Source organism: Pantoea sp. S62 (assembly GCF_016658625.1).
Lineage (GTDB): Bacteria > Pseudomonadota > Gammaproteobacteria > Enterobacterales > Enterobacteriaceae > Pantoea > Pantoea vagans.
Map to the genome: position 1 here is coordinate 399917 of NZ_JACVVI010000001.1, position 114707 is coordinate 514623.

Consider the following 114707-nt stretch of genomic DNA (forward strand, 5'->3'; position numbering starts at 1 on the left):
TTCCCTTGGAACGCTTCAGGAACTCTATAATCCCTTGAGGTAATTATCTGTCCTTTAAAATGCTTCATTCCGGATATCTTAAGTATACGCGCCTGCCAGAGCTCACCTGTAGTAATAATTACTTTGTCGAAAATTTCTGTTTTGTGGGTTAGTCCCTCAGAAGTGCTGGTAACTGACCAGCCTTCATCTGTCTTTTTCACCTTTGTAATCAGTGTATTCAGACGGGTTGATTGCATCACCCCTTCAGATACTGCCATCTCTGACAGATAACTTCCTACCTGCTCTACGCCCAAAAAAACGTCAGAGCTTTGTTCAGACAAACAAGAATAATGAAACGTGTCGCGGGAGTTCTGCATGCGGGCATTACGGTAGGCTCCACCACTATCCGGATTCCATATGCCGCCGACACGGGATAGTTTCTCAAAAAGCGTTACTGTAATACCCCGGCGGATAGCATTGCGGGCTGATATCAGTCCTGCCGGACCCGCACCGATAATTGCGATTTTCATGGACGATCCTTCTTTCGGGACAGCAGCGTCATAATGAGCACCGGTGCAGCCAGGAACAGGGTGATAATATTTGCGGCAAGCACTGCAAAATCGGATTTCTGTAAACCGTAGATAATCCATGAAATAACACCGATGAGAAACATAATGTACATCACTACGGATATCCCCTCTGTATTCCGTGTTTTCAGCGTCTTGATACTTTGGGGGGCAAATGCGAACGTTGTAAAGAACGCAGCAAATAGGCCAATTATGAGAGTCGTGTCCATAATGAATTAAAAAGCCTCTATAACTTGTTGAATATGCAAACCTGAAGATAACCCTGCAAGCAGGGAACTTTTTGTGCCATTTTTCAGGTATTCGCACCAGTCTCTGTGCATATAGATGAATGAATCAGCCCAGTAAGGGAGTTCGCGGGGTGGATCTCTGAGCTGTTTTTCAGCAACGATGTTAACTTCTTCTGTTCCGGGACTATTAAAACTCGTGAGGAAAAGGCTGTTTTCATTTTGTGTAGAGTACCGTATTTCGCCTTTTTCAAAAATCACATGCAGATGTAATCCGAGTTTATCCGGTTCTTCTGACTTGCTGGCATGAATCTTGAAATAGGCACCCTGCTCTGACCGGCCAAACACATAGCCGTTATCATCCACCTCAACAGGTTTATCCTGTTTGAACCTTACCCGTGTACCTTTAACGGTTCTGAGGGCATTGATATCTATATGCCCTTCCCCAAGCAGACAGAACATATCAAGAAGATGACATGAAAGATCTCCCAGAGCTCCGCTGCTCTTGCTTTGCTGCGCAGAATCTCGCCAGGTAATATGATTACGCGTCAGTGCAGAGTTTTTGTTAAATTCTGCTCCAAAGTAATGCATTTCTCCGAGCCCGTTAGCGGCCCGCTTATGAATTATTGTTTCAATTACCCGGTTATAACGGTAATTGAATGAAATAACACTTACGGGAGGAGCTGCGGATATTAACCTCTCTGCAGAAGCAAGATCTGTAGAAAGAGGTTTCTCACACAAAAAGGGGATTTTTCTGTAGCTGAGTACCTGTTCAGCAAGGCTGACGTGAAGATGATTCGGTGTACAGATGATGAACCCTTCACTGATCTCAGCGAGTTGTCCGAGATGCTGGCAGCAAGTTACCGGCAGTGAGGCAGACTCGCTGAGCTCGTGCATATTTTCTTCGTTAATATCGTAAAAAGCCAGGCCAGTTACGTGTTTGTTTAACGACAGTGCTCTGACGTGCGCATGAGCTATACCTCCACAGCCAACAATGCCGATAATCATGATAATTCTCCCTGAAGGACGCTGAGAATGCCGTGGCAATAAGCCTTTTCAAGACTGCTCCCGTGTTGCTCCACCGCGAATCTGTCAGCGTTAGCTACCAGGTAGCCTTTGCCAGCCTGGGCAAACATGGCAAAGTCATTTGCACTGTCACCAAAAGCAATGACTGATTCCTTGGGTAACGACGTTTCTTCCATAAGGAAAAGCACTGCCTGATCTTTGCCGCAGCAAAGAGGAATAAATTCCACGTCGTAACAGTTTGCCGGATCACCGGCTGCCGGATTGCACTTTGTGAAAATCGCACGAATGCTATATTGCTCGGCCAGGTCACTGATAGACTCGAAATCGCGCTTCATCTGATCACTAACGGGGTAGTAAAAACTCATCTTGTATGGCCCCTGATAATCATCGGGCTGCTTTTCCAGTGGAATACCTTCACCTAACAGGATATCTACTATGCGGCTGACATTTTCAGCGCGATAGCCTGAGCGCTCAATGCGCTCAGCCCACGACGTCGAAGGGCTGAGTTCGCCGTCTTTCACCCAGTAGAATTCCGTACCTAGGCTGCAGCACACAAAATGCGGGCTCCGGGATATATAGCCAAGGGCCTTACGAAGCGCTGATCGCAGATTTGTGCCTGTAACCCATCCGAGAAGAAGACCTTTTTCCTCCCCGGATAAGCACATGAAAGCCTCGAGTTCAGAGACTCCACCATGAATTTTATTATCGTCGGAGTAGGGGATATAAGTTTCGTCCAAATCGCAGCATACGACTGTGTTAATAACGGCAGGCAGAGAAAACTCAGGCGGCAGGATTTTATCTGAAGAATGCATGAAGAACCTCTGATACACGGTCCTGTTCTCTGAAGGACATGTGATTATGTAAAGGGATATGAATTAGCGCAGCATGTACCTGTTCTGACGGACGAAATTGCGATTTATCCGGATATTTTCGGGCAAGATCGTGAACGCCAGAATGCGAAAGAACGGGATAGTAAATATCAAATTCCACGCCATTCTTTTGAGCAAAGGAAATAAGTTCATCGCGGTTTCCATTTTGAAGGTAGACCGGATAGAGGTGCCAGGTGTTTTCAATCAGCTCTGAGGGGAGATCAACATGTGCTGAGAGGTCTTTCAACAATAGATGATAGCGGGCAGCCAATAAACACCGTTTGGCTGAGTTTATTTCGAAATGCCCTAACTTTACGCTCAGTGTGGCGGCCTGCAAGTTATCCATCCGGCTGTTCAGGCCCCAGTCCTGCGATTTGATATTCTTTTTTCCTTCTGCAAATCCGTGATAAGAATATTGTCTGGCTAGCTGAGCCAGCGCTGGCGAACGCGTGATGATTGCACCTGATTTTCCGAATGAACCAATATTCTTGAAAGGGTTAAAACTCAGGGCCATAACGTCGCAGTAGTCCATTACGGATTTGATACCGAAACACTGTGCTGCATCTATAACTACGGGTATATCCGCTTCTCTAGATTTTAAATAAACCTCACGCATGTTTTTGTTTGAGCCGTAAAGACATACAGGCAGTATAGCTTTGGTCTGTTTGTTCCGGAGTCGGTCAATTTCAGACGGATTGATATTATAGGACCGATCAATATTTGCAAAAACCGGAGTAGCACCGATCGCCAGTACAGCATTTTCTGTCGCGGCAAAAGAATTAAGCGGAAGTATAACTTCGTCCCCCGGACCAACCCCAACGGACTTCAGCGCGATTTTTATTGCGTCAGTCCCGCTTGCTGTGGCAACACAGGTATGGGCTTCATACAGCTCTTTTAATTTATTTTCAACCTGACCAATGTATGGTCCGCTTGTAAAACAACCGCTGCTGATAACCTCACCAATAATCTCCAGACAACCCTTACGCTCTGAAGCGTTATTCAGTCTTGAAAGAGGAAGAAAAGAAACCTGTGAGGAACCGTCATCTTCGGTTTGTGAGTTTATTGCAGCACATACCTCCCTGAAACACTCATAGATTTCAGATTCTTCTGATAGGCTAAAAAAATCCATGTTAAATGAGGTTATTTCTTGCATTGATTACTCCAGTTTTAGGCACAGTAAAATTTCCGACATTAAGCACCAAAAACCTCGAAAATCCATTAGGTATTTTAGTGATTCTCGTCACAATACTTTATTTGTGATCCAAAAAATTACTTTCTGGAAATTTATGTAAAAGATCTCTAAAAACAGTTTATCTTTTAAAAATAATTATAAAACTATATATATCAACATGATAAAGATTATCAACCTTACCTTTGATAATTTTTAGTTAAATATTATTTAATCTTAGATGGGTGGTTATATTACCACCGCTCTTTCTTTATTTCTGTATAAATAAAGATTTTTAAAGTATAAGGTGGCGTCTAGGTTTATGATTCTATGCCTGCGTGAAGTTACCGGATCAGCAGTGAAACTGACCGGCTAGGCTTCGTATAAAGAGGTAAGGTCTAAATGTTAAAATTGAAATCACTGCAGGAATTACCGGTCTTCAGCCTGTATTTTGTAGATATCTGGGGCGTACTGTATGACGGAGAAAATAAGACGCCTATTGCAGATAAGCTTCTGGAGGCACTCAGCTCCAAAGGAAGAATTATGCTTATCAGCAATTCCTCCAGGTCTGAGAATGAGGTGCTCAGCCTGCTTCAGGAAAAGGAAATCAATACTGATTTTGTTGACAGGATTATAACTTCAGGAAGCCTTATTAAAGATGATATTACCAGTTGCCTCAGCAACGCCGGCACGCGTTACTATCTGATCGGAACGGTTGGTGCATGCGTATGGCTGGAAGATATTAGGGCCATGTCAGTATCCAGTCCTCACAGATGTCAGATAGCGATTGCTGCCAATCATATATTTGAAAGTGACAATGAGCTTGACGAAATCATAGGATGCTTATTAAAAAATGGTACGACCATTTATTCGACTAATCCAGACCGTTTTGTGAACATTAATGGCAATCTTCAGAAGGCCGCAGGATATTTTTGTGCCAGAGCCCGTCAGGCTGGAGTAAAGGTAATTGAATACGGAAAGCCTAACGCCGAAATTTTCAGGAAAGGACTTGAAGCTGCGGGCTGCTCTCCGTCTGACGCCTGCATGATTGGCGATTCTCTTGAGACAGATATTGCAGGGGCTAAAAATTCAGGCATCAAATCTGTTCTTATAGAAGGTGGCGGAGGGCTGACTCATACAGAAGACGAAATATTTCAAGCTGGCCCCGACTTTATTATCAACGTCGGCTATTAAGAGCTTAACTTCGTTGAAAACAGCCTGCCTTTCTCCTGATTCTTAATGTGGATCTTACAACGCAGGTAATGCAGGTTTTGATCATTTGGCGGTAAACCCGCTGATTTACCGCCAAATACATGTTCTCCTGCAGCAAGCGCCTTTGTTAAAGTGGTAATTGCATATTAACATTGAAATAAGCTATGCATTTTGGCAGAAAGGAAGGTTACTTGGCTACGGCTGATGACCTGTAATCCCTCTGATTTAATTGCCCGTTACTCGGACAGCCGTATGACCCGTCCCTGAGTAAAGGGCAGACACCGGGCTGAAGCCTTTTTCAGTTGGTCAGCTTTTTCTTGATCATAATCGCTGTCCCAGGGCACAAAGCGGAGCATATTTCGGTAAGGTTCCCTTACCGACTCGGGACACAGAAGCTTAACGTTGTTGAATGAATAAACCATAATCCCCTTCACGCTGAAGATTTTTTCCCCCGCGATCCTGACTCTGTGCCATTCATCATTACTGAAATTCCAGGCCGGTATATTGGCATTATCAATCTAAAAACGCCGGGTTTTCCAGTCCGAAATACCTGCCAGCGCCAATGTTTTATCAACCAGCACCGGGAAAAAGGACGGTACGTACATCTGGTCAGAAGGGACCAGAGTATAACGGTAATGATCCCGAACTTTATCATCCAGCCACTGTTTCTGACAGCTGGATCGGTCATCACATACACCGTACCCGGAAACAGCATCAGCATTTCCAGACCTGATACCAGCACGGACACTTTCAGCATCATTGCGATACTTTCCCCGGCCGCTTTCTGGTCTATCCAGCCGACAACAGTGGGGAGACCGAAAGTGAAAAAGAGGGTGATAACCAGAAGCTGCAGTGCGGGGCTGCCGACGTAAAGCATGAGGGCCGTCCTGATACGGACTCTGGCAGGCTGATATTGCTGGGCAATTCTCACGGCCTTTCTAAGAAACAGATAGTTGATCAGAGACACAGACATTACTGCCCCGAGCAGGCATGCCCAGCCTATAAGCGCTTCATGATTCGTGTATCTGACTGAAATAACGGCCCAGCCAAAAAAACAGAAAACCGCTACAGGAACAGAAAACAATGCGGACAGTGCTATTCTGCCTTTTATATCCGTGTAGTTAGGAAGTCTTAACGCACTTCTGGGCACAGAGATGGTGAAGATCACTGAGGGCAGAAAGAAATAGCGGCAAAAGCGGCCAACGTCAGCATCATAAAGATGAACACGAAATTAAAAAGGCCTGAAACCGAGAGTTTTTTTGACCTGCGCATTGAGATTGAGGCCATTTTTGCCCTCTGAATGGCAATCCGCATCAAGACCGCTGCTACAGCTGCAGATCTGAAGCGGCAGCGCCTCGCGCCAGATAACCGATGCGATAGACCTCCGGGCCGGACGCCGGTCGCTGCTGTGATGCGTTAACCGTTAATCCCTGCCAGCGTGTCACATCCCAGGCGCTGAAGCCTGTTGGTATAGGCAGTGCTGCAAGGTTCGCATGCGGAGGAATCGTCCAGCGGTTCAGCGTCATAAAACGGGCTTCAGCCAGATCAGTGATGAGAGTCTGTTCCTCAAACGCCAGCCAGCTTTCGATGATCGGCCAGCCAAAATCCCTCACCAGCGCCGCAAAACCCGGGCTTTGCAGGAATCGCTGCATGCCACTCGCCTCCCGCCAGAAATAGAGCGGTGCATAGCGATGTTCATTGATTCCCCCATCCTCGCGGCAGGCGTAAAGATACGCTTTTGCCACCAGCCCCGGAAAGCCATCCAGCCGGGCACCGTTAAGCCTGATGCGCTGTTCAATGATGCCCATGTCGTAGTCCGCAGGCAGCGTAAAGCGATAATGCATGATAATCATAACGCCGCCTGTGCCAGCATCTGGCCGCCGCTAAAGCTCCACTCGTCGCTGCTGTTAAACTGAATGATGATCATCACATCATCAGGATCGATTGCCATCTCTGTCTGAAGCGCCGCGCAAAGTGCGTGATAGAAGCGTTGCTTCTGTTGCCGGGAACGCGGGCGGCCTGCCGTTATCTGAAACAGCATGAAATTTTCGCTGCGCCCGCCGCTGAGATAATGGCGATCAAACACACGCTGAGGGACAGGCAGCATCTCGATGACCTGAAAGCAGTCCTGCTCGGGCACATCAAATTCTGCGACCAGCGCCTGCTGAAGCAGCGTGGAGAGCAGATGCAGATCCGCATCGCTGTAACCTTGCCGCAAGGTGATCCGGGTGAAGGGCATCAGTGATTATCCTCCAGATAGCTCAGCGCAGTCACGGCAGCGGGCCAGCCTGCATAAAACGCCAGATGCGTGAAGCTCTCCACCAGTTCATCCTGCGTCAGTCCATTTTGCCGGGCGTAATTAATGTGCCATGGCAGCTGCTGGACGCGCCCCAGCGCAGTTAAGGTTGCTAGCGTCAGCAGGCTGCGCTCACGCGGTGACAGCAGACCGCGCTGCCAGATATCATCAAATAGCACCTGCTGCGTCAGTTCTGCCAGTTTTGGCGCGCGCTGCGCCAGTGTTTCCCGATCCAGTGATTTTTTCATTGCACACTCCTCGTTGGTCAGAGAGAGTGTCACTCAGCTCGTTAATCCTGAAAATCAAATTAATCAGCATCTAACATCCCAATTTTAAGGACAATGATGAACAAAGTACCGGAATCGCTCGACATGGATGCGCTGCGCAGTTTCGTGGCGGGCATTGATGCAGGCAGCTTTGCTCTTGCGGCACAGCACCTCTGCCGATCAACCTCAGCCGTCAGTGCGCAGCTTAAAAAACTGGAGCAGCAATGCGGTACCGCGCTGGTGATGAAAAAAGGGCGGCATCTGCAATTGACCCGCAGTGGCGAGCAGTTGATGAGTTACGCCAGACGTCTGCTGTCACTGAACGATGAGACTTTGCGGGCAGTAAAAGGCGAAGCGTTGCAGGGCGAAATTCGTATCGGCATGCAGGAGGATTTTGGCGAGGCGCTGATGCCTGCCATTCTCGGCGCGTTTAACCGGCAGCATCCGGACGTGATGCTGACCGCTCGCGTTGACAGAAATCTGGCGTTATTAACGGCACTGGCGCGTCATGAGCTGGATTTAGCGCTGCTGTGGCAGGCAGAACAGCAGGCTGGCACGCTGCTAATTGGACAATGCCCGTTAGTCTGGATACAGCATCCGTCGTTTGATCTGGCGGGATTTCTGCAGCGTGGCGAGCCGCTGCCGCTGGTGGCGTTTGATGCGCCTTGTGTGATGAGATCCCTCGCCACCGGCGCGCTGGATAAGGCGGGCATTCCGTGGCGCGTGGTGTTTACCAGCCACAGTCTGAGTGGCATCTGGGCCGCGCTACAGGCCGGGCTGGGGATCACCCTGCGCACCCGCGCGGGATTGCCGGAGGGGCTGGTGGCAGAATCACAGCGACTGCCGCAGCCGGGCCATCTGGGTATTGTGCTGGCCCGATCAGACCAGAGTGATGATCCCGCGCGTACGCTGTTGCAGCACCTGATCACCGAAGCTGCCCTGCCCTATGTTCAGTGCTGAATTAAAATGCCTGCTTAATCAGTAACAAACAGTATTCCGCTGAAACGTCGCGATCGCCAAACAATATGTGGAACATCACGGGCGCGACAGCGACATCCACGAGACGATCAACGTCAAAACCCGCTTCCCCGCGCGCGATGGCCCGGTTGTTCAGGGTTTCAAGATGCTGATAAGTGAATACACAGCATTTATGGCTGGCCTCTTCAGCATGACTGCCAATCACATCGGCAAGCAGCTCACGGCCCACTTTTGAAGACATCTCTTCAGCATACTGCTGAATGAACGCGGTAAGATCGCCGATCATTGAGCCGGTATCTTCCGGATCGGCAATCGGACGCATCCTCGCCACGGCAACATCCGCCAGCAACTGGGCCAGATCGCCCCAGCGTCGATAAATCGTGGACGGCGTTACGCCTGCCTGTTCGGCAATCATCGGTACGGTAATGGCGGAACGATCCAGTGTTTCCAGCAGCCGGTTAACGGTGTCATGCACTTCCGCCTGAATACGGGCGCTGCGCCCGCCCTGACGAATCATCTCCCTTGCCATCTCGTTCTCCTGCTTTTATCTGCCTCAACGTTTTGGTTAACGCAACGATGTTGCATTAACAGATAGCGGCAGTGTACCGCATCTCAGGCTGAGTAGGCGCTAAAGTGTGCGATCGGGCGTGTGACAATCAGGGCTGAAGTTTACTCAGGCCCGCTTTGACCGGTTCTCCGCTGAAATGAGACGAACGGTTATCTGATGCGCCTATCCACAACAAACTGACTGCCATTACCGCTGAAATAAAAATCGTACGAATATCCATAAATCCTCCCCTGAGTAAGGCGGTTAAGGTAATCCAGTCAGCAGGGAATTAATCGCGGGATAAGAGAGGGTTTCTCAGAGGTTTAAGACTGTAAGAGGACGCAGACAACGCTGCGCCCGACTCGCAAAGTGGAAAATCAGACGTTAAGCGCGTTGCCAGCGTCAAGCCATTCCCGGCGGCTCAGGGCATACATCAGGCTGGGAGGCAGCCCTTCGAGATCGTTAACCTTTTTCAAGAACGTTAAGCCTGCTTTTTCCAGCACCCGGCGCGAAGCCAGATGGTTTTCACGCACCACGCCTGTGATGACGCTGAGTCCGGCCTCCTCAAATCCGTAGCGAATGGCTCTGCGTGAAAGCTCAGTGGCATATCCTTTTCCCCACGCATCTGGCTCAAACCGGTAGCCGAGATTATTGGTCTGACGGCCGTCAAACTGGCTTCTGAAGACGCCACCAAAGCCGATAATTTTTTCCGGATGTGCTTTCTCGAATATTGTCCAGTCGCCGAACCCCTGATCCCGGTAACTATCCTGTATACGCTCCATCGCCTGAACAGCATATTCCCTGTCAGGCCACGGGCCTCGCGGGTTAAATTTATGCGTTTCCGGGTCGCCATAAATTCTGAACAGGTCGTCAAGATCCTCACGAAGGGTAAATCTGTAGAGCAACCGCTCTGATTCCCAAACCATCCTTTGCTCCTTATGGGTTTTGATCAGGTTAATCCTTTATATCAGCAGGGTGTTCTGATACCAACACCTGGGTTTTACAGGTCAGGCATGGTAATCCCTTCCTGTTTAAGTGGGATTCACGGATCATAGTGAATAGTGATCACAAAGGACGGTGCAGTGTCTCTGACTCTGCAGCTATTGGTGTTAGAGTCCTGCTTAAACCTGCGCGTCGGTTCTTTGGCGTCTTGCCGTCAGCGCCCTGAAGATCTGATCAATGAAAGGAAAGTGCAAACATGGCTGAACAGAGCAGCATAGTGACGGAACTGACCGAACTTGAACGTCTTTATGGCACTGTCGCCCGGCCTTCTGTGGCTAAGGTGACCGATCATATTCATCCCGCCTATCGTCCGTTTATAGCCGCCTCGCCTTTTGTGGCGCTGGCAACATCGGGACCGGAGGGACTGGATGTTTCACCGCGCGGCGATCCGGCCGGATTTATCGAAATCGAAGATGATAAAACTCTGCTGTTGCCGGACAGACGCGGCAATAATCGCATCGACAGCCTGCGCAACATTCTGCAGGACAATCGGGTCGCGCTGCTTTTTCTCATTCCTGGCATTGGCGAGACGCTACGCGTTAACGGTACGGCGGCGATCAGCACCGACCCGGCGCTGCTTGAACGCTTTGCTGTCAATAATCAGCTGCCAAAAACCGTGCTCTGCATCCACGTGGAAAGCGTTTTCTTTCAGTGCAGCCGGGCGATTATCCGCTCCGGGTTATGGAACGCTGAAACGCAGATTGCGCGGCAGTCGCTGCCCAGCACCGGCTCGATTCTTAAACAGATTGCGGAAATCGATGGCGATGCCTACGACAAAGCGCTGCCAGAGCGATTGAAAAACTCGCTTTACTAAGCTCCTGCGAGTTGCACTTCAGGCAGCGTGCTGAAGAGGGAAGTGCTTATACTTTCGGGCCGCAGATGATCATGCACCTGCGGTCGGAGCCTTGCGAGAGTGTTATGTTAAGCAATGCTTTCCAGTATCTGCTTCGCCTGAAGGTAGTCGTATGAGGTCACTTCAATCTTATTATCACTGAGATCGCTGAAATAGACTGACATCGACACGTCGTGATCACTGACGCTGAAAGGGATTTTATTCTTACTGAGTACAGGCAGGAGTTCGGTAAAGGATGACGCTGCCACCCCGAAAGCCACTGTATGGCCCGGATGCTGAGATTTTCTCTGGAAAAGGGAAAGTGATGCTCTGTTATTCCTGATGACAAGTGGCCCGCCCTGCTCAAACCAGAAGTAAAGTGCATCGTCGCGGGAAAAGCCCAGAATTTCGCTATACCATTGTTCTGCCTGCCCAATATCTTCTACATACAGATGGATATGATCAATTTCCGCTATCTCCATAGTCTTTCTCCCTGATGATTATTTGCTGAGATACCTGAAAGAGAATTGTAGATAAATAACCCGCAAAGCACCTGAACTTCTGTCAGGAGCGCAGAGATTGGGCGGTAAAATTGTTTTCATGTTCAGGGCAAACAGTGTGCCCTGCACTGCAGGGTTAAAAGCTTTCATGCAACCCTCATCCCCACCGCAATAAACGTTAAAGCAAAGATATTGCATTAAGCTCAGAATCACCGTATACCTTATTAAAAGCTAATCCTTTGCATTAAGGTGACTCCCATGAACCCTACCCTGACACCGCAGGCGGCTACCCGCACCACGCTTTTTAGCTTTACCGGTGCGGCTCTGATCTCAGCCACCAGCAGCGCGCCAACGCCGCTCTACCCGCTCTATCACAGCCTGTTTCATCTGACGCCGACCATGCTGACGCTGATCTTTGGTGCCTATGCTTTCGCGTTGCTGGCCGCGCTGCTGACGGTGGGTAAAGTGTCGGACTATACCGGCCGACGTCCGCTGATGCTGCTGGCCCTGGCGATTAACGTGGTCGCGCTGGTAATCTTTATGGTGGCCAGTTCGGCTTCGACCTTGATTGCCGCCCGACTGGTACAGGGCTTTGCTACGGGTATTGCACTGCCGACCTTCGGTGCCAGCCTGATTGACGCCAGTAAAACGCGTGGACCCCTGCTGAATTCGTTCACCGCGTTTCTCGGGATGACGCTTGGCACGCTGACAGGTGGCTTTCTGGTCAGCTTTGCGCCGTTTCCTACAGTCACGATTTACGCACTGCTGATGGTGCTGATGATAGTCGCGATGGCGCTTCTGCCCCTGATACCTGAAACGATTGCACCTCAGCCGGGTGTACTGGCCGCGCTGCGGCCTCAGGTGAGCATTCCGCGACGCGCACTGGGCCCGTTGCTGAAGGTGACGCCGGTAAACATCGCAACATGGATGCTGGGCGGATTTTATCTGTCACTGATGCCCACGATGGTGGCAAATGCAACCGGCCTGACGTCGCCGTTTATCGCCGGCTCGATTGTGGCAACGCTGATGCTTAGTGCAACGGCAGCCGTATTACTCTTTCGTCCGTTGCCGCCCGCGCGGGCGTTGGTTATTGGTACGCTGATGCTGATGGCGGGTGTCAGCGTCACACTGACAGGCCTTTCTATGCACAGCGTGGCCCTGCTCTATCTCGGCACCGCCATTGCGGGTCAGGGGTTTGGATCGATTTTCTCCAGCGTGCTGAAGATCATCATGCCGTTAGCGGAGAGTCATGAGCGCGCCGGGTTGTTCTCCGCCTTTTTGATCAAAAGCTATCTCGCCTTTGCCCTGCCCGCGATTGCGGCTGGTATTGCCGCACCCCATATCGGGCTGACCCAGACCGCCTGGTTCTATGGCATGACCCTTATTGTGCTGGCGCTGGTGTCACTCCTGGCGGTCAGAGGTCGCGCGTTAGCCGGCACGGCCTGCTCTTAAACTCCGCTGACGCGGCCAGAGATCGGCCGCGTCATCCATAAACGGCAATTTTCACTTACACTCAACGGATTAATTTCAGGCGCAATCTCTGCGTGATGCCGTGAGTATGATGTCGAAATCCCAATCTGATACGGTCCTATCCCGGTTTTCACCCGCCACCCGACGCTGGTTTTCTGCCGCCTTTGCTGCACCGACGCCGGTGCAAAAGGCGGCCTGGCAGGCTATTGCCAGCGGAGAGCATGCGCTGGTGATTGCGCCTACCGGTTCCGGGAAAACGCTGGCGGCCTTTCTCACCGCCATCGACACGCTGTTTCAGGTCAGAACTGACCAGCCTGCTCCCACACGCGAAACGACCACCCGCATTCTCTATATTTCCCCCATCAAAGCGCTGGCAGCCGACGTGCAGCGCAACCTGAGTCTGCCGCTGGCAGGCGTCTACGCCGAACGGCAGGTGCTGAATGAACCTGAGATCGCGCTGAATATCGGCATGCGCTCCGGCGATACCCCCACCGCAGAGCGCGCCAGGTTGTTGCGTCGTCCGCCCGATATCCTGATTACTACGCCTGAATCGCTGTTTCTGATGCTGACCTCCAAAGCACGCACCACGCTTCAGGGCATCACCACGGTGATTGTCGATGAGGTGCATGCGGTGGCGGGTTCAAAGCGCGGTTCCCAGCTGGCGCTGAGCCTGGAGCGGCTGGATGCGCTGCTGCCACAGCCCGCCCAGCGCATCGGGCTTTCCGCCACGGTGCGACCGGTTGAACGGGTAGCGGCCTTTCTCGGCGGCTGTCAGCCGGTTCAGGTGGTAAATCCGGCCGCCGATCGCACACTGCACCTGACGATCGAAGTGCCGGTTGAGGATATGACCGATATTGCCAGCGCCGATGACCTGACTGGTGAAGCGAGCACTGCAAGCGGATCGATCTGGCCACATATCGAGGCGCGCATTCTGCAGCAGGTAATGGCCCATCGCGCCACGTTGGTGTTTGTGAATTCGCGTGGTCTGGCAGAAAAGCTGACGGCGCGGCTCAATGCGCGTTATCTGGCGCAGCAGATCCCTGCTGAAAATCAGGATGAAGAGCGCGCCGACGATCTGATTGCCCGCTCCCACCACGGTTCCGTTTCGAAAGAACAGCGCGGTGAGATCGAAGCTGCCCTGAAGCAGGGCAGTCTGCGCTGCGTGGTGGCGACCTCCAGTCTGGAACTGGGCATTGATATGGGGCCGGTGGATCTGGTGATCCAGGTGGGCGCTCCGCTGTCAGTCGCCAGCGCCCTGCAGCGTGTGGGTCGCGCCGGACATCAGGTCGGCGGCATCTCCACTGGCATCCTGTATCCCCGCACCCGGCGCGATCTGCTGGATTCGGCCGTGATATTACAGTCGATGCGGGCGGGTCACCTCGATGCGCTGGCTCCGCCCCGTAACCCGCTCGATATTCTGGCGCAGCAGACGCTGGCCGCCGTGGCAATGGATCCTCTGCAGGCTGACGACTGGTATGCACAGGTCTGCCGGGCCGATCCATTCCGCACTCTCTCGCGTCGGCTGTTTGATGCCACACTTGATATGCTGGCGGGTAAGTTTCCGTCAGATGATTTTGCTCAGCTGCGGCCACAGCTGGTATGGGATCGCCAGAGCGGACTGCTGACGGCGCGACCCGGCGCTCAGAATCTGGCCGTGACCAGCGGTGGCACCATTCCCGATCGCGGCATGTTCAGCGTCATCCTGCCCGAAGGCGAAGAGCAGGCGGGCTCTCGTCGGGTCGGCGAACTGGATGAAGAGATGGTCTATGAATCGCGGGTCAACGACATCATTACTCTGGGTGCAACGTCGTGGCGCATTCAGCAGATCACGCACGATCAGGTGCTGGTGGTGCCCGCGCCAGGCCGTCCGGCTCGTCTGCCCTTCTGGCGCGGTGAGGGCGTTGGCCGTTCTGCCGATTCAGGTGCCAGCCTCGGGCTGTTTCTGCGTAACCTGAACAGTGCTTCACCGGATGATGCGCAACAACAGCTGCACGCGTTGGGGCTGGATACCCATGCCGTGACAAATCTGCTGGCTTTACTGGCTGAACAGCGTGTCGCGACTGGCGTACTACCGGACGATCGCACATTGCTGATTGAACGCTGCCGGGACGAAACTGGTGACTGGCGGGTGATCCTGCACTCGCCGTGGGGAAAACGGGTTAATGCGCCCTGGGCGCTGGCGATTTCTGCCCGGATCCAGCACCGCATGGGGATTGATGCTTCCGTCGCAGCCAGCGATGACGGCATCGTAGCCCGCTTTCCCGCCAGCGAAGGGCATCTGCCCGGCGCTGACCTGTTTATGTTCGACGCCGACCAGCTCACTCAGGACGTTACGGAGAGTGTCGGGCAATCGGCACTGTTCGCCGCCCGCTTCCGGGAGTGTGCCTCACGCGCGCTGCTGCTGCCGAGGCGCAATCCAGGTAAGCGCTCACCACTCTGGCAGCAGCGGCTGCGCGCCGGTCAGTTGCTGGACGTCGCCCGGCAGTATGATGATTTCCCCATCCTGATCGAAACCGCACGCGAATGCCTGCAGGATGTCTACGATCTTCCTGCTCTGCACCAGCTGATGGAACAGCTGGCACAGGGAAACGTAAAGCCGGTCGAGGTGACGACCGAACAGCCCTCGCCTTTCGCCGCCTCGCTGTTGTTTGGCTATATCGCAGAATTTATCTACGCCAGCGATGCCCCACAGGCTGAACGACGTGCCTCACTGCTGGCCCTCGACAGCAATCTGCTGGGTGAACTGCTCGGCCAGACCAGCAAGCGTGATTTGCTGGCACCTGACGTGGTTGAGCAGGTCGGCCAGGAACTGCAGCGCATTGATTCCCGCTATCAGGCACAACACACCGAAGGCATCATCGATCTGCTGCGTGACCTCGGCCCGCTCTCCGTTGCCGGTATTTCGGCGCGGTTCAGTGGCAATGACTCGCAAATCGCAGAAGCCGTCGCGTTATTTTCTCATGCCCGGCGAATAATTCCGGTGAAGCTCGCGGGCGAAGATCGCTGGGCAGTTGTTGAAGATGCGTCTCGCCTCCGCGATGCGCTGGGCACTGAGCTGCCTGACGATCTGCCCGACACATTTCTGGAGCCGCAGACCGATCCACTACGCGATCTGGTGAACCGCTACGTCCGCACCCATACGCTATTCACCGCCCGACAGCTGGCGACCCATTTCGGTCTGGGCGTGGCTGTCGTGAATGCGGTGCTGCTATCCCTGTATCAACAGGGCAGCCTGCTGAACACAGGTGCGGCAGCGGGCACATCGGAAACGGAGTGGGTTTCCTCAGAGATCTTCAAACGCTTGCGCTTACGTTCACTGCAATCAGCGCGCGAAGCAACCCGGCCGGTTTCACCCGCCGCCTGGGTCAGCCTGCTGCTGGCGCGGCACGGCCTGCTTAACCACGCGCATCAGGGTGTCAGCGGGCTGGTGCGGGTGATAGAGCAACTGGCGGGCGTGCCGTTACCCGCCTCGCTGTGGGAGTCACAAATCCTGCGCGCCAGAATAGCCGACTATCAGCCTGCAATGCTCGATGAATTGTTAGCCAGTGGCGAGGTGATCTGGTGCGGACATAAAGCGCTGGGACAGAATGATGGTCTGATCTCGCTTCACCTGGCAGAATTCGCCGCTGAGACGCTGCCGGAGGCTGACGCCACCCCTCTTACGCCGATCCAGCAGGCGACACTAGATGCACTGAGCCGCGGCGGCGCGTGGTTTGTTCATGAGATTATGGCGCAAATGGAGCAGCCGGAGGCACAACCCACCAACATCCATGACGCCCTGTGGCAACTGGTGTGGCGGGGCTATGTCACGGCAGATAGCTGGATTGCGGTACGTGGGCTGCTGAGCACGCCAGGCGTGACCCGTTCACGTCCGGCACGCACTCTGCGCACCCGCTTTGGACAGCGCTTTACGCCTGGCGCATTGCCCGCACGCCGTCCAGCGGTCAACACGCTGGCCGGGCGCTGGTCACAGATTAACCGGCAGGAGATTGTGCCTGCCCAACTGGCTCTTTCGCTGGCAGAAAATCTGCTCGATCGTTATGGGGTGATTACGCGAGGCAGTGCAGTTTCAGAGCAGATCCCCGGTGGATTTCCGGCGTTACAGCCCGTACTGCGCAGCATGGAAGATGCCGGGCGACTGCTGCGCGGACAGTTTGTCGCCGGGTCCGGCGGTGCCCAGTTTGCTGACCATCAGACCATTGAGCAGCTGCGGGCGCTGGCCGAAGCGCCAACCGATGCCACTGAGGCAGTGACGCTGGCTGCACTCGATCCCGCGAATCCGTTTGGCGCGATGCTGAGCTGGCCAGTTCATGCCAGCGGTATACGCCCCACGCGTCGCCAGGGTGCGCGGGTCGTGATCGCAGGCGGCGCGCTGATGCTCTTTCTGACACCGGGAGGAAAAGAGTTGCTGACGTTCAGCGATGACCCTGAACAGCTTGAGACCGCAGTCGCGGCGCTGGGCGTGGCGCTGAAACGTGAAAAGCCCGCGAGTTTTACTCTGGAGACGGTAGATGGTGAAGCGGTGTCGCAGTCACCGCTGCTTAACGCATTGCGACACGCCGGTTTTTCACGGGTGCCGCAGGGATTCAGCTGGTATAGCTGACAGGTTTTTCGCGCGCATTTATTTCGCGCACAAAATCGATAAACGCCTGAAGCGGAGCCGGAATCAGACGGCGATCGTTGTAGTAAAGCCACGGGCCGGAAAAGGTCAGCCACCAGGGTTGCAGCAGCGGTTCCAGTTTGCCACTGTCCAGGGCCGGTCTGAGCCACTCATCAAACAGATAGATCACCCCGCTTCCGGCAATCGCAGCATCTACAGCCAGATCCATTGCCCCGCCGACGGTCACTACCAGCGGCCCGCCGGTTTCAACGCTGATCTCTTCTCCGTCGCAGCTGAATGTCCAGTCAGCCATGATGCCGCTGGCATAACGGCCACGCAGACAGCGATGATGGATCAGATCGCGCGGGTGATCGGGTCGGCCATGTTCCGCAAGATAAGCCGGAGACGCGGCCAGCGCGAACCGCTGCTGCCGGGGGCCAATGGGCATCGCCACCATATCCTGCTCCAGCCGCTCATCATAGCGAATTCCGGCGTCGCAGCCGTCACGAAAGACATCCTGCACGCTGCTCTCAGCCACGATTTCCAGCCGGATATCAGGATAGCGCCGCAGAAATTCCGGCACCAGCCCGGGCAATACCAGCCGGGTGGTACTGACCGGAACATTCAGCCGCAGCGTGCCGCCTGGCGTGTTGCGATAGCGATTAACCGCATCCAGCGCGGCATTAACTTCATTCATGGCGGGCAACAGACGTTCCATCAGCGCCCTGCCCGCTTCAGTCAGTACTACCGTGCGTGTCGTCCGGTGAAACAGTCGGATACCCAGTTGCTGTTCTGCCCGCCGCACCGCATCGCTCAGGCGTGACGCGTTGCTGCCTGTAATACGCGCGGCTTCCCGGAATCCTCCCGCTTTCGCCACTGCCACGATAGCATCCAGCAGCGCCATATCGATCGCCATTGTGCATCACCCCGTACAGTTTGTCCTGATTTCACCGGATAGTTGCACAGCTGAATCACCGTTACAATTAATCTACATTTACGCAGGAGGTTTTCATGTCAGATATCACCATGACTTATCCGTTAGGCGATCGTGAAGTTAACCGCCTCGGCTACGGCGCAATGCAGCTGGCCGGGCCAGGCGTATTCGGGCCGGTAAAAGATAAAGCCCGGGCAATTCAGGTTTTGCGCGACGCCATCGCGGCAGGCGTCAATCATATCGACACCAGCGACTTTTATGGCCCGCACGAAACCAATCAGTTAATCAAAAAGGCGCTCCATCCCTATCCACAGGATCTGACAATTGTGACCAAGGTGGGTGCCCGCCGCGATGCTAAAGGCGGCTGGCTGGCGGCGATGGAACCTGAAGCGCTGACTCAGGCGGTGGAAGATAACCTGCGCAATCTGGGGCTGGACGTGATTGAAGTGGTGAACCTGCGCAGTATGCTACATCCGGCGAAGCCGAAAGAGGGCTCTCTGGCACCCCAGCTGGAGGCGCTGCTGACATTACAGGCGCGCGGGCTGATTCGGCATATTGGCCTGAGCAACGTCACCGCCACGCAGATCGCTGAAGCCCAGGCGATGACACCCATTGTCTGCGTGCAGAATATGTATAACCTGGCGCATCGACAGGATGATGAGCTGGTGGATCAGCTGGCGCAGCAGGGCATCGCTTACGTGCCGTTTTTCCCGCTGGGCGGCTTTTCGCCATTACAGTCGGATCAGCTTAATGACGTTGCTGCGTCCCTGAATGTGACGCCGATGCAGGTGGCGCTGGCTTGGCTGCTGAGGCGCTCGCCCAATATTCTGTTGATTCCCGGCACGTCCTCACCGGAACACCTCAAAGAGAATCTGGCCAGTGGCAGCCTGCACCTGTCGGATGAGGTAATGGAAAAGCTGAACGCGATATAAACCCAGGCCCGCATCATGCGGGCCTGGTTGATTTAGAAACTGCTGAGGCAGGTCGCCAGTTGCGGCTTGTCACTGCAACCGATGTGGTGATCGATTCTGTTAATCATGTAAGGATAAAACGGGTTAGAGGTCGCGCGCATAATCGAGTCCAGCCCCACAATCAGCACCGCACTCTCGCCTCGCAGTGACAACGTACCAAAACTGATACCAAATTCATTCTTCTTCGCAGGTGCACTGCCGTAGAGACCATCCTCAGCCGGGAACGGGATCGCCACATGCGACAGCGAGTAAAGCCCGGCCGGATAGTTGATGGCCAGTGGCTGGATTCGCTCCTTAATCTCACCGGCAGGCACGCTTTTGGTCACCATTTCCAGCGACGTGGCGGCAGCATTGGTGATCACCGTGGAAGAATAATGCCGACGGGCAGCGGGTAAGAGCTGATTCACTGCCGTGTATGAGGAGTGACGGAATAACGGGCTGACGCTGACAGCCTGATTGATATCGAACAACACCAGCTCACTGCCGTTTTCTGGCAGATAATTGTATAACGAGCGAATCACTGACGGCGTGCTGACGGTAGAGTCCATGACCGACTGAAAAGTCAGTACTGGCGGGAACCCGGACAATTGCTGATTACGCGTGTAGTGCTGGATCTCTTTCTGTAGCGCCTGCGTCAGCAGATAGGTCTGCCGGGCAGCGTGCACCGGAAAAGAGTTGTATTTAAACGGATTAAACTCCGGCACGATATTCAGCCAGGCTGTTTTCGAGAAGGCCGGGAAAACAGAGGGCAGTCCCGCAAGCCCGGCAAACCGCGCAAAACGAGTGACACCGATCATCGGTGATAACAGAATCAGCTGCTGCGGACGACGCAACGTGGCGTCGCCCAGGCTGTCGAGCGCATATTTTACCGCCAGCGCCCCGCCGTTAGAGAATCCTACCAGATGCAGCGGCGTCCGGGTGCCCGCCAGACGGGTTGCTTCGCGCACCGCTAAGCGTGTAGCCGCCATCCAGTCCTGCCAGTCCACATCAGTCAGGCCCGCAGGTACTGTGCCGTGACCCGGTAACCTGATTGCTACAGCCACATAACCCTGCTGGCGATAGATTTCTGCGATATGACGCAGGCTGTAAGGACTGTCGGTCAGACCATGCAGTAAAACGACTGCACCAAGCGGCGTGCCCGCCGGAAGCAGAATATAGGAACGGTTCCAGTCCTGTGCAAAATGACCCGGATAGATCAGACTGCCGGAAAAATATCGGTTGAGCGGGGTTTTCTCATCCGCATCCAGTTTGTCAGTGACCTGCTGCTTCATCTCATAAAAAAGATGATTTTCAGCATTAAGATAATCGGTGTAACCCGCTTTATCGAGCTGTTCAACTGTCAGCTCATGCGGAATCCAGGTGTGCCAGCGATGTAATTCCGGGCCACGTTCCGCCTCATAGATGCGAATGATCAGTAGCAGCAGTAATACTAAACCCACAACAAGCGTTGAATGCCAGAGTCTGCGCGCAACAGTTTTCAACTTCCGGGTCATAAATCCTTTCCTGAAAAATTAAAAGGCATAGCGAAACCACGCGAACAGCACGTTGCCATTATTGTAAGTGCCGGGGATGTAAGTGAACTGGACATTCACCGCTTTATAACCGGCAGAGAACAGCGGCAATATAATCGGCAGCGGAATATAGTTGCCAAAGTCTTCACGCGCGGTGATACCCGCTGTTAATCCGGCACCAAGCCGGAAATCCTGACCAGAGCCCGGATACCATCCCTTCTCCCAGCCATAACCGACAATGGGCTGCCACTCATTGTGCGAATCTTTAAACGCCATCGCATAAAGCGCACTCCAGTTGCCGCTGTCGCTGTAGCGGGAAACACCCAGACCGCCGCCCCAGGGATTCTCGTTATAGTTATCGGTTTTTTCTTTGTCATACATAAAGCGGGCGTGCCAGCTAATAAACGGCAGATAGAGATCGGTGTGCTGAGGCGCGTTCCAGGTTTGTGCAACATCGTCAGTGAAATCATTCCACCAGGATGAAACCGGCGCATTTTCAGCATGCAGTGGCGTGGCAATCAGCAGTGCAGCAGCCACTGCCACAGAGTTTGATATATTCATGGTGCATCCCGGTCAGCATGCGGAGCAGATGAAAAGTGAGTATAGCGCAGAGCCAGCTCCAATCTTTGTCAGCGGTCATGCTTCGCTTAAACGGCGGTTTCAACCGTCAGCGGCATATGAGGGTAACGCCGGATTCTGGCGATTTCAGCCTGAAATCGCCAGGCATGGCCGGAAACCTTCCCGCAAAATCGAGCTGATTACAGTGAACGAAACGGCTTAACTGACAGAAAGGGATACGACGCAAGGGGGCAGAGAAGTGAGAGAAACCGGATTCAGCCGGCGGGCCGAATCCGGTAGGGACGTTAGCAGGCTTCAGCCTCCTTGGGCTTTTCACCAAACTTTTCTTTCATGTGTGACTCAATCTCTTCCAGACTTTTGCCCCGCGTCTCGGGCACCATCGTCATCACGAAGATCAGCGAGCCGACGTTAATCGCAGCAAAGATAAAGAAGGTCGTGCTGCCGGCATACGCCATGATCGGTGGAAAACCGAACGCGACCACAGCATTGAAAATCCACTGTAGTGAGACAGCGCCACCGGTTAAAACGCCACGCAGCTGCATCGGGAACAGCTCTGACATCATCAGCCAGTAGACCGGTGAGATGCACATCTGCATACAGAACAGGAATAGCAGAATACAGCCAAGAGCGAGGTAGCTCTGCATCAGGCCTGAGCTCATAAAGGTCATCACGCTGCCCAGCAGAATCTGTGCGGTAATCACCAGACATAAACCGGTGATGAGCATAGTACGACGCGGGAAGCGGCTGATCGCCCAGATACCGACAAAGGTCGCCAGAACAGACACCACGCCGTTACCAATGGTCGCGGCAATCGACGCGCTGGTGCCAAGTCCGGTCTGTTTAAGGATGATCGGCGTGTAATACATGAAGCCATTAACGCCGGTAAACTGCGCAACAAAGCCGAGTCCGACACCAATAATCATCAGGCGGATAACCCACTTCTCACGAATCAGGGTTTTCGCATCCGGCCCGCGTTCCGCTGCCCTCGCCTGCTTCTTCATCTGTGCCATCTCATGACGCACCTCACGCGGTGTTTCACGCAGATACTTAAGAATCTTCTTCGCCTCTTTCAGACGCCCTTCCGCCACCAGCCAGTGTGGTGAAGCCGGAACGAAGAAGGTGCCGATAAACAGCAGGAAACCGGGCACCATCGCAATCGCCAGCATGTAGCGCCACAGGTGCTCATCATGCAGCAGATAGCTCAGTAGCGTACTGGCGACATAGGCAATGAGCTGGCCGGTAACGATCATCAGCTCATTGCGGCTCACCAGCGGCGCACGCAGACGTGGCCCGGCAATTTCGGCAATGAACACCGGTACGGTTGAAGAGCCACCGCCGACAGCAATTCCCAGCAGGAAGCGCATGGCCACCATCACATTGACGGAAGGCGCCAGTGCCGTACCAAGGGAACCCAGTACAAAAATGACCGCCAGGGTGCGAAGGGTAATGCGACGGCCAAAACGGTCCGAGAAGAAGCCACTGAGGAAAGAGCCGATAGCGGCACCAAACACCAGCGAAGAGGCGACGAGCCCTTCCGTGAATGAGTTCAGTCCCAAACCACCCTGATCGGGTGGCGAAGTCATGTAAGGTAATGCACCCGAGATAATCCCGGTGTCATAGCCAAAAGCCAGCGCGCCCATAGTGGCAACCAGCACCACTAAAAAAATGCGCTGGCGTACCGTATCCGCAGGCGCGTGATCGCCCGCTTCCCCAGCGTCTGGTGTATTTGTACTCATAATATTCCTGCCATTAATAAGTTAAACATCCGTTTGATTAAATTTCATACGGAATAGAAAGGGAACATATTTACCGATTGGGTAAAGAAGTGTAGACGGTATTTAAAAGTTAGCTTTGGCAATGCGACTTTTATGGAGTGAATAATTACCAGCAGAAATAAACCCGCGTCATAGTGACGCGATGGAAGTTATTTTAACATTATATTAACGTTCTGAGTTCTTCCTGTATCCAGCTCAGGAAATGTGCAACTCGGGGGTACTGGGCAAATCCACGCGGAAAGACCAGATGGTGCGCGCTGACAGGCAGGCTATGCTGCTCAGTCAATACCCTGACCAGTTTCCCGCTGCGAAGATAATCCTCCGCCAGCAATTCGCTTTCAAAAATAAGACCGTGGCCTAACATTGCCGCTTCAAGACTCATATAAGAGCGGTCAAAACGAAATAACCACTCTTTATCCGGCTGAGGTAATTGCTGCGCCGCAAACCACTGCGGCCATTGAATAAGCGGCGACTCCGATAATATCAGCGCGTGATGGATTAAATCCGCGGCCTGACTGACAGGATGCTGTTTCAGATAGTCTGGCGAGGCCAGCACCGACATTTTTTCGTGGCGGATAGTTTTAATCTCAAATGCGTTCCAGTCCGGGAAGCCGTGACGTATTGCTATATCAATATTGTCGCGGCTGAAGGAGAGATTTTCATAAGAGCAGGAGAGCGTAAGCTGAAACTCTGGATAGCTGTCGCGAAATTTATGGATACGCGGCAACAGCCAGAGCAGACCGAAGCTGGGTGCGCAGTGGATCCTGAGGTTACTGCGTGCTTTCTCGTTACTGATGCGCGCCGTGGCCTGCGCCAGGCACAGCAGTATCGGGCCGATCTCCCTGAGGTAATGTTCCCCCGACAGCGTGAGCGTTACGCCTTTTGCCGAACGATTAAACAGAATACAGCCCAGTTCCCGCTCCAGTTTGGCCAGCTGATGACTGGCTGCGGATGGCGTAATACTTAATTCCTCAGCCGCCCGCGCGACATTACCAAAATGGGCCACCTGTTCAAAAACGCGCAGTGATTTAATTGAAGGTAAGTGCTCCGACTGCTTTTCCATCCGCCTCTCCACACAGAAATTATGTGATGTGTGCCCATTTTTAAATCGCAGATTTGTTAACTGCATCAAATCAACAAATTCATTCAGCATCAAATGAATTTTTCTGCATTGCCAATATTAGGCGCTTTATCAATTCTGATCGTGACCCTGCCGGTAGCGATACCGAACCACTAATAATTATTCTTCTGGAGTGGACAATGTTACTTGAAAATAAAGTTGTGATTATTACTGGTGCCGCATCTCAGCGCGGCATTGGACGAGCCACAGCGGCCTGCTTTGCTCAGCATGGCGCGCGCGTGGTGGTGCTTGATTTAGATCTGCAGGCAGCTCAGGCCAGCGCGCTGTCGTGTGGCGACGGGCATCTCGGCCTGGCCACCGATGTCACCGATCCTCTTTCTATTCATCGTGCTATCGATCAGGTACTTGAGCACTACGGCCGTATTGACGTGCTGGTCAACAATGCCGGGATCACTCAGCCGGTTAAAACACTGGAAATCGGCATCGAAGATTACAACCGCATTCTTGATGTCAATCTGCGCGGTACGCTGCTGATGTCTCAGGCGGTTATCCCGACGATGCAGCGGCAAAAAAGCGGCAGCATTGTCTGTCTGTCTTCCGTATCGGCTCAGCGTGGCGGCGGCATTTTCGGCGGCCCGCACTACAGTGCGGCGAAAGCAGGCGTGCTTGGCCTGACAAAAGCCATGGCGCGCGAATTCGGCCCGGACCAGATTCGTATCAATGCCCTGACGCCCGGTCTTATCCAGACCGATATCACCGGTGGCCTGTTACAGGATGAACGCCGCCATGCCATTCTCGACGGCATACCTCTTGGCCGCCTCGGAACCGCCAGCGACGTCGCTAACGCGGCGCTGTTCCTCGCCAGCGATCTCTCCGGTTATCTCACCGGCATCACGCTGGATGTGAATGGCGGCATGCTGATCCATTAAATAGCGCCCTGCCCTGCCCGCACGCCTTGCGGGCTAACTTCGGGAGTGAATACCATGACCACGCTTAATCTGAGCGCAGCCTCTGCTGCGCGCGATATCACCTATCGCAAAATTGCCTGGCGGCTGATGCCCTGGCTGATGCTCTGTTACCTCTGTGCCTATCTTGATCGTGTAAACGTTGGCTTCGCGAAATTACAGATGATGGATGATTTGTCACTCAGCGAAACGGTGTACGGGCTGGGTGCCGGGATCTTTTTCCTCGGTTACTTCTTCTTTGAAGTGCCGAGCAACCTGATCCTGCATCGGGTCGGTGCACGCCGCTGGATTGCCCGCATTATGATTACCTGGGGTGTTATCTCGGCCCTTTTCGCCTTTGTTGAAACCGCATGGCAGTTCTACCTGCTGCGCTTTCTGCTTGGTGTGGCAGAGGCCGGACTTGCACCCGGTTTACTGCTCTATCTGACCTACTGGTTTCCCTCTCACCGTCGCGCTCGCATGACAGTTCTCTGGTTTGTCGCGATTCCACTTTCCGGAATGATTGGCGGCCCGCTCTCTGGCTGGATTATGGCGACCTTCGCAGGCTTTCACGGATGGGCGGGCTGGCAATGGATGTTTATGCTGGAGGCTATCCCTACCCTTGTTATGGGATTCGTAGTGCTGCTGGTTCTGAAGGATCGGGTGGAGCAGGCAGAGTGGCTGGATGAGGATGAGAAGCGCCGGGTGCGTGCCGATCTCGACGAAGACAATCAGCAGAAAGCCTGTCATGGCACGGTGAAAGCCTTTGTTGCTGATCGTCGCCTGTGGCTGCTGGCGCTGATCTACTTTTGCGTGGTGATGGGACAGTATGCGTTAACGTTCTGGCTACCGACGCTGGTAAGAAATTCAGGCGTCAGTGAACCTCTGCATATCGGATTACTGACCAGTCTGCCGTACCTGTGCGCCATTATCTTTATGCTACTGGCCGGACGCAGTGGCGATCGTCATCGTGAACGTCGCTGGCACCTGATTGTTCCGATGCTGATCGGCCTCTCCGGACTGACGCTGGCGACGCTACTCAGCCATAACGTCTCCCTGTCACTGTTTGCCCTCTGTATTGCCGCTGCGGGCATTCTTTCCGCTTCATCACTGTTCTGGATGCTGCCGACCAACCTGCTGGGTGGCGTCTCTGCTGCCGCAGGCATCGCTGCGGTGAACTGCATTGCCAATCTGGCCGGTTTTTTCTCGCCGTGGCTGATTGGCTCAATCACCACCGCAACCGGCTCCCCCGCGTCGGGAATGTATTTTATTGCTGCCGTTCTGCTGGGTGGTGCGCTATGCGTACTGCGCATTCGGGCTGCGGATGTTAATCGTTAATCAGGAGGTTATATGACTGACCCTCGTCACCGTTCACACACGCTTTCATTGCCGCAGCGTGCCAGGAATATTCGCCGTCATGCTTTGTTAATGGGGCAGATACAGGGACAGGGCTATATCGGTCAGGCACTGGGTGCAGCCGATTTACTCGCTGTCAGCTATTTTCACGCCATGAATTACCGCGCCGATCAGCCTGAGTGGGAAGATCGCGATCGTTTCTACCTGTCGATTGGGCACTACGCCATCGCGCTTTACGCCGCGCTACTGGAAGCGGGCGTCATACCAGAAGAAGAACGGGAAACCTATGGCACCGATGAGAGCCGCCTGCCCATGTCCGGCATGGCCGCCTATACCCCGGGCATGGAGATCACCGGCGGTTCATTAGGTCATGGATTAGGAATAGCCGTGGGTGCCTGTCTGGGACTGAAGCAGAAAGGCTCACAGGCGCGAATCTATAACCTGCTTTCTGATGGCGAGCTGAATGAAGGCTCAACGTGGGAAGCGGCCATGTCAGCCTCACACTGGCAGCTTGATAACCTGATCGCCATTATAGACGTCAACAACCAGCAGGCTGACGGTCACAGCAGCGAGATTCTCGCGTTCGAACCGATAGTGGAGCGCTGGCAGGCTTTTGGCTGGTATACCCAGCGCGTTGATGGCAATGATATTGCTGCTTTGCAGCATGCCTTTGACGCAGCCCGCAGCTGGCCTGAACCTCAGCCGCGCGTCATCATCTGCGATACCCGAATGGGAAAAGGTGTGCCGTTTCTTGAAAGCCGGGAGAAAACCCACTTCATCCGTGTTGATGCTGATGAGTGGGACACAGCCCTGACTGCACTTGAGCAAGGAGTCTGATATGAGTTCACAACCGCAAATAAAACGGCTGACCACTTCCGCCATGATCGCCTCGATTGCTGCTGAGGGTCAGCCCACGGTTTCGGCTCCGTTCGGGCATGCGCTGGTGTCACTGGCAGAGCAGCGATCGGATGTGGTCGGTATGACGGCAGATTTGAGTAAATACACCGACCTGCATCTGTTCGCGGACGCTTTTCCGCAGCGCTTTTACCAGATGGGAATGGCGGAACAGTTACTGATGAGTGCCGCAGCAGGAATGGCGCGCGAGGGCTTTATGCCTTTTGTCACCACCTATGCCGTGTTTGCTTCCCGCCGCGCCTATGATTTTATCTGCATGGCCATCGCCGAAGAGAATCTGAACGTCAAAATCGCCTGTGCGCTGCCGGGCCTGACCACCGGTTATGGGCCAAGCCATCAGGCGACTGACGATCTGGCAATTTTTCGGGGTATGCCAAACCTGACAATCATCGATCCCTGCGATGCGCTGGAGATTAGCCAGGTCATCCCGGCGATTGCCGAACATCAGGGTCCGGTTTACCTGCGCCTGCTGCGCGGTAAGGTTCCGCTGGTGCTGGATAAATATGATTATCGCTATCAGCACGGCAAGGCCCAGCGTCTGCGAACGGGCAAAGATGCGGTTATCATCAGTAGCGGATTGATGACCATGCGGGCGCTTGAAGCCGCTGAGGTGCTGGAAAAGCAGGGCATTAAGGTTGGAGTAGTTCACTCTCCGGTGATTAAGCCTCTGGATGAAGAGACAATCCTGCGAGAAGCAGGGGAAGCGCTGCATCATAACCAGCTGGTTATCACAGCAGAGAATCATTCAATCATGGGCGGGTTAGGCGAGGCGATTGCGGGGTTGCTGATGCGGAACCATGTGACGCCTCGCTTTAAGCAGATTGCCCTGCCGGATGCATTCCTGGCAGCAGGCGCTTTACCGACGTTGCATGACCGTTATGGCATCTCTGCCGATGCGATGGTCAGGCAAATAACAGCCTGGCTCGAAACCTGATTTATAACAAAACCGGGCCAGACCCGGTTTTGTATCGTTGTTTGCCGCATCAGATAACGATTCTGTTATCGCCTCCATCATACGCACTCCTCAGGCAATATGACGATTGCCGTGCTCAACGCTGGCTACGCATCAACAGATTCTGATGAGCCCTCCAGCCGATTGTCTGTGCTGCTTAACCTCTTTAGCTCCGCATTCACTGTAAACAGTTTTACGGTCAGTCATGTCCCTTTCCTGAGCAGCCGGTTCTCGTTTTCTGCTGTTGAGCACATCCTTTCATCTGCTTTACTCAATACAGTGAATCTGTCTGAAGTAGCCGATTTCAGATCACTGGCACTTTTTCTGTCCAATCCAGCTCATGTCGTTCGCATCAACAGAAAATAATTTTAGCCGGATGAGAAAGTTATCCACTTTTTCTGTGGATAAGTGAGGGATATTTTCTGAGTATCTTTTTTCACTCTGAGAAGATGCCTTTGCTGTTAGGTGGTTACGCTGCAATTATGATCTCAACGAAGCTTTTATATCCGCTAATCAGGACAATTTTCAGCAGAAAGCGTGGCGATTTCAGGCTGAAATTCACAGACATTTTCAATTAAAAACAGTCTCTTAAGTGTTAAATTTCGCTGGCGGCCAGCATACCGGTAAAAAGACTTGCAGAGAAAGCATCAGTCGGTATGTAGCAGTTGTGCAGGAACTGAGGTCTGATGAGAAGTAACTGGTTACTAATGAACCAGCTTCCGAAAATCTTTACTTGCAATTCGCGACCGCTGAATGTGGAAAGGCAGTATTTGAACCCTTCAGAGGTAGCATCAGATTTTGAATCTGCTTTTTCCATTACAGACAATTCAGGGACTCAAAGGCTGTCAGGAACGCAGGCGAAATGTTCAGGAGGAATGGCGATTTCACAGGAATCAGATTGAAAATATTATAAATAATATCAATAAATTCAGTTATTTATACAGATTATCATCATTGAAAACCTGGCGATTTCAGCCTGAAATTCGGGTTTTCATGCATCGTCGAAGTATCTTTCGGGGTAACAAGGCAATAAAAAAGCCAGCGTCAGGCGCTGGCTGATTTGGATGTATATAAATTAACGATTGAGATATTTCTTCAGGGTCTCGGCAATGACTTTATCCAGCTCCTCCTGCAACTCTTTCGACTGCCGGTTAAATTCATAGCTGAACATCCGGCCGCGTACCTTTTTACGCGCAAAGCGATCTTTATCAGCAAAAGACCAGAGTGCAGTCGCCTGTGTTTTATCTTTCTCAGGCTCTTTCATCAATGTCTGGCTGCCCTGGCGAATCAGACGCAGAATGTGATTTTTTAGCTCATCCTCAGCAAGCCCTTCTCGCGCGCAAACCACATCTATTTCCCGCGAGATAGAATTAATCAGAGCTTCAACGCTTTGCCCGGATTCACTTAATTTGTCAGCCGCCTGCAACAGCGCTTTGTAATCAGGATAAGTCAGCTCAGCGTGATTAGGGAAAAGTGAGATCAAATCGGACGGAACGCTGGCCGCCTGAAGAGCACGCGTGACCTTCGCCTGAGATAATCCCTGATTCTCAGCGATCTCTTTTTGCGACAGTCCACCCTCTTTTAACGCCAGCAGGCGCATTCCCACTTCCCGTAGGTTATGTTCGCGGGCCGTCTGGATATCCTGCGCCAGTCTGCGTGCTTCATCGGCGCTAATAGCGGCATCAGTGACCAGTACGTCCAGCCCGGTCTTACAGTAAAGCGCAGCTGCACGCCGACGTGAGCCGTCAAGAATCTCAATGCGGTCATCGCGCATTACGCCAATGGCCGGGAAGAACTGCTGAAGCTTAATGGTGCGGATAATGTCGCGCAGTGAATCGGGTGTCAGGCCCGCCTGGTCGCGGCCATTGGTTTCCATCGTCACGAATGTTTTGTTTTCAACATCACTGGCGGCAATACGTTCAAAGCGAAACAGGGCGCGCTTGCCCGTAGCCAGAACGAATGTCTGGTTGTGCTGGCTATCTGGCGTCTCATTTTCCAGTGGAGTCTGGCTGAAGGTTCTGCCAATCGTAATTCTTTTTGCGCTCATACAAACCTCAGTTCAGGCGAATAAATTCGATACGGTCAAAGACGGCTTTTGCAAAGTCCTCTGCGGCGGATCTTGCATTTTTCAACGCTTCACTGCTGCCGACGTATGTCGAAGGATTTGCGGAGATGACCGTATCAAAGGATTCGCCGCAACGTTCGAAACCATCAAGGCGGGGAAGGGCAGCATCAAGCATGTCACCACCGAAAATTTCTTTTGCCAGGCTATGACAGAGCTTATGGTCGGCTTTATTCGAGAGCTTAGACATGAAGCCAATGTTGCCCTGCAGGCGACAGGTAGCGCCGGAATCCTCAATAATCGCAATCAGTTCAGGCAGACGCGTCAGGTATTTAAGCGTGGAATGAAAGTCGACCTGAGCCGGTGGCACCGGTGTCATCAGCAGATCAGAGGCCGCAATGGCGTTTTTCAGGAAAGCATCTAGATGCGGGCCGCTGTCGATAAAGATAAAGTCATAATCTTTCTTCAGTTTGGCAATAACGTTGCCATACAGTACGGCATGTACATTCTGCTGCGGCAAATGTTCTGCGCAAAGCTGGTCCCAGCTTGAGGCGATAAAGGCGTCATCAATGGAGGCAGGCAGCACATCCACACCTGGAATAATCGACGGAACGATAAATTCGTTCACCAGCTCATCACGGGTGACATTCTGCAGCATTGCCTGTGCCGCTGTCGCTTCCACCAGCCCGACTGAACGTTCATGATTCAAGAACATGGTTGCTGAGGACTGCGGATCAAGGTCAATCACCAGAATACGCAAATCTTCAAAAAGCAGATGAGGATGGGCACGAAGTGCATGAGCCAGTGAGACGGTAGAAACCGTTTTTGAGACACCGCCCTTCAGATTACCTACAAAAATGGTATAGGCCTCACTGTGGCGATCGCGATATTTCGGCACACCACGATGATGATAAATATCGATAATGTTCTGAATCGACATCGCATATTTAACGGAAGAACCGGCCGCACGTTTATCAAACTGATAACCGCTCTCTTCCATCTCATTTACAGCGTAATCGACACTGGCTCGTGTCAGTTTGGGCAACTTTGCTAACGCCGCTTTGGCATAAACCTGATAGTACGTATTTTCATGCAGTTCCTGCTTTTGCGCCTGAATCTGGTCGGTGAGGCTCAGCAGCATGCGTTCAGAACGCTGTGCAACCTTCATCACCTGCTTGTCATCGTTAGCCATAGTTGCTCCAAACATGTAGGATTTATGACTTTATACAGAAATCCTGCACGTGAGGCAATAAATTATCCTTTCAACATAATCTTCGTTTTTATGTAACACCATGGGTTTTGGTGAGGTTCATCACATTATTATTTCTGGCCTGGCAATTTAAGACGTTCAAATGCGAGCAGCGTTCACTGTAATCAGCAGAACATTCACTGTAATCAGTAGAAATCGATCCGCAGTAAGAGAGCAGGGGGGAGTGGATTGTACTAAGCGGGTTGATGAGTCTGTACGTTCACTGTAATCAGTAAAGTCAGTTCTGTATCAGATAACTTACACCGGAGGAATTTAACGTGGTGGTGCAGAAGACAAACCGCATTCAAAAAGCCCACGCGATAAAGCCTGACTGATGCCTGGCACTGAACGAGCCAAACGTTCACTGTAATCAGTAATGTCATTGCAGATACCCAGGCAGTAATCACGTTCACTGTAATCAGTAATCTCGCTGATCAGCTAGCAGGACAGAAAGCCGAACTGAGTAAACGTTCACTGTAGTCAGTAGTAAGAAGAGAAGAAATCCTGTTTGGTTCATAAAAGCATCGGAAACTGATGAGATAACAGGCAACTACTGTTTGGGAGCCAGAATGGATCGGCAGGCATGAACAAGACAGTCCGATAACGTTCACTGTAATCAGTAACGAGGAGATATCGAACGTTCACTGTAGTCAGTAAAAGAAGAGCCTTGCTGACAGACATTCACTGTAATCAGCAGAAGCGTCAGTTCAGTTCGACTGGAATAGCGGACAGTAGGGTTACGATACGCAGATATCACTTCGATTCTGGCAACGCTCAGGCCAGCAGACATAAACGCCTGATCATGAGTTATGTCACCACACCTTTCCCGCGAATGTTCACTATAAACAGTAAAGCGGCAAAGCGTTGCGTCAAATTTCAGCTATCATTCACTATATTCAGCAAAGCATTCACTGTAATCAGCAAAGCAGCATTCCTGAGGATCACCGTGGTGAAGACAGCTCCGCGCTACAACGTTCACTGTAATCAGTAACCGACAGGGGAATCCGCAGTACGCCGGAGCTCTGATGATGCCAGTCGGCAAACATTCACTGTAATCAGTAACAGTGTCACGCTGGCAATACTGATAAGTTTAAGCGCCTCAATACAGGACGCACGCCGGCCGTGTTGAACGTGAATGCATTCATTCACTGTAATCAGTAAAGTGCTCAACGGGAATCAGCAGAAAGAGGCGCTGTCCTGCCTGAACCAGAACGTTCACTATAATCAGCAAAGCCGATCCTGGAAGGGGCTAACCAGTTAGTAAGTAAGCACGCACTTACTTCATAAGCCTTATGGTATATAACGACAGGAAAAGAGGGGAGAAGAGTATGATTCTAAAACATGCCCCGTCTACTGATTACAGTGAACGTTACTGATTGCAGTGAATAAAGGTGGAATACTGATTACAGTGAATATGAGAGGCAGGGCGCAATATCACTTTCAACGGTAAAAGTGACACTGCCACGCAGAAATGCTGATTACAGTGAACGTCAGGAGTTAATCCTCAAACTCGATCTCGTCCAGCGAATCGATGCTCTCGAGGTTACCGATGCCATCAAGCTTAGGTGTGCGGCTATGGATAATGAAAAAGACTGAGCGGCCACGCTTCACTTCTGAATAATCCAGATAACCAATTTCCTTCAGTTGCTCCATTGCACGCCGCACCACATGGTTCTGCGTGGTGGTCTTAGAGCCGAGATTAAGGCGCATACGCAGGCGTGCCAGTGATATCGGTGCCGGATTGGTCGGCAGGCTCTCAAGGAAAGTATAGAGCGCCTGTGCAGACTCTTTACGCTTAAGACGGGATATTGCACGAAGCTGCAGCAGTACCTTGTGATCGAAGTTGTAGAGTTCAAACAGTTTGGGATCCGCCTGAATCCGCACAATATCTTTTTCGCGGTCGTAATAGGCTGACTGGACAAGGTGGGTATGATACGCCTTGCCGTTGCCTTCAAAAGAGAGCGTGTTAGTTGCAATGCGGCGCAGAGAGGCATCAAGACGCTTACGCAGTGCGGCAGACGAGTTAGCAGAGGGAATGCCGCACATCTTCACAAAATCGATAAACGGCAGTGTGACGGTATCACCTTTAGTCGGATAGCGCGAAAAAGACTGAATAATACCTGCCCAGGTTTTGAAATCGTTATCCATATCCAGCCGTGCGCCGGTAATGGTAATCTTTTCGTAGCCTTCCGCCTTTACCAATGTCAGATTCTTCAGCTCTTTCGTCGCATCCGTTGATGCCATCGCACCGGATTTACCCCGTGCGGTTGATTTCAGCGTCGGCACGAACAGTCCAAGACGCATCAATGCCACTGGCTGAACGGTATTATTCTTGTTGGGATGAAGCTGAATAACTTCACCACTGTTTTTGGTCACTGACAGAAAAGGTTCAAGTAACGCTTTGTTTTCGTTGTCTTTATCTGCCATGGCGTAGGATCTTCATTCTGTGGATGAAAGGGATCGTTTTCTGACTACAGTGAACATTAGCACTGTTTACAGTGAACATTCTACCTGGTACAGTGAATAAAGTACTGATTACAGTGAACACTTTACTGATTATAGTGAACGCGATCACCCTTTCAGCCCTTGCGGGGTGCGGCCTGCGACGATCGGGGATCTCTTAGGATCTCTCTATGATCTATTAAGGATCGTTTTTTAGGATCGTGTCACTGTATAAGTGGATAACTGCTTATCAGGCATCAGTTTCAGACTCACGGACAGGTGGCGTGATCGCATCATCATCTCCAGAGTCCTTCACGCTTGCTGTATACCGTCTTTGCAATTCAGACATTCTCAATTGATAAACAACTTCCTCACTATTATTCATTTTTCATCATTAACTACAGCGCGTATCGTTTCTCAATTACTGAACGAATGAGGAAAACAGCACCATGACTGAACATGCCCTATCACGTAACCCTGCAACAGGCGAAATTCTGGCACGCTATCCTCTGCAGAACAGCACAGAACTGGAAAAGACGCTGGCAGAAAGCGCTTCCGCTTTTGCAGCATGGCAGCGCAGCAGTATGAGTAACCGGGTGCGCGTATTGCGTCAGCTCGGCGAACAGATCCGGCTGAGAGAACAGGATCTTTCGCGCATGATTACGCTGGAGATGGGTAAACCCATTGCACAGGCTCGCGCTGAAGTACTGAAATGTGCAAATTTGTGTGACTGGTATGCAGAACATGGCCCGGCGATGCTGGCCGATCAGCCCACTCAGATTGCCGATGCGTGGCAGCGATTCCGTCCTGTCGGTGTGATCCTGGCTGTCATGCCATGGAATTTCCCCCTGTGGCAGGTTCTGCGGGGCGCAGTCAGCATGTTGCTGGCAGGTAACACCTATCTGCTGAAACACGCCCCTAACGTCATGGGAAGCGCCACACTGATGGCTGAGCTTTTCACAGCAACCGATCTGCCATCAGGTGGCTTTAACCTGATCAACGTCGACAACGACGGTGTCTCAGTCGCGATTAAAGATGACCGCATTGCGGCCGTCGCGGTAACCGGCAGCGTGCGGGCGGGTGCGGCAATCGCAGCACAGGCGGGTGCAGCGCTTAAGAAAACGGTGCTGGAGCTGGGTGGATCCGATCCCTTTATCGTGTTGGCCGATGCCGATCTTGATGAAGCCGTGAAATCTGCCGTAATCGGACGTTTCCAGAATACCGGACAGGTCTGCATGGCGGCCAAACGTTTTATTGTGGAAGCCCCCATCGCGGAAGAGTTTGAAAAACGCTTCACTGCAGCGGTGCAGGCACTGAAAATGGGCGATCCGCTGGATGAAAATACCTTCCTGGGTCCGATGGCACGCGCCGATCTGCGCGACGAACTCGACGGTCAGGTAAAAGCAACCCTTAGTGAAGGTGCGCGGCTGGTGCTGGGTGGTGAGAAGGTGGCAGGGCAGGGTAACTACTATGCGCCAACCATTCTCGCTGATGTTACCAGTACCATGACCGCGTTTAAGCAGGAGCTGTTTGGTCCGGTCGCGGCTATTGCCGTCGCGCGGGATCCGCAGCATGCGCTGGAGATCGCTAACGACAGCGAATTTGGCCTCAGTGCTACCGTCTGGAGCGGTAACGAAGAAACTGCCGATCGGCTGGCGCTGCAGCTGGAAGTCGGGGCCGTATTTATAAATGGTAACGGCGCATCCGATCCGCGGGTGACCATCGGCGGCGTGAAGAAAAGCGGCTATGGTCGTGAGCTGTCACATTTTGGTGTTCACGAATTCTGTAACGTGCAGACCGTGTGGAAGAATCGCCGCTAGTTTTTACTGCGCTGCCGGAAGATAGGCAGGTGCGGTTTTAACGACCTTACTGAGCGGACGCAGCAACCGATGCGGGGTAAACCTACTCAGCATCGGTGAAGGTGTACCGCTCAGCATCTCCTCAGCCACCAGTCTGCCCAGTAACGGGGCAAGGGTCATGCCACTATGGCTGACCATCAGATAAACGCGTGCTGAGTCACTGATGTAGCCCAGTGCGGGCAATCCATCTGCCGGACGCGATCGCTGTCCTGTTTCAATCCGCTCAATTCTCGCTCCTTCCGCATTGTTAAACAGTCGACGCAACCGACGCAGCATCTCTTTGCCAGTCAGCCCATCCGGAGAAGCGGGGCGTGACGGATCGGCATGCTGGTCAAGATCCAGTGCCTGCAGCATCAGGCGTCCTCCGCCATCCGGCCGCACATTCAGTTCCGGGGTAATGAGATTGCAGTTAAGCGGGATCGGCAAGGGCTGTGTCTGCGCCAGAAAACTGCAGGCAACAGGATCGGCGCGGTTCGCATCGGTCATCGCCAGTTCAAGTCCACACTGGCTGATCAGCTCAGGTGCCCAGCGACCGGTTGCCAGCACCAGCTGATCCCCGTGCCACTCATCACCACTGGCCAGCGTCAGATGCACATCCCGACCTGATTCAGTCAGCGTGGTCACCTCATTGTTGCAGACCAGCTGACCGCCACTGGCGCGCAGGTCGGCAAGCAGAGAAGCGATGAACAGGCTGGGATAAAGCAGGCACTCCGAAGGGAAAAACCACGCGTGCTGAATGCGGGGATCGAGCCGCAGTCCGGGCAGGGCACCCAGTAACGCAGCGCGGCTACGCTTCTCAACGGGGTAATCGAGCGTAGCAAGCTTTGCTGCGCGCTGCGTTAGCTGGCGCAGGGATGATTCATCGGCTGCCCACTCCAGCGAGCCGGTTTCAAGCAGCCAGCGGGGCCATGCACGGTGGTTCGCCTGCCATCGCCTGTGCTCGTTTATCGCCTGGGCGTTGAGTTCATGATAGTGGCCGGGTTCTTTGCCGTTGGCATTGACCCAGGCGTAGCTAATCTGGCTGGTGCCACTGCCAGGCAAGCTTTTGTCGAACACAGTGACCTGTGCGCCCCGGCGGGACAATGACTGCGCGACGGCTAAACCTAGCACGCCTGCACCGATAACAGCGATACGTTGTGGCATATCCGGCTTCTCCTGAACAGAAATCAGCGGGTGATGGCCACCCGCCGGGACGTTTTACTATTGCGGAGCGACAGTGTGCGGTCAACCGTTGCGTCAGGCGGTCATCTCATCAAACCAGGCAGGCACCGGATCGTCCAGCGTAACCCAGTGCTCCGGCCCTGCAGCCATCTCATGAGGCGTCAGCAGTGCGTGATCCAGCGCGGCAATAATGTGCTGCTCATCCATATCTATGCCGATAAATACCAGCTCCTGACGCGCATCGCCGGTACCTTCCTGCCACTGCTCAGCGATGAAATTGAGCGAATCTGCATCCTGTGGCCAGTTGTCTCGCGGCACGCTGACCCACCAGCGCCCGGCGTAACCCTGGCGAGCCACTGCGCCCGCCTGCGACCACATTGCCGCAAAATCGGGCCGGGTGGCCAGCCAGAAGTAACCTTTTGAGCGAATCACGCCGTCGAGCTGGTGGTTTACAACCTCCCAGATACGCTGAGGATGGAAAGGACGACGCGCGCGATAGACAACGCTGCGAATGCCATACTCCTCCGATTCCGGCTGATGCTCGCCGCGCAGGGTCTGCAGCCAGCCCGGGGCCTGCGCTGCCCGGTCAAAATCAAACCGGCCGGTATTCAGCAGAAAGTCCAGCGGAACCTGCCCGAACTCGCTGTTCACCATACGAGCGTGTGGGTTGAGCGCACGCAGCATACCCTGTAGCTGATGGAGCTCCGCCGGGCTGAGCAGATCCGTTTTGTTCAGCACCAGCAAATCACAGAACTCAATCTGATCCACCAGCAGATCAACCACCGATCGTTCATCCTGCTCGCCCAGCGACTCGCCGCGAGACTGAAGATCATCGACTGAACGGTAGTCGCGCAGGAAGTTAAAGCCATCCACCACGGTAATCATGCTATCCAGCCGGGCATAGGCTGAAAGGCTTTCACCCGTTTCGTCTTCAAATGTAAAAGTTTCAGCCACCGGCAGGGGTTCAGAAATGCCGGTCGATTCAATGACCAGGTGGTCGAAGCGACCAGCCTGCGCCAGACGTTTCACCTCCAGCAGCAGATCTTCACGCAGCGTGCAGCAGATGCAGCCGTTACTCATCTCGACCAGCTTTTCATCAGTGCGTGACAGTTGTGCGTCGCCGTTGCGCACCAGGGCCGCATCAATGTTGATTTCAGACATGTCATTGACGATGACTGCGATCCGTCGTCCTTCACGGTTATTCAGAATATGATTGAGCAGCGTGGTTTTACCGGCACCCAGAAAACCGGAGAGAACGGCAACCGGCAGACGTGGATCGCCGGATATCAGAGAAGAGAGTGTCATACTGTTACCTGTCAGATGAGGTTAAATAATTATGTTATAACATAACATTAATAACACTGTTTTCAATCCGGATTTCTGGTTTTGTGGCAGTTCTCAAAGTGGGTTTAAAAAAAAGGAGAGGAAATGCAGCAACTTACACTGGTTCCGCGTCTGATGCCCGTTGTCAGACGCGGCGAGAAAACCTCCACGATACGCTGGCAGGAGGGCGATATCGCCACCGGCCCGCTGAGGCTGGTCAATCAGCAGGATGAAGCCGACACGGTGATCGTCTGGGTGACGCGGATCGACACACTGCGCTTAAACGAGGTCGCTGCCAAACTGGGGAAAGAGCACGAATGGCCGGATGCGGTGCTGCTGGAGGGGATGCGCGAGCACTATCCGGCGATCAGATTGAGCAGTGAGGTGCAGCTGATTACACACCTCACACCCGCTGAAACCCGGCAGAAACTTGCTGAGCGGTAACTAGCTGTGCTCTATCACCAGCAGCGCCAGCGTATCGGCTTCCAGCGCCCGAAAGATATGCAGCTCGTCGCCCGGATAGGTAATGTAATCACCCACATCCAGCTCTACCGCGCTGTCCACCGGACCCACCAGCGCCCGGCCTTTAGCAATAATAATATGCTCAATCGTATTGGGAATATGGGGCTGTGAAATGCGCTCACTACCAGGCTGAACCTCCAGCAGATAGATATCACGCCGGACCCCGGGCGGGCAGGATGCCAGCAAAACCGCCTGATAGTCTGCCAGATCGGCAGTCACCGTCAGACCTTCTCCACGGCGGATCACCTGCAGACGACGCGCATCCGGCTCCAGCAGGCGTGAAAACGGAATATTCAGCGTCACGCACAGTGACCACAGCGTCTCAATGCCCGGATTGCCATTACCCGCCTCCAGCTGTGAGAGCGTTGATTTGGCGATACCGGCGCGACGCGCGACTTCAGCCAGTGACAGGCCGGATCGCTGACGTTCACGCACTAAGGCATTGGCAATAATGCTGATAGGGGTATTCAAACGCACTCCTGATAAACGAAAAGTTTTTTATACCGAACGCTTTGTTCGCCTTGTAAAACGATGTTGAGGTGTTCATTATATCGGATTATACGTTCATTATGAGACAGAGTGATGCTTTTTCCGCAAATGCAGTTGCTGGACAAAGGGGTGATCAAAGCGATTTTTCTGGTCTGCCTGGCCGATGGAATTGTCGGTTTATCCTATGGCTCGCTGGCCTCCGCCGATGGGTTTCCGCTCTGGGTGCCGCTGGCGCTGTCAACGCTGGTGCTGGCAGGCGCGTCTGAGTTTCTGTTTATCGGCATCGTGGCCGGTGGCGGTAGTCCTTTTACCGCCGCCGCCGCGGGCCTGCTGGTGAATGCGCGTCATCTGCCTTTTGGCATTGCGGTCAAAGATCTGGTTGGAAAGGGGCCTCAGGGCTGGTTTGGCTGTCACATCATGAATGATGAAAGCGTGGTGTTTGGTATCTCACAACCACAGCTGGCCCAGCGTCGCAGCGCCTACTGGCTGTGCGGCATCGGTATCGGCTTAATCTGGCCGGTGAGCGTTATGGTTGGGGCGGCGGTTGGCCAGTTTATTCCCGATGTCTCGGTGATTGGACTGGATGCGGTGTTTCCGGCGATCCTGATTGCCCTGATCTTCCCGGCGCTGCGACAGCGGCGGACCCGGATCCCTGCCACCGTCGGCGCGCTGCTCTCATTGCTGGCAACGCCGCTGGTTCCGGCGGGCATGCCGGTGCTGTTCTCGCTGCTGGGCCTGCTGACATGGAGATCGCGCAAATGACGCATCAGGGAATGATCATCGCCGGGATTGCCATGCTGGCCGCCGGAACGTATCTGATGCGCTTTGCCGGCGTCAGGCTGGGAAACCGTCTTCCGATTAGTGAGCGTACTCAGCAGATGCTCTCCGACGCTGCCACGGTGCTGCTACTGGCCGTCGCGGCGACCACCACGCTGTTTGAAGGCCAGCATTTTGCCGGTGTGGCACGAGTGGCAGGCGTGGGTTTTGCTCTGTTACTGGCATGGCGTCGGGCCCCCCTGATTGTCATTATTCTGGGGGCGGCAGCAATGACCGCGCTGTTGCGTTTTCTCGGCGTGGCCTGAGGCTTCTTTACGCAATCCACTGCTCTCTCTTCCGGAGAGGCTGTAAAGCGTCTCCGGCAATCATAATTGCTATCTGACCGGGCATCACGGCATGATGGTCACTCATCACCCGCCGGAGTTCACGCATGAATCGTCCGCTACAGATTGGTCTGTTACTTTTCCCCGATGTTACCCAGCTCGATTTAACCGGCCCGTGGGAGGTATTTGCACGCACGCCCGGCGTGGAGTGCCATCTGATCTGGAAAGATCGTCAGCCGGTGCGCTCCGATCGCGGCCTGTCGATATTACCGACTGCTATCTTTGACGATTGCCCGTTACTGGATGTGATCTGCGTACCGGGTGGGCCAGGGCAGATTGCCCTGATGTCGGATGAGGAAACGCTGGATTTTCTTCGACGGCAGGCTGAGCAGGCGCAGTGGGTCACGTCGGTCTGTACCGGTTCGCTGGTGCTGGGCGCTGCCGGATTGCTGAAAGGATACCGAGCGACCTCACACTGGAGCTCCATTGACCAACTGGCTTTACTGGGCGCGGAGCCGGTGAATCAGCGGGTGGTGCGTGACCGCAACCGTATCAGCGGCGCGGGCGTCACTTCCGGCATCGATTTCGCCCTGACGCTGGTGGCGGAAATCGCCGGGGACGCCGTCGCCCGAGCCGTTCAGCTGCAGATGGAATATGACCCCGAACCGCCGTTTTCCTGCGGCTCGCCGCAGACCGCGCCGCCCGAGGAGGTGGCGCAGGCACGGGCGAAAATGGCTGAGTTCATCGCCACGCGGCGTGCTGCAACGGAGCATGCCGCGCGGCGACTACAGGCTGATCAGCTTACGGACGCCGGGGATGCGCAACAGCAGCAGTGACAGCGCCATTGAGAAGATCAGCGTCAGGGCGATGACCAGCAGTTTGTCGCCCAGGGTCTGAATGCGGATAGCAGCCGCCAGCACACCAAAAATCAGGTAATGCAGGATATAAACGCCGGTCATGGTTTTGCCGAGGGTGGTCAGAAATGTGGTCAGCCATTGGGCTTTTTCCGGCAGCCGGATAGCGTTAATGCTGATCACGATCAGCACCACCAGCAGATAAACCTGTGAGCCCGTCAGCACTACGTCGTTGTGGGTCGCCAGAAAACGCGCAATAAAGTAATAGCGCTCATACAGCCAGGTAAAGAGATACACCGCGGGCAGCAGCAGCAGGCTTACCTTTATCACTCTGGGTGATGTCAGCAACTGCATCACACGTGGCGCAGCCATCAGCCGGCCGGTGAGGTAATAAAGTACCCATGTCCAGATTCGGTACTGCGGCAGCAGTGAAAAGGCCCACTGGTCCGGATAGAGGCTGGCGAGCAGGTCATAAGCAAAGGCCAGCACCAGCAACAGCAAAATCCCTGCTGCCATTACGCCAGGCCGCTGAATCAGCCAGTCGATTAGCGGATGCGAGACGTAAATGACAATCAGTGCAATCACAAACCACGGCTGGATCAGGTAGCCTTTGTGGTGCATCCCGGCAAACCAGAAAAAGCTGAACCAGAAGATAAAAATCAGCAGAATACGGCGAATTTTGCCGAGCTGCCACGCGGGCGTGTGCAGCTCGCCCGCGTCGAGATAGCCGCTAAGCAGAAAATAGAGCGGTGTGGCAATGGTCGAGATAAAACTCAGCACATTCAGCGTCAGATTAACGTCGTAATGATAGCTGTCGTAACTCTGATACAGCGTGAAAAACGACACGGCTGTGATACAGGCCAGCGTCTTCAGCATTGCCAGCCCGGTCTTATTCACCGTGCGCCTCCCGTCCGTGGAAGCAGCGATAGATCACCGGCAGTACGAGCAGAGTCAGCACCGTCGCGAATCCCAGACCAAAAATAATCACCACCGCCATGCTCTGGAAAAAGACGTCGCGCAGCAGCGGCAGCAGGCCCAGTACGGTAGTAAAGGCCGTCAGCAGGATAGGACGCAGACGCGAGGTCGCCGCATCAATAATTGCCTGCTGCAACGGCTTCTCCTGCCGGAACAGTCGGATCTCCTCAATCAGCACGATCCCGTTGCGGAGCAACATCCCTGACAGGCTGAGCAGTCCAATCAGCGCCATAAAGCCAAACGGAATACCGGTGCTCAAAAAGCCACAGGTGACACCAATCATCGCCAGCGGCACGGTAATCCAGATTGCGACGGCGTCACGCAGCGAGTTGAACATCAGCACGGTAATGATGAACATGGCCAGGAAGCCTGCCGGCAGCGAACTCAGCAATCCGCTTTGTGCTTCACGTGAGCTCTCCAGCTCGCCACCCCACTCAAGCCGGTAGCCCGACGGCAGCTTAAGTTGATCGATCTGCGGCTGAACCCGTGCCACCACCTGCGCGGAGGTTAATCCTGAGGCGGGATCGGGGTCGGTTTGCACCGTCAGCACGCGCGTACGGTCACGACGCATAATCAGCGGATTCTCCCACTCCAGCCGGAAGTCAGAAATCACATTGCTCAGCGGCACAAAGTGCTGCAGGGCAGCGCTCCAGAGCTGAATGTTTTCGATGTGATCAACACTCTGCCGCTCTTCATCAGCCGGGTAGAGCATCACCGGCATCAGCCGCGATCCGTCCCGGAAAATGCCTACGGCATCGCCGCTGAAATTCATTCTCAGCGCCTGATCGATATCGCGTTTATCAATGCCCAGCTCCTGACCACGCAGTGCGGAATAAACCGGGCGGATCACTTTACTGCGCTCCTGCCAGTCGTTGCGTACCGGGAACGTCGAGCCATCCGCCAGAAAAATCGCATCCAGCTGGCTGCCGATGTGACGCAGCACTTCCGGGTCCGGGCCGGTTACCCGCAGGGCAATCGCGCTATCACTGGCGCTGCCAAACTGAATACGTTTGATGCGCTGATTCACCTGCGGGAAGTTTTGCTGAATATAATTCTCAGTTTTCAGCGCCAGCGCATCCAGCAGTCGGCCATCCTTAACCCGCACCATAATCTGGGCGAAGTTGCTGTACTGGCGCGCCGCGTCATAGGTCAGGGTAAAGCGTAGTGCGCCCTGGCCCACGGTGGTGACCGTCGCCGCAACGTCCGGATCCTGATTAATGAACCGGGCTATTTCCGCTGCGGTATCTGCGGTGTAGTGGATATCGGTGCCATAGGGTAGCCAGAGATCGGTAAAAAAGACCGGCGTGCTGGATGAGGGGAAAAAGTTCTGTTTCACAAGGGTAAAGCCATACAGCGATAGTGCCAGCAGCGCGACCATCGCCGTCAGGGTGATCAAGCGAAAACGCAAAAGGCCGCTCAGCGTCTGACGATAGCACCGGAAAACGATGCCCTGATAAGGATCGGAGATGTCAGTTTTTGCGGGCTTCGCTGCGCCACGACGTTTCTCGCTCCAGTTGATAAATACCGGAGTCAGCGTCAGCGCAGTTACCCAGCTCAGCATCAGGGAAATCAGCAGCACCTGGAACAGCGATTTACAATATTCGCCGGTTGAGTCCTGCGACAGGCCAATCGGTGCAAAGGCGAGTATCGCGATCACCGTGGCACCCAGCAGGGGCAGGGCAGTGCGGCGCACCATGCGGGAAATCGCCTGCTGTAAAGGATGTCCGCGCTGGTGGTCGATCTTCACCCCTTCGACAACGACGATGGCATTATCCACCAGCATGCTGAGCGAAATAATCAGCGCGCCCAGCACACCCGCTGCAGTTCCAGTTTAAACAGATACATGATCAGTAGCGTGCCGAGCACGTTTAGTGCCAGTGACGCGGCAATCACCATGCCGCTGCGCAGGCCCATAAACAGCAGCAGCGTTCCCACCACAATCGCCAGCGCCATCAGGAAGTTGAGGATAAAGCCATCAACAGACTGTTTCACCTCATGCGCCTGGTTGTAGAACACCTTCAGACTGATCCCGGCGGGGGTATCCTGCTGATAGTGTGTTATCCGGGCGGAGAGCGCGTCGCCGACATCAATCACGTTGACGCCAGGCGCAAATGAAATGCCGATTGCCAGGGCCGCTTCACCATCGGCAAAATAGATATTGGCAGGATTATCGGTCACGCCACGTGTCAGGGTGGCGATATCGCGCAGATGCACGTTCTGCGGGCTGCCCGCAGGCAGAATGGGCAGGTTCGCCAGGTCGTCGAGTGTCTTTAGCTCGCCGGTAGGGTGAAAACGGATTGATTCGCTGTCGACCCGCAGCGTGCCGGCACTGGCAACGCTGTTATTCCGGTTCAGCAGATCGGCGATGCGCTGCGGCGTCATGCCATAGGCGGTCATGTTGCTGGCGGAAAGGGCAATGCGGACCTCCTCCTGCTCAACGCCCGCTACCGCGACTTTCGCCACGCCGGGCACCAGAACGAGATCGCGCCGCAGTTGATCGGCATAGTTACGCAGTTCGCTGTTCGTAAAGTCTTTGCCGTGGATGACGAAGAAGTAGCCATAAACATCGCCGAAGTCGTCGTTAACCAGCGGAGCCTGCACGCCTGGCGGAAACTGCCGGGCCGCATCGCCGACGCGACGGCGTAGCTCATCCCAGATTTGCGGCAGCTGATCGGCAAGATAGCGGGTATGGATATTGACGGTAATCTGCGACAGGCCATTGCCTGAAATGGAGGTGACATTGTCCAGTGAGGGCAGGCGTTGCAGCGCATTCTCCAGTGGCAGAGTCACCTCTTCTTCGACCTGCTGGGCTGACGCACCAGGATAGTGGGTGACAATCACCGCCGATTTGATGGTAAACAGCGGATCCTCAAGGCGGCCAATGTTCAGCAGGGCATAGATACCGCCCACGCCCAGCAGCAGAATAACCATCCAGATGCGAATGGGTTGATCAAGGAAGTGCTCCTGAATACGCATTATAACCCCCGCTCACGCTGCCAGATGCGCACCGCTTCACCGTCACGCAGCTCACCCACACCGGCAGCAACAATGCGGTCGCCAGGCTGCAGCCCGCTGATGATTTCAATACCCTGCGCGGTGAGACGACCCACTTCGACGGGGCGATCTTTAATGCGCAGCGCCTCGCCATCCTGCTCAACCAGCCAGACGTGCGGCTGGTTAGTCGGGCTACGGTCGGGATTGAACACCGCAGCCGCCGGTACCACCAGCCGCGGCTGCGCAGGGGCATTCGGCAGGTTATGCAGCTTAACGCGCACTGAGCCGCTGAGACCGGCAACGCCAGGCAGATCAGCGGGACGCGGCATGGTCAGCACCACCTGATACGTCAGCGTGGCAGCGTCGGTCTGGCTGGTGTGCTCTTTGTATTGCGCGGTGAAAAAGCGACCGGGCAGGGCGTTAAACTGCACCTCCGGCTGATAGTGAATATTCTGGATGTCCAGGCTGGTGAAGAGGGTTTCCGGCAGCGTGAAGATGACGTCGAGCAAATCGGCCCGGGTCAGCAGCGCAATCGGCTGTCCTGCGGCCACCACCTGATGATTACGCGCCTGCACTCTGGCAATCACGCCATCAAACGGCGCGCGCAGGGTCAGAAACTGCAACTCTTCCTGCGCAATTTTCAGTGCGGTAGCGGCGGCATCGCGGTTAGCACGCTGCACATCCATTTCCGATTTTGAAACGGCGCTGCGCTGGGCCAGCGTGTTAAAGCGCTGAAATTGCCGCTCCGCCAGCTGCAGCGCCGTCAGACGATCGCGTACCCGCAGTTTCGCATCCGCGTCGTTCAGGGTGGCAAGAATTTGCCCCGCTTTCACGGGCGTTCCGTCACGTATATCCAGCTGTACCAGCTGGCCCGCCCTTTTAAAAGCAAGGTCGGTATTGTCTCCGGCCTGAATACGTGCAGGAAATACCCGGATATTCTGCGCAATGTCCGGCTCAAGGGTAAAAACTTTTATTACGCGGGGTGGCGGCGCGTCCGGTTCTTTTTTTTCATCGCACGCTGTCATAAATAAGCAACAGAGAAAAACGGGAATAACCTTGCGTTTAATCATTTTATTCGCCTTAACATCAGCTATTTCACTGCGGTTTAATAAGCGTTAAGGCGTCATTAGCCTGGTGCTTATCGCCACCGGGATAAAAATATTTTTAATATTCGTAATCTTATTTTAACGAGACGGCAGGGCCGCTTCGCCTGGATCGGGTTACGCCGCCATATGAGAGACCACCAGCCAGGTCAGTAAGCCGACTAATGTGGTTGCGGTGACTGCGAGAATAACGAAACCGCAAAGCATGATAATGCTCTGTTTTTTCATCAGAGTTTCCTTTTGCGAGCCAGAGTACAAGCCGAAGCACACTGCATCAGCATAGTTAAACCTTAGCTAAACAAAAACAACGTTGTTATTCTCATAATATAGGTTAGATTTAATTTAGCCATTTTATGTTATTCATCAGACGTTTCTTACCTAAATATGATATCGGTCATTACTGGCGGGAGCGGCTTCCCGCAAAATGCATGTCTTTTAATTGCGCCTTTAATTCATCGCTAAATGGCACGAGGTTTATATATGCTAAATAATGATAAGCAGGATAAAGCGTTAGCTTTATCTGAGCGCCCCTGGTATCAGCGTAGTGTAGCCGAGATATTTTCTGACCTGCAAAGCTCTCCGGCAGGATTATCGACTGCTGACGCACAGGAACGTCTGCAGAAACAGGGGCCAAACGCGCTGCCGCAAAAAGCGGATAAATCAGCGCTGCTCAAATTTATCGCCCATTTTAAAGATGTGCTGATTTATATTCTGCTGGCCGCAGCGGTGATCACCGCGCTCATGGGCCACTGGGTTGATACCTTTGTCATTATCGGCGTAGCCGTTATCAATGCCCTGATCGGCTTTATTCAGGAGAGCAATGCCGAGAAATCGCTGAAGAGCATTCAGAACATGCTCGCCAGTGAAGCGATGCTGGTGCGGGATGGCAAACAGGTCACCGTCGCAACACGCGATATTGTGGTCGGTGACGTGGTGATGTTACGTCCGGGCGACAAAATTCCGGCTGACCTGAGACTGTTTGAAGTCAATAACCTGCGGGTGGAAGAGGCGATTCTCACCGGCGAATCGACGGTGGTGTCTAAGAATATCGACACGCTGAGTGGTGAAAAGTCGCTGGGGGACCGTCTGAATCTGGCGTTTTCCGGCACCACCGTCAGTTCCGGCACCGCCTCAGGTGTGGTCATCGCCAGCGGGGGTGATACGGAACTGGGCCATATCAACGAAATGATCAGCGGCATAAAAGAGGCTAAAACCCCGCTGCTGGTGCAGATCGACAAACTGGGTAAAGCGATTTTCCTTATCATCCTGGCGATGATGGTGGTGCTGTTTATCTTCGGTTTCATGCTGCGTGACATTCCGCTGGGCGAACTGCTGCTGTCCGTTATCAGCCTGGCCGTCGCCACCGTGCCGGAGGGTCTGCCCGCCATTATCTCCATTATTCTGTCGCTGGGTGTGCAGTCGATGGCGCGCACCAATGCGATTATCCGCAAACTGCCGACGGTCGAAACCCTGGGCGCCATGTCCGTTATCTGTTCTGATAAAACCGGCACGCTCACTATGAATGAGATGACGGTGAAAGCGGTGGTGCTGGCAAAAAGCCGCTGGCGTGTCAGCGGCAACAGTTACGAACCCAAAGGCGAAATTGTGGCTGAGCAGGGCGGCAACGCGGGTGCTTCGGCGGCACAGGATCCGTTGTTTCAGCAGTTCCTCCATGCGGTAGACACCTGTAATGAAAGTCAGCTGCGTCAGGAAAGCCAGGGGCTCTGGACGATTGTTGGCGGCCCGACTGAAGGTGCACTGAAAGTGCTGGCAGCCAAAGGTCTGACGACGCCTCAGCCGGTTGACGTGGTGAGCAAGCTGCCGTTCGATTCCCTCTATAAATATATGTCGGTCAGCTGTGTAGCTGACGGTGAATCTTATATTCTGCTGACCGGCGCACCGGATGTGCTGCTGACGCTGTGTCAGCAGCAGCAAACGCCGGACGGTGCAGAGCCGATTGACCGTGCTTACTGGGATGCGGCCATCACCACCTATGCCAGTGAAGGATTACGCACCGTTGCTGCAGCCTGGAAAAAAACCTCCGCACCCATTACTTCGCTGGATCATGCCGATCTGAAAAGTGACATGGTGCTGCTGGGGCTTGCCTGCATGATGGATCCGCCGCGTCCTGAAGCCATAACTGCCATTGATGAATGCCAGAAAGCGGGCATCCGCGTCAAAATGATCACCGGCGACCATCAGGAAACGGCAATGGCGATTGGTCAGATGCTGGGTATAGGCAACAGCCAGACGGCCATCACGGGTTACCAGCTTGAACATATGAGTGACGCTGAACTTGCCGAGGCGGCAAAAACCTATGATATTTTTGCCCGCACCAGCCCGGAACATAAACTGCGTCTGGTGAAAGCACTGGAAGCGAGCGGCGAGATCGTGGGTATGACCGGCGACGGCGTCAACGACGCACCGGCGCTGAAGCAGGCGAACGTCGGCATTGCGATGGGGATTAAAGGCACGGAGGTTACAAAAGAGGCGGCCGATATGATTTTGGCCGACGATAACTTTGCTACCATCGCGGCGGCAATCAAAGAAGGCCGTCGGGTTTATGACAACCTGAAAAAAACCATTCTGTTCGTTATGCCAACCTGTATGGCGCAGGGGCTGCTGATTATTATCGCGATTCTGATGGGTAATCTACTGCCGTTAACGCCGGTTCAGATCCTGTGGATGAATATGGCGACCTCCGCCACGCTGTCGTTTGGTCTGGCATTTGAGCCAGCAGAACCCAATGCAATGCGCCGGCCGCCCCGTAATGTCAAAGCACACGTGATGGACGCTTACGCCATCTGGCGTGTGGTGTTTGTCAGCCTGCTGATTTCAATCAGTGCCTTTGTGCTGGAAGCCTGGCTGCAACCGCGTGGCTACAGTCCTGAGTTCATCCGCACCGTGCTGCTGCAGATGCTGGTTACGGCGCAGTGGGTCTACATGCTTAACTGTCGCAACACAGATGGTTTCTCCCTGGACCGTGGCCTGCTGAAAAACCGCGGTATCTGGCTGGTGACGCTGGTACTGATTGTGCTTCAGGCGATCATTATCTACGTGCCGCTGATGAATACACTGTTCGGAACCCGCCCGCTGCCAATTAACTACTGGCTGATTTCGCTGTTTGTCAGTATCGCAATCTTCATCGTGGTAGAGATTGAGAAACGCCTTACCCGCGCATGGCGGGTGAAGACGCCGTCACTGAGTTAACTCTGACTCCGGGTCCTGCTGCGGATAGCTCGCCAGCAGGACCTTCTTAATCAGATAGGTCAGAGGAATGGCCAGTATCCCGCCCGTAATCCCCAGTAACGCCTGCCAGAAGAGAAACGCCAGCAACTGTGTAGTGAGCGCCAGATTGAGTCGTTTACCAATCAGCAGCGGTTCAATCACCGAACTCAGGCAGAGGTTCAGCACCATAAAGAAGCCTGAGACCGCCAGCGCAACCTGTAAATCAAACATGATGTAGCTCTGGATCACCGGCGGAATCGCAGCCAGGAAAGAGCCCAGCACCGGCACGTAGTTAAAGATGAACATCAGCACGCCCCAGAAAAAGGCAAACTTCAGCCCGATCAGGTGCGCACCTAAACCCACGATGATCCCGCCAAGAATACTGGTCAGTGTTTTCACCCTGGCATAAACAATCACGCTCTCAATTCCCTCCTGCAGCGCCAGATAAAAGGCCTGATTTTTTCCGCTGACCCGCTGCTGAAGCGCCGCTTTCAGCAGCGGCATCTCATAGAGCATAAACAGCAGCATCAGGAACACCATAATCCACCAGGAGATGACACCGGGAATTTGCGTCAGAAACGCGGTGACGATACGCACTATCGCACCCGCATCCACAAAAGTGAGCATCTGGTCGGGCGTCATACCGATATCAAGCCGGGCAAAAGCCAGCGTCAGCTGTTCCAGCCGTGCCGCCAGCAGCATGGGGGCCTGGCGGCTGAGCTGCATTAAATCGGGCGTCAGTGCCGTTAACTTGAGCGTGGTGACCACCATGACCATCAGCATCAGCGTAATCACCAGCAGGGATGAGATAATGCGTGGGATGCGTTTTTTATCCAGCCGGGTAATCAGAGGGTCAAGCATGATAGCCAGTAACGCCGCCAGCAGGACTTGATTGATCAGCGGTGCCGCCAGATAAAGGCCGGTGAGAATAATGGTCAGAGAGGCGAGGATAAACAGTACGCGCGCCAGCGGTTGCCAGAGAGTAAACCAGCTCAGTCCCATGTTCGGGCTCCTTCAGCAAAGATAAGCTGCAGTATAGATGAGGCTTACCTGTCAGTGCTTTGCGTCAGGTCAGAGCAGGGGGAAGAGTTATAAGAGACGCTTCAAATCCGATTATCATAGGCTCTGAATCACTGTTCAAAGCCAAATGCGTGGTCTGTCGCTATCCGGTTAGTCTATTTACGGTCCGGTTTCAGCCGACGGTCAAACCGGAACGGAATGGCCTCAGCCTGTTGAACGATCCGGGAAAACTCCGGGTGTTCAGGATTTAACAGATAGTTGTGTTCTGTAGGAGATAGAGCACTGGGAACTCGCAACGCAACCGCATCGCAGGCAGAGCACCAGGCGTCGCCATAGTCAGCCAGTTCCGCCGGCGCGTCTTCATCGGCCCAGTTTGCAGGCAATTCACTGATATCGACGGTTTGTATCAGCGCATCGGGAACATCGATGCGCAGTAGCGTGAAAGCGTCGAGGATGTGTGCTGAGTGCAGATGGACCAGTGTTTCCAGCAACGTCAGTGAGGCGGTTTCTGAGACATAAACCATTGAGATGCCGATGCTGTTCCAGCGACCGCCCGCCTCTTTTGCGCCGAATCCCGTCCAGGCGGTCGAAAGATACTTTGTCTTAGTCAGCCTGTAGAGGATCAAGAATAAACTCCATGTTCCAGACGCGTGATGAGCTTCAGGACCTCATAAGCGCCGGTTTCCGATGCCATAAGTTCTGCTGGCATTTTCCAGCTCAACGCCCGGTTAGGCTCATTCAGCCATTTTTGCGCTTCATCCTTATCGCCTTCAAACAATTCAACCGCCCGATCAATAACGCGGATAATCCGCACCAGTCGTTCGCTTTGTTCAGCGCTGAATTTCGCTTTCACGCCACGGCTGAACGTCGTGGAGGGAATACCGGACATTCTGCGCAGGTCATTTTGGGTAATCTTCGCCCAGTCGATGATGAGGTGAGCCACGTTGCCATCGAGGCCATCGTTGATCTGGCCCAGCAGAGCGACACCATCCGTACTGTGCAGGCCCGCAGCCTGCCATAAACGTGGCGGTCTGGTCTTAGCTGCAGAAAAACTGAATGTTTTCATTCGTCACCTCCAGTTGGTCATTTAATCATAACCATTTGGTTTGCACTGCGCAATTGCTGAAGCCTGATGAAAGATGTCGGATAAAGTACAAGCGCTTCTTTAACTAAGTAACGAATCAGTCTATCTTTAAGGGAATAATCATTTCCTAATGGTGCTATCAATGCACGATAACCGTAATAAAGATCGGGGACGACCACGGGCATTTGATACCGATGCGGCACTCGACAGCGCAATGCTGGTTTTCCGGCAGAAAGGCTATCACGCCACCTCAATCGGCGATTTGGGCCATGCTATGCAGCTGACCACTGGCAGCATTTACAAAGCCTTCACCGACAAACAAACGCTGTTTGCTACGGTCTTTGCCCGCTATCTCTCACAGCGTAACGGCAGCTTAGCTGCGCGGCTGGCGCAATGTGAAAATGGCCGTGAGCAACTGGCGGCGCTGCTGAATTTTTACGTGGATTCAGTGCGCGATGTGGAAGGCGAGCGCGGCTGTCTGGTCGCGGTAAGTGCCGTGGAGTTGCAGACGCTGGATGAGGAGCTGGCCGGCGCGGCCAGCGCGGCGCTGATGCGCAATCAGCAGAACTTACAGCAGATGATCAGGCTGGGTCAGCAGGATGGTTCGGTTAACCCTGCACTTGACTGTGAAGCCACCGCTTCGCTGATGCTCTGTATCGTGCTGGGGATGCGCGTCGCCGGTAAAGTTGCGGCTACCCGGCCCGATAGCAGCATCATCCCTGTGGCACTGAAGTTACTCGACTGAATTTTTTTATCCATTAAGGAAGTGATCGTTTCCTTATTATCCGGAGGCTTTATGTATTCTCAACCCGCTTATCAGCATCATTTTATCAACGTGGGCACACAGCGCCTGCACTACCTTAGCGCTGGCAGCGAACACGCCGAAACAGTGGTGTTGCTCGCCGGTTTTCCGCAGAGCAGCTACGCCTGGCGGGAGGTGATTCCCCGGCTGGCCAGTCGATTTCATGTCATTGCACCCGACCTGCCGGGGCAGGGTGATTCAGATTTCCCGGTCAGTGGCTATGACACCGACAGTGTAGCGACATGCATTGTGACGTTGCTAAATCAGCTGGGAATCGAACGCTTTCATCTGGCCGGACATGATGTCGGAGCATGGATTGCCTGGTCACTGGCGGCAGCCCATCCCGATAAGGTCAGCCGTCTCGCGCTGCTGGATGGCGGCATTCCCGGTGTGACTCTGCCTGACCTGCTGCCGATGGTCGGTGATAGCGCCTGGAAAACCTGGCATTTCGGTTTTCACTGTGTGGATGATCTGCCGGAAGCCCTGATCACCGGCAGGGAGGCGATCTACCTTGACTGGTTTTTTAACCGCAAAGCAGCGAATCCTCGTCGAATTGATGCGACGGCGCGTCGTGAATATCTGCGCATTTTTCAGCAGCCCGGCGCGTTACGCGCGGGACTGGCTTTTTACCGCGCCTTCTCGCAGTCGGCAGAGCAGAACCGTCAGCGTGCGTTAAACGGTAAGCTGGCAATGCCGCTGCTGGCGGTGAGTGCTGATCAGGGATCGATACCCGATATGGCTACGCCGTTACGCGCTGTGGCGCAGCAGGTAAACAGTGAAACTATTCTCAACTGCGGTCATTTTATTCCTGATGAACAACCGGAGAAATTAGCGGAAATACTGGCAGACTTCTTTATTTAACCTCCGGATATACGCTGAATAACACCGCTCAGAAAGTAGGGAAAGTAATGTGGGGCGGCGGATTATTAATATTATTGCTGATCCGCTGCTATCTCATACGGCTTTCCAATAAATAAACCTAAGCTACTGATTATTAATGGTTCCTCGTGTGTTATAACGCGTTGCTTTCTGTCACGTGCTGTGAATAAATAAACGGTCACCACCATCCAACGTCAGGATGAGATTAAAAAGAGGGCCGGCACCAGACTGCCGGCCTCATATTGCCGGGGCTGCGATGAATCAGGAAAAAGAACGACTGGCCGGGGAAATAAAAGCCAGAGTTAATGAAATTGAACCGCAATTGGTGGCGATTCGGCGTGATATCCATGCGCATCCGGAATTAGGCTTTGATACGCTGCGTACCGCCAGTCTGGTCACAGAGTATCTGCAGGCGCTGGGATTGAATCCCCGGACCGGCGTTGGCCGCAGCGGTGTCGTGGTGGATATCGACGGCGCGGAGCCGGGTAAAACACTGCTATTGCGTGCTGATATGGACGCGCTGCCCATACATGAACAGACGGGTTTACCCTTTGCCAGCCGCTATCCCGGCAAAATGCACGCCTGTGGTCACGACATTCACACGGCGACGATGCTGGGTGTGGCCACAATCCTGCCGCACTATCGTCAGCAGCTAAAAGGCCGCGTCCGGCTGATCTTCCAGCCTGCGGAAGAGACACCAGAAAGTGGTGCTGAGGCGATGATCGCCGACGGTGTGGCCGACGACATTGACTGGGCGGTGACCCTGCATAACAAACCTGAACTGGCTGCGGGTGACGTTGCCCTGACGCGCGGCGCCAGTACTGCCTCCAGCGACGAATTCGACGTGACGGTACAGGGTGTATCGACCCATGCGGCCCGTCCGCATATGGGCACTGACCCGATACTCGCCACTGTGCATCTCATCAGCCAGCTCCAGACCATCATCTCGCGTGAACGCGATCCTGCTCACTCCGCCGTGTTAACCATCGGGCACATTCAGGGCGGCACCACCCACAACATCATTCCTGACAGCTGTCTGTTTCAGGGCACCATCCGCACTAAATCACCGGAAGTGCGGGCTGCGATGGAAGCGTCATTTAAACGGATGTGCGAAGGGGTGGCGCTGGCGCAGAACGTCCGCGTAGAAGTTAACTTCCAGCGTGGCGTTCCCCCCTTAATGAACGACGATCGCCTCATCGATTCACTGGAGCAGATTCTGTCGCATCAGTTTGAGAAGGCCATCATCGCGCAGCCCAGCGCCAGCTTTGGTGCTGAGGATTTTTCACTGTTTACGGAACGGGTACCGGGTTGTCAGATTCATATTGGATCCGCTACGCCGGGCCGTGACGATCATCTGCATAACTCCGACTATCAGCCGGACGAACGCAGCATTGCCGCCGGGACGCAGGCGCTGACGCGCCTTGCTATTGATTTACTCTCTTAATAATAAAGACATGAGGTTTATATGATGATGCGCAACCGCCTGTTCACGGCTTCTCTGACCGTGGCACTGCTCGCCACTTCCGCCTTCAGCCAGGCGAAAGATTTCGGCACCCTGAAGTTTGCTACCGAAGCGGCTTATCCTCCGTTTAACCAGACGACCCCGAGTGGAAAAATCGTCGGCTATGAGCCGGATATGGTAGCGGAGCTGGCGAAGCGTGCAGGTTTTAAATATGAAATCATCGCCCAGAAATGGTCAGGCATGATCCCGGGCCTCATCGACGGTAAATATGATGCGGTGATAGACGCGGTGACGGTGACGCCAAAGCGCGCTGAAGCGATCGATTTTACTCATCAGTACACCGTCAGCGTCTCCAGCTTTGTGACCGCGAAAAAAAGCCCGCTCGCCACGCTGCCAGGCAGCGGCACGGTGGTGACGGCGGATGACGATGCCGGTATGAAAAAAGCGATCGACGATCTTAAAACCACGTTTAAAGGCAAAACCATTGCGGTGCAGGTCGCCACTATTCAGGCGGACTTCCTGCAGAAATACCTGGGCGATGTGGCCACTATTCGCACCTATCAGGCCGGTCCTGAAACCTTCGCTGACCTGATGAATGGCCGTGTTGATGCCGTCATGGCTTCACGCACCAACCTCAATGCCTTTGTGAAAAAACACAGTGATGCCATCAGCAGCAGCGGTTATGGCTTCTCGGGTGGTGTGCTGGGCGCAGGTTCGGCGATTGGTCTGCGTAAAGGTAACAGTGAGCTGCAGCAGGTGCTGAATCAGGCGCTGGACTCGATGATCAAAGATGGCACCCTCAGCAAACTGTCGATGAAATGGTTTGGCGAAGATGTCGCGCCAAAAGCGTAACTGCTGATGCTGATGAATATTGACTGGCAGATACTGGGCTTCGGGGATGAGGGCTGGGGAGCCGTGCTGCTTAACGCCGCCGCCATCACGGTCAGCGTGTCGCTCTGCGCCTGGCTGCTGGGTGCCCTGTTGGGCAGCGTGCTCTGCTGGATGCAGATTGCCGGTTCGCGCTGGCAGCAGCGGCTGGCGGCAGGCTACATCACGCTGTTTCGCGGCGTGCCGGAGCTGCTGGTGATCTACCTCTTCTACTTCGGAGGACGTCAGGTGGTCTCCACGGTAGGCACCGCGCTGGGCCTACAGGGGCCGTTCGATGTGAACGGTTTTGTGGCGGGCGCGATCGCCATCGGGCTGATCTCCGGTGCCTATCAGAGCGGCGTATTTCGCGGCGCGTTCTACGCCATTCCGGGCGGTACGCTGGAAGCGGCGACCGTGACCGGCATGGGACGGCTGATGATGTTTCGCCGCATCATCGTGCCACAGGCGTTACGCACCGCGCTGCCAGGTATGGGCAATCAGTGGCAATCGGTGATCAAAGAGTCGGCGCTGGTCTCGGTCACCGGGCTGGTGGAAACCATGAACCAGGTCTCGACCGCAGCCAACTCTACCCAGATGTCCTTTTTCTTCTACAGCGTGGGTGCGGTGATCTACCTGATTATCACCACCTGTTCCGATATGGTTTTCCGCTACGTGGAAAAGTTTGCGATGCGCGGTCAACAGCGCGTGAAGGGATAAGGAGTCCACGTGGATATGATGTTTTTACAGCAGACGCTGCTGGCGCTGCTTAAAGGATTGCCGCTGACGATCAATCTGGCGCTGCTCTCGCTGCTGGGGGGCGGCGTGCTGGCATTGCTGCTTAACCTGCTGCGCATGACGCGCGTCGGCAGCTTGTTCTGCCGTTTCTACGTCTGGCTGTTTCGCGGTACGCCATTGCTGATCCAGATTTTTATGGTCTATTACGGCCTCGGCAGTTTACCGGCAGTGCGCGAAAGCCTGTTCTGGCCGTTGCTGCGCGATCCTTACTGGTGCGGCTTGCTGGCGCTTATCCTTAACGATGCGGCTTACACCTCGGAGATTCTGCGCGGCGGACTGCGTGCCGTCAGCCAGCAGTCGCTGGAGGCGGCTAAGGTCTCGGGCATGTCGTCGTACAAGATCTTTACCCGCATCACCTTACCGATTGCGATTCGTCAGGCGCTGCCGGCTTACAGCAATGAAATTATCTCGATGATTAAAGCGACGTCGCTGGTCAGCACCATCAGCCTGATGGAAATGACCGGCATTGCCGACTCAATTGTCTCCTCCACGTTCCGGGCGCTGGAGGTGTTCCTGAGCGCGGCGGTGATCTACCTGATACTGACCATGCTGGTCAGCAAAGGCGTATCGATGCTGGAACGACGCTTATCACCTTACTATTTCGGAGCACGATCATGACCGCACCTACTATCATGCTGAGTCATCTCAGAAAGAGTTATGCGGAACACGAAGTGCTGCACGACATCAGCCTGACCGCGCAGGATGGCGATGTGATTTCGCTGATTGGTGCCAGCGGTTCAGGCAAAAGTACGCTGCTACGCTGCATCCCGTTTCTTGAAGTGCCGCAGGCGGGTGAAATTGCGGTCGGCGAGGTAAACGTCACGCTGGATAACGCCGACGAAAAACTGAGTCGTGAGCAGCGCCGTCGCATCAAGCTGATGCGGATGCAGCTTGGCTTTGTGTTTCAGAGCTTCAATCTGTGGCCGCATAAAACGGTGATGCAGAACATCATTGAAGCGCCGGTTCATGTGCAGAAGCGCAGCCATAAAGAGGCGATTGAAGAGGCCGAAGCGCTGCTGCATAAAGTGGGGCTTTACGCAAAACGCGACGCCTGGCCGTCGCAGCTGTCAGGCGGACAGCAGCAGCGCGTGGCGATTGCCCGGGCGCTGGCGCAGCAGCCGAAAGCGATCCTGTTTGATGAACCGACCTCTGCGCTGGATCCGGAGCTGGTGGGTGAAGTGCTGCGGGTGATCCGCAGTCTGGCAGAAGAAGGGCGCACCATGATTATCGTGACCCATGAAATGGGCTTTGCGCGTGACGTGTCCAACAAGGCGGTGTTTCTGCATCAGGGGATGATTGAGGAGTCGGGTTCACCGGAACAGGTATTCCTCGATCCGATTTCGCCGCGCTGTCGTGCCTTTGTGAACAGCCAATTTGAGCGCAATGCAGGCTAGAATAACCGGGATCATGCAATCTGGCTTCAGCACTGATAGCTATCGTTTGAAGCCATGTTCAGGATTAATCACTCTGGCGCAGGCCGCCCGCCAGCTGGGTGAACACCTCGATCATCTTCGGCAGTGCCTTTTCCGGGTCACTGCTGGAGCCGACCCAGAGGGCAGCATTCAGTGCTGCGCTATTCAGCAGATGCGCGGCGGCATCGGCGTCTACCGCCTTGATCGTTCCGCTTTCGGTCAGCTTCATAATCGTTTCGCGCGTGGCTTCCAGACAGCTGTTCTGGCTGGGCCATTGCGCGGGATCACCCAGAAATGCCGGGCCATCGCGCAGCACAATACGCTGCACTTCGGCCTCCATGGCTAACTGAATATAGGCGATACCTTCTGCCACCAGCTTCTCCCATCCATCTGCCACGCCGGATGCGGCTGCTTTAGCCCGCTGTGCCATCTCACCATCAACCTGTGCCACGACCGCCGCCAGCAGCCCCTTTTTATCGCCGAAGTTATGGTAAAGCGCACCACGGGTCAGGCCCACGCTGGCCGTCAGTTCATCCATAGATGCCGCCGCAAACCCTTTTTCAGCAAATGCGGTGCGCGCTGCTGCAATTAGCTTTGTACGGTTCTCTTCCATTGTTTCAGCGCGACGTTTAACGGTCATAAGCTCTCCTTTCACATACGTCTCGTATATTATTTGACATACGCGGCGTATGCGTGATTAATTTGACATACGCCGCGTATATTAAATCAATCCTGTGTACGCCGCATCCTGCTTTCCCGACAGACGCTATGAAAGGAACCACTATGATTACGCGCGAACCTGTTTTCCCCGCTAACCGTCATGCCCTGTATGAGCAGCATGGTTATTCTGCTGCCATCCGCTCAGGCGATCTACTGTTTGTCTCCGGTCAGGTGGGCAGCCGTGCTGACGGCACGCCCGAGCCCGATTTTGCTGCTCAGGTTGAACGGGCGTTTGAAAATCTGGCGGCGACGCTCGCTGCGGCAGGCTGCACTTTTGACGACCTGGTCGATGTCACCACGTTCCACACCGATCCGGAGAACCAGTTTGAAACCATTATGCAGGTGAAGCAGTCCATTTTTCCGCAGCCGCCTTACCCTAACTGGACAGCGGTAGGGGTCACCTGGCTGGCGGGATTTGATTTTGAAATCAAGGTGATTGCCCGCATTCCGCCACAACAAAAATAATCTGTTCGTGCCGTAAAAGGATGCCGGAAGAAAATAATTAAAAATTTTTGCATCCGTTTTCTTCACTCATTCGTATTAACAGATAAGGGCACATCGGCCCTGTCTGCAAACTCAATGAGGGAAGTGAAAATGAAACCATTCCTGCCAACTCTGCTTTTTTCTGCATTAGTTTTCAGCGGTGCCACCTATGCGGCATCCATGGACAGCGATACGGTCATGGTCGGTGGCGCTGCCATGTACCCGTCAAAAAATATTGTTGAGAATGCTGTTAACTCGAAAGATCACACCACGCTGGTCGCGGCTGTTAAAGCCGCCGGTCTGGTTCCGACGCTCGAAGGGAAGGGGCCATTTACCGTTTTTGCGCCGACCAATGCCGCCTTTGCAAAATTGCCGCAGGGCGCGGTCGACTCTCTGCTTAAGCCAGAGAACAAACAGAAGCTCACCAGCGTTCTGACCTATCACGTGGTCGCAGGAAAACTGGACATGAAAGCGCTGGAGAAAAAAATCAAAGCGGGTGGAGGCAAAGCGGAGCTGAAAACGGTAAATGGCGCATCGCTGTGGGTGATGGCAAACGGCCCGCACAACATTCAGCTTAAAGATGCTCAGGGCAATGTCGCTAACATTACCACTTATGATGTGAATCAGAGTAACGGCGTCATTGACGTTATCGATACCGTGCTGATGCCGTAAAGCGTTACCTATACTGTGTGTAGCCACTGATACTGTGGCTACACCTTTAACAGGGAAGCCGATGACAAAAACTGTGCCTCATATTCAGGCTGACTTAATGAACCAGATTGCCTGCGGCGATAAATCTGCGCTGGCGCAGCTCTATCACGTCCTCTCACCCCGGCTTTACGGCATTATTCTGCGTATGGTCAGACGGCGCGACTGGGCAGAAGAGATCCTCCACGACACCTTTATTCAAATCTGGCAGTCGGCAAACTACTACGACCACAAGCGCAGTGAACCGCTCATCTGGCTCAGTCACATTGCAAGAAACAGAGCGATCGATTTTCTGCGTAAACACGAGAACAGATGCTGTTCGATAGAGGAAATCAGCGAAGCGGAAGCGGGTTTTGAGCGTTCACGTCCCTCTGACGACAGTCCTGCTGAGGCGCGTCGCCTTCAGCACTGTATGGCGCAGTTACCGTCAGAACAGCGACAAAGCCTTTCGCTCGCCTATTATCGTGGTCTGTCACAAAGTGAGATCGCACTCTCCATGAGCCAGCCCGAAGGCACGGTAAAAAGCTGGATCCGTCGCGCGTTAACCCATCTTCGGGAGTGCATAGGCTTATGACTGGTCAGGAAAACGATGATCTCACTGCCGCGGAATATGTGCTTGGGCTAACGGACGCTGACACCCGGCAACGGCTGGATAAACGCTTTAATGACGATGCAGCCTTTGCCGCTGAGGTGGTGCGCTGGCAGAGCGCGTTCAGTGGCATTGACCTGACGACTCAGGAGGTCGCCCCGCCTTCTGCACTCTGGCAGCAGATTGCGCAGAATCTTGAGCGGAAACCTGGCATCCCCGGCAATAAACGCAAACAGCAGCATCCCGGATTCTGGCTCGGCTGGGGCCTCGCCGCGGCAATGACCGGCATCCTCGTATTTAGCTGGGTGACGAAGCCTGATGCGACACACGCGCTGCAGCCGATCGCGGTACTCAGCGGCGCGCAGCCTGATGTACAGTTTGTGGTGAGTCTGGACAAGCGCGCGTCATTAATTCAGGTTTCTGCACTGAACGTCACGCTGCCAGAAAATAAAAACTTACAGCTGTGGCTGATTAAGGGCAGTGCTCCGCCACAATCATTGGGACTGATCGATCACCGTGACAGTAACGCCTTTAAGTTGCCTTCCGGGGAGCTGGATAATAAGACCATACTGGCGGTAAGTCTGGAACCGGTGGGTGGTTCCAAACTCAGCGGGCCGTCCGGGCCGGTGATTTTCCAGGGCAAAGTCACGCTGCTTTAACTTTCATCAGCAGGGATTTATCTGCCGCCTGGCGGTTATTGCACGTTTTGGCCTGGAAGAGGGGTAGCCAGGCCAAAACGTGCATCAGAAGGTCAGTCTGTGTTTTTTGATTTGATGGCTGAAATGAGTCGGCCCCTCAGCCAGCCCGTTCCTGAATGGCCAGGGCAGTAATTTGCGTTAACGGATAAAACGTCGCTCCCCCGGCACGCGGGAGAGCGACACGCTCACGCAATCAGGATTGCCCGGATATCGTTGACGTTTGTTAACGTAGGACCGGTTATCAGCAGATCATCCAGCGCGTGAAAATAGCTGTAACTGTCATGGTTATCGAGAGAGTTAAGCGCATTAAGGCCGCTCAGTTTGCCGCGTATGAGTGTGTCCGGAAAGACTAACGCCCCTGCCGCATCTTCTGTGCCATCAATACCGTCACTGTCACCAGCGATGGCCCAGATACCCTCCTGACCCTGCAATGCACAGGCAAGGCTGAGCAGAAACTCGGTATTACGTCCCCCTTTCCCAGCCTGACCCTGCCTGACCGTCACGGTAGTCTCACCTCCCGACAATAGCAGCGCAGGACCGCGAACCGGCTGACCATGCTGCTTCACCGATCTGGCGATACCGGCCATCACCACCGCCACTTCACGGCTTTCACCCTCTATTGCGTCCCCCAGAATCAGCGGCGTCAGCCCGTGCAGGCGTGCGGCCTGCGCCGCCGCCTGCAACGCCAGCGCAGGTGCCGCGATCAGCCTGACTTCACTGTTCACTGCGTTTTCCACCGGACTGGCGGGCTGGTTCAGTACTTTGCGAACCGCTTCAGGGACCGCAATACCGTAACGTTCGAGCATCCTGAGCGCGTCGGATGGCGTACTGTGATCGGCAACGGTAGGGCCGGACGCTACGTCCGTCGGGTCATCGCCCGGCACGTCGCTGATGATCAATGACACGATACGCGCCGGCTGCGCCAGGCGTGCCAGCTTGCCGCCTTTTACTGCGGAAAGATGGCGACGGACCAGATTCATCTCCCTGATGCTGGCACCACTGTGCAGCAGTGCGCGGGTAATTTTCTGCTTATCTGCCAGCGTCAGTTCCGGTGCAGGCAGCGCCATCAGCGCTGATCCTCCCCCTGAAATCAGCGCCAGCACCAGATCATCCGGTGTTAACCCGCGCAACGTCTCCACAATCAGCATCGCCGCCGTTTCGCTCATGGCATCTGACACCGGGTGGGCCGCCTCGATAATACGGATGCGTCCGGCAGGCACCGCGTGCCCGTAACGCGTGACGACGACGCCTGACACATCCACATCCGGCCAGGCCGCATCGACCGCTGCCGCCATCGCCGCTGAGGCTTTACCGGCACCGATCACTACACAGCGGCCACGCGGTTTTTCCGGCAGGTTCGGCGGGATAACCGGCCCGGCCCGGGCGCTGTCAACAGCGTGCTGAAAAATATCGTGAAGGATCGTCGCGGCCTGTTCATTTCTCATGGTTATGCCGTCTCGGTAACGTCAGCGCTGGCTTCGATAAACTGCACGACCGCGCGGGTGACGTCAGCGGTCGTGGCAGTGCCACCCACATCCGGCGTCAGAATGCCTTTCTCGCAAACATATTCGATGCTGTCCATAATCAGCGCAGCGGCGTCACGTTCGCCCAGATGCTCCAGCATCTGTACGGCGGTCCAGAACGTGGCTATCGGGTTTGCGATGCCTTTGCCGGTAATGTCGAAGGCTGAGCCATGGATCGGTTCAAACATGGAAGGGAAGCGGCGTTCGGGATCAATATTGGCGGTCGGTGCAACGCCCAGACTTCCGGCCAGCGCACCGGCAAGGTCTGAAAGGATATCGGCGTGCAGGTTAGTGGCAACGATGGTATCCAGCGTCTGCGGATGCAGCGTCATACGGTGTGTCATGGCATCGACCAGCATTTTGTCCCACTGCACATCCGGGAACTCAAGCGCCACTTCGGCGGCGATTTCATCCCACATCACCATCCCGTGGCGCTGGGCATTCGATTTGGTCACTACTGTCAGCAGTTTGCGCGGACGGGACTGCGCCAGTCTGAAGGCATAGCGCATAATCCGCGTCACACCAACGCGGGTAAAGATCGCCACCTCGGTACCCACTTCTTCCGGTAAACCACGATGTGTGCGGCCTCCATTCCCGGAATATTCACCTTCGGAGTTTTCACGCACAATGACCCAGTCCAGATCGCCCGGACCGCGGTTTCGCAGCGGAGAGGTTACGCCAGGCAGGATTTTGGTGGGTCTGACATTGGCGTATTGATCGAAACCCTGGCAAATGGGCAGACGCAGACCCCACAGCGTAATGTGGTCAGGTACATCCGGTGCGCCGACCGCGCCAAAGTAAATAGCATCAAATGTCTTCAGCGTGTTCAGCCCGGTTTCCGGCATCATCACGCCATGCTGTTTGTAATAATCTGAGCCCCAGTCAAACGTCTCGATCTCAAACTTCAGCTGCGGATTGTGGCGTGTCAGCGCCTGCAGAACTTCAATACCCGCTGAAATAACTTCCGGACCGATACCGTCGGCAGGGATGGCAGCAATTTTGTAATTACGCATAGTAACTTCTCCAGTTAATGAGTATGAGGATGAGGAATTTCGGCTGTTTGCGGCTTATTCGTTCTGGCAGAGAGAATCAGAACAACCAGAACAGAGAGCCCCAGTAATCCGGCGACAAAGTAGAGGCCCCAGGTATAGCTACCCGTCTGCTGACGGATCACGCCAATCATCATCGGGCCGATAAATCCGCCGAGGTTGCCAATCGAGTTGATGGTAGCGATGCCCGCCGCTGCCGCCGGCCCGCTGAGGAAGAGCGTCGGCATACTCCACAGTGGGGGCTTGGAGGCACTGATACCTGCGGTGACCAGGCTCAGGGCGACGATGACGGTGAAAAGCGTGCTGACGTTACCGGCATAAATCAGTCCGACGGCAGCCAGCAGGCACGCGCTAATCACATGCCAGCTGCGTTCCCGGGTGCGGTCAGAGTGCCGCGCCCAGAGGATCATGGCGATAACTCCGATTACAGCCGGAAAGGCGTTCAGGAAACCTATCTCCATTGAGGTCGCGCCGAAGCTGCGGATAATCTGCGGTGACCAGATGCCAAGCGTGTACAACCCGGCCGATGTACCGAAGTAGACCAGAGCCAGCGCCAGCACGCGTTTATCCGCCAGTCCCTGCCAGGCGCTGGTGTGGCTCTGTTTTGCTGCCCGGGCCTGCTCCTCAGCGCGCATAGTGTTTTCCAGCCAGGTACGTTCCTCGTCGGTCAGCCATTTCGCTTTGGCCGGGCGGTCGGTAAGAAAGAACAGGACAACCACGCCGAGCAGTAATGCCGGTATCGCTTCAACGACGAACATCCACTGCCAGCCGGCATAACCCAGAAAGCCATGCATCTCCAGCAGTGCTGCCGAGATGGGCGATCCGAGTGCCGTAGAAAGGGGCGCTGCAGCCATAAAAATCGCCGTAACCTGAGCGCGTTTTGCTGCCGGGAACCAGTAGCTGAGATAGAGGATGATGCCGGGAAAAAAACCGGCCTCCGCCACGCCGAGCAGAAAACGCAGAACATAAAAGCTGGTTGTGCCCTGCACAAAGGCCATACAGCCTGAAACCAGGCCCCAGGTGATCATCACGCGGGCAATCCAGATGCGGGCACCGACTTTATGCAAAATTAAGTTTGACGGGACCTCAAACAGAAAATAGCCGAGAAAGAAAATGCCAGCGCCCAGCCCGAATACGGTGGGTGAAAATCCCAGATCCTGGTTCATGGTCAGGGCCGCAAAACCGATGTTCACCCGGTCCAGAAATGCGATGAAATACAGCAGCATGATAAAAGGAATGATGCGAAGGGTAACCTTGCGCATAACCTTTTTTTCGAGGTCATTATTCATTTCGCGATGCTCCACAGTCATGTAGGGTTGTTATTGTTTTGTAATAATCCCAGTATGAAGTTTTGAGCAGCTTTATCATCGGCACTGCTTTATACAAATAATTTGCATAATCAGATTCTGGTAAAAAAATGGATATAAATCAGTTACGTTGCTTTATTGTGCTGGGTGATGAACTTCACTTTGGACGGGCTGCCCGTAAGCTTGAAATGATGCCTGCGTCACTGAGTCGCTTCATCAGACTGCTTGAAGAGGATTTGGGAATAAGGCTGCTGAACCGCTCAACCAGAAATGTCTCGCTGACGCCTGAAGGAGCGGCTTTCCTCAATGAGGCCAAAACCGTTATCGCGGATTTCGATGCGCTGCGGTTGAGGTTCCTTAAAAACAGCTTAACGCAGAAAAGAACGCTGCGAATTGGCGCTATTGATAGCGCCGCCAGAGGACTACTGCCGAAACTCATTAATCTGTTTGTCAGGCAGTTTCCTGAGGCGGATATCCATATTACGGAAGATAAATCTCACACTCTTATTCCGCGGCTTTTATCGGGGTGGCTGGATGTGGTCCTGATACGCCCTCCTGAACAGGTTGATGCCATGCTGACGACGCGTTTCATTGCTAATGAAACCTGCGTGCTCGCTGTTCCGGCCCATCACCGGCTTGTTGATTATCCCGAGGTCACTATCCGTGATTTTTGTCATGAGCCGGTGATCATGCCAGAAAGGCGTACCCGGCCTCACAGCCATGATCTCACGATGAATGTGTTCAAAGCGGGTGGCTGCACACCCGTCATTGCACAGTATGCTGAAGAGAAACAGACCATCCTGAGCTTTGTTGCCGCCGGTCTGGGCATTGCTCTGGTGCCGTCATCCTATAAAAATATGAATGCTGACGGGGTTAAGTATCTGACTCTTTCGCCAGCCATTGACATTGAGGGGCTTCCGCTCAGTGCGATGTGGCATCAGGGAAACAATAATCTTTATGTCAGCGCCCTGCTGGATATGCTCGCTGATAACCTCGACGCGCTGACACGTGAACTGTAAATATCGATTATTTTCAGGAATAAATTACTGGATCAGATAAGTTATTTTACCTGAGCGATGTACAGTTTTACCGATAGCATCCAGCCAGATAAAAGCCCCCATCAGGGGCTTTATCACTCTTATTTCTCTGCGGGCGTATTGCGACATGTCGCCAGTATATCGTCTGCTGCGACATATTCGCGGGTCTGAACGCCGGTCATGCCCAGCATGGTTGAAAAAAGATTATCCTGAGAATATTTTTGCGAAGTCGCCATCCGGTTCAGGCATGTATAGTCAACGGCATAACGCTGCTGGTAATCGGGTGACAGCCAGATCAGCAGCGGCACGCGAGTCTGAAATTCAGGTGCGATAGCATAGGGCAGGCCATGCAGATAGACGCCTTTCTCGCCCAGTGACTCACCATGATCTGACAGATAAACCAGACTGGTTGTAAACTTCTCCTGATGGGCTTTAAGTAATTCAATCGCTTTATCGACAATATAGTCCGCATAGAGAATGGTATTGTCGTACGTATTAATCAGCTGCTCCTGAGAGCACTCCTGTATCTGTTTCGTCTCACAGGTTGGCGTAAATTTACTAAACGCCGGGGGGTAACGATGATTATAGGTTGGGCCGTGGCTGCCAATCGTATGCAGTACAATAACGCCATTACCCTTAAGCTGGTTGATATAGGTCTCAAGGCCATGGAAAAGCACTTCGTCATAGCACTCGCCTTTGATGCACATTCCCGGAAGATTGAGGGCTGTCATACCCTGATTAGGCACCCGGTCGCAGGCACCTTTACATCCACCATCATTCTCGTGCCACAAAACGCTCAGGGCAGCCCGCTGAATAATATCCAGTAATCCCTCCTGATGACTGGCCAGCGCATCATCGTAGTGTCTGCGCGGCATATTTGAGAACATGCAGGGGACCGAGACCGCCGTAGAGGTGCCACAGGATGCGACGTCAGGGAAGTAGACAACGTCTTCTTCTGCCAGCAAAGGGTTGGTGGGGCGTGGGTAACCGCCCAGAGAAAAATTAGCGGCGCGGGACGTTTCGCCTACGACCAGAATCGTCAGGTTCTTTTTCGGGCCGTTAAGCATCTGGGGGCGTTGATGGGCATCTTCACCTATTTTCACCAGAGGAAGATTCGCCCGCTCGCGATGATTATAGTAAGAGAGCGAGGCAGCGATAAAATTAGAAGGGCTCAGGGATTTCAACAGCTGGTGGTTATTGCGAATCAGTGATGCATAGTCTTTATAAAAAAACATCGCTATCAGCGCTATTAATGCAACTGAAATAACTAGGCTTAACCCGCGCTGAAGTAATCCCTTCCACACCGGTACCGACTTTTTAAAAGCAGGCCAGAAAGCGAGTGCGGCCATAAAGAAGCCGGTAAAGAAAATGACTACTATCATCTTCGGCGTCAGCAGTGCCAGGCTTTCAGCGGGTGTGGTGTCCACCATATTGGTAATCATTGAACGATCAAGAACGATGCCATAGTGCTGAATAAAGTACTGGGCTATGGCAGCGACAATGATAAACAGCGCAATGGTTATCCTGTCCAGCCAGAAAAAGGAGGCCAGCGTCACCACACTATTTATCACACTAAAAGCGACAATCGGCATGGAAAGGAAAAACAGCATACTGCTCATCCCGTCCGGCGCGATAAGTGACCAGGCCTGTTTGTAAAAAGCGAAATTGAGGAAAACAGCGATGTATAGTGAGAATAGCAATATGAACGCGACGCGGGGCAATACGGGCTGACTGACATTAAATCGTGGCATAAAGGTATTCCATAACCTTGCGGAAATAAGCCAATAAAGGTCTTTCTGAAATAATCAGTAAGCGTTAATAAAATTTATATGCCAGCAACTCTGAGTTAAGTAGTTGATGACCGTGATAATGCAAATAACTGCTTTAAAACATCTGTTTAATATCGTTAACAACCTGATGGATTGACGATAGGCTCATTTTCAACCCTATCAATGTTAAGTAAAAGTGAACTTTTTGCTACACTTTGTGCGGTTTATGTAGCTAATTTGTGATGCCGATCACGCCGGTTCGTTTAAGAAAACGCGATTTTAAACCTGACAGGGTCGCGTTACTTAACGATTGGATAGCCGCCATGGATGCGGATGTGAACCGGAATTTATAGAGAAAATAGCGTCAGTGCCTGTTTATTCTTTTTCCCCCAGCCCGACAACGACATCTGGATGCCGCCTATTCTGTAGGTGATAAGAGAAGAGGGCGTCAGAGTAGTGGTCTATACCGGCTATGGCGAAAGCGCGATCATTCCAGCATTGTTCCGTGAATTAAAAGAGGCGGATATCATGCTGGAAGGTAATACAGACGAAGGCTATATCTCGCTTGGGACAGGCATTGGCAACATTCGTCGTATTAAACGTGTCGCGAAAGTTGTAAATGATTTATCCATTGAATAAACCGATCTGAAGTGAAACGAAATCAATAAGAACTCATATTTAACGAAAAGGCGGGCCTGAATAAATATCCTCGTAAGCGGTCTGTTCAGGCCCGTTTGTATAAAAATTAAACTTCCTTACGGCCCAGATATCGCTCTTTCATCAGCGACAGGGCAATGCCGATATCCAGTGCTGGCGAAGGGGGCATGACATTGGCTTTGCCCAGCGACAGCATATCTGCAATATGCGGGTTATCCTGTTTCATCATGAAATCCGCCAGCAGCGTGCCTGCCACGGTCTGCTTTGAAATGCCTGCGCCGTTACAGCCGCCTGCCGTGCAGAGAAACTTGTTCAGCATACCCCATTCCGGCGCGCCGTTACGCGTGACGCTGATGGTGCCAGACCAGGTGTGGGTGATCTTCACACTGCCCAGCGTCGGATAGACTTTCTTAAATAAGTGCTCATGCAGCCGGGTCGCCTCATAAGTTCGTGCCGCATTTACCTGGCCTCTGAGCGCGGGTATGACATGCTGGCGAATCAGGAAACGGCGATCTGAGGTAAAACGGAAGGTCGCTCCGGCAATGGCGTTAACCGGCGTGAGTCCCCAGCTCTGCATCGGGGGCAGGGTAGCCAGTTGTTCGTCCGTCAGCGGATCGGTGATGCTGGCGAAGGTAGCCATAGCAGCCTGACGCGAAAGGCCCGAACGCAGCTCCGGCGATAGTGCATTGGTAGCCAGCATCACTTTTGGCGTTTTGATCACCCCAAAAGGTGTCAGCACTTCAGCCATGCTGCCGTAACGGATCCCCAGCACGGGTGTGTTATCGAAGCGCTGAACATTCTCAGGTAAACACGCGTTCATGCCGGCAATCAGCTGCGCCGGATTAACCAGCACGCAGCCCGGTGTATAAATTCCTTTGCTGTAAAAGTGCGTACCGAGTTTCTGGTACAGCTCCTCGCTGTCTGACATCTGCCACGGCTCGTTCATCAGATCGAGATGGCTGGCATACTCCTTTAAAATAGCGTCATTACCAGGTTCAGCCTGACAGTGATATTTGCCGACCCGTTCCCAGTCGCACTTAAGATGATGCTGAGAAATAACCTGCTCCAGCTGACGAATGCCTTCCTGAAGCAAATTCCGGTATGCGTTTGCCTTCTTTAATTCGGCAGTTGAACTGCCAATATTATGCGGCAGGCCGATAACGAAGCCGGAATTACGTGCCGATGCGCTTTGCTGTGTGCTATGAGCTTCGACGATGATGATTTTCAGGTTGGGATTGATTTCCGCGAGACGGCGCGCAAAGGCGACGCCTGCAAATCCTGCCCCGACGATGACCCAGTCTGCAGTGATATCGCCCTGCAACGCTGGCTGTGGCGAAAAACTGTGCTCACCCGCAGGCCAGCCCGGTTGGTTATGATTGAATGGTATTGATGCGTAGCGCAATTCCCTGTGCCTTATATGAAAAATAAAGCAATTTTATAGGGGAAAGAGGTATGCCTGTGCCAGCGGTAATCTGACTAATCTTGATTTCAGACAAGTAAAATAAAGGGTTTTTTCTGTACAACCCAATGCGCGCGGATTTGCGGAGGAAAGAGGATTACGCGCCCACAGAGTTATATGTTTTCTGCTCTTCAGGACCGATAAAGCACGCTGTTAATTTCAGCCACCACCTGCATCGTTGCCTCTTCAATGCTCCCTTCATTGCGGCATAAAAACCAGCCGTTATTCGCAGCTTCCTGCTCAAACGCGCGGGTGCAGGCGATATGTTCTTCAAGGCGGTGAATTACCGTACTTCCCAGGCCACGCGATCGTGCTGCGGCTCTTTCCCAGGATACCTCGGGCGCAGTGACCACTCCGACATGCAGATCGGGCGCGCGGACGTTGTGCGCACGGTTTAGCTGCAGAATCTCTGTAAAAGAAACCATCCGGCGAAACGCTGCATCCGATGGATACCAGCGATCCATCAGGATAACGCTGTCCTGTGGCTGTTTAGCCAGTACGTTCTGTGAAATCCAGGCGCGGCTGACAGCAAAGCGCTGACAGATTTCCCATTCCAGATCTGCCGAGGGATCTCTGGCGAGCCGGTTAACCAGTGCCATGGATTCCGCCCTGAAAGGATCGCTCTTTTTTTCGCTGAGTCGGATCACTTTCATATTATCTGCCCTCAGCACTTGCGTAATGGCCTCCAGAAGCGTGGTTTTACCGGCTCCCTTGGGGCCATCCAGAGAAACAAACAGCTGACGACTCATGCCCGCAATGACGATTGAGTCAGGATTTCAGTAAAAGGTACATTCGCCAAAAGCATGTTATTTCCTGGTGTGATAAGCGGGTATTTTCCTGAGCCGTCGGCCCTGGTTGCGAAAACAAAATCGAGGAGTATTCACAGACAACAATGTAACGGCTCTGCATGGCAGGCTTTATCATCCTCTTTGCGTGTTCATGAATTAAAACCTGCGTCCTGTAGTTTACGGGAACAGCCAGGTAAACGAAAAGATCCTGATTTAGTCTGCTGACGGAGGGTTTGAGAGAAAAACGGACCTGAACCTATGCGGCTATAAGTAAGCTCACACAGATGCAGGCCAAAAATCGTTTCTGACAGGGAATCACATCGCATCAGTTAACCCGTAATGGGTAACATTTTGTCCAGTTGTAGTTGATCTTTGCCAGCGTCAGTTCTCCGGCGACCTCCCCAAAATCAACGGCCTGACGTTCCAGAAAATAGTGACGTAAGGTTGCGGGTATAAAAGCCGCGTTGTAACGCAGCAGGGTGCTGTGCCAGAAGGGGGGCGGTAATAGGCTGCCCGAATGACGCATCATCAGCTCATTTTTCCAGTCAGAGTTGAGCACCTTTTCGCAGAATGACTGGCGCATGGTTACAACAGGACTTTCAGGGATCCCTGCGAGCAACAACTGACCGGGCAACGCAACGAGCCGGAGATGCCTGATAACGATTTTCTTCGCCTCAAATCCGGTCCAGATAGCCGTCAGCTGATCCACTTTTTCGGGCAACGGCGCGTTTTCGTGATAGAGCGGCAGGGTCAGAGGTAAGAAGGTAAAATGAAAACCGTCTGCTGGCAGAACATCGGCCAGCGGATCATCTTGGGTAAGTTGCTGCAGTTCACGCAGCAGACGTGAGACATCTGAGGACACAGACGGCTGTATGCCTGCTGCGAGAGCGAGTTTTACCGGATCGTAGTAGTTACCTTGCCTGATATCGCCAATGCCTGCATTTTCCCTCCACATCGCAACGGTATTCTCATTTGCAGAACGGTAAATGTTGTGCAGATTCATCGATTCCATATCAGACCTTTTGCCATTTAAATCTGTTTGTCGCTAAGGATATTTCTGACTGACGTTTCAGGCTACCTGATTAATCCGATGGCCGCAGACCTGCGAAGGCATCGTGATGCGCTGCTACAGAAATCCTTTCAGTAAGAATATTTAGTCCGGCTGTCAGTCTGATCTGTGCACATTAGCTTGCGTCTTGCATAGCTAAGGCTGAATCACCTTTCCCTGCTCATCAAGCAGATCTGTCAGGAGAGCTGTGCCATCGTTCCCCACGCGGAATGCCCCGTAGCGTGCCTGCGCGAAACGCTCGCCATGACCTTCCTGAAAGAAATAAGCGTTGGTGCCGACGGTCAGCGATCCGGAGTGTTGATGGTATTTCACTCGTAGCTGATTCGTCTGTAGCGGCTCACCCTGATCAAACCGGGCCTGAGTTGCATGACGCTGCGCATCGAGATCCACAATCAGGGTCCTGCTGGTGGGCAGGCATGGCGATGACCGGGTCGCGCCGCAGGCCACCGCCTGTTGATACAGTGTCTGCTCCAGCGATCGGGTGAGGGCATAATTCAGGGCCATGTAATCACCCTGCATCAGGGATCGCGGGTCAACTGGCGCAAGGGGTAAAATCATGATCGCGCCCTGTTTAAGCAACTGCTCTTTTTGCCAGATGCTGATATTAACGGTCACCAGCGCCAGCGCTATCACTGCGCCTGCCAGCCATCGGCTCTTATTACGCATTCTCACTCGCACCTCCGATTTGTGCGGGTAACACTTTTGTGACGCCCCACGCCAGCCCCAGCAAAACCAGACCGCCAGCCAGCAGTAACAGCGCTTTATGCAGCAGTAGCACTTCCAGGAAGTAATACCAGCCAATGACATAGAGCACCAGGAACCCGCTACTGACCACCAGCAATCCCGGACTTCCCAGATAACGCGCCATCAGAATTAACCATAAGCCCAGCCCGATACCTGGGGCATAAAGGGCGGCAGCCCCGCAGATAAGGGTGGCGGGCAGCGTGATTATCGAAAACAGCGGCTGACCGCTTCTTTTCTGACTGAGCGCACTCAGCACTACACCTGCCGCAATACCGGTGCCTGTCGCAGACTGAAGCATAGAAAACTGTGCAGAAGACCAGAAGAAATCCATGAGAACCGCCGCGTTTATTCCGGGGAAACTCAGCAGCATCAGACCCGTCGGGATGCCATACAGCAGCGGATGTACGGCGTCAGCATAGGATCCTGCCAGTAATTCCAGCTGATGGCTGACAATCCACAGCCACAAAAACATCACCGCTCCCACCAGCAGGGAAACAGCAACGCGGCCTGCCGTTGGCGACAGGTAGTGCAGGGAAAGTAAATAGCCTGCCAGCACCAGAAAAAAAGTCAGGGCAGTGATGGCCATAAAGCGGTAAGTGCGGTCAGGCATCGCCACCGCCATCGCTGTAAGAATCGGTAATGCGCACAGTGAGCTCAGCATCATAAAGCTGACGTCATTGCTCTGGATTTGTAACACAACGCCGAAAACCAGACCGCACGTCGCCGCAATAGCCCATGCCAGCCCGAGGTGATACTTACCGTCACGATCGCTGCGTAACAGGCCGCGGGCAATCACGGCGAGGACCAGTGAAGGCAGGATAAGGGTGACAGCATTCTGGTCATCGAGCAGGTCGGTGGAATAGAGCACCAGCGCCATCAGTAACAGAGTAATGATCGCGGCGACCCAGCCTCCGACGCTCAGCGCCAGCCTCAGATACCAGGGCAGGTCCGACGCGTGACCACGTTGCTTAATCTCCCTGATCTGTGCGTCGCTCAGCAGGCCCTGCTGACGAAAGGCGTCTGTCAGTAAGGTCAGCCTGGCCGGAGCCAGATCGAACGGCCCCTTTTCAGCCAGTTTGCGCTGCCACTTCAGCAGGATCGAACCATTTGCCGCTACCCAGAAAATCATCAGGACGCCGGTCAGATACAGGTCAGCCGTAACATAGGCCACCAGGAATAACTGCATGATCAGCGCGCAGCCCACAACCGTCAGGCTGGCGATGCCCAGCGTCAGCATGCAGAGATCCACATGGCGATAACGGTACAGGTAATAGCCTGCCAGCAGGGTAACCACCCAGCCGCCCGTGACAAACGTAAAGTGGTTAGCGCCGTGCCCGTCAGAGATATTCCCGGCCACGATGGTGGTCAGCAACAGCAGTAAAAATCCGGCCATGACGCGTGAGAACCAGCGGCTTGCCAGCCAGCTCTGAGGGTGATGCGTTATTGCCCGCCAGGCCAGAACTTCCCTGATAATCAGGCAGGCTGCCAGCAGCGCCAGATAGCCGTGCAGCACTGTCGTCGGGAGCCAGAAGAAGCTGTCAGACACGGCAAGGTCCAGCAGTGACGTGGGCAACGTGGTGGTGTAATAGAGCTGGAACGCCAGGTTAGCGACCAGCCAGCTGCAAAACCACAGGCTGTTTTGCCGGGCAATCAGCGCCAGCGGCAGAAGAACGCATAACCAGGCCCGGAAGAGCTCCCAGCTATCCGCACCCGTCTGATAAATCTGCCCGTAAAGCGCAAACAGGGCACCGAAACTTAATCCTGCTGCCAGCAATGCGCTGCGTGCCAGCGTGCTGTACCAGCGCCACCAGACCACTACCGCCAGCGCGACGATCAGCAGTTCGGCCAGGGCAAATTTCGCCATCTTCGGCATCCAGGCCCAGTTCCAGGCAATAAAAAACACCGACCCGGCAACCAGTGACAGTAATCCCAGAAAGCAAAGTACCGGGATAAGAAACTGACGCCACTGCGCATCTGAGGGTCTGATACCACAGAAAGCAAAGATGCGCTGGCAGGTCTCCGGGCTCAGGCTTCCTGTTTTGACCAGATGCCCGATTTGACGGCAAAGATATGCTGCCGTTCGTGATGGCATCCCGGTTATCTTATCGGCCGTAATCTCCCTCATATTTTCCCTGCCTCTGTTTGCGGTATGACTTTAATGATGACGTTAACCACGGTTCTTCCCTGTGATGGCGCTTTGATGAGCGGCAGATAATTTTGCTGAACAAATGTAAACATCTTTTCCGGGATATAACAGCGTAAATCAAAGGCGGGGAGTGAACGCTGCGCGATCTGTCGCATTGTTATGATCGTGAGCATCGTTAACCAGAAGCCCCTCAGTTTACTGATGTCCTGATACGGACCGTATTGTCTGAACAGACAGTTTCATCCCGCTTACCTCACGGGAGAATAATCACTCGTTTCACCTTCAATGTTTCCCGGTGATTTCATTTTTCTGTCATTTTTATTCTCTAGGCTCGTGTCTTTCCTTAACGGATATAAAAATATGAAAATAAAAGCGATTTCTCTGGTTATCGGTTGCGCACTCTCTTTATCAACGCTAGCGGCACAGCCAAAGGTCGAACGTTACATCGTCAGTTTCCCCGAAGGAACGCGCGTGAGTTACAACGGTGCCTTCGCCAGCGCATTTCCTCAGGGTCTGCCGGTGGGTATCGGCTCTGGTTTGCTGTTTACCGGTAAGCAGGGGGATACGCTGACCTTTGTTACCGTCACCGATCGCGGACCCAATGCCGACTCGCCTGATGTGGGAAAGAAAGAGGCAAAAATTTTCGTCACGCCGGACTTCGCCCCGCTGCTGATGAATATTCAGGTGCAGAACGGCAAAGCCGAGGCCACAGATGCCCGACCGTTGCATGACGACAAGGGCAACGTTAACGGATTGCCGTTGCAGGATGGCGTCATCGGATCAACCAATGAGGTCGCGCTAAGCGATACGCTGAAAGCGCTGCAGGGCGATAACCGTGGTCTGGATACGGAAGGCATTACGCCGGATGGCAAGGGCGGATACTGGCTGTGCGATGAGTATGGTCCGTTCCTGATTAACGTAGATGAGCGCGGTAAAATCCTGGCGATTCACGGGCCGCAGGCCGCCGAAGGGGAGAAATCCATCGCGGGCGGTCTGCCGAACATACTCAAATGGCGTCAGCCAAACCGTGGCTTTGAGGGGATCACCCGCATGCCCGATGGGCGTATCATCGCCGCGGTACAGAGCACACTGGATATCGACGGTAAAAGTAAAAAGCAGGCGCGCTTTACCCGCCTGGTGAGTTTCGATCCGGCGACCGGGAAAACTGCCATGTATGGATATCCGATCGACAGCGAGGCTTACAGTAAAAACAGTGACGCAAAAATTGGCGATATCGTGGCGATCGACAATCAGCATATCCTGCTGATAGAGCAGGGCACCGACAAAAACGATGCGATGCGCAACCTTGTCTATAAGGTGGATCTCAGCCCCGCTACCGAGCTTTCAGCATATGATAAGCCCGGTGAATATCCCGAGTCTGACGACGAGAAAACGCTGCTGAAACGCGGCATAAAGTTCGCTGCTAAAAAGCTGGTGGTTGATTTACGTCAGCTGGGCTGGCAGCAGGAGAAAGCCGAAGGGCTGGCGCTGATCGACAATAAAACGCTCGCGGTCACTAATGACAATGACTTTGGCGTGAAAGCGGTGATGCAGAATCCGGTTGAAGGTAAGAAGCGTAAGGATTATCGGGTGACGGAGCAGGGGGCGCTTACGGTGGATGACAAGCCGGTTGCCACGACCATCGGGCTGAAGCTGCTGAAGAAACCGGAGTCAGACAGTGAATTGTGGATTATCACACTGGCGTAATCGCTGAAATAAATGCTTTCCTGATCCGAAGCTTCACCCCTTCAGCGCAGGTGATGATGCGACACGGCGTAATACATTTGCTCTTGCCGGTCGCGCATTGAGCCAAAGGCGAGAATCCTGAGTGGAAAAGTACAGGCGCTACCGGGCGCCGCTTCGCATTGGTGCGCATGTAGCAAGCTGGATGTTAGCTAAAGTGAGTTGCTGACAGCGGCTATGCCGGCAGAGGTCCGAAGGCGCGATATGAATCCACCAGTGAATCGAAAAGCGCGATATCAGAGCGACTTCTGGCAATAAGCTGGGCACCGGCAATGGCTGTGAAAATTGCACGTGCTCTGGATTCACTCTCCTCTGATTCGCACACCTTTGCCGCCACCAGAAGCCTGTTCAGCCATGCAATGTTGACATCAGCGAACTTCTGAATCTCTTCGCTCATCTCAGGGGGTAAGGTATCTTTTTCCGCACCCATAAAACTGCCCAGGCAGAGACGATTGTCGGCCTCCAGCGATCTTCGGAATATTTCAGGAAAGCGATGCAGGGCATCAATCGGATAGGGACTTTCTGATTCGATTGTTTCCAGCGCGAGCGCACCGTCCTCCCAGTATCGTCTGGCAACCGCAGTGCCCAGAGCGGCCTTACCTGGAAAATGGTAATAAATACTCGCCGCTTTAATACCCACTTCCTGGGCGAGGTCGCGGAAATTCAGACCATTGTAACCCTGGGACTGGGCAATTTTTTTGGCCGCCAACAAAATGGCTTCCCTGGCGTTGACGCTCATCTTGATGCCTTTGGTATTGGGATAATCTCTTAAACTGGGAACGCTAATTTACAGCAAACGCTTACCGGGTGACAGGCAGATTGTCAGTAAGCGCAGTGAGTTCAATGCGTCCAGGATGCTCAGGCAGATGTCGCTCCATCAGGATTCAGCAAGCGACATCGACAGCCGACGCTTTCCGGAAAACCATGCTCACCGGGAAAGTCAGCAGATAACGATCCCGGTGTACCAGCATTTCCAGTAAGAGCGGATTACCGGGCTGGCGAATCCAGCTCAGGAATGCCGCTATTGCCATCGGCGTAGGCTGCCTGGAAAGCGGGACGTTTAGTCCAGCGCTGCCAGTACGCATCTAAGAACTCAAAACGCTCGTCCAGTGGGGTGGCATTGACCGGGAATTTCGAGAAAGCGATCGCGGTTGCCAGCGTAATGTCTGAGAAGGTAGGAGCATCGCCGCCGAGCAGCCATTCGCGACCGTCTGACAGATGACTATTGACCAGAGCGGCATGAGACAACGCTTCCTTACGGCAGTGTTCGCCCCAGGCCTCATTTTTGGTCAGTTCCAGCTTGAAGCCGAGCCCGGTGTGCAACACGTGGAATGCGGTAACGATGCGGTACAGGATATGCACCCACACCCGGTTATCCCACATATTATCCAGACCCTGTTCCAGCGCGGTCTCCCCCATAATCCTGCGCCCCGGATATTCCTGATCAAGATAACGAACGATAGCAGCCGTTTCGGAAATATAACTACCGTCAGCCAGTTGAAGGGTAGGCGTCTCGCCCCACGGGTTCATATTCAAATGACGCCAGCCACGCTGTTCTCCTCCAGGAGACATGTCATAGATGGTCTCGGCAAACTGATCAGCGATGCCCTTTTCATGCATGAACAGACGCAGGCGCTGTGGGTTCGGAAAGGCCGAAGGCGAGGTGAAAAGCTGAAGTTTAGCGGTCATGGTCGATCCTGTGGGTTGGTGGCTGAGTTGCCTAACAATCGTTAGGTAGATAAACCTTAGCTGCAAGATCGACCCACGTCAATGCCTACCTAACATTTGTTAGGTAAATATTCTGGCAGTCCATCTGGTCGGTACAACATCTCAACGCAGGCTGAGCTGAAGGTGGGAAGAGGATGACGCAGGAGGGTTGAACGAATGCAGATGACGGGTGTGGAGCGATGCAAAAGGGTATTCAGGTGCAGTGCGATTCCGAAAAGGCTATGGAGTGGGGTGGTCGCAGTCAGGTCTGCCCCTGTAGCCGACGGGTGTCGGCATCTTAATGGGTTACGAAAACAGGCGGGCGCTACGAGCGGACGCTTAATAACACATCTGTTTTCAGTAAGAACGCCGGATTACCCTGATATTTATTGTCAGTGCTATCCGGGTTTCTTTCATTCGGTTTACATTCCCAGACTGGCCAGCAGGTCGTCTACATCATCCTGACTGGCAGGGGTTTCTGATGGGGAGGCGGGTTTAGACGGCGCACTGGCCGTGCCATGTGAGCCGGTGTTATCACGGATAACCTGTATCAGCTGCTGCTCAGCCTGATTCAGCACGGCCATCATCGCCTGAACTATCTGTCCGGTGAGATCCTGAAAGCCCTGTGACATCATAATTGCGTGCAACTGCTGTTGTGTCAGACCCGTGATACGAGGGACCTCATCCAGCAAGGCCGCGGTATCCACAGCTAGTGCCTGAGCCTGTTCTTTGTCCGACGGATTCCCGGAAGCGGCATCCCAGCGTTGTGTGAGCTTCTCCGCTTTTTCGCCCAGTTCGGTTTGCAGAGGCTGCGTGATCTCTACGCTGTTGATGACGCCCTCTGCGGCTTCACGGGTCATTGTGACCACATAACCCAGCCTTTCACGGGCGTTCGGGATACTTCCCGCCACATCGGCAATGGTTTTATCAAGGCCCAGCTGTTGCAGACTGTCGCGAAGCTGCCGCAGGATGTAGCCAGCACGTGCCGTAATCTCGGTAATTTCCTGCTGCTTACTATGGGTGTCGAATGGTGACATGGATGCTGTTTCCTGCGTACGAAGTTTCGATACCTGAGGTTATCGGCAGCGTCCGGCGGTTTATTAAATTTCCTGTGATTTTTCCCTCAGAACAGACGTATCAGAATGTTAAGAAGACGCCTCGGCGCGGATGTTGGCAGGTCTGGAAAGTGAAAATGTGGCTGAATATCTGTGTTCACACCGCGGGCTGATATGCCTGGAGCATGATGCCAGCGGTTACGTTTGTTTTGATCGGGAAGCGGACTTCAGTTGTGGTTCTAGAGCAGAGAACGTTACCGTCAGCAAAGTCACTTATTGAACAACAGAGGGCATGCCAGCTGCCGCCATTAATAAGGTGCTTTTGATAGCCGGTGCTCTGATTTAAAGCGGAAAGTGGCGTGTCAGGTAAATATTCATTGCTGCTGTGAACGGTATAGTATCTGTTGAGACAAACGGCGAGAGGTTGTAATCAAATGCTGACGTATATCACGATGGGTACAAATGACCTTCAGCGATCCGAGGACTTTTATGACGCTATTTTTAACGTCCTCGGCTATTCGCGACAGCCAGCCTGGACAGAGGGCTGGGCAATGTGGGGAGATGACAATAATCCGGATCAGGGGTTCAGCTTTTGTATTTGCCCTCCCTTTGATGGACATACCGCGACGGCTGGAAACGGAACCATGTTCGCATTCAGTGCAGATAACGCGGAACTTGTCAGACGCTTTCATGCAGCCGGCCTTCTTGCGGGTGGAGAGAATGAAGGCGCTCCAGGCACACGAACCTTATACGGCCCCGACTTTTATGTTGCCTATCTGCGCGATCCTGACGGGCATAAGCTGGCATGCGTTTGTCGGGGTTATTCTCCTGAAGCGGATAACTACACAGTCGAAGAATAGTTACCCCATTTAATAAAATTTCACGATTTTCAGCGATGACAACTCAGCCGTGGACTCCAGCATTTACGGCGAAAAATCTCAATTCAGTACACGGCTGGCGCAGTGCGATTCCGGCATAAAGCGGAGATACCAGCAGGGTGAAGTCTGCTGAAGGATAAAAGGGGACATGACATCCTGCAATGAACTCATTCCTTATCGTTCTGACTCAGCCTGGGCCAGACGTAAATGATGCGCTATAAAGTTCGCTTTGAGCGCGCTGTAACGATGAGCATCGTTCCTGCTGAGTCGTGCTGCCGAGTGTTTCAGCTCAGCATACATTCCTGCGATGGGTGTGTTTTTTCGTAAGTAATCGCGGAAAACAAGATGTCTTAGTACCTGCATATCGCCACTAGCAAATGCATGCACCTGATGACTTCGCTGTTCGCCACCCTTAATGAAATATCTTCGCCCTGATATCCCGTTCTCACCGCGGATAACATAACCGGCTTGGGCCATTGCACAATTATATCTGTCCAATTCATTAATGTCGGAGACTTCCAGCAATATGTCGATAACGGGCTTTGCTGAGAGACCAGGCACGGATGTGCTGCCAATGTGATGGATATCTTTAGCCACTCCACCGAGCAGTGTCTTTATCAGTAAACTTTCCGCTTCAAACATCTCAGGCCATTTATCATCGTATGGCACAACTATAACCGTCCGCATAAACACATCTCCTCAGCCCTGAGTATGCAGCTCACCCCTGAACCTCTGTGCCTGCCGCTGGCGTTCCCTGGTGAAAAAACAGCATCCACTGGCCTTCATCTGAACAAATCCAGTAAGAGGAACGTAATGAAGGATGGGTGCCATCAGCGCAAAACGTCCGATAGTGAAGCAGCGCGCTACCGCAGCCCATCTCCGTGAGCCGGAAATCGCTGCTGAGAATAAAGGGTTCATCCTTCTCACTCAGCAGCGCCGTAATGGTCTCTGATCGGTTGACCATTACACCTGATCGGGTGATTTCCCGGAACGCAGGATGAAGAATCAGCTCAAGCCACTCCCAATCGTTTCGCCTGTCACCATGAAGGCTGCACTCAAGTAATCTGAGCTTTTCCAGGAGCATTCTGCTTATCCTCAAATGATCATGGCGGACGTCTGAATGACTACAACAGTACGCCTGCATCTTAACTGCCGATGCAGGCAATTTCTGATGTACATAGTCTCTGCAAAGAGCGAACATCGGGTACGATTATAAGCATTGTGTGAGAATTAACTGGAAGCAGATCAATCTCACCAGGTTAAGTTAAGCAACATAGTAGTGGAAACCTAAACAGGATGTCATTTCATTGAATGTATGAGTCGTTTTCCGAATCTCGTCTCATAAGATATTCGTCATGAAAATACCCTTAGCGTAAAGCGCAGCAGTATCAGTGGCCCAGTTAGTGAAACCGTACGACAGATAGAGTGCATACGCGGCATGATTCGTTGTGACGACGGAAAGCTTTATAGTTCTTACTGAGCTTGCAGCTTTCTGCGCAGCCTCCATTAGCCCTGATGATAGTCCCGAGCCCCTCATCCCGGCACGGACATACATTCCCCAGATAGTAGCGACATGACTCAGCTTTGATGAGGTACTCAAGCTCAAACCAATCAGGCCCTGTATGGTGTTGTGAAGGTCAAATCCACCGAAAACATAATTGGTTCGCAATTTTTTCAGCAAAGAATGGTGCTGGCTTCTGGCTCCAGTCTTCGTAGGACGCGCCAAAAGCGTCTGGATGAAGGAGCAATGCTTCCAGCCTTAATCTTCTGAAATCTTCTGGATCGCTCTCATTAATTCGACGCACCGTAAATGCTTTCACTTAAGGCTCTCTCCGGTCTTAAATTTTCACTTCCACTAGATAGCTCAATTTAACAAGAGTTTTGCACCATGTTTTATAAATACCACGTCATTAATGTCCGCTAAGAGCGAGAAGCGGACTTCGTTGTGTGGGGTGTAATCAGGGATAATAGTGCAGCCTCAACAACAGTACGCCTATCTGAGACCGTGTGTGAGATTTTCCGAAGGCTCAGGACTTATCAAACCGCTTAATTCGTAAAAATTCTTATCAATAGTTACTCATGAATGGGAAAAAGAAAATCATAACGGCCCGCATTATTTGACGATAAGTGCTTTGTTTTTCGAGACAAGACCCTTATAACTATACGGCGATTAAACAACATTAAATTTACTTAATACTTTCACTAATCTTTACTATTGATGAGCATTCTACCCCTTTCCTCAGTGTTACAAAGTTGTTGTTCCCTAAGCTTTGAGCCCGTTTATAACTTCAGAGCGGTAACAAAAAGCCGTATAAAAAAATATTCTGAGGAGGGATGGATATGAAATCACTGACAAGACGACACTTTATGGCTTTTGCGGCAGGTGGCACTGTCGCGCTTGCAGCTGGTCAGGCCATGGCACATGACAACAGCGTAAAGACGTTTCCGGCAGGGACCGAAGGTGGGGGACGGGATCCCGGCCCCCATGATCCTACCCGTGAGGCAGAAAATCCGGACATTTTAAATCCACCCGACACAGACAGCGGAACGCTGCCAAATCTTCGCTTTTCTTTTAGTGATGCACATGTTCGCAAAGGAAGCGGTGGCTGGACGCGTCAGGTGACACAGCGGGAGTTGGGCATCTCTACCACAATCGCGGGTGTGGACATGCGTCTCAATGCCGGAGGTATCCGTGAACTGCACTGGCATAAAGAGGGGGAGTGGGCTTATATGACTTACGGCAATGCGCGGGTTACCGCTTTTGACGCCAGCGGAGGGTGGTTTGTAGATGATATCGCTGCAGGTGATCTATGGTATTTTCCACCCGGTATTCCCCACTCGATTCAGGGGCTCGGTCCCGATGGCTGTGAATTTTTACTGGCTTTTGACGACGGAAATTTTGATGAGGACAGCACTTTTTTGCTGTCAGACTGGTTCAGGCATGTTCCCCCGGACATTCTCGCCAAAAATTTCAAGGTACCGGTATCTTCATTTTCGCACCTGCCCTCGCCTGATGATGAGTACATTTTTGCTGGCAAGATTCCGGGCAGCCTGGAATCAGACAGCATTAAAGGCGCGGCGAAGTCGAAAACCCGCTTTACACACAGGATGCTGGCACAAGAGCCTGTACGCGCACCGGGAGGAACCGTCAGGATCACAGATTCGTCCAATTTTCCGGTTTCAAAAACGATTGCCGCCGCACTGGTGGAAATTGAGCCGGGCGGACTGCGGGAGCTGCACTGGCACCCTAACAATGATGAATGGCAGTATTACCTTAAAGGTGAGGGGCGGATGGGGGTCTTTGCATCATCCGGTCAGGCAAGGACTTTCGACTACCGCGCCGGAGATGTGGGATATGTTCCTTTTGCTATGGGACATTACATCGAAAACACCGGTAAGGGGCCACTACGTTTTCTTGAGCTTTTCAAAAGTGATCATTATGCCGATATTTCACTTAACCAGTGGCTGGCCAGTACACCTCCTGATCTTGTCCGGCAACACCTTCATCTGGATGACGAGTTTATGAACATGCTTTCCCTTAAAAAGGACCCGGTAGTGAAGTAACCGGGCCAGTCTGAAGCAATCAAAAAAGACGCTGACATGTCCATATTTAAACTAAAGTGTCCGCTTCTGGCACAAAGCGGATATACGTGCTGCAAGCTCCGCTGTGAGCGAAAAGCGGAACTCTGTATTTACCCTCACCACGGGCTTATTACAAAGCTGCACCAGGGTTGATTAACCAGGAGCAGGACATTGGATAGACATCTCAGACGCCAAATAGAATGAAAGCCCGTCGCTATAAAAGGTGACGGGCTTGATTAATAGTAGATATTATTTTTGGGGCTTAAATCAAAACGCCGCCGTCAATGATGATTTCTGAACCCACAGTCCAGGCAGACTCATCAGAGGCGAAGTAAAGCACTGCTTGCGCTACTTCCTGAGGCTTACCAAAACGACCTGCAGGAATGGTTGCAACGATATCTTTCATTACCTGATCATGATATTCGACCGGTATCCCCGCCTTATCGTAAAGCGGTGTGTCAACAGGGCCAGGGCTCACTGCGTTGATACGGACCCCACGGGAAAGCAGCTCATTAGAAAGTGTTTTCGACATGTTCAGTAATGCTGCTTTCGTTGAGCCATACACAGAAGAATTCACGGGGCCTGTGTGAGCATTTACTGATGTATTAAAGACCACCGATGCAGAGCTGGCGAAGACGGGCAGCAGAGCCTGCATCAGGAAGTAAGGGCCTTTGACGTTGATATCATAAATGCGGTCAAACAGCTCCTCTGTCCATAGTTCAATTGGCATATACATCGATATGCCTGCATTCAGGAAAGCGATATCAAGCTCACCAAAGTGTTCCTTTACCGCCTGAGCCAGCGCTTTTTGTGCGGTTACATCAGCGGAATCAGCGCTTACTACTAACACTTCATTACCCAATTCTGCTTTTGTCTTTGCAATTGAATCCGGGTTTACCCCGGTAACAATAACGCGGGCACCTTCTGCAATAAACAGCTTCGCTGTTTCAAGACCAATACCACTAGTTCCGCCTGTGATCAGTGCGCGCTTACCCTGTAATCTGGACATCTTAAAATCTCCTGCTGGATTTAACGACGGATCAGAGAATGACCGACAGGGAGAAAATATATGCTCATGCAAACTGAGTGATAAGATTGTATATTTGAATATATTTCATGCTTTAAAAGCATAGATGGGCAACAAAATGGATAAACTACTTTTGATGACATGTTTTGTCCGTACTGTTGAAAGAGGCAGCTTTTCCGCTGCTGGCAGGGATTTAGGTTTAGGGCAACCGAACATCAGTCGTCATGTAGCAAACCTCGAAGAACATCTGCAGACCAGATTACTTCACAGATCGACCCGCAAGCTCTCATTAACGCCTGAAGGAGAACGTTATTATCTGGAAGCAAGGCGAATTCTTGAAGCCGTCGAAGAGTCAGATTCTTCTTTCAGAGAAAATGTCAGTCCAACAGGGCTGTTACGCGTTGCCTGCCCTACAGCACTGGCTCATACATTCTTAGTACCGCACATCCCGGTTTTTTTAGAACGCTACCCTGAGCTGGAACTTGACCTGCAGATTAATGACCGCTATATCAATCTTGTTGATGAAGGGGCTGAACTGGCAATACGCATTGGCCACCTGGAGGACAGTGCTATGCGTGCCCGGAGGCTTGGGATGTTTGTGCGAGTCTGTGTTGCCAGTAACAAATACCTGGCTAAACACGGAACCCCTGATACACCAGAAGATTTAAAAAAACATGATTGTTTGATTTATACCCTGCTGACGACAGGAGCCACCTGGAGATTTCAGGATATCAGTGTTCCTGTTTCTGGCCGGCTCAGGGTCAATTCACCTGAAGCAATACAGAAATTTGTCAATGCAGGGACTGGGATCGCACAGGGTCCGGAATGGTTGTTCAAAGAGGGACTGGAAAATGGCGAATTACAGTTATTGCTGACTGATTACACTGCTTCGCCCGTTCCCATCCAGGCCGTTTATGTTGCCAATCGACTTTTGCCAAAACGGGCGACTGTATTCATGGATTTTGTAGCTGAAATTTTTGAAAAAAATCCCGCCTTCAAGGCTTACAATTCGGTGAAATGAAACTGAGATACCTGAGATAACTTAACCCTCAGTAAAATTCAGTCATTCTCAGGAGGTTTCTCTTAACCTCAAAATCGCCTGGGAAGAGCGCGATGGCACGCGGTTTAACTATGCTCAGGCAGTTCCCAGCGTCCGCTCCTGGCACACAGCAGATTACATGCAGTCAGGCGTCCGCTATGAGCGAGGAGCTGACGTTATAAAAGGGTTTTTAGAGAAGATAGCCCGCTGATTAGCGGACTTAATGCCATTATTTTTTTAACATGTAAATGTATGAACTGGCGGTTTCCCCATCACTCATAGTAACCTTAACAGGCACGCGCTCATATTGACTACCTTCAAATTCATCAAGTACATCCCAGTGATGCTGCAGATTATCTGACGTAAAAAGGAATCCTTGCACGCGATTGCCTGAGTTATCCAGAATAATACCGGGATAGCCCATTTCGGCTGCCCAACCTTCATTGATGAGGGAGCCTGCGACATGCCCTTCGCGCCATGTACCACCTATCTTTTCGAGAATATGAGCGTTAGGACGGCCTGGCCCCAGCGTTCCATAAACAAACAGACTTTCCATGCATCCTCCTGTTGAAAAACAATAATCAGAATATCTCACTATAAATTTTTTTTTCCACAGTTAATGCGATGCAAATTCATAAATGTCCGCCTCTGGCACAGGGCTGCTGTTGCAGCCCCCACAAATTAAACTTCAATAGACTCAGATATCTCCAGTGCATCATCCACTTCATACCGAGATAACGGACTGTACTTTCGAGTTTTTTGTGACCAAACTGTAGCTGGATCACTCAAAGATTCTTCGTTTTTTTATAGATCAGATATGGCTTGGTTCTTCGCATAGAATGCCTACTGTACAGAGTCCCGTTGAGACCCAGCGTATCAATCCATCCATGAAAAATACGGTTATATTGCCTGGCTGAGATATGCCGTGAAGAACCAATGCGGGACTGGAACAGATAGTCGCTATTACGCAGATGAGCCATTTTGATCCATGCTGCTACAGCCTCTCTTGTTCCCTTAGTCAGTTCAAACTGAACGGGGCTTCCCGTTTTTTTGCTGCAGCACTGTCGCTCTGCCCGAAACAGAGTGCCCACAGGCCACATCAGAAACTTTTAGCTTAATCAGATTACTGTCCCGAAGTGTACTGTCCAGAGCCATGTTAAGCAGAGCTAAATCGCGCACTTTTACTTACAGCTCAAGTCTGATACGGATTTCCCAGATATGAGAGATCTGAAGAAGCCGTTTCTGGCTAATAATACCGTCCTTATTCCAGCGGGGATGTTGTCATGCTCAATCTCCTTTGGGTTAGGAGATGTGATTATGGTTGTTTCATATGAGCGAACAGCGCACATAAGAGTGATATGTCGGGAAACATTGAAATGAAAATCAAAAAACGGATGCCATTTCCAGTGAGAGAAAACAATTGCCAGACCTGCAATCAGCCAATGAGTAAAATACCAGACACATTGAATTTAGACTGTGGCGGAGATTGTTTAGGTTGCATGGCCTGGCATGGTGATCCAGACACAATAAAGGTGGTTGAGAGACTTACTGGCGAAAAAGTTGATGTCTGTGGAAATCGATAACGTTCATGTGAGATTGAAGGTCGCTATGAGCAAGAAGCGGACGTAAAGGCATATCCGTTCAGGCGATTATGCTGCAAGCTATCTACTCAGCATCATTATTTGAAGGATGACGTTTTGTCATCATCTGCTTCTGGCCTGACGAATATTATTTGAAAAGGATACTGGCATGATAACAGTAGAGAAATCAGATCCACTTTCTCCAGACTCTCGTCACTTAATCGACAAATTGTCAGCAGAACTCGCCTCTATTACCGGCAATAGTGGCAAAAGCAACTTCACAACAGACTCAATAAATGAGAACAGAGCTTTGTGGGCACTGGCACGGGACAGCAGGGGAAAAGCGATAGGATGCGGAGCTGTTCGACCGTTAACTGAAAATATAGCTGAACTTAAAAGGATGTTTTCGGACCGTAGCTTTCCCGGTATTGGTAACGCCTTGCTTACCTTCCTGGAAGCAACCGCGAAGAGCATGGGATATAACGAACTCTGGCTTGAAACGCGCCATGTTAACCGTAAGGCTGTAAATTTCTATGAGAAAAACGGATACATACGCATAGAGAATTACGGACCATACGTAGGTCGGAAAGAGGCGGTCTGTTTTGCGAAGTCCTTGTAAGGCTGACATAAATTTGTTCAACCTAAGCTCGGCATGCTCCTTGCAGCTTTTAGACCGCGTATCAACAAAGTCTGCTTCTGGCACAAAGCGGACACAGCACTCATGTCAGTATTCTATGTTATCGTCTCTGGAATCAGTACTGGCCGTAGCTGAATCAAAGGCCTTATGGCCCAGCATGACCCAGACAGTAATCGCACAAACAAACGTTAGTGCAGCCAGGACCTGAAATAGCAATGAATATGCATTGTCATAACTGACCTGGACTACCCCACGCGGCACGCCGGTTAGAAGGGTGATGGCCTGCTGAATATTACCGCCTCCCAGCCAGGATGCTGCAAGGTGAATCTCCTGTGGCGAAAAACCATGCACGGTTTTGTTAAGGTTCAGATCGTTCATCTCAGTGAGAAACGCGGATACTATCGCAAGAGCGATACCCTCTCCTGCAACACGAACGGTGTTGAACAGGCCCGCCGCCATACCTGCCTTTTCAACCGGAACGGAAGAAATGGCCAGTCCATCCATCAGTCCCCACGGTAATCCCGCTCCAGCCCCCGTTATCAGCATCGGGATGAGAAGAAGAGTTGTGCTGTTACCGCGTAACGCGGGACTGAGGAAAAGTAACCCGGCAGAGGCGAGCATCAGCCCTGAGGCTGATAATACTGCCGGCGAAAACCAGCGCGTCAGCAGGGCTGCGAAGTAAGGAACGACCAGCATTGGAGACGTGAGTGCCATAAGATAAATCGCGCTCTGAGACTCGCTAAATCCACTCCCGCCCATAAAATGCAGCGGAATAATGATTAACAGAACAACGTAGCAATAGCAGGTGGCTAACGGCAGCAGCAAGACCCCGACAAAGCGCGGACTTCGGAGCAGGTGAATATCCAGGACAGGATTGCTCACGCGCAGGCATCGCACGATAAACCCGCTGAAGAGCAGTACAGAGCTGAGTAATAAAGCGAGTGTGAGAAGTGATAAAAACCCTTGTGTGGGCAGCAGCATAACCGCCGTGGTAAACACCATCAGCGCCGCCGTAAATAACGCCAGACCTGTTTTATCTGAAGGGGACAGACTGCTCTGCTGTGACAGAGGCAAAAACATCATACCGGCGAGCAGCACGCATCCTGAAAGTACAGCAAACAGAATATAGACCCAGCGCCAGGTGAGCGCATCCGTAACGAGCCCAACCGCCAGGGGGCCGAATGCCAGGCCAGCGCCAAAGACGGTGCCCAGCAGGCCGAACATGCGGGTCCGGGCAGCGCCGGTATAGAGCCTGGCCAGCAGAGCGCTTCCGCTGGCCAGTAACATGGCCGCTGCCAGTCCCTGCACACACCTGAGAATACCTGACATCATCAGGTTATTCGTGAGGACGGTGAAAATACTGCTGAGACAGAACAGCACTGCGCCGGCGATAAAAACCGGTTTTCTCCCGATGGCATCTGCCGCTATGCCTGCTGCCAGCAGAAAACTGCCGAACGTCAGCATAAATCCATTCGTAAGCCATGACAGCTCGCCGGGTGAGCCACCCAGCATGCGCTGTATGGCTGGCGTTGTTACCACGCCGCCGGTAAAACTTAACGGCAGAAGCGTAGCCGCCATAAAAATGGTAAGGGCTGCTGCGGTTCTTTGGGTGCGACAGAACGTGCTGGCTGCAAATGTCATGATGTGACCTTAATTATCCGGACAGCTGATGAATGAAAACTGCTGTGATGTTATTGCGGACAAAAGCGCAGATAAATAGACTGCAGCTACCTTCTGAGCAGACATAAAGTTAATAATTAATGGACAGCCTGACTTCTCTTACCTCCTTTGTACGGACAGCTGAAACGCTGAGTTTTGTGGAGGCTGCAAGACTGCTGGGTATTTCAGCGTCAGCGGTCGGTAAAAACGTTGCCAGACTTGAACATAAACTGGGCGTACGGCTTCTTAATCGCAGCACAAGAAAGGTAAGTCTGACCCCGGAAGGGGCGGCACTACTGGTCAGGTGTAAGCATATTCTTGAGCAGCTTCATGAGGCCGAATCAGAGCTGACGAACAGTGCTGCTGAACCCGTGGGAAAACTTCGGGTTTCCCTGCCCGTAATAGGCTACAGGCTTCTGCTTCCCGCTCTTTCCGCATTTAACCGACGTTACCCGCAGGTCGAAATGGAACTGGATTTCAGCGACCGTCTGGTGAATATCATTGATGAAGGGTTCGATGTGGCAATACGCAGCGGCGAGCTGGCTGACTCCAGACTGACCGCCAGAAGGCTGGGTGAATTCAGCTTCACTCTCTGCGCCAGTCCAGGCTATCTGGAGGAAAAAGGCGTGCCGGCGTCACCTTCGGAGCTGGCGGCGCACAGGTGCATTCTTTTTCGATTACCCTCAACAGGTATGCTGCAGCCCTGGGAACTGAACGGTCTCCGCCCCGGGGTTGCGCTAAGCGCTTCGTCGGTTCTGACGGTGAATAATATTGAAGCTGCCATTGGCCTGAGCCTGGCGGGTACGGGCATTAGCTATCTGCCCGACTTTATAGTCCGCGAAGCGCTGGCAGGAGGACAGCTCAAAGAAGTGATGAAAGGGTACTGTACAAAGCAGGGGCATTTCTCCGCCGTGTGGCCATCAGGCCGCTACCTCTCACCCCGAGTCCGCTGCTTTATCGACTTTATTGCTGAGTCGGGTTTATCTGTGTAGGCCGCTCACGTGATGCAGACTATCGGGTTAATAGTCACTTCAGGTGCGAAAATGAGTTTTTATATGTCTGCTTTGGCATAAAACGGACTGACGGCAGGCGAATGTCCGTTATGAGCGAGAAGCGGACGTTTGATACATCACGATTACCTGTTTTGCTTGGCTGAACATTACGATTTTGCGAAATTTCTGGACTGGCAATTTCAAAGAGTGCCAATTAATATCCTGAATCTATGGATGTGAATATTTTTGGCTTTATGCCAGCACTACTCCCTGTTGCACTGTCCCCGGGAGCAAGTTTCACCCTTGTTATGAACAGTGCTCTGGCAGAAGGCCATAAAGGCCTGTTCAGGACTCTCGCTGGAACAGCTCTGGGTATATATACCCATGCTTTTTTTATAGGGTTCGGTATCACGGCTGTGCTCATCTCGTCGCCAGCAGCGTTTACTGTGCTTAAAGTTGCCGGAACTGCCTGGCTGCTTTGGTTAGGTGCTGTACTCATCCGTAGTGGGATAATGGTAAGTTCAGGCGGGTCTACTGATGCAAAGCATTACGTGACTTTAAAAGAAGCCTGGCTGGCTAATCTTCTGAACCCTAAAGCCATACTTTTTTATCTGACAGTGGTTTCACAATTCGCAGGTGTTAAAGGCGGCGTTTGCAACTACCTGATGCTGGCATCCGTTCATATAGCAGTTATGAGCGTCTGGCTTTACGCGCTCGCTCAAACGCTGGTATTCTCATCGAAAAAAATTAATCCATCGACGCTCAAAAAATACGTTAATATTTCCGGCGGTGTGTTGCTCATTGTTTTTTCTCTGCATAATCTCATCCATTAATTCTTCGGCTATAAATTTAATGATCGCTACTGCATTGTTGGCAACTGAGTCTGGCACTGTCTGCTTTGAGCGGTAATCGTATACCTTCAGTTTGCCTGCGGCAGAACACCTTTGCTCAAGTCAAAAATGAACTGGCATGTACAATAGTCATGCTGTGTGTACGGTTACAGCAGACAGGCCTTATTGAGCGAGCCTTGCTCAGGAAATCTTTTTTTCGTCAATATTAAGGTATTTCAGGTTCTCCTCAGGAAGCTGAGGGATATGGCGATTAAGCCAGTTCAGCAGTATTTCAACATTCTGCTTTACGGGAGAATTTTCCGGCCACACCAGATAATATCCGTCACCGGTTGCCACCGCCTCCGTGAAAGGAAGTGCTAGCAGACCACTTTTTAATGCCTCGCTGCTCAAAAGCAGGTCACCAACAGAGACGCCATGTCCGCTCAGGGCGGCAAGGTTTCCCTGCTCCAGCGTATCAAATACTTTTTCGCTACTGATGCTGAGCCCCTTGAAACGCCCGGTTCTCTACAGCCACCTCTGCCTGTCACGACGGTCCGGGGAGGGATGGATAAGGTCACAGTCAGGAAGAAACTTCCTTGCGCTGACGAGCATCGCAGGAGAACAGACCGGTATCAGCCGCTCGCTGAAAAGCAGCCTGCTCTCTGTACTCTCCCCAAAATGACCGTTGCCGGGCAGAATTGCACAGTCGTAAGGTTCGCGGCTGAAGTCCACCTCGTCCATATCCATCCAGACGCTGGTTATCTCGATTCCGGGAGTGGTGTGGTTTTCACGGAAATTGTTGAGCACGTCCAGAAGCCATCTCATGCTAAGCGTAGAGGGAGCTTTGAGACGCAAAAACTGACTGTGACTTCTGAAGGCATTACAGGCCCGCTCTATGCCCATGAACCCCCCGGTAGGCTGACCGGCCAGGGTACGACCCGCCTCGCTTACTCTTACGCGCGGCCCGTTTCGCCTGAAAAGTTCACAGTCAAACCACGCCTCAAGTGTTCGGATGTACCGGCTAAGGGTCGATTAAATTACAATAATCGTTATATAATCCTCAATACAACGATAAGTGGCTGTGCCTGCCCCGTCGACAGTGTTCTGGAAACTTCATGTTTATTAAACGTCCGACCCTGGTGAAAACAACGTTCACCAGCGCAATGTTATTGTCTGCTTTTCCTGTGTATGCCGCGAACGAACAACCAGCCATGACCGTTAACGCTCTGTCATCCGACGCACCTGCCGAAACCGATAAGAAAGCAACCCTGGGAAACCTGGGTGCCCAGGAAGTTCGTAACACCCCGTGGTCAGTTCAGACCATTCCCCCCCAGCTTATGAAACGGCAGCAATTTAAAAGTGTGAGCGATCTCTACCGCTACCTGCCTTCCGTTCAGGGAGAGGGGGCTCGTCCTCAGACACGTGGTATGCAGGGAAGCGTTGTTCAGAACAGTATGATTGATGGGCTCAATGTCGTGTCGACCACGGACTATGCAGCCGAACAGTTTGACCATATTGAAGTGCTCAATGGCCTTGCTGGCGCGTTATATGGCCCGGCCAATCCGGCGGGCTTATTCAATTTTGTCAGCAAGCGCGCCAGTGACACACCTCAGAGAAGCTTCACCCTGGGGGCCGGTACAGGCCCGACTCATCAGGTCGCGGGTGATTTCAGTGGTCCGGTGGATGCAAATGACCGGCTACGTTACCGGCTGAATATGCTGGATGATGAGGGCAATGGCTATGTCAGCGGCAGTAAGAAGCGGCGTCAGCTTTTCAGTCTGGGACTGGATGCGACCCTGAGCGACCAGACTGTGCTTGAAACTAATTTCAGCTATTACCATTTTTATGAAAAGGGTCTGCCGGGGAAATTTGCGCTGGGTAAAGGCTTAACATTTCCCGCATCGCCAGACCCGAAAACAGCACACCTGGGGCAATCCTACGCGGGAAATGATAACCACACGCTGACTGCCGGTGTCCATGTGAAGCATGATTTTGATGGCAACTGGCTCGGTGAAGTCGGCGTGCTGCGTCAGATCGCCGATCGCGAATCGACTGCTGTGACTAATACGTTTACCAGTAACCGTGGCGATTACACGACCACGACGTCATCAGCGACAGCCAGCCGCTTCACGATTAACAGTTACATGGCTGACTTAAATGGTGAGGTTGATACTAGTCGTATTCATCATCAGATAGCCACCGGCGTGCGGGGCTTTGTCTGGAAAAATTACAACCCGCGAAATGGTGGCACTTTAACATTGGGCAGCGCTTCGCTGGACAATCCACAGGCGTTCAATGAGCCTGATTATCCTGATTTCACCCATCGCTACCATTCTGCAACAGCCACCCAGCACGCTTTTCTGCTGAGCGATACCCTTCAGCTTTCTCCACAATGGAGCGTACTGTTAGCGGGCAGCGAAAGCCTGCTCAGCTCATCCAGCTATGCCAGAACGGGCCGCCGAAGCAGTAACGCCTCAGACAGTGGCTTTAGCAGCTCTGCCAGCGTGATCTACAAACCAGTCGATCCGCTGACGCTTTACGTGACCTACGCCGACAGCCTGCAGCAGGGCGACACCGCACCCGCTACCGCCAGTAACGCCGGAGCAATTCTGGCTCCATACCGGAGTCGCCAGATCGAGACGGGCAGCAAACTGGCTATTGATAAGCTGCTGCTTACTGCCGCGCTGTTTGAGATTAAACGTCCATTCGCTTATACCAACGCCAGCAGAGATTACGGGGTGGATGGTGAGCAGCGTAACCGCGGCGTTGAACTGTTAGCCGATGGGGATGTCACCGATCGTCTGCACCTGTTTGGCGGCATGACCTGGCTGGATCCCCGCCTGGTGAAAACGGTCAGCAGTCAGACTGCTGATAAACAGATCGTGGGTCTGCCACGTTACACGGCCAGCCTGTTCGCGGCCTATGACTTACCGATGTTCAGCGGCACGGATATTCACGGTGGCATTCACTATGTGGGACAGCGCACTACTGATAATCAAAATCAGGGCTGGGTAAGCAGTTACACCACACTGGATATGGGGGCGGCATATCAGACCCGTCTGTTTGAGACCGCTACAACCTTTCGTCTTGATGTTACCAACCTCACGAATCGGCACTACTGGACCAATATAGTGCCGGGCGGTCTGAACGGCTACAGCGGTGCCGGTTATGCCAGCGCCTCTCTGGGGGAACCGCGCATGGTGCAGGTTTCCATGCAACTTAGTTTCTGATGGGGTAGTCAAAAATGAAAAGCCTGCAATGGGTAATACCGCTGCTGATAGTCAGTGCCCTGGCGTCGGCTCAGACAGTGACTGACGACAGTGGAAACCGTGTAGAGATAAATAAACCTGCCCGGAACATTGCCGATGCCTGGTTTGCCCATCACTCTCTGCTCATGACGCTGGGTGCCGGCGATCGCATCGTGGCAACTGTAAACCATCCTGCAGATCGACCATGGATGTTTAAAGTGCAGCCATCGTTAAACCGGGCGCTGCAGGCGCATGGCAGGACCTTTAACAGTGAAGCGCTGATAGCGCGAAAGGTTGATGCCGTTTTCGTTCCCGCCAGCGACCCTGATGCAGGCTCCTATCGTCAGGCTGGTCTTCCCGTGCTGGCAATGAATTTTGATGATTTTGACTCGATGAAACGCTCGCTCATCACCACGGCTCAGGTGGTCGGCACGCCAGCCGCGGCAGCCCGCGCGCAGGCATACAATCACTATCTGGATAATCAAATTGCAGATATTCAGGCTAAAACGGCGTCACTCACGGACATACAGCGTCCGCGAGTACTGCATATCCAGTCGTTGCATCCGCTGAAAGTGGATGGCCGCAATACCCTGATTGACACCTGGATCAGGCTTGCCGGCGGCCGGAATGTAGCGGCATCTGTTAATGGCAACATGCGGCCTGTTTCTCCGGAGGAAGTCATTCGCTGGAACCCGGATGTGATAATCATCGGAGCCGGAGCGGGAACACTGGCAGACTCAGAATTCGGGACGCTGTTTGCCAGCGTAAAAGCCGTGAAGCAGCGCCAGGTCTGGCAGAATCCATCAGGTGTATTTCCATGGGATCGTTATGGTACTGAGGTCGCACTGCAGATCCAGTGGGCGGCAAAAAAGCTGCATCCGGCGCTATTCTCAAAGCGGGATCTGCGCAAAGCCACACAGGAATTTTACCGGACATTTTACGATTATCCGCTCAGCGCAAATGATGCGCAGCGTATCCTGCAGGCTTTGCCTCCTGAATAAGGCAGACAGTTATCAAAGCCAGTGCCAGTAAATTTGTCATCTTCGTAATTGATAAATGACACCTGTTTTTACTCATGCCACATCGAAACCTGTCAGGAGGATAAGCATTACTCCTGACAAATATCAGCCGTGTGTACAGGACTTGCTGCTTTAAGCGAGAAGCGAACAATCAGAATTGATACTATTTTATTGCAGGCGCTGTGATGAGAACTTTGAATAGTGTATAAAAACAGCGTGTTATTTCACATGAGGGAAGAGAATGATCACTTGTCACGTCAGATATGTTATTGATCCATATCAATTAAGCGATTTCGAGAATTATGCTTTAAACTGGATGGAAATTGTGGAATCTATGGGTGGCATCCATCATGGGTATTTCCTTCCATCGGAAGGTGCAAATAACATAGCCTACTGTTTGTTTAGCTTTGATAGTCTGGCGCAGTATGAAGAATACAGAGTAGCCATTTTAAGTAAGGCTGAATGTGTCAAACTTTTCGATGAAGCTACCCAAAAAAAGTTCATCCTTAGCTACGAACGCAGTTTCATGAAGCCGTTGCTATCCGATAAACAGCATTAACCTGTTATAAGATGCTGTGAAATAAATAGACGAGTTAAGCCAGGTGAAACTGCTCTACTTAAATAATATCCGTTTCTGGCACTATGCGGACATGCGTATGGCGTAAGGTCATCGATGAGAGATGAGCAGATATCAAAATGATAGCGGCAAGCAAATTCAGCCAAATTAAACGTAACGTAACAGCCCAGCCAGGAATTCCTGGCATGGTCAGCAGACAGGAGTAAACAAAAGGTTTTAAAGGTAAAAAAAACCGCCGTTAAGGCGGTTCAAAGAGGATTTCGTGACTTTTTCTTTTATGGTAATCGAGCGGAGCCGCCGCCGATTGGCCTTAATGATAAAAGGCTTCAACAGGACAACAAGCGTAAGCGGGGATTTTATTTTTTCGGCAGACAGTGTTGGATTTTGAGGCACCAAAGCAAAACCATCTCAGCGTCCGGGTACACCGAAGCGATATTTGACCTATCCCGTATATCAGCTCTGCCAGACAGGAAGAGCGCCCACCGCTGACGGCTATGCATGTTCAAAAAAGAAGTAGAATGTCTGCCCGATAAAATAATGGGTGAAGCCGTTATCATGTTGCTTAATGAGGGAGGACCCATAACCTGCGCTCAGCTGCATCTTAAGCTCCGCTCCTTCATGCCCCTCACAGAGGAAATAGTGCGCGAGGCTGCAATACAGGTCGCTGTCCGAAGTGTCCGGACAGCCATTCTTAAGTGCGAAGGCACAATACGATCGCAAGCGTCAGATATGCTCTGAACTGAGTACAATATATCTCAACTGCCGGGCATTCTGATTTAACCGCATGGCCATGTTCCAACGTTGAAAAGCCCTCCGGATGCAGGCTTTTTTCATCAAACATCAGGAAGCAACTGCGTCTGAACTCCTTTTTTTCTTACCAGACCTCCTTTGAGGCCCGCTTCACTGGCTCGCTCAGGGCTATTGTGAAATTCTCTCCGATTAACTGACCACCTTTCCGTCCGGCCTCTGCCGCGCGCTCCGGATTCTCAGCAAAATTACCGGCTCCAACACGTTTTGCTGCCATAAAATCTTCACTTTGGGTTAAGTATTATCATCTTTAAGTATAGGAGCCGCCGTTCTTCTGGCCGTTTTACAGCAATCTTTATGAAGGTATGGAAAGACTGAGAAAAACGTTATTTTCATTAATGTTACAGTGAGGTGCTTTTTGCCTCACGCGAATTTATCCTCCGGATTCAAACCGTGTGGTTTCGAGATTTTTAAATCTTTAAGCGTTTTTTGGATTTCGCATAAAAAAAGATCTGCTTATTGCGCATAAAATTTAATAGCAGACAGCTCAAAAAATCATACATCTTCACCAGCGCCATTCAGCCTTAGACAGCAGACCTCATGCATCCTTCGACTTAATAACATCACACGATGCCATCAATATTTGCTCCTGGCACAATAGAGACTTAATGAGACTCACACGCACAATAGTTGATCTCGCAGAATGCTCATCACCCCTATGGTGGTGGAATAAAAGGTGCGCCCAGGCTGGTGAAACATCGGGCAGACTGGTCCCACTCTGTTACACTCAGTGCAGGTATGATTTCACAGTTTCAGCCAGGTCAGAGCTGCTACTGAAATCAGACAAAGGTTATAGCCGCTCAAGAGCAATACTGCTTGTCCGCCGCGACGGACTTTACCGCCAGGCAACAGGAAGTTTGATATGTTCAGAAGTGAAGAAGAAAAGATCAATATCGTTATTGGCGAAGCAATATTAACACTGCTTGAGGACGAAGATGTCTTCAGCGCTTTCACCCTCTCCCGACAGCTTAAACAGATGCTTGAGGTGGAGACAGAGGCTGCCCGTCGCGAAATCATCAGACAGGCAATCAGGCAGACCAGCAGGCTTCTCGCCACAGCCCTCTGTTCCGGTAGTTGCAGTACTGAAATAAAGCGAGTTCACGCGAGTTTTCTTGCCAGCAGAGTATCGGGCACGGGTGTTTGTCCGGTATTTTTACCGCACCGGTTACGTTCTGCCTTACTAAGTCAGTGTACCCGATGACTCAGCATCCGACTCGCCCTTGTGCTGTTTTCCCGCACACGTCAGTCCGCAGTGCTTTTGCTAAGCAGTTCCAGTGCATTTATCAGTTCATCTTTCCCTACCGTGGCTTTCTGGCTGAGCAGCCTGCGGGCCATGCTACCAATGAGATCCAGTGTTTTTTCATTGCAATTCTCGCCCGAATCCATAAATCCTCTGTTAAATGAACCAGCTGTAAATATAGCATTGTGTCAGATGGGGGAAGGTAACAGTGTCCGTAACGGTGAGCTTATAACTTCATAAGCCCCGAGAATCAAAGAGAGCGGATTTCAGGCAGCGATTCAAGCCTATGACCTGCTCCCCGCAAACGAACATACCATGATACAAGCCTCGTTCGCTTTTGGCACAAAGCGGACGCTATCCGGCCCAATGTCCGCTAAGAGCGAATAGCGGACATTCGGAATTGATGGTATACAAAAATCAGAGTGGTCAACTGATATCAGTGCTTATTAGTTAACAGGGAGCACATCAGACTGACCCAGCATAAAAAGGCTTCCATCACCTTACCGATACAATTAACGGAAGGATACAGCCAGATGAGGTTAAATCCACATCTGGCTGCCGGATAGATATCAGAAAGTTTCCCAGTTGGTTTCTGATGCCCTGACGGACAACTGAGGTTTTAACACACGCGTAGCCATCTGAACCTTCGGCATCAGTAATGCGGATGCCGGCACACGGAACACGGCAACGGTTCTCTCAAGCTCGAGCGCCTGCTCTTCGAGACTGCTGGCCGCTGCGGATGACTCCTCTACCAGCGCAGCGTTCTGCTGGGTTGTCGTATCCATTTCTGTCATAGCCTGCGCAATCTGAGTAATCCCGCGGTTCTGTTCGTCCGACGCAGCGGCGATTTCGCCCATGATGTCCCTGACCTGCGACACGGACCTGACGATATCCTCCATGGTACTGCCGGCTCGATTAACCAGCTCGGTACCGTTACTTACCCTGCTCAGAGACTCACTTATCAGTGTCTCAATTTCTTTTGCAGCCAGAGAACTGCGCTGGGCAAGGTTGCGGACTTCACCGGCAACCACGGCGAATCCACGTCCTTGTTCGCCGGCCCGCGCCGCCTCTACCGCGGCATTAAGCGCCAGAATATTTGTCTGGAAAGCGATACCGTTTATGACGGAGATGATCTCACCGATTTTACCTGAACTCTGACTTATTCCGCCCATTGTGCTAATCACATCACTGATGATATGACCGCCGCGACTGGCATTGTGTGACGCGTCGGTGGCCAGTTGGCTGGCGTGATGAGCGTTCTCCGCATTCTGCTTAACCGTGGATGTCAGTTCTTCCATGCTGGCCGCAGTCTCAACCACGGCAGCCGACTGCTGTTCTGTTCGTGATGAAAGATCGGTGTTACCCGCCGCAATTTCAGAGGAGGCGCGGGCGACGTTATTCACACCGTCCCTGACCCGGGAGATGATGTCTCGCAGGCTCTGGTTCATGGTGCCCACAGCAGTCATCAGTTCGCCAAGCTCATCGGTGCGGGAGCTGGTGATTTCTGACGTCAGGTCTCCTTCAGCAATACGCTTTGCAGAAGAAAGCGTTTCTCTCAGAGGGATGGTGATGCTTCGCGTCATTCTCCAGGCAATAACGAGGCTGAGAATAATACAGGCAAGGGTGGCAAAACCAATCTGCCAGAGTGCGGTTTGAATATACTTCTGAGCCAGCTCTGACTGAAAGAACGCGAGGCCTGTAATTGAGTTATTCAGTTTGCCTGCTGCTGCAGTCATTTCATCTGAGGCCAGGCTTTCAGCCCGTACTGAAAGAAGATAATTATTTAACAGGACAGAACCCGATAGTGTTTTTTGGTCTACTTCCGCCAATATTGCAGCGAGTGCATTGTCAGAAGCGCCCTTAAGCTGGTTAACAAGCGGAGAAATCGTGTCGCTGATCCCAGTGAATTTATCCAGCGCGGCAGAATCCGGCTTTCTGATAAAGGACTGGACATTAAATGCAGCCTGCTCTGTTTTGAAGCTGAGAGAAAGCAGGGGCGCAGCAAGTTCAGCTGAGACAGAAGCCTGACTGGAAGCCAGTTTTTCAGCCAGTGAAGCCAGGTCCAACGTTTGTATTTGACTCAGCGCGAGTGCGGCCCTTTCATTGCTCTCAAGAAAGGCCCGACGTTTTTCCTGATACTGCTTCAGAATCACGTCCAGGAGAGAAAGCCTCTCCCCCCCCCTCAACTGACCAGGAATATTTATCGAGACTGGTTCGTAAATCAAAGAGCTGATTCATCGCCTCGCCGTTAATGTCGATAAACTTTTTATCCCGTGTGTACTGAAAAAGCGTGCGGTTAAGCCTGGCTTTTGCCAGCGTGTCCAGCATCTGAACGGTGATATCCCGCTTGGCTGAGTTTTCCTGAATACTTAAAAAACAGCGAAACGCCAGCACCGATATGATAACGGAGGCCATTATGACCAACGTGAAACCTAGTCCCAGTTTTCCGCCTATTTTTAAACCCGTAACTTTTTTTATAATGTTCATCTTAATAATCCCAGTGTTGAGCAATCCTCTGTTCCTGATATCTTCTCAGGATTGAATACTGTATCGGTCAAAAAGGTGCTTTATTTATGCCTTTTATAAACATTAGTGAAAAATGTTTTATTATTGATCGTGATTAATTTTTGGTTTTCAGTAAGCCAGCCCTTCAAATTAACGAAATTGATTATACTTACAGTTATCGTTTGGTATCTAACTTGTTTTTTAAGCGAAACGGTATTTTTTAAATTAACTTAGTATGCATTGTGAAATGTGCCTGATGATATTTACTCCATAAACTTAAGCAGGTATAAACAGTTAAGTTCGGATGAAAAAAAGAAGACAGGCATTAATCATGCGCGCCAACATTTTTCACCAGAAAATCCACCGTTAACCAATTGAAATAAATAGTCAAGTCACATTGATATTATAGCCAGCCCCTACTCAATTACCGCTCGGGTTGAAATCGTGAATGTCTGTAATGTCAATATCATCGCGATATTTTCCTTTATACATACACAAGCCTTTTATAGTGATAGTTAAAAACGTTGGATTCACCTTAAAGTATTGAGGGGGTTATGACGATAAATTGTTAGAGATAGACATGAAGCAGGAATCCTGATGAAAAAACCAGATAAACAGTTTCATTGATACGGTGCTTTCTTGCTCCTTTTTTAAACACATGGCTCCTTTATTTCCGAAAGAGAGTTTTTTATAAGTCAGTTCCAGAGTGTTTAGCGAGAAACATGCTGAAAATAGAGCAGGCTAATTAAGCTAATCATTTTCAATTTGTATGAATTTCCAAATACTGTCAGGAAAAAACATTTCCGTAATCATGACGATGAGTAAGGGTATTGCTGAATTTAACCTGAGGAGATGACCATGTTACTAAGAGATGAAGACAGAGGGCACGTCATTATTAGCGAAGCCGCACTGCATCTGGCTCTGGCTGAAAAGGAAATAAACATTAATTCCCTTTTAAATGAACTGAGACTTATGGCAGCAGAAAACTGCCAGGACGACCGCCTGACTAAAATCTGTGCAGCCAGAGCATGGCTGAGAGAATTTTTTATTCCGGAATTTGCGAAACAGCGTGCACTTTACTTGCAGCTCCTCACTGGCCTGAATGAATAAAGGAACTGTTAATAACGCTAAATCCGGTTCTGGTACTATGACACCGGGCAGAAATGATTCCATCCGACTCAGGCGGCTTTACCCTGACACGGGATAAAAGTGTCATACTTTTGACGTACACTCGCCGATTAGAACATCCCGGTTTTAGCTATGTCCGCTTTTGGCACAAAGCGGACGTTGTTGTTCAGTGTCCGCTATGAACGAGAAGCGGATATCCGCATTTCTTGATCCGCATCTTTGAAACTGACCTGGCGTTTCTTCTGAGGCGCCATAATCTCCTTGCGGGGCCATCTCAAATAGTAGGCAATAAATCTACTATAAAGTACTAATTTCTTATCCCACTGGTAAGACTCAGAGGAGTTAACATGGCTTCAGCACTAACATTCCTGATGCTAATTGCCAGAGGAATTGCGCTGGTTATTCAGAACACGTTGATGACCAGGATAACTTACTCGGCTTCAACTGTACTGATAGCTCTGGTGCTGAATTCTGCCGTGGGGCTTGTTTTACTTATCAGCTTACTGGCGGGAAAGACGGGGACATCAGGGTTTTATGAACTATTGCAGTCCTTCAAAAGCTGGATGCTTCTGCCGGGCATTTTAGGTTCTTTTTTTGTTTTCACGGTAATAACGGGTTATCAAAATATCTGTGCTTCGCGGACAATTGCGGTACTGGTCGCCAGTCAGCTTGTCGCAGGTCTCGGATATGACATCTACCACAGCGGTACAGAAGGATTGCTTAAAAAATACGCCAGCTATAATCGGCGCGATGTTACTGGTTATATAATCGGCGCGATGTTACTGGTTACAGGCGCTTTTCTCGTTGCATCACAAATGTTTTAGTCTTAAACGCTGTCACCGGCACGTCCGTGTGACTGTGATTACTTTTACTGTGACGTTCTGGGAATATCCACTATCAGGGATGTGCCCGGGTATCAAGGCGTAGATGCAAAAATGTCAGATCCAGCCAGTGTCCAAACTTGTTGCCCACCTCTGACAATCTGCCAGCCTCTGTAAAACCGAGCTTTTTGTGAAGCGATATGGATGCAACGTTTTCAGATTCAATGCCAGCTACCATGACATGCTTACCCTGATCAGTAGCCAGTCTGATCAATTTCTCCATCAGAGCTTTACCTGCTCCCTGTCCCCGGGCACTTTTGTGCACATATACAGAATGCTCAACAGTGTGGCAATAACCATCCCATGGACGCCAGTCACCATATGATGCATAACCCAGTACGGAATTGTTCCCGTCAACAAAGACAATGACGGGAAAACCTGCCTCACGACGGTCTCTCATCCATTTTATTCGGTTGAGAAAATCGATCTTACTTTCATTCCAGATCGCCGTGGTATTAAGCACAGCGTCGTTATAAATCTCGGCGATGGTTTCAGCATCGCGTTCTGTTGCAGCACGAATTGGCATAGTAGACACCCCACCTCTAATTTACTAAAGTAGACTAACCGTACACTATATTATTTATCCATTATGTTAGATGAATTGTCCAGTAAAGAAGATGACCTGAACGCTCGTATCGGCCTGAAGGTAAAGGCTGAAAGAGAAAGACGTGGCTGGTCACTGACCGATCTGGCAGAAAACTCAGGCGTATCACGGGCGATGATTCATAAAATTGAGCGTGGTGAAAGCAGCCCGACAGCAACCCTGCTTGCAAGACTTTCTGGCGCTTTCGATATGTCTATGTCCCAGCTGCTTGCGGAAATGGAAATTCGTACCGGTGTGCTTGTCAGATATGAAAATCAGGCTGTATGGCAGGATCCTGAAACAGGCTACATTCGTCGCCATGCTTCACCGGGGCAGATACCTGTAGATCTGGTTAGCATCGAGCTTCCGGCAAATACTGCCGTGCCTATGCCCGCTATTTCCTATCTTTCACGACGTCAGCTCATCTGGGTCATTGAAGGTAAGCTGACATTTATTGAGGGCAGCACAACATTTGAGATGTCACCGGGTGATTGTCTGGAGCTGGGCGATCCTGCTGACTGTATTTTCAAAAATGATACGGGTGATCTTTGCCGCTATGCCGTGATAGTCCTCAAGCCATCCTGATTGCATGCATTGGAACTGATTTGATTCAGAGTTAACTGGATGATTATCAGGCAGTGGTTCTTCTACCTGATTAAGCATTTTTTATCAGCTCAATTTTGTAACCGTCTGGGTGGTGGTCATGTCTTTTCCTGGCACATAACAGTCAAGGCTATGTCTGCTTCTGGCACAAGCGGACGCTATCCAGCCTTACGTCCGTTATGAGCGAGGAGCGGACTTATAAAAAAGTCATATTTGATAGATTGATTGCAGGGAACTAAATGATTAGCATCTGCTCTTTCGGACAAAGAAAATGACTGTTAACGATTCCCTCTTCGCATTTTCTCTCGCAGCCCTGTTACTTACCCTAACTCCCGGCCTTGATACGGCACTTATTCTGCGCACAGCTTGTGCTGAAGGCGGCAAAAAGGCTTTTCACGCGGCGCTTGGCATTGATGCTGGCTGTTTTGTATGGGGCACGCTGGTTGCATTAGGTCTTGGTGCTCTTCTGGCGGTTTCAGAGATGGCTTACACTGTGCTCAAAGTTTGTGGCGCGGTCTACCTGAGCTGGCTGGGCTTACAACTTCTGATAAGTCCCCGATCATCTTTCAGTAATGGCTATGATGGCAATGGTTCTCAGAGGAACTGGTTTATCAGAGGAATGCTGGGGAATGTGCTCAATCCCAAAATGGGCATTTTCTATGTCTCCTTTTTGCCGCAGTTCATACCTGCCGGTCACTCACCTTTGATATGGACTTTTATACTGGTCAGCATCCACGTTGCGATCGGGACTGTATGGTCAGTCACACTCATTTTATCCACGCATTATGCGTCAGCCGTATTGAAGAAAAGTCGCTTTGTTCGGATGATGAACAGAGCAACAGGGGGCTTATTTTTATGCTTCGCGGCTAAACTTGCTATGAGCACGAGATAGCCCTGGGCTAACTGTAAACGTCCGCTTCTGGCACAAAGCGGACATTCTGAGATCCAGAAAGTCAACAAGGGCGAAATCAGGTCTTAGTGCCGGATTTCACCCTGACTGACAGATGTTCATCAGATTATTTTCTCAACAGCAACACTACTTCGAGGCTTGTTCCGTTTATTCCAGGAGAACCGTCGTGACCTCCGTTGCTGTCTTACTGTAAATCCTGAGTGCCTAATCCGCCGGGTCCCGCTTTGCCGCCATTTCCCCCGTTATTAGAACTATCACCATTACCGCCGTTTCATCAATTCTCGCCTTTGCCTCCAGCAGAGCTACTTCTGGCGACATCACCATTACCGCCATCGGCTATTTGATTAACCAGGTGGGAAGTCTGCAATACATTTTTTCTTCCTTATTTGCCCACGCATTTTCCATAGAGTTAAGAACCATCACGCTAAAAATGCTCAACGTGAAAACTTATTTACTCTGCTGTTCATCCGTTAGCTCCAGGCGCACCATTTCCGCCATTTGTGTTATCGATATTTGTGTTGTCGCCATTTAAACGTTCTGTTTAAACAGCCTGTCCGGCACGCTTCGGATCGCAGGAATAATGTCCATCATTTTTATTGGACGTTAGCGTTTCCATCACCTGACATGACGTCACTGAGGTACAGCTCTTCGATTTTAATGAAACGTTATCCTGTAGCGGGCAGGGAGACGATAAGTTCTCTCCCACAACCAACATTAGTGAGCTCTTCATTCACTTCCGGCGTACTGATCTTTTAAAGATAGTTGTATTAGCGCAGGTCCACGGTACGACAGAAATGTTACGGATAGAGGAGGGCGGCTGCGCCCTGCAGGACGCAGCCGGATATCAGAAGGTAGTCCAGTTTCCGTCTGCCTCAGCAGGCGTTTCTTTCTTAACTGTGGCGGGTACAGATACGATTGCTTGCCGGGTGACTGGGGGAGGTGAGACCGCCGCAAGCGTGAACACCGACACCGACTGCAGCAGCAGGGATGCCTGTTCGCGCAGGCTCTGCGAGGCTGACGTCGATTCCTCGACCAGTGAGGCGTTCTGCTGCGTCACACCATCCATCTCCGTTACGGCGATGCCAACCTGCTCAATACCGCGGGCCTGTTCGGCACTTGCAGCGGTAATTTCCTCAACGGTGTCACTTAACTGGCCGACCGATGACACGATATCTGCCATCGTGGTCACAGATCGGTTCGCCAGGATGCTGCCTGCACTTACGCTTGCCGAGTTTGCCTCAATCAGCTGACGGATTTCACCGGCCGCCGTGGCGCTGCGGCTGGCCAGCGTGCGTACCTCACCGGCGACGACGGCAAAACCTCGTCCCTGTTCGCCTGCGCGTGCTGCCTCTACTGCCGCATTAAGTGCCAGTATGTTGGTCTGGAAGGCAATGCTGTCAATCACCGATGTAATGTCCGCAATCCGGCCGGAGCTTTCGCCGATAGATTTCATGGTGCCGGAGATGTCGGCAGTGACCTCGTTGCCCTGACGGGCGACTTCCCTCACGTTGACGGCAAGCTGTGCCGCCTGGCGGGCATTGTCGGCGTTATTTCTGACTGTCACGCTGAGCTCGCTCATGGTAGCAGCCGTCTGCTCCAGCGCGCTGGCCTGCTCCTCGGTGCGCTGCGACAGGTCCGAGTTCCCCTGCGCAATCTGCAGGCTGGCTGCGGCAACGCTCTCGGCGTTCCGGCGTACTGTGCTGACCGTCTGCGCCAGCGAGTCCTGCATCTCAGCCACTGCGGTGAGCAGCATGCCGGTTTCATCCCGTCCGCTGACAGGTACAGCCTGGCTCAGGTCGCCGCGTGCGATGCGTTGTGCGGCAGCAAGCGTTATGTTCAACGGGCGGGTAATGCTGCGGGTGATGAGCCAGGCTGCGGCCGCAGCTAGCAGAACAGCGGCAGCACTCAGCGAAGTCAGCAGAATAGTGGCCGTATTTCGCTCATCTTCAGCAGCACTGCGCGCCGTTTGCATCTGTTCTACCTGAAAAGAGACCAGGTCTGCAATAGTTTTCAGATAGTCAACCTGGGTCTGGTAGCGCGGACCAAGAAGAAGTTGCGCGGCCTCGTCCCGCTTACCCGCCATTCCCAGCGCGACAACATCATCAGAAAAGGCCAGATACTGAGTGCCGGTGCTCCTGATTGATGCAATCAACTCCCGGCTTTTGGGCGCCTTCAGCATGGCGTCGACCTGATCAACCGTCGCAGTGATTTTATCATGTACCCTGTCATAATCTTTTTTAAAGACTGCCTTCCGGTCAGGAGCATCTGCCAGAACAACGTTACGGACCAGCCGGCTAAGGTCAGTTGAATAGTAACGCAGATTAGTTGCAGCTGAGGCCTTCTGATAACGGCTGCCGGCAAGCGTATCCGCCGTTTCTCCCAGAGACTGAATGCGGCTAAATCCGGTAAATGCAACGATGACCAGAAGAAGAAGGATGAAGGCAAACGCAGCACCAAGCCGCGTGCCTATTCTGATGTTGTTCATAATGTTCCTGACTGAAATAACGTTTGTTTAATAAAGCGTTACATGGGCAAAACGCTTCTCTCTTATTTTTGTAAGGTCGTTCAGAGGCTGTTGTGGGCTATTGCTGTATGCGGCTTGCGCAAAAAGTCGGACTACAGGGAATGCATATCGATGCACTTACCTGTTCATACTTTGTTGATTTCGTAAAGATTAAAACGGGTATTGCCCGGCAGGGCTGGTGACAGAAATAAAAAAAACGACACATAGCAATCAAGCCGGGAACCGCTTCTTAGAGGACAAACGCTGTCAGTGACAGAGGCAATCATACCGACAGGCATAGCTTTTATCGGTTCGCTTATCGAAAACTTTATTGCTGGTGAAAGACTACGCCTGAGCGAGCGTATGCATTTCCGTTGGTAAAGGGTGAGTGCTTCTGCCGGAATCTTTATCTCCGTGAAACATAACCCTATTGATGTTCGCTTTAATCGAGAAGCGGACATTTTTATCAGGGCTGGATGCTCCCGGAGTGTTGTAACCGGTATTACTTCATAACGTCGAACAATCCAGCCACACACCAAGGGACTAAAGTCAGGTGCTTTTCTCAATTATCTGCAGACAGATTCGCCAGGCTAAACAGTAGAAAAATTAACTATTTACTTTACTTATGCTGTTTGTGATCCGGCCGATAACATCAGTGTCATTATTTTTTACTCACAGGGAGCAATTATGTTAGGCAAATTATTTGGAAAGCCTGCGTCCGTTCAGGAGGCCAGGCTGCCGGTATTACCTGAAGTGCCAGCTGAAGAGCTCCGGCCAGATAGTACGTTACCCGCCTCTATGGACAGTTTTCTGGCTCTGATGCCAGAGCTGTTGTGGATGTGTGAGGGTAAAGAAATTACCGACAGCACCAAATTATGGATTTCATCGGCTGCACCATTGGGTTTGCCACGTGGGAGTGGCGATCTCTCCACTCTGTCGGCGCTCTGTTCGCTTGTTCATGATGAAGATAAAAATCATTTCAGACAGCTTTTACGAAATGCTCAGCCTGGTCCTTCTCCGGGTACAAAACATGAATGCCGTTTTATGACGGCAGGCGGCAGCTATGAATGGTTTCAGGTAGCGGTAAAACGTGAACGCAGCGCCGATGGTACCAGCCAGAGACTGGCGGGGACGCTGCTGAATATCAGCAATGATAAGACGCATGAAAGTGAATATGACATTGTGATGACACGCTTCAACCTCTCGCGTGAAATGCTGAATGACGGACTCTGGGACCTCCAGATTATCAATGGTGATGCTCTGCACCCGAATAACGTTTTTTGGTGGTCTCCACAGTTCAGAAAATTGCTGGGATTTGAGACGGTTGAAGAATTCCCTGATGTCATTGATAGCTGGGCTTCGCGTCTTCATCCCGACGACAGTCAGCATACGCTGGATGCCTTCATTAAACACCTTAACGACCATTCAGGTGCAACAGGTTATGACGTTGAATACCGTGTCAGACTCAAAAATGGTAATTACCGTTGGTTCCGTGCTCGCGGTCAGACCCGACGCGACAAGGACGGTATACCTCTGCGGGCGGTCGGTGCACTGATTGATATACAGACGTTAAAGGATCAGGAGGTACAGAATAATAGCGAACGTCAGCGAAGAGATGACGCAGCGGCTTCTGTCAGAGAAATTGCTGATTTAGTCTCTGAAAATGCCAACATCGCTGCCCAGATTAAACTCATCTCACTGAACGCAAGCATTGAGGCCGCAAGAGCGGGCGTTCAGGGACGGGGCTTTTCTGTCATTGCCAGTGAAATTCGCGAACTGGCAGACAGAACCGCTGAGATAACAGAAAACATAAGCCGCCTGCAGGTCCGTCTTGATGCTTCTTCGCGCCTTTAAAGAGCATTGTGCAGCATGGGGTTCAAAAGCACATTTCCAGGTTTACGCCTGTGAAGTGTGCTCTATAGTTAAAAGAAAATCGAATTATTAGCGTGGGCAGATCGAATCAATCATTCCGCTGCTTATTCTGTCCGCTTCTGTAACTAAGTGGATGCTGAAACTTCAGGCCACGGTATAATCAGCTGCTGTATTTATAAATAAAGGTATCGTCAATCACGCCCATGCTATCCAGTCTATCAGAAGCTAATATGGCTTCAGGTTTGAACCCACACTTTAATGCAACAGACTGACTGCGCACGTTACGTCGGGCAGTGCGAATTTCGATTCTTATAGCGTTAAAAAATTCCGAGGCTATTTTTGTAGCCAGCTTGCATGCTTCGGGCATTATGCCTTTTCCCATCGCATCCGTGGCAAGCCAGTACCCGATCTCGAAATAAGGAATAGCACGATTTCTTATGAATAAGCTTATACAACCTAATAGCTCATCTGACGTACAATCAATAATCAAAAACTTATATTCTGCTCTGTCATTCAGGAAGTTTTCTGCTGCTTCCAACATATTCTCCCTGACTGAAGAAAACGAATGAAAGCCAGGAGACCAGAGTAGAAACTCATGATGAAACGAACTGAATTCATTTAGTTTACGTTGCATTTCTTCTGAACGACTCAGGTCTGGCGCAGTCAGATAAAAACGGTCGTGTTGCAATAAATAAGCAGGAATTTCATCAATATGCATCTTCACCCTTCCATTTATACAACCTATTGATTTACTTAGCACACGCCGGAATAAATTGCATCCGATTTATACAGAACAGGCTAGTGAAAGAATGGATTACTCAATGACAAGCAGGAGCCGTGTACTGCTAAAAGTATTATCGAAAGATTTTAATCCAATGGGCGGGTAACGGGGTCCGCTTCTGGCACAGAGCGAGCGGGCCCCCATTTCAACGCGACTGCGCCAGGCAAGATAGTGAACCGGCGACACCCTCCCTACTGGCATATCATGCTCATGAGCGCCACCGATGATGCCCTGAAGACTGTATTAGCCGATAACCATCATCAGCGCGCCGCACTCGGCAACCCGGTCATGGATAAACCTTAATCGAATCAGGCATACGACCGCTTTTTAGCCAGGCGTCAGGGTGCAGCTGTAGCGTATTCGACCCCTATCCAACAGGACAATGACCGGCCCCTGTGGAGCGTATCAGTCGCCAGGGGAAACTCGTGGCGGATGTATTGGCCGGCATAGGCCTGACGGTAGTCGCCAGCACGCCTGAGCAGACGTCGACGGTTTAATTATGGCCCGGGCGATCCCACATCATCACAACGATTGATGATCTGGGCGTTTGCACCAAAGCCATTACACTGACGCGGGTAAAATGGTGCGACTTAGTAGCGGATAAGCAGGAACCAGTTCAGCACCTGATTGATCAGGCGCTGTCAGAAGGCAGACTTGTGACGGCACGCGGTCTGGCCTTTAAGCGGAAAGTAAGGCGCGCTTAAATGAGAATATATGCGCACGTGCGGCTTCGGCTGCGCGTTGCGTATCGCCTGATTCCAGCGCCGCAATGATTTCATTATGCTCAGCGATCACTTCATCCATATGCGCCACGTTGGAAAGTGTGGTGGCCCAGAAACGCTGCGCTTGTGCATGAATCACGCTAAGGATATCAGCAAGATGACGATTACCGGCAATCTCAGCCAATACCTGATGAAACTCGCGATCCAGCAGCATCATCTGTTCGCGGCTGCGTAACTGGCTCGCCTTATCAATTTGCTGATTAAGATGACGCAGGCGCTGAAGCTGCGTATCCGTCACCTTCTGGCTGCCAAGCTCAATACAGAGCGTTTCATTTACCAGCCGTACTTCAATCAACTCCAGCGCGTCATCAATCGATAATGGCGCCACCATTACTCCTTTACGCGGGATAATTTGCAGTAAACCCTCGGTTGCGAGGCGATGAACCGCCTGATTAACCGGTGTACGGCCTATCGCCAGATCGTCCATTACCTGAGCGGTGTTAAGGTATTCGCCAGGCTTGTAACGCAGCGTAATGAGCTTGTGCCTGAAAGCCAGATAGGCTTGTTCATTAAGAGAAAGGCTTTTATCTGCGCTGCCTGGGTTCACATTTTCCGCCACTGATTCACTCATCACCACGTTCCTTTTTTTACCTATGAGACATCTTACACAAAAATCTGGCATGAAAATCGCTAGTTTAAAATTACTGTGAAATTTCACTGTGATTTCAATCCGGAGGTTTTCCTTATGCAGTTGCGATTCTCTACGGGCGACAAAGCCGCTACCACACTGAACGTTGACGTTACGCATTTTATTATTGCTGGCTGGGCCGGCCGCGACAGGGAAGCCGTGTTGCACCATATCCGTGAATTAGAAGCCCTCGGCGTGCCCGCTCCCGGTGCAGTACCACTTTTTTACCGGGTTGCGGTTAATCAACTCAGCCAGCAATCACAGCTTGAAGTGGTAGGTGAGCAAACCTCCGGCGAAGCCGAACCATTCGTCTTCTCGCATCGCGGCGAATTGTGGGTTTCCCTCACGTCTGATCATACCGACCGCCATCTGGAAACCTTCAGCGTTGCGCTCTCTAAGCAGGCGTGTATCAAGCCGGTCGCCAGCGTCGCGTGGCGCATGAACGACGTTACCGAACACTGGGATGTGCTTGAACTCAGCTCATGGATCAAAGAGCAGGGTAAATGGGTCATTTATCAGCAGGGCACGCTGGCATCACTGCTGACACCACAGGACTTGCTCGCGCGCTATTTTAATGGCGGTGTCGCGGAAGAGGGCGTTGCTATGTCCTGCGGCACGCTGGGCGCAATTGGCGGCATCCGGCCATCCAGCGAATTCCGCATGGCGCTGCACGATCCGGTGCTTAATCGCACGCTGGAACACGCCTACACCACCGGCGCGCTGCCGGTGGTGGCATAAGGAGACTGCCGATGACCACACTCTGGCAAGCCAGTCAGCAGTTGCAGAGCGGTGATGCTTTGCCCGAAGCATTTACTGAATCCGCGTTGCAGGCCGCACAAAATCCTGAACAACAGGGCTCATTAGTGTTCACGCAACGCTATGCAGCTTCGGGCAGCGCGGCAAATGCTCGCTGGCAGGCGAAGCAGGCGTTAAGTGCCATTGATGGACTGCCTGTCAGCATTAAAGATCTGTTCGATGTCCAGGGAGAGGTGACCACGGCCGGTTCACGCTTACTGGCCGATGCGCCAGTGGCAGTTGCTAATGCCAGCGTCGTCGATAAGTTGCTGCTGGCGGGCGCCGCAATCGTCGGTAAAACCACTATGACGGAGTTCGCTTTTTCGGGCTTAGGCATCAATCCACATTACGGCACGCCAGTCAATCCGTGGCAGCGCGAGCAGCAGCGTATTCCCGGCGGATCATCCTCTGGCGCGGCCGTTGCGGTTGCTGAGGGCATGTGCCTTGGTGCCGTTGGCACCGATACCGGCGGTTCGGTACGAATCCCTGCTGCACTCTGTGGCCTGACTGGCTTCAAACCCACGGCAGAGCGCATCAACCAGAGAGGAACGTTACCGCTTTCGACCTCACTCGACAGCATCGGCGTGATCGCGGACGACGTGCGCAGCTGCTGGTTGCTGGATAGCATCATTGCCGATCGGCCGCTGGATTTACAGTTGCTGGATCTGCGTAACGCGCGCTTTGCCGTGCCGCAAACGCGCGTGCTGGATGGTCTGGATCAGCATGTGGCGCAGGCCTGGCAGCATGCCATCACACGTCTTAAGCAGGCGGGTGCGACAGTTATCGACATCACGTTGCCTGAGCTGGATGAGCTTAACGCTATGAATGCGCGTGGCGGCATCACGGCTTATGAAGCCTGGCAATGGCATAAAAAAACCGTGCAGGCACAACCTGAAGCTTACGATCCCCAGGTGCTGGCGCGCATCCAGCGCGGCAGCCATCTTACCGGACAGGATGCAGCTGAACTTTACCAGCAGCGTGCTGCCTGGCAACAACGCATCAACGCAGCGCTGAGTGATTTTGATGCGTTACTGATGCCAACTGTTCCGCTTGTCGCGCCCACTATCGCGTCACTCAATGATGCGCAGCGCTATATGGAGATTAACGCGATGATGCTGCGCAATCCCAGCATTATCAACATGCTGGACGGCTGTGCTCTCTCTTTGCCCTGCCACCGACCGGGTTCTGCTCCGGTTGGCCTGAGCCTTGCTTCGATTCATGGTGATGACGCCAGCCTGATCAGCTGGTCGCTTGCTGTGGAAACTGCCCTTAACCGGAGATCCTGATGATGACTAAACCCCACGGCATGCTGTATGTCGCCACCAACATTGGCGCTGAAGATGAGGCTGACTTTAACCAGTGGTATGACCATGAACACGTAGAGGAGCGGGTAGCCATTACGGGATTTTTGAGCGGTACACGCTATCAGGCAATAAACGCTGAGCGTAAATATCTCGGTTTATATGAAACCGATTCGCTGGAAGCCTTTACCAGCGCCGATTATCACGCCGCATTCACGCACCAGACGGCATGGTCGGTAGAGAATCTGCAAAAAATGGTGAATCCCATGCGCCGGGTGAGCGCAGTAGTGCACAAGCATGGCAAAGGCACGGGCAATCAGTTAGCTGTGTTGACGCTGCAAGCGATCAATGACAGCGCGCTAAGCGCCTTGCAGCAGCAAATAAGCCAGACGCCGGGCTACATCTCATCCAGCGTGCTGATGCCAGACAGCGTCCTGAGTTCGCCATTACCGAAAGAAAGCCAGGATCATCGGAAAATGCAGCCGATGCTGCTGATTCATTGCAGCGATGCACTGTGCTGCGATCGCCTGGCTGCTGCCGCGGCACAGGCATTTGCGGGAGATATACAGCGTTATGCCCTCAACTGGCAGTTAACAAAACAGGAGCTGACCCATGGCTGATACCGATTCTCTGCACCATGCGGCAGGCGCAGTGCGTACCAAATCGAAGACCGGGCGTCTGGCTGCTGCCAGTTCGATTGGCACCGCGCTCGAGTGGTACGACTTTACCGTTTACAACATCATGGCCGCGCTGGTGTTTAACCATGTCTTTTTCCCCAGCTTCGATCCGCTGGTCGGTACCATTCTGGCGTTT

108 protein-coding genes and 4 pseudogenes (2 of these 112 running past the window's edge) are annotated in these 114707 nt (G+C 52.5%); 52 read left to right on the forward strand and 60 right to left on the reverse strand.

Annotated elements, in window-relative coordinates:
* The 5 genes in view from IBT54_RS01880 to IBT54_RS01900 are tightly spaced (at most 6 nt apart) and all read right to left on the reverse strand, a layout consistent with a single transcriptional unit that may run on beyond the window.
* A protein-coding gene (locus IBT54_RS01880; protein ID WP_201251434.1) for an FAD-dependent oxidoreductase crosses the window boundary here: on the reverse strand, positions 1-509 show its start. The gene continues 1027 nt to the left of window position 1, outside the view; only the first 509 of its 1536 coding nucleotides appear in the window; it begins with the start codon at positions 507-509; its stop codon lies off the left edge, out of view.
* The gene (locus IBT54_RS01885; protein WP_201251435.1) at positions 506-775 is read right to left on the reverse strand and encodes a SemiSWEET family sugar transporter; all 270 of its coding nucleotides are present in this window, start codon (positions 773-775) and stop codon (positions 506-508) included. Before IBT54_RS01885 ends, IBT54_RS01880 begins: the two co-directional genes overlap by 4 nt.
* Positions 776-781: 6 nt before the next feature.
* Positions 782-1798, reverse strand: coding sequence for a Gfo/Idh/MocA family protein (locus IBT54_RS01890; protein ID WP_201251436.1), 1017 nt, complete (start codon positions 1796-1798; stop codon positions 782-784).
* Positions 1795-2628, reverse strand: coding sequence for an HAD-IIB family hydrolase (locus IBT54_RS01895; protein WP_201251437.1), 834 nt, complete (start codon positions 2626-2628; stop codon positions 1795-1797). Before IBT54_RS01895 ends, IBT54_RS01890 begins: the two co-directional genes overlap by 4 nt.
* Positions 2612-3838, reverse strand: a complete 1227-nt coding sequence (locus IBT54_RS01900) for an aminotransferase class V-fold PLP-dependent enzyme (RefSeq protein ID WP_201251438.1) — start codon at positions 3836-3838, stop codon at positions 2612-2614. Before IBT54_RS01900 ends, IBT54_RS01895 begins: the two co-directional genes overlap by 17 nt.
* A gap of 417 nt (positions 3839-4255) precedes the next feature.
* Here IBT54_RS01900 and IBT54_RS01905 point away from each other — a divergent pair, with 417 nt between their 5' ends.
* Positions 4256-5047, forward strand: coding sequence for a TIGR01459 family HAD-type hydrolase (locus IBT54_RS01905; RefSeq protein ID WP_201251439.1), 792 nt, complete (start codon positions 4256-4258; stop codon positions 5045-5047).
* 448 nt (positions 5048-5495) lie between these two features.
* Here the strand turns inward: IBT54_RS01905 and IBT54_RS01910 are convergent, their stop codons facing one another.
* The 4 genes from IBT54_RS01910 to IBT54_RS01925 all read right to left on the reverse strand — a co-directional run bounded on the left by IBT54_RS01910 (position 5496) and on the right by IBT54_RS01925 (position 7609).
* Positions 5496-6038: a hypothetical protein gene (locus tag IBT54_RS01910; RefSeq protein WP_201251440.1), complete on the reverse strand. Its 543-nt coding sequence runs from the start codon at positions 6036-6038 to the stop codon at positions 5496-5498.
* 352 nt (positions 6039-6390) lie between these two features.
* Positions 6391-6918: a DUF4865 family protein gene (locus IBT54_RS01915; RefSeq protein WP_201251441.1), complete on the reverse strand. Its 528-nt coding sequence runs from the start codon at positions 6916-6918 to the stop codon at positions 6391-6393.
* Positions 6915-7304 carry a tautomerase family protein gene (locus IBT54_RS01920; protein WP_061060642.1) on the reverse strand — a complete coding sequence of 130 codons (390 nt, stop codon included), beginning with the start codon at positions 7302-7304 and terminating at the stop codon, positions 6915-6917. Before IBT54_RS01920 ends, IBT54_RS01915 begins: the two co-directional genes overlap by 4 nt.
* Entirely contained in the window at positions 7304-7609 is a 306-nt protein-coding gene (locus IBT54_RS01925; protein WP_110332103.1) for a carboxymuconolactone decarboxylase family protein, read from the reverse strand. Before IBT54_RS01925 ends, IBT54_RS01920 begins: the two co-directional genes overlap by 1 nt.
* A 96-nt stretch (positions 7610-7705) precedes the next feature.
* Here IBT54_RS01925 and IBT54_RS01930 point away from each other — a divergent pair, with 96 nt between their 5' ends.
* Positions 7706-8587, forward strand: coding sequence for a LysR substrate-binding domain-containing protein (locus IBT54_RS01930; RefSeq protein WP_201251519.1), 882 nt, complete (start codon positions 7706-7708; stop codon positions 8585-8587).
* 1 nt (position 8588) lies between these two features.
* Here the strand turns inward: IBT54_RS01930 and IBT54_RS01935 are convergent, their stop codons facing one another.
* The gene (locus IBT54_RS01935; RefSeq protein ID WP_201251442.1) at positions 8589-9134 is read right to left on the reverse strand and encodes a TetR/AcrR family transcriptional regulator; all 546 of its coding nucleotides are present in this window, start codon (positions 9132-9134) and stop codon (positions 8589-8591) included.
* A gap of 395 nt (positions 9135-9529) precedes the next feature.
* Positions 9530-10078, reverse strand: coding sequence for a GNAT family N-acetyltransferase (locus IBT54_RS01940; protein WP_061060638.1), 549 nt, complete (start codon positions 10076-10078; stop codon positions 9530-9532).
* A 272-nt stretch (positions 10079-10350) separates the two neighbouring features.
* On the opposite strand from IBT54_RS01940, the gene IBT54_RS01945 reads away from it, so the two are divergent.
* The gene (locus tag IBT54_RS01945) at positions 10351-10968 is read left to right on the forward strand and encodes a pyridoxamine 5'-phosphate oxidase family protein (RefSeq protein ID WP_095707945.1); all 618 of its coding nucleotides are present in this window, start codon (positions 10351-10353) and stop codon (positions 10966-10968) included.
* A gap of 107 nt (positions 10969-11075) precedes the next feature.
* Here IBT54_RS01945 and IBT54_RS01950 read toward each other — a convergent pair whose 3' ends face one another.
* On the reverse strand, positions 11076-11468 hold the full coding sequence (locus tag IBT54_RS01950) for a VOC family protein (RefSeq protein WP_107320236.1): 393 nt from the start codon (positions 11466-11468) through the stop codon (positions 11076-11078).
* 276 nt (positions 11469-11744) lie between these two features.
* Between IBT54_RS01950 and IBT54_RS01955 the strand changes: the two genes are divergently transcribed.
* Positions 11745-12938 (forward strand): MFS transporter, encoded by a 1194-nt coding sequence (locus IBT54_RS01955; RefSeq protein ID WP_201251443.1) that lies wholly within the window; start codon positions 11745-11747, stop codon positions 12936-12938.
* A gap of 106 nt (positions 12939-13044) precedes the next feature.
* On the forward strand, positions 13045-17559 hold the full coding sequence (locus tag IBT54_RS01960; RefSeq protein WP_201251444.1) for an ATP-dependent helicase: 4515 nt from the start codon (positions 13045-13047) through the stop codon (positions 17557-17559).
* On the opposite strand, the gene IBT54_RS01965 is transcribed toward IBT54_RS01960, so the two are convergent.
* A complete protein-coding gene (locus IBT54_RS01965; RefSeq protein WP_201251445.1) occupies positions 17543-18472 on the reverse strand; it encodes a LysR family transcriptional regulator in 930 nt (309 codons plus the stop codon). The genes IBT54_RS01960 and IBT54_RS01965 overlap by 17 nt on opposite strands.
* Positions 18473-18567: 95 nt before the next feature.
* On the opposite strand from IBT54_RS01965, the gene IBT54_RS01970 reads away from it, so the two are divergent.
* Positions 18568-19422 (forward strand): aldo/keto reductase family oxidoreductase, encoded by an 855-nt coding sequence (locus IBT54_RS01970; RefSeq protein WP_201251446.1) that lies wholly within the window; start codon positions 18568-18570, stop codon positions 19420-19422.
* A 32-nt stretch (positions 19423-19454) separates the two neighbouring features.
* On the opposite strand, the gene IBT54_RS01975 is transcribed toward IBT54_RS01970, so the two are convergent.
* From IBT54_RS01975 to IBT54_RS01990, 4 genes are all read right to left on the reverse strand, one after another.
* The gene (locus IBT54_RS01975) at positions 19455-20954 is read right to left on the reverse strand and encodes a carboxylesterase (protein WP_201251447.1); all 1500 of its coding nucleotides are present in this window, start codon (positions 20952-20954) and stop codon (positions 19455-19457) included.
* An 18-nt stretch (positions 20955-20972) separates the two neighbouring features.
* A complete protein-coding gene (pagP, locus tag IBT54_RS01980) occupies positions 20973-21533 on the reverse strand; it encodes a lipid IV(A) palmitoyltransferase PagP (RefSeq protein ID WP_013196491.1) in 561 nt (186 codons plus the stop codon).
* Positions 21534-21835: 302 nt separating this feature from the next.
* Positions 21836-23287, reverse strand: a complete 1452-nt coding sequence (locus IBT54_RS01985) for a sugar porter family MFS transporter (protein ID WP_013196492.1) — start codon at positions 23285-23287, stop codon at positions 21836-21838.
* Between the two features lie 199 nt (positions 23288-23486).
* Positions 23487-24389 (reverse strand): LysR substrate-binding domain-containing protein, encoded by a 903-nt coding sequence (locus tag IBT54_RS01990; protein ID WP_013196493.1) that lies wholly within the window; start codon positions 24387-24389, stop codon positions 23487-23489.
* A gap of 197 nt (positions 24390-24586) precedes the next feature.
* On the opposite strand from IBT54_RS01990, the gene IBT54_RS01995 reads away from it, so the two are divergent.
* The 5 genes from IBT54_RS01995 to IBT54_RS02015 all read left to right on the forward strand — a co-directional run bounded on the left by IBT54_RS01995 (position 24587) and on the right by IBT54_RS02015 (position 28940).
* A complete protein-coding gene (locus IBT54_RS01995; protein WP_095707955.1) occupies positions 24587-25336 on the forward strand; it encodes an SDR family NAD(P)-dependent oxidoreductase in 750 nt (249 codons plus the stop codon).
* 54 nt (positions 25337-25390) lie between these two features.
* Positions 25391-26689, forward strand: a complete 1299-nt coding sequence (locus IBT54_RS02000; protein ID WP_147788999.1) for an MFS transporter — start codon at positions 25391-25393, stop codon at positions 26687-26689.
* 12 nt (positions 26690-26701) lie between these two features.
* Positions 26702-27544, forward strand: a complete 843-nt coding sequence (locus IBT54_RS02005) for a transketolase (protein ID WP_201251448.1) — start codon at positions 26702-26704, stop codon at positions 27542-27544.
* A 1-nt stretch (position 27545) separates the two neighbouring features.
* Positions 27546-28556: a transketolase family protein gene (locus tag IBT54_RS02010; RefSeq protein ID WP_201251449.1), complete on the forward strand. Its 1011-nt coding sequence runs from the start codon at positions 27546-27548 to the stop codon at positions 28554-28556.
* Positions 28557-28655: 99 nt separating this feature from the next.
* On the forward strand, positions 28656-28940 hold the full coding sequence (locus IBT54_RS02015; RefSeq protein WP_201251450.1) for a hypothetical protein: 285 nt from the start codon (positions 28656-28658) through the stop codon (positions 28938-28940).
* Between the two features lie 229 nt (positions 28941-29169).
* Here the strand turns inward: IBT54_RS02015 and IBT54_RS02020 are convergent, their stop codons facing one another.
* The 4 genes from IBT54_RS02020 to IBT54_RS02035 form a co-directional block, all read right to left on the reverse strand.
* Entirely contained in the window at positions 29170-29391 is a 222-nt protein-coding gene (locus IBT54_RS02020) for a hypothetical protein (protein WP_201251451.1), read from the reverse strand.
* A gap of 258 nt (positions 29392-29649) precedes the next feature.
* A complete protein-coding gene (locus IBT54_RS02025; protein WP_013196499.1) occupies positions 29650-30621 on the reverse strand; it encodes a ParB family protein in 972 nt (323 codons plus the stop codon).
* A gap of 7 nt (positions 30622-30628) precedes the next feature.
* On the reverse strand, positions 30629-31828 hold the full coding sequence (locus tag IBT54_RS02030) for an AAA family ATPase (protein WP_201251520.1): 1200 nt from the start codon (positions 31826-31828) through the stop codon (positions 30629-30631).
* A 1554-nt stretch (positions 31829-33382) separates the two neighbouring features.
* The gene (locus IBT54_RS02035) at positions 33383-34312 is read right to left on the reverse strand and encodes a RepB family plasmid replication initiator protein (RefSeq protein ID WP_003855845.1); all 930 of its coding nucleotides are present in this window, start codon (positions 34310-34312) and stop codon (positions 33383-33385) included.
* Between the two features lie 464 nt (positions 34313-34776).
* On the opposite strand from IBT54_RS02035, the gene IBT54_RS02040 reads away from it, so the two are divergent.
* A complete protein-coding gene (locus IBT54_RS02040; RefSeq protein WP_095707960.1) occupies positions 34777-36147 on the forward strand; it encodes an aldehyde dehydrogenase family protein in 1371 nt (456 codons plus the stop codon).
* Positions 36148-36150: 3 nt separating this feature from the next.
* Here the strand turns inward: IBT54_RS02040 and IBT54_RS02045 are convergent, their stop codons facing one another.
* Both IBT54_RS02045 and zigA read right to left on the reverse strand, forming a co-directional pair.
* Entirely contained in the window at positions 36151-37329 is a 1179-nt protein-coding gene (locus tag IBT54_RS02045) for an FAD-binding oxidoreductase (protein WP_201251452.1), read from the reverse strand.
* A 93-nt stretch (positions 37330-37422) separates the two neighbouring features.
* Positions 37423-38652, reverse strand: a complete 1230-nt coding sequence (gene zigA / locus IBT54_RS02050; protein ID WP_201251453.1) for a zinc metallochaperone GTPase ZigA — start codon at positions 38650-38652, stop codon at positions 37423-37425.
* 123 nt (positions 38653-38775) lie between these two features.
* On the opposite strand from zigA, the gene IBT54_RS02055 reads away from it, so the two are divergent.
* Complete coding sequence (locus IBT54_RS02055; protein WP_147788992.1) at positions 38776-39114, forward strand: ASCH domain-containing protein; 339 nt, start codon at positions 38776-38778, stop codon at positions 39112-39114.
* On the opposite strand, the gene IBT54_RS02060 is transcribed toward IBT54_RS02055, so the two are convergent.
* Positions 39115-39663, reverse strand: coding sequence for a helix-turn-helix domain-containing protein (locus IBT54_RS02060; RefSeq protein WP_013195979.1), 549 nt, complete (start codon positions 39661-39663; stop codon positions 39115-39117).
* Positions 39664-39774: 111 nt separating this feature from the next.
* Between IBT54_RS02060 and IBT54_RS02065 the strand changes: the two genes are divergently transcribed.
* The 3 genes from IBT54_RS02065 to IBT54_RS02075 all read left to right on the forward strand — a co-directional run bounded on the left by IBT54_RS02065 (position 39775) and on the right by IBT54_RS02075 (position 41617).
* Entirely contained in the window at positions 39775-40443 is a 669-nt protein-coding gene (locus tag IBT54_RS02065; RefSeq protein ID WP_201251454.1) for an AzlC family ABC transporter permease, read from the forward strand.
* Positions 40440-40763, forward strand: a complete 324-nt coding sequence (locus IBT54_RS02070) for an AzlD domain-containing protein (RefSeq protein ID WP_033784885.1) — start codon at positions 40440-40442, stop codon at positions 40761-40763. The genes IBT54_RS02065 and IBT54_RS02070 overlap by 4 nt, the downstream gene beginning before the upstream one ends.
* A gap of 125 nt (positions 40764-40888) precedes the next feature.
* Entirely contained in the window at positions 40889-41617 is a 729-nt protein-coding gene (locus IBT54_RS02075) for a DJ-1/PfpI family protein (RefSeq protein WP_201251455.1), read from the forward strand.
* On the opposite strand, the gene IBT54_RS02080 is transcribed toward IBT54_RS02075, so the two are convergent.
* From IBT54_RS02080 to IBT54_RS02090, 3 genes and pseudogenes are all read right to left on the reverse strand, one after another.
* Complete coding sequence (locus tag IBT54_RS02080) at positions 41567-42532, reverse strand: acyltransferase family protein (protein WP_201251456.1); 966 nt, start codon at positions 42530-42532, stop codon at positions 41567-41569. The genes IBT54_RS02075 and IBT54_RS02080 overlap by 51 nt on opposite strands.
* Positions 42525-45586: pseudogene (locus IBT54_RS02085) on the reverse strand (efflux RND transporter permease subunit). Before IBT54_RS02085 ends, IBT54_RS02080 begins: the two are co-directional and overlap by 8 nt.
* Positions 45586-46674 (reverse strand): efflux RND transporter periplasmic adaptor subunit, encoded by a 1089-nt coding sequence (locus tag IBT54_RS02090; protein ID WP_201251457.1) that lies wholly within the window; start codon positions 46672-46674, stop codon positions 45586-45588. Before IBT54_RS02090 ends, IBT54_RS02085 begins: the two are co-directional and overlap by 1 nt.
* A 513-nt stretch (positions 46675-47187) precedes the next feature.
* Here IBT54_RS02090 and IBT54_RS02095 point away from each other — a divergent pair.
* Positions 47188-49917, forward strand: a complete 2730-nt coding sequence (locus tag IBT54_RS02095) for a cation-transporting P-type ATPase (protein ID WP_013195987.1) — start codon at positions 47188-47190, stop codon at positions 49915-49917.
* Here IBT54_RS02095 and IBT54_RS02100 read toward each other — a convergent pair.
* From IBT54_RS02100 to IBT54_RS02110, 3 genes are all read right to left on the reverse strand, one after another.
* Positions 49906-50937, reverse strand: coding sequence for an AI-2E family transporter (locus IBT54_RS02100; RefSeq protein WP_013195988.1), 1032 nt, complete (start codon positions 50935-50937; stop codon positions 49906-49908). The two genes, IBT54_RS02095 and IBT54_RS02100, sit on opposite strands and share 12 nt — an antisense overlap.
* Before the next feature lie 173 nt (positions 50938-51110).
* Complete coding sequence (locus IBT54_RS02105) at positions 51111-51581, reverse strand: RES family NAD+ phosphorylase (RefSeq protein ID WP_033784892.1); 471 nt, start codon at positions 51579-51581, stop codon at positions 51111-51113.
* Positions 51578-52021: an antitoxin Xre/MbcA/ParS toxin-binding domain-containing protein gene (locus IBT54_RS02110; RefSeq protein WP_013195990.1), complete on the reverse strand. Its 444-nt coding sequence runs from the start codon at positions 52019-52021 to the stop codon at positions 51578-51580. Before IBT54_RS02110 ends, IBT54_RS02105 begins: the two co-directional genes overlap by 4 nt.
* 148 nt (positions 52022-52169) lie before the next feature.
* On the opposite strand from IBT54_RS02110, the gene IBT54_RS02115 reads away from it, so the two are divergent.
* From IBT54_RS02115 to IBT54_RS02145, 7 genes are all read left to right on the forward strand, one after another.
* A complete protein-coding gene (locus tag IBT54_RS02115) occupies positions 52170-52784 on the forward strand; it encodes a TetR/AcrR family transcriptional regulator (protein ID WP_201251458.1) in 615 nt (204 codons plus the stop codon).
* Between the two features lie 51 nt (positions 52785-52835).
* Positions 52836-53702: an alpha/beta fold hydrolase gene (locus IBT54_RS02120; protein ID WP_013195992.1), complete on the forward strand. Its 867-nt coding sequence runs from the start codon at positions 52836-52838 to the stop codon at positions 53700-53702.
* 274 nt (positions 53703-53976) lie between these two features.
* A complete protein-coding gene (locus IBT54_RS02125) occupies positions 53977-55164 on the forward strand; it encodes a M20 family metallopeptidase (RefSeq protein WP_201251459.1) in 1188 nt (395 codons plus the stop codon).
* Between the two features lie 21 nt (positions 55165-55185).
* A complete protein-coding gene (locus IBT54_RS02130) occupies positions 55186-56034 on the forward strand; it encodes a transporter substrate-binding domain-containing protein (RefSeq protein ID WP_201251460.1) in 849 nt (282 codons plus the stop codon).
* A gap of 6 nt (positions 56035-56040) precedes the next feature.
* Positions 56041-56766 (forward strand): ABC transporter permease, encoded by a 726-nt coding sequence (locus IBT54_RS02135; RefSeq protein ID WP_201251461.1) that lies wholly within the window; start codon positions 56041-56043, stop codon positions 56764-56766.
* Between the two features lie 9 nt (positions 56767-56775).
* Positions 56776-57462 carry an ABC transporter permease gene (locus tag IBT54_RS02140; protein WP_033735419.1) on the forward strand — a complete coding sequence of 229 codons (687 nt, stop codon included), beginning with the start codon at positions 56776-56778 and terminating at the stop codon, positions 57460-57462.
* The gene (locus IBT54_RS02145; protein ID WP_201251462.1) at positions 57459-58238 is read left to right on the forward strand and encodes an ABC transporter ATP-binding protein; all 780 of its coding nucleotides are present in this window, start codon (positions 57459-57461) and stop codon (positions 58236-58238) included. The genes IBT54_RS02140 and IBT54_RS02145 overlap by 4 nt, the downstream gene beginning before the upstream one ends.
* Positions 58239-58302: 64 nt before the next feature.
* Here IBT54_RS02145 and IBT54_RS02150 read toward each other — a convergent pair whose 3' ends face one another.
* A complete protein-coding gene (locus IBT54_RS02150) occupies positions 58303-58896 on the reverse strand; it encodes a TetR/AcrR family transcriptional regulator (RefSeq protein WP_201251463.1) in 594 nt (197 codons plus the stop codon).
* Between the two features lie 143 nt (positions 58897-59039).
* On the opposite strand from IBT54_RS02150, the gene IBT54_RS02155 reads away from it, so the two are divergent.
* The 4 genes from IBT54_RS02155 to IBT54_RS02170 all read left to right on the forward strand — a co-directional run bounded on the left by IBT54_RS02155 (position 59040) and on the right by IBT54_RS02170 (position 61415).
* On the forward strand, positions 59040-59441 hold the full coding sequence (locus IBT54_RS02155; protein WP_107320213.1) for a RidA family protein: 402 nt from the start codon (positions 59040-59042) through the stop codon (positions 59439-59441).
* 129 nt (positions 59442-59570) lie between these two features.
* Positions 59571-60131, forward strand: a complete 561-nt coding sequence (locus IBT54_RS02160) for a fasciclin domain-containing protein (protein ID WP_033784905.1) — start codon at positions 59571-59573, stop codon at positions 60129-60131.
* 61 nt (positions 60132-60192) lie between these two features.
* Positions 60193-60741 carry a sigma-70 family RNA polymerase sigma factor gene (locus IBT54_RS02165; RefSeq protein ID WP_013196003.1) on the forward strand — a complete coding sequence of 183 codons (549 nt, stop codon included), beginning with the start codon at positions 60193-60195 and terminating at the stop codon, positions 60739-60741.
* Positions 60738-61415, forward strand: a complete 678-nt coding sequence (locus IBT54_RS02170; RefSeq protein WP_201251464.1) for an anti-sigma factor domain-containing protein — start codon at positions 60738-60740, stop codon at positions 61413-61415. The genes IBT54_RS02165 and IBT54_RS02170 overlap by 4 nt, the downstream gene beginning before the upstream one ends.
* Before the next feature lie 224 nt (positions 61416-61639).
* On the opposite strand, the gene IBT54_RS02175 is transcribed toward IBT54_RS02170, so the two are convergent.
* The 3 genes from IBT54_RS02175 to IBT54_RS02185 are packed head-to-tail and all read right to left on the reverse strand — an operon-like array spanning position 61640 to position 65315.
* A complete protein-coding gene (locus IBT54_RS02175; RefSeq protein ID WP_201251465.1) occupies positions 61640-62899 on the reverse strand; it encodes a glycerate kinase in 1260 nt (419 codons plus the stop codon).
* Positions 62900-62901: 2 nt separating this feature from the next.
* Positions 62902-63990 carry a tartrate dehydrogenase gene (locus IBT54_RS02180; RefSeq protein WP_095707979.1) on the reverse strand — a complete coding sequence of 363 codons (1089 nt, stop codon included), beginning with the start codon at positions 63988-63990 and terminating at the stop codon, positions 62902-62904.
* 14 nt (positions 63991-64004) lie between these two features.
* Positions 64005-65315 carry an MFS transporter gene (locus tag IBT54_RS02185; protein WP_201251466.1) on the reverse strand — a complete coding sequence of 437 codons (1311 nt, stop codon included), beginning with the start codon at positions 65313-65315 and terminating at the stop codon, positions 64005-64007.
* Between the two features lie 128 nt (positions 65316-65443).
* Between IBT54_RS02185 and IBT54_RS02190 the strand changes: the two genes are divergently transcribed.
* Positions 65444-66352: a LysR family transcriptional regulator gene (locus IBT54_RS02190; protein ID WP_201251467.1), complete on the forward strand. Its 909-nt coding sequence runs from the start codon at positions 65444-65446 to the stop codon at positions 66350-66352.
* A gap of 119 nt (positions 66353-66471) precedes the next feature.
* Here IBT54_RS02190 and eptA read toward each other — a convergent pair whose 3' ends face one another.
* On the reverse strand, positions 66472-68121 hold the full coding sequence (gene eptA, locus IBT54_RS02195; RefSeq protein ID WP_201251468.1) for a phosphoethanolamine transferase EptA: 1650 nt from the start codon (positions 68119-68121) through the stop codon (positions 66472-66474).
* A gap of 474 nt (positions 68122-68595) precedes the next feature.
* On the opposite strand from eptA, the gene IBT54_RS25425 reads away from it, so the two are divergent.
* Entirely contained in the window at positions 68596-68778 is a 183-nt protein-coding gene (locus IBT54_RS25425; RefSeq protein ID WP_370585054.1) for a hypothetical protein, read from the forward strand.
* Between the two features lie 106 nt (positions 68779-68884).
* Here the strand turns inward: IBT54_RS25425 and IBT54_RS02205 are convergent, their stop codons facing one another.
* The 5 genes from IBT54_RS02205 to IBT54_RS02225 all read right to left on the reverse strand — a co-directional run bounded on the left by IBT54_RS02205 (position 68885) and on the right by IBT54_RS02225 (position 74981).
* The gene (locus IBT54_RS02205) at positions 68885-70198 is read right to left on the reverse strand and encodes an FAD-binding oxidoreductase (protein WP_013196016.1); all 1314 of its coding nucleotides are present in this window, start codon (positions 70196-70198) and stop codon (positions 68885-68887) included.
* A gap of 188 nt (positions 70199-70386) precedes the next feature.
* The gene (locus IBT54_RS02210) at positions 70387-71004 is read right to left on the reverse strand and encodes a dTMP kinase (RefSeq protein WP_201251469.1); all 618 of its coding nucleotides are present in this window, start codon (positions 71002-71004) and stop codon (positions 70387-70389) included.
* A gap of 364 nt (positions 71005-71368) precedes the next feature.
* Positions 71369-72055, reverse strand: coding sequence for a hypothetical protein (locus tag IBT54_RS02215; protein WP_201251470.1), 687 nt, complete (start codon positions 72053-72055; stop codon positions 71369-71371).
* A 192-nt stretch (positions 72056-72247) separates the two neighbouring features.
* Positions 72248-72778 carry a GDYXXLXY domain-containing protein gene (locus IBT54_RS02220; protein WP_095707987.1) on the reverse strand — a complete coding sequence of 177 codons (531 nt, stop codon included), beginning with the start codon at positions 72776-72778 and terminating at the stop codon, positions 72248-72250.
* Positions 72771-74981, reverse strand: a complete 2211-nt coding sequence (locus tag IBT54_RS02225; RefSeq protein WP_201251471.1) for a DUF2157 domain-containing protein — start codon at positions 74979-74981, stop codon at positions 72771-72773. The genes IBT54_RS02220 and IBT54_RS02225 overlap by 8 nt, the downstream gene beginning before the upstream one ends.
* A gap of 381 nt (positions 74982-75362) precedes the next feature.
* Between IBT54_RS02225 and IBT54_RS02230 the strand changes: the two genes are divergently transcribed.
* A complete protein-coding gene (locus IBT54_RS02230; RefSeq protein WP_201251472.1) occupies positions 75363-76709 on the forward strand; it encodes an esterase-like activity of phytase family protein in 1347 nt (448 codons plus the stop codon).
* Positions 76710-76920: 211 nt separating this feature from the next.
* Here IBT54_RS02230 and IBT54_RS02235 read toward each other — a convergent pair whose 3' ends face one another.
* From IBT54_RS02235 to IBT54_RS02245, 3 genes are all read right to left on the reverse strand, one after another.
* A complete protein-coding gene (locus tag IBT54_RS02235) occupies positions 76921-77484 on the reverse strand; it encodes a TetR/AcrR family transcriptional regulator (RefSeq protein ID WP_201251473.1) in 564 nt (187 codons plus the stop codon).
* A 248-nt stretch (positions 77485-77732) separates the two neighbouring features.
* Positions 77733-78434, reverse strand: a complete 702-nt coding sequence (locus tag IBT54_RS02240) for a glutathione S-transferase family protein (protein WP_033784918.1) — start codon at positions 78432-78434, stop codon at positions 77733-77735.
* A 440-nt stretch (positions 78435-78874) separates the two neighbouring features.
* On the reverse strand, positions 78875-79489 hold the full coding sequence (locus tag IBT54_RS02245) for a protein phosphatase CheZ (protein WP_095707992.1): 615 nt from the start codon (positions 79487-79489) through the stop codon (positions 78875-78877).
* A 452-nt stretch (positions 79490-79941) separates the two neighbouring features.
* On the opposite strand from IBT54_RS02245, the gene IBT54_RS02250 reads away from it, so the two are divergent.
* Positions 79942-80367: a VOC family protein gene (locus IBT54_RS02250; protein ID WP_201251474.1), complete on the forward strand. Its 426-nt coding sequence runs from the start codon at positions 79942-79944 to the stop codon at positions 80365-80367.
* 192 nt (positions 80368-80559) lie between these two features.
* On the opposite strand, the gene IBT54_RS02255 is transcribed toward IBT54_RS02250, so the two are convergent.
* The 4 genes from IBT54_RS02255 to IBT54_RS02270 form a co-directional block, all read right to left on the reverse strand.
* Complete coding sequence (locus tag IBT54_RS02255) at positions 80560-81072, reverse strand: GrpB family protein (RefSeq protein ID WP_041456451.1); 513 nt, start codon at positions 81070-81072, stop codon at positions 80560-80562.
* A 31-nt stretch (positions 81073-81103) separates the two neighbouring features.
* Complete coding sequence (locus IBT54_RS02260; protein ID WP_370585055.1) at positions 81104-81349, reverse strand: hypothetical protein; 246 nt, start codon at positions 81347-81349, stop codon at positions 81104-81106.
* Between the two features lie 375 nt (positions 81350-81724).
* A complete protein-coding gene (locus IBT54_RS25430) occupies positions 81725-82111 on the reverse strand; it encodes a GNAT family N-acetyltransferase (protein WP_370585056.1) in 387 nt (128 codons plus the stop codon).
* The gene (locus IBT54_RS02270) at positions 82023-82205 is read right to left on the reverse strand and encodes a hypothetical protein (protein WP_199226969.1); all 183 of its coding nucleotides are present in this window, start codon (positions 82203-82205) and stop codon (positions 82023-82025) included. The genes IBT54_RS25430 and IBT54_RS02270 overlap by 89 nt, the downstream gene beginning before the upstream one ends.
* Positions 82206-82725: 520 nt before the next feature.
* Here IBT54_RS02270 and IBT54_RS02275 point away from each other — a divergent pair.
* Positions 82726-83949, forward strand: a complete 1224-nt coding sequence (locus IBT54_RS02275) for an oxalate decarboxylase family bicupin (RefSeq protein ID WP_041456453.1) — start codon at positions 82726-82728, stop codon at positions 83947-83949.
* A 280-nt stretch (positions 83950-84229) separates the two neighbouring features.
* On the opposite strand, the gene IBT54_RS02280 is transcribed toward IBT54_RS02275, so the two are convergent.
* Positions 84230-84976 (reverse strand): SDR family oxidoreductase, encoded by a 747-nt coding sequence (locus tag IBT54_RS02280; RefSeq protein WP_013196030.1) that lies wholly within the window; start codon positions 84974-84976, stop codon positions 84230-84232.
* A gap of 136 nt (positions 84977-85112) precedes the next feature.
* Here IBT54_RS02280 and IBT54_RS02285 point away from each other — a divergent pair, with 136 nt between their 5' ends.
* Positions 85113-86015, forward strand: coding sequence for a LysR family transcriptional regulator (locus IBT54_RS02285; protein ID WP_095708108.1), 903 nt, complete (start codon positions 85113-85115; stop codon positions 86013-86015).
* A 247-nt stretch (positions 86016-86262) separates the two neighbouring features.
* Here IBT54_RS02285 and IBT54_RS02290 read toward each other — a convergent pair whose 3' ends face one another.
* Positions 86263-86589 carry a gamma-glutamylcyclotransferase gene (locus IBT54_RS02290; protein WP_041456454.1) on the reverse strand — a complete coding sequence of 109 codons (327 nt, stop codon included), beginning with the start codon at positions 86587-86589 and terminating at the stop codon, positions 86263-86265.
* A gap of 125 nt (positions 86590-86714) precedes the next feature.
* Positions 86715-87318, reverse strand: a pseudogene (locus IBT54_RS25085) (tyrosine-type recombinase/integrase).
* 91 nt (positions 87319-87409) lie between these two features.
* On the opposite strand from IBT54_RS25085, the gene IBT54_RS02295 reads away from it, so the two are divergent.
* Together IBT54_RS02295 and IBT54_RS02300 are read left to right on the forward strand one after the other, a co-directional pair.
* Positions 87410-87616, forward strand: coding sequence for a hypothetical protein (locus tag IBT54_RS02295; RefSeq protein ID WP_201251477.1), 207 nt, complete (start codon positions 87410-87412; stop codon positions 87614-87616).
* Positions 87617-87782: 166 nt separating this feature from the next.
* Positions 87783-88232, forward strand: coding sequence for a GNAT family N-acetyltransferase (locus tag IBT54_RS02300; RefSeq protein WP_095707998.1), 450 nt, complete (start codon positions 87783-87785; stop codon positions 88230-88232).
* 105 nt (positions 88233-88337) lie between these two features.
* Here the strand turns inward: IBT54_RS02300 and IBT54_RS02305 are convergent, their stop codons facing one another.
* Positions 88338-89891, reverse strand: coding sequence for an MFS transporter (locus IBT54_RS02305; RefSeq protein WP_236262786.1), 1554 nt, complete (start codon positions 89889-89891; stop codon positions 88338-88340).
* 119 nt (positions 89892-90010) lie between these two features.
* On the opposite strand from IBT54_RS02305, the gene IBT54_RS02310 reads away from it, so the two are divergent.
* Positions 90011-90901, forward strand: a complete 891-nt coding sequence (locus IBT54_RS02310; RefSeq protein WP_201251479.1) for a LysR family transcriptional regulator — start codon at positions 90011-90013, stop codon at positions 90899-90901.
* 230 nt (positions 90902-91131) lie between these two features.
* Positions 91132-91734, forward strand: coding sequence for a LysE family translocator (locus tag IBT54_RS02315; protein ID WP_201251480.1), 603 nt, complete (start codon positions 91132-91134; stop codon positions 91732-91734).
* A 198-nt stretch (positions 91735-91932) separates the two neighbouring features.
* Here the strand turns inward: IBT54_RS02315 and IBT54_RS02320 are convergent.
* Positions 91933-92757, reverse strand: a pseudogene (locus IBT54_RS02320) (LysR substrate-binding domain-containing protein); the annotation flags it as partial.
* 185 nt (positions 92758-92942) lie between these two features.
* On the opposite strand from IBT54_RS02320, the gene IBT54_RS02325 reads away from it, so the two are divergent.
* The 3 genes from IBT54_RS02325 (at position 92943) to IBT54_RS02335 (ending at position 96557) form a co-directional block, all read left to right on the forward strand.
* Complete coding sequence (locus IBT54_RS02325; RefSeq protein WP_370585060.1) at positions 92943-94961, forward strand: TonB-dependent receptor; 2019 nt, start codon at positions 92943-92945, stop codon at positions 94959-94961.
* Positions 94962-94975: 14 nt separating this feature from the next.
* Positions 94976-95980, forward strand: a complete 1005-nt coding sequence (locus IBT54_RS02330) for an ABC transporter substrate-binding protein (RefSeq protein ID WP_095708004.1) — start codon at positions 94976-94978, stop codon at positions 95978-95980.
* A gap of 259 nt (positions 95981-96239) precedes the next feature.
* Positions 96240-96557, forward strand: a complete 318-nt coding sequence (locus IBT54_RS02335; protein ID WP_201251482.1) for an NIPSNAP family protein — start codon at positions 96240-96242, stop codon at positions 96555-96557.
* A gap of 851 nt (positions 96558-97408) precedes the next feature.
* Here the strand turns inward: IBT54_RS02335 and IBT54_RS25435 are convergent.
* Positions 97409-97483: pseudogene (locus IBT54_RS25435) on the reverse strand (hypothetical protein); the annotation flags it as partial.
* The gene (locus IBT54_RS02340; RefSeq protein WP_370585057.1) at positions 97450-97599 is read right to left on the reverse strand and encodes a general stress protein; all 150 of its coding nucleotides are present in this window, start codon (positions 97597-97599) and stop codon (positions 97450-97452) included. The gene IBT54_RS02340 and the pseudogene IBT54_RS25435, both read right to left, overlap by 34 nt.
* 645 nt (positions 97600-98244) lie before the next feature.
* On the opposite strand from IBT54_RS02340, the gene IBT54_RS02345 reads away from it, so the two are divergent.
* A complete protein-coding gene (locus IBT54_RS02345; RefSeq protein WP_201251483.1) occupies positions 98245-98583 on the forward strand; it encodes a hypothetical protein in 339 nt (112 codons plus the stop codon).
* A gap of 608 nt (positions 98584-99191) precedes the next feature.
* On the opposite strand, the gene IBT54_RS25405 is transcribed toward IBT54_RS02345, so the two are convergent.
* Complete coding sequence (locus tag IBT54_RS25405) at positions 99192-100775, reverse strand: methyl-accepting chemotaxis protein (RefSeq protein ID WP_306453069.1); 1584 nt, start codon at positions 100773-100775, stop codon at positions 99192-99194.
* Positions 100732-101109 (reverse strand): hypothetical protein, encoded by a 378-nt coding sequence (locus IBT54_RS25095; protein WP_236262792.1) that lies wholly within the window; start codon positions 101107-101109, stop codon positions 100732-100734. The genes IBT54_RS25405 and IBT54_RS25095 overlap by 44 nt, the downstream gene beginning before the upstream one ends.
* An 876-nt stretch (positions 101110-101985) precedes the next feature.
* On the opposite strand from IBT54_RS25095, the gene IBT54_RS02355 reads away from it, so the two are divergent.
* Positions 101986-102237, forward strand: coding sequence for a hypothetical protein (locus IBT54_RS02355; RefSeq protein ID WP_095708011.1), 252 nt, complete (start codon positions 101986-101988; stop codon positions 102235-102237).
* 365 nt (positions 102238-102602) lie between these two features.
* Entirely contained in the window at positions 102603-103079 is a 477-nt protein-coding gene (locus tag IBT54_RS02360) for a DMT family transporter (protein ID WP_095708012.1), read from the forward strand.
* A gap of 73 nt (positions 103080-103152) precedes the next feature.
* Here the strand turns inward: IBT54_RS02360 and IBT54_RS02365 are convergent, their stop codons facing one another.
* Entirely contained in the window at positions 103153-103662 is a 510-nt protein-coding gene (locus tag IBT54_RS02365) for a GNAT family N-acetyltransferase (protein WP_095708013.1), read from the reverse strand.
* 63 nt (positions 103663-103725) lie between these two features.
* On the opposite strand from IBT54_RS02365, the gene IBT54_RS02370 reads away from it, so the two are divergent.
* Positions 103726-104304, forward strand: coding sequence for an XRE family transcriptional regulator (locus tag IBT54_RS02370; RefSeq protein WP_201251484.1), 579 nt, complete (start codon positions 103726-103728; stop codon positions 104302-104304).
* A gap of 289 nt (positions 104305-104593) precedes the next feature.
* On the forward strand, positions 104594-105214 hold the full coding sequence (locus IBT54_RS02375; RefSeq protein ID WP_095708014.1) for a LysE family translocator: 621 nt from the start codon (positions 104594-104596) through the stop codon (positions 105212-105214).
* An 862-nt stretch (positions 105215-106076) separates the two neighbouring features.
* On the opposite strand, the gene IBT54_RS02380 is transcribed toward IBT54_RS02375, so the two are convergent.
* Positions 106077-107717 carry a methyl-accepting chemotaxis protein gene (locus IBT54_RS02380; RefSeq protein ID WP_201251485.1) on the reverse strand — a complete coding sequence of 547 codons (1641 nt, stop codon included), beginning with the start codon at positions 107715-107717 and terminating at the stop codon, positions 106077-106079.
* 705 nt (positions 107718-108422) lie between these two features.
* Between IBT54_RS02380 and IBT54_RS25410 the strand changes: the two genes are divergently transcribed.
* Positions 108423-109589 (forward strand): PAS domain-containing protein, encoded by a 1167-nt coding sequence (locus IBT54_RS25410; RefSeq protein WP_201251486.1) that lies wholly within the window; start codon positions 108423-108425, stop codon positions 109587-109589.
* A gap of 178 nt (positions 109590-109767) precedes the next feature.
* On the opposite strand, the gene IBT54_RS02390 is transcribed toward IBT54_RS25410, so the two are convergent.
* A complete protein-coding gene (locus IBT54_RS02390) occupies positions 109768-110325 on the reverse strand; it encodes a GNAT family N-acetyltransferase (RefSeq protein ID WP_201251487.1) in 558 nt (185 codons plus the stop codon).
* 234 nt (positions 110326-110559) lie between these two features.
* On the opposite strand from IBT54_RS02390, the gene IBT54_RS25340 reads away from it, so the two are divergent.
* The gene (locus tag IBT54_RS25340) at positions 110560-110691 is read left to right on the forward strand and encodes a hypothetical protein (RefSeq protein ID WP_255540179.1); all 132 of its coding nucleotides are present in this window, start codon (positions 110560-110562) and stop codon (positions 110689-110691) included.
* Between the two features lie 375 nt (positions 110692-111066).
* Here the strand turns inward: IBT54_RS25340 and IBT54_RS02395 are convergent, their stop codons facing one another.
* A complete protein-coding gene (locus tag IBT54_RS02395) occupies positions 111067-111741 on the reverse strand; it encodes a GntR family transcriptional regulator (RefSeq protein WP_147788956.1) in 675 nt (224 codons plus the stop codon).
* Positions 111742-111855: 114 nt separating this feature from the next.
* On the opposite strand from IBT54_RS02395, the gene IBT54_RS02400 reads away from it, so the two are divergent.
* The 4 genes in view from IBT54_RS02400 to IBT54_RS02415 are tightly spaced (at most 11 nt apart) and all read left to right on the forward strand, a layout consistent with a single transcriptional unit that may run on beyond the window.
* On the forward strand, positions 111856-112536 hold the full coding sequence (locus IBT54_RS02400; RefSeq protein WP_033784943.1) for a DUF2848 domain-containing protein: 681 nt from the start codon (positions 111856-111858) through the stop codon (positions 112534-112536).
* Positions 112537-112547: 11 nt separating this feature from the next.
* Complete coding sequence (locus tag IBT54_RS02405; RefSeq protein WP_201251488.1) at positions 112548-113879, forward strand: amidase; 1332 nt, start codon at positions 112548-112550, stop codon at positions 113877-113879.
* Positions 113879-114514 carry a DUF4286 family protein gene (locus IBT54_RS02410; protein WP_201251489.1) on the forward strand — a complete coding sequence of 212 codons (636 nt, stop codon included), beginning with the start codon at positions 113879-113881 and terminating at the stop codon, positions 114512-114514. Before IBT54_RS02405 ends, IBT54_RS02410 begins: the two co-directional genes overlap by 1 nt.
* Positions 114507-114707, forward strand: the beginning of a protein-coding gene (locus IBT54_RS02415) for an MFS transporter (RefSeq protein ID WP_201251490.1). Its footprint extends 1110 nt past the window's final position; 201 of the gene's 1311 nt are visible here — the first part of the coding sequence; it begins with the start codon at positions 114507-114509; its stop codon lies beyond the right edge, outside the window. The genes IBT54_RS02410 and IBT54_RS02415 overlap by 8 nt, the downstream gene beginning before the upstream one ends.

Excerpts from the sequence above, each read along its gene's own strand:
- IBT54_RS01885 (WP_201251435.1), bottom strand. The coding sequence starts at position 775 with ATGGACACGACTCTCATAATTGGCCTATTTGCTGCGTTCTTTACAACG.
- IBT54_RS01890 (WP_201251436.1), bottom strand. The coding sequence starts at position 1,798 with ATGATTATCGGCATTGTTGGCTGTGGAGGTATAGCTCATGCGCACGTC.
- IBT54_RS01895 (WP_201251437.1), bottom strand. The coding sequence starts at position 2,628 with ATGCATTCTTCAGATAAAATCCTGCCGCCTGAGTTTTCTCTGCCTGCC.
- IBT54_RS01900 (WP_201251438.1), bottom strand. The coding sequence starts at position 3,838 with ATGCAAGAAATAACCTCATTTAACATGGATTTTTTTAGCCTATCAGAA.
- IBT54_RS01905 (WP_201251439.1), top strand. The coding sequence starts at position 4,256 with ATGTTAAAATTGAAATCACTGCAGGAATTACCGGTCTTCAGCCTGTAT.
- IBT54_RS01910 (WP_201251440.1), bottom strand. The coding sequence starts at position 6,038 with ATGTCTGTGTCTCTGATCAACTATCTGTTTCTTAGAAAGGCCGTGAGA.
- IBT54_RS01915 (WP_201251441.1), bottom strand. The coding sequence starts at position 6,918 with ATGATTATCATGCATTATCGCTTTACGCTGCCTGCGGACTACGACATG.
- IBT54_RS01920 (WP_061060642.1), bottom strand. The coding sequence starts at position 7,304 with ATGCCCTTCACCCGGATCACCTTGCGGCAAGGTTACAGCGATGCGGAT.
- IBT54_RS01925 (WP_110332103.1), bottom strand. The coding sequence starts at position 7,609 with ATGAAAAAATCACTGGATCGGGAAACACTGGCGCAGCGCGCGCCAAAA.
- IBT54_RS01930 (WP_201251519.1), top strand. The coding sequence starts at position 7,706 with ATGAACAAAGTACCGGAATCGCTCGACATGGATGCGCTGCGCAGTTTC.
- IBT54_RS01935 (WP_201251442.1), bottom strand. The coding sequence starts at position 9,134 with ATGGCAAGGGAGATGATTCGTCAGGGCGGGCGCAGCGCCCGTATTCAG.
- IBT54_RS01940 (WP_061060638.1), bottom strand. The coding sequence starts at position 10,078 with ATGGTTTGGGAATCAGAGCGGTTGCTCTACAGATTTACCCTTCGTGAG.
- IBT54_RS01945 (WP_095707945.1), top strand. The coding sequence starts at position 10,351 with ATGGCTGAACAGAGCAGCATAGTGACGGAACTGACCGAACTTGAACGT.
- IBT54_RS01950 (WP_107320236.1), bottom strand. The coding sequence starts at position 11,468 with ATGGAGATAGCGGAAATTGATCATATCCATCTGTATGTAGAAGATATT.
- IBT54_RS01955 (WP_201251443.1), top strand. The coding sequence starts at position 11,745 with ATGAACCCTACCCTGACACCGCAGGCGGCTACCCGCACCACGCTTTTT.
- IBT54_RS01960 (WP_201251444.1), top strand. The coding sequence starts at position 13,045 with ATGATGTCGAAATCCCAATCTGATACGGTCCTATCCCGGTTTTCACCC.
- IBT54_RS01965 (WP_201251445.1), bottom strand. The coding sequence starts at position 18,472 with ATGGCGATCGATATGGCGCTGCTGGATGCTATCGTGGCAGTGGCGAAA.
- IBT54_RS01970 (WP_201251446.1), top strand. The coding sequence starts at position 18,568 with ATGTCAGATATCACCATGACTTATCCGTTAGGCGATCGTGAAGTTAAC.
- IBT54_RS01975 (WP_201251447.1), bottom strand. The coding sequence starts at position 20,954 with ATGACCCGGAAGTTGAAAACTGTTGCGCGCAGACTCTGGCATTCAACG.
- pagP (WP_013196491.1), bottom strand. The coding sequence starts at position 21,533 with ATGAATATATCAAACTCTGTGGCAGTGGCTGCTGCACTGCTGATTGCC.
- IBT54_RS01985 (WP_013196492.1), bottom strand. The coding sequence starts at position 23,287 with ATGAGTACAAATACACCAGACGCTGGGGAAGCGGGCGATCACGCGCCT.
- IBT54_RS01990 (WP_013196493.1), bottom strand. The coding sequence starts at position 24,389 with ATGGAAAAGCAGTCGGAGCACTTACCTTCAATTAAATCACTGCGCGTT.
- IBT54_RS01995 (WP_095707955.1), top strand. The coding sequence starts at position 24,587 with ATGTTACTTGAAAATAAAGTTGTGATTATTACTGGTGCCGCATCTCAG.
- IBT54_RS02000 (WP_147788999.1), top strand. The coding sequence starts at position 25,391 with ATGACCACGCTTAATCTGAGCGCAGCCTCTGCTGCGCGCGATATCACC.
- IBT54_RS02005 (WP_201251448.1), top strand. The coding sequence starts at position 26,702 with ATGACTGACCCTCGTCACCGTTCACACACGCTTTCATTGCCGCAGCGT.
- IBT54_RS02010 (WP_201251449.1), top strand. The coding sequence starts at position 27,546 with ATGAGTTCACAACCGCAAATAAAACGGCTGACCACTTCCGCCATGATC.
- IBT54_RS02015 (WP_201251450.1), top strand. The coding sequence starts at position 28,656 with ATGACGATTGCCGTGCTCAACGCTGGCTACGCATCAACAGATTCTGAT.
- IBT54_RS02020 (WP_201251451.1), bottom strand. The coding sequence starts at position 29,391 with ATGGAAAAAGCAGATTCAAAATCTGATGCTACCTCTGAAGGGTTCAAA.
- IBT54_RS02025 (WP_013196499.1), bottom strand. The coding sequence starts at position 30,621 with ATGAGCGCAAAAAGAATTACGATTGGCAGAACCTTCAGCCAGACTCCA.
- IBT54_RS02030 (WP_201251520.1), bottom strand. The coding sequence starts at position 31,828 with ATGGCTAACGATGACAAGCAGGTGATGAAGGTTGCACAGCGTTCTGAA.
- IBT54_RS02035 (WP_003855845.1), bottom strand. The coding sequence starts at position 34,312 with ATGGCAGATAAAGACAACGAAAACAAAGCGTTACTTGAACCTTTTCTG.
- IBT54_RS02040 (WP_095707960.1), top strand. The coding sequence starts at position 34,777 with ATGACTGAACATGCCCTATCACGTAACCCTGCAACAGGCGAAATTCTG.
- IBT54_RS02045 (WP_201251452.1), bottom strand. The coding sequence starts at position 37,329 with ATGCCACAACGTATCGCTGTTATCGGTGCAGGCGTGCTAGGTTTAGCC.
- zigA (WP_201251453.1), bottom strand. The coding sequence starts at position 38,652 with ATGACACTCTCTTCTCTGATATCCGGCGATCCACGTCTGCCGGTTGCC.
- IBT54_RS02055 (WP_147788992.1), top strand. The coding sequence starts at position 38,776 with ATGCAGCAACTTACACTGGTTCCGCGTCTGATGCCCGTTGTCAGACGC.
- IBT54_RS02065 (WP_201251454.1), top strand. The coding sequence starts at position 39,775 with ATGCTTTTTCCGCAAATGCAGTTGCTGGACAAAGGGGTGATCAAAGCG.
- IBT54_RS02070 (WP_033784885.1), top strand. The coding sequence starts at position 40,440 with ATGACGCATCAGGGAATGATCATCGCCGGGATTGCCATGCTGGCCGCC.
- IBT54_RS02075 (WP_201251455.1), top strand. The coding sequence starts at position 40,889 with ATGAATCGTCCGCTACAGATTGGTCTGTTACTTTTCCCCGATGTTACC.
- IBT54_RS02090 (WP_201251457.1), bottom strand. The coding sequence starts at position 46,674 with ATGATTAAACGCAAGGTTATTCCCGTTTTTCTCTGTTGCTTATTTATG.
- IBT54_RS02095 (WP_013195987.1), top strand. The coding sequence starts at position 47,188 with ATGCTAAATAATGATAAGCAGGATAAAGCGTTAGCTTTATCTGAGCGC.
- IBT54_RS02100 (WP_013195988.1), bottom strand. The coding sequence starts at position 50,937 with ATGGGACTGAGCTGGTTTACTCTCTGGCAACCGCTGGCGCGCGTACTG.
- IBT54_RS02110 (WP_013195990.1), bottom strand. The coding sequence starts at position 52,021 with ATGAAAACATTCAGTTTTTCTGCAGCTAAGACCAGACCGCCACGTTTA.
- IBT54_RS02115 (WP_201251458.1), top strand. The coding sequence starts at position 52,170 with ATGGTGCTATCAATGCACGATAACCGTAATAAAGATCGGGGACGACCA.
- IBT54_RS02120 (WP_013195992.1), top strand. The coding sequence starts at position 52,836 with ATGTATTCTCAACCCGCTTATCAGCATCATTTTATCAACGTGGGCACA.
- IBT54_RS02125 (WP_201251459.1), top strand. The coding sequence starts at position 53,977 with ATGAATCAGGAAAAAGAACGACTGGCCGGGGAAATAAAAGCCAGAGTT.
- IBT54_RS02130 (WP_201251460.1), top strand. The coding sequence starts at position 55,186 with ATGATGATGCGCAACCGCCTGTTCACGGCTTCTCTGACCGTGGCACTG.
- IBT54_RS02135 (WP_201251461.1), top strand. The coding sequence starts at position 56,041 with ATGCTGATGAATATTGACTGGCAGATACTGGGCTTCGGGGATGAGGGC.
- IBT54_RS02145 (WP_201251462.1), top strand. The coding sequence starts at position 57,459 with ATGACCGCACCTACTATCATGCTGAGTCATCTCAGAAAGAGTTATGCG.
- IBT54_RS02150 (WP_201251463.1), bottom strand. The coding sequence starts at position 58,896 with ATGACCGTTAAACGTCGCGCTGAAACAATGGAAGAGAACCGTACAAAG.
- IBT54_RS02155 (WP_107320213.1), top strand. The coding sequence starts at position 59,040 with ATGATTACGCGCGAACCTGTTTTCCCCGCTAACCGTCATGCCCTGTAT.
- IBT54_RS02160 (WP_033784905.1), top strand. The coding sequence starts at position 59,571 with ATGAAACCATTCCTGCCAACTCTGCTTTTTTCTGCATTAGTTTTCAGC.
- IBT54_RS02165 (WP_013196003.1), top strand. The coding sequence starts at position 60,193 with ATGACAAAAACTGTGCCTCATATTCAGGCTGACTTAATGAACCAGATT.
- IBT54_RS02170 (WP_201251464.1), top strand. The coding sequence starts at position 60,738 with ATGACTGGTCAGGAAAACGATGATCTCACTGCCGCGGAATATGTGCTT.
- IBT54_RS02175 (WP_201251465.1), bottom strand. The coding sequence starts at position 62,899 with ATGAGAAATGAACAGGCCGCGACGATCCTTCACGATATTTTTCAGCAC.
- IBT54_RS02180 (WP_095707979.1), bottom strand. The coding sequence starts at position 63,990 with ATGCGTAATTACAAAATTGCTGCCATCCCTGCCGACGGTATCGGTCCG.
- IBT54_RS02185 (WP_201251466.1), bottom strand. The coding sequence starts at position 65,315 with ATGAATAATGACCTCGAAAAAAAGGTTATGCGCAAGGTTACCCTTCGC.
- IBT54_RS02190 (WP_201251467.1), top strand. The coding sequence starts at position 65,444 with ATGGATATAAATCAGTTACGTTGCTTTATTGTGCTGGGTGATGAACTT.
- eptA (WP_201251468.1), bottom strand. The coding sequence starts at position 68,121 with ATGCCACGATTTAATGTCAGTCAGCCCGTATTGCCCCGCGTCGCGTTC.
- IBT54_RS02210 (WP_201251469.1), bottom strand. The coding sequence starts at position 71,004 with ATGAGTCGTCAGCTGTTTGTTTCTCTGGATGGCCCCAAGGGAGCCGGT.
- IBT54_RS02215 (WP_201251470.1), bottom strand. The coding sequence starts at position 72,055 with ATGGAATCGATGAATCTGCACAACATTTACCGTTCTGCAAATGAGAAT.
- IBT54_RS02220 (WP_095707987.1), bottom strand. The coding sequence starts at position 72,778 with ATGCGTAATAAGAGCCGATGGCTGGCAGGCGCAGTGATAGCGCTGGCG.
- IBT54_RS02225 (WP_201251471.1), bottom strand. The coding sequence starts at position 74,981 with ATGAGGGAGATTACGGCCGATAAGATAACCGGGATGCCATCACGAACG.
- IBT54_RS02230 (WP_201251472.1), top strand. The coding sequence starts at position 75,363 with ATGAAAATAAAAGCGATTTCTCTGGTTATCGGTTGCGCACTCTCTTTA.
- IBT54_RS02235 (WP_201251473.1), bottom strand. The coding sequence starts at position 77,484 with ATGAGCGTCAACGCCAGGGAAGCCATTTTGTTGGCGGCCAAAAAAATT.
- IBT54_RS02240 (WP_033784918.1), bottom strand. The coding sequence starts at position 78,434 with ATGACCGCTAAACTTCAGCTTTTCACCTCGCCTTCGGCCTTTCCGAAC.
- IBT54_RS02245 (WP_095707992.1), bottom strand. The coding sequence starts at position 79,489 with ATGTCACCATTCGACACCCATAGTAAGCAGCAGGAAATTACCGAGATT.
- IBT54_RS02250 (WP_201251474.1), top strand. The coding sequence starts at position 79,942 with ATGCTGACGTATATCACGATGGGTACAAATGACCTTCAGCGATCCGAG.
- IBT54_RS02255 (WP_041456451.1), bottom strand. The coding sequence starts at position 81,072 with ATGCGGACGGTTATAGTTGTGCCATACGATGATAAATGGCCTGAGATG.
- IBT54_RS02260 (WP_370585055.1), bottom strand. The coding sequence starts at position 81,349 with ATGGTCAACCGATCAGAGACCATTACGGCGCTGCTGAGTGAGAAGGAT.
- IBT54_RS02275 (WP_041456453.1), top strand. The coding sequence starts at position 82,726 with ATGAAATCACTGACAAGACGACACTTTATGGCTTTTGCGGCAGGTGGC.
- IBT54_RS02280 (WP_013196030.1), bottom strand. The coding sequence starts at position 84,976 with ATGTCCAGATTACAGGGTAAGCGCGCACTGATCACAGGCGGAACTAGT.
- IBT54_RS02285 (WP_095708108.1), top strand. The coding sequence starts at position 85,113 with ATGGATAAACTACTTTTGATGACATGTTTTGTCCGTACTGTTGAAAGA.
- IBT54_RS02290 (WP_041456454.1), bottom strand. The coding sequence starts at position 86,589 with ATGGAAAGTCTGTTTGTTTATGGAACGCTGGGGCCAGGCCGTCCTAAC.
- IBT54_RS02295 (WP_201251477.1), top strand. The coding sequence starts at position 87,410 with ATGAAAATCAAAAAACGGATGCCATTTCCAGTGAGAGAAAACAATTGC.
- IBT54_RS02300 (WP_095707998.1), top strand. The coding sequence starts at position 87,783 with ATGATAACAGTAGAGAAATCAGATCCACTTTCTCCAGACTCTCGTCAC.
- IBT54_RS02305 (WP_236262786.1), bottom strand. The coding sequence starts at position 89,891 with ATGACATTTGCAGCCAGCACGTTCTGTCGCACCCAAAGAACCGCAGCA.
- IBT54_RS02310 (WP_201251479.1), top strand. The coding sequence starts at position 90,011 with ATGGACAGCCTGACTTCTCTTACCTCCTTTGTACGGACAGCTGAAACG.
- IBT54_RS02315 (WP_201251480.1), top strand. The coding sequence starts at position 91,132 with ATGGATGTGAATATTTTTGGCTTTATGCCAGCACTACTCCCTGTTGCA.
- IBT54_RS02325 (WP_370585060.1), top strand. The coding sequence starts at position 92,943 with ATGACCGTTAACGCTCTGTCATCCGACGCACCTGCCGAAACCGATAAG.
- IBT54_RS02330 (WP_095708004.1), top strand. The coding sequence starts at position 94,976 with ATGAAAAGCCTGCAATGGGTAATACCGCTGCTGATAGTCAGTGCCCTG.
- IBT54_RS02335 (WP_201251482.1), top strand. The coding sequence starts at position 96,240 with ATGATCACTTGTCACGTCAGATATGTTATTGATCCATATCAATTAAGC.
- IBT54_RS02340 (WP_370585057.1), bottom strand. The coding sequence starts at position 97,599 with ATGGCAGCAAAACGTGTTGGAGCCGGTAATTTTGCTGAGAATCCGGAG.
- IBT54_RS02345 (WP_201251483.1), top strand. The coding sequence starts at position 98,245 with ATGTTCAGAAGTGAAGAAGAAAAGATCAATATCGTTATTGGCGAAGCA.
- IBT54_RS25095 (WP_236262792.1), bottom strand. The coding sequence starts at position 101,109 with ATGAACATTATAAAAAAAGTTACGGGTTTAAAAATAGGCGGAAAACTG.
- IBT54_RS02355 (WP_095708011.1), top strand. The coding sequence starts at position 101,986 with ATGTTACTAAGAGATGAAGACAGAGGGCACGTCATTATTAGCGAAGCC.
- IBT54_RS02360 (WP_095708012.1), top strand. The coding sequence starts at position 102,603 with ATGGCTTCAGCACTAACATTCCTGATGCTAATTGCCAGAGGAATTGCG.
- IBT54_RS02365 (WP_095708013.1), bottom strand. The coding sequence starts at position 103,662 with ATGCCAATTCGTGCTGCAACAGAACGCGATGCTGAAACCATCGCCGAG.
- IBT54_RS02370 (WP_201251484.1), top strand. The coding sequence starts at position 103,726 with ATGTTAGATGAATTGTCCAGTAAAGAAGATGACCTGAACGCTCGTATC.
- IBT54_RS02375 (WP_095708014.1), top strand. The coding sequence starts at position 104,594 with ATGACTGTTAACGATTCCCTCTTCGCATTTTCTCTCGCAGCCCTGTTA.
- IBT54_RS02380 (WP_201251485.1), bottom strand. The coding sequence starts at position 107,717 with ATGAACAACATCAGAATAGGCACGCGGCTTGGTGCTGCGTTTGCCTTC.
- IBT54_RS25410 (WP_201251486.1), top strand. The coding sequence starts at position 108,423 with ATGTTAGGCAAATTATTTGGAAAGCCTGCGTCCGTTCAGGAGGCCAGG.
- IBT54_RS02390 (WP_201251487.1), bottom strand. The coding sequence starts at position 110,325 with ATGCATATTGATGAAATTCCTGCTTATTTATTGCAACACGACCGTTTT.
- IBT54_RS02395 (WP_147788956.1), bottom strand. The coding sequence starts at position 111,741 with ATGAGTGAATCAGTGGCGGAAAATGTGAACCCAGGCAGCGCAGATAAA.
- IBT54_RS02400 (WP_033784943.1), top strand. The coding sequence starts at position 111,856 with ATGCAGTTGCGATTCTCTACGGGCGACAAAGCCGCTACCACACTGAAC.
- IBT54_RS02405 (WP_201251488.1), top strand. The coding sequence starts at position 112,548 with ATGACCACACTCTGGCAAGCCAGTCAGCAGTTGCAGAGCGGTGATGCT.
- IBT54_RS02410 (WP_201251489.1), top strand. The coding sequence starts at position 113,879 with ATGATGACTAAACCCCACGGCATGCTGTATGTCGCCACCAACATTGGC.